This window comes from Thalassolituus sp. UBA675, from assembly GCF_002297765.1.
Taxonomy (GTDB): Bacteria; Pseudomonadota; Gammaproteobacteria; order Pseudomonadales; family Oceanobacteraceae; genus Thalassolituus.
In genome coordinates, this window is record NZ_DBNJ01000031.1 from 57,672 (window position 1) to 173,014 (window position 115,343).

At 51.8% G+C, this 115,343-nt stretch carries 109 protein-coding genes (2 of these 109 cut by a window edge); 68 read left to right on the plus strand and 41 right to left on the minus strand.

All coding sequences use genetic code 11. The features are described from left to right. The 3 genes in view from rng to B3007_RS13645 are tightly spaced (at most 11 nt apart) and all read left to right on the plus strand, a layout consistent with a single transcriptional unit that may run on beyond the window. Positions 1-234, plus strand: the end of a protein-coding gene (gene rng, locus B3007_RS13635) for a ribonuclease G (protein ID WP_068435642.1). The gene continues 1,218 nt to the left of window position 1, outside the view; the window shows 234 of its 1,452 coding nt (coding positions 1,219-1,452); the start codon falls outside the window, past its left edge; its stop codon occupies positions 232-234. A gap of 11 nt (positions 235-245) precedes the next feature. Next, entirely contained in the window at positions 246-4,238 is a 3,993-nt protein-coding gene (locus B3007_RS13640) for a YhdP family protein (protein ID WP_301378316.1), read from the plus strand. Next, positions 4,238-5,029, plus strand: a complete 792-nt coding sequence (locus tag B3007_RS13645) for a carbon-nitrogen hydrolase family protein (RefSeq protein ID WP_301378318.1) — start codon at positions 4,238-4,240, stop codon at positions 5,027-5,029. The genes B3007_RS13640 and B3007_RS13645 overlap by 1 nt, the downstream gene beginning before the upstream one ends. Before the next feature lie 34 nt (positions 5,030-5,063). Here B3007_RS13645 and B3007_RS13650 read toward each other — a convergent pair whose 3' ends face one another. The 14 genes from B3007_RS13650 to B3007_RS13715 form a co-directional block, all read right to left on the minus strand. Then, the gene (locus B3007_RS13650) at positions 5,064-6,794 is read right to left on the minus strand and encodes a bifunctional protein-serine/threonine kinase/phosphatase (RefSeq protein ID WP_301378319.1); all 1,731 of its coding nucleotides are present in this window, start codon (positions 6,792-6,794) and stop codon (positions 5,064-5,066) included. Between the two features lie 81 nt (positions 6,795-6,875). Then, positions 6,876-7,685, minus strand: a complete 810-nt coding sequence (locus B3007_RS13655) for a formate/nitrite transporter family protein (RefSeq protein ID WP_068435634.1) — start codon at positions 7,683-7,685, stop codon at positions 6,876-6,878. A gap of 357 nt (positions 7,686-8,042) precedes the next feature. Continuing rightward, positions 8,043-8,555 carry a ribosome biogenesis factor YjgA gene (gene yjgA / locus B3007_RS13660; protein WP_301378321.1) on the minus strand — a complete coding sequence of 171 codons (513 nt, stop codon included), beginning with the start codon at positions 8,553-8,555 and terminating at the stop codon, positions 8,043-8,045. A 47-nt stretch (positions 8,556-8,602) separates the two neighbouring features. After that, on the minus strand, positions 8,603-9,958 hold the full coding sequence (mgtE, locus tag B3007_RS13665; RefSeq protein ID WP_301378323.1) for a magnesium transporter: 1,356 nt from the start codon (positions 9,956-9,958) through the stop codon (positions 8,603-8,605). A gap of 129 nt (positions 9,959-10,087) precedes the next feature. Then, a complete protein-coding gene (locus B3007_RS13670; RefSeq protein ID WP_273090845.1) occupies positions 10,088-10,357 on the minus strand; it encodes an HPr family phosphocarrier protein in 270 nt (89 codons plus the stop codon). 12 nt (positions 10,358-10,369) lie between these two features. Beyond that, positions 10,370-11,245 carry an RNase adapter RapZ gene (gene rapZ, locus B3007_RS13675; RefSeq protein WP_301378326.1) on the minus strand — a complete coding sequence of 292 codons (876 nt, stop codon included), beginning with the start codon at positions 11,243-11,245 and terminating at the stop codon, positions 10,370-10,372. Between the two features lie 17 nt (positions 11,246-11,262). Then, positions 11,263-11,721: a PTS IIA-like nitrogen regulatory protein PtsN gene (gene ptsN / locus B3007_RS13680; protein ID WP_076516416.1), complete on the minus strand. Its 459-nt coding sequence runs from the start codon at positions 11,719-11,721 to the stop codon at positions 11,263-11,265. Positions 11,722-11,724: 3 nt separating this feature from the next. Beyond that, complete coding sequence (gene hpf / locus B3007_RS13685) at positions 11,725-12,027, minus strand: ribosome hibernation-promoting factor, HPF/YfiA family (protein ID WP_068437158.1); 303 nt, start codon at positions 12,025-12,027, stop codon at positions 11,725-11,727. A gap of 64 nt (positions 12,028-12,091) precedes the next feature. Further along, positions 12,092-13,651, minus strand: a complete 1,560-nt coding sequence (locus B3007_RS13690; protein ID WP_301378329.1) for an RNA polymerase factor sigma-54 — start codon at positions 13,649-13,651, stop codon at positions 12,092-12,094. A 144-nt stretch (positions 13,652-13,795) separates the two neighbouring features. After that, positions 13,796-14,521, minus strand: a complete 726-nt coding sequence (gene lptB / locus B3007_RS13695; protein WP_068437160.1) for an LPS export ABC transporter ATP-binding protein — start codon at positions 14,519-14,521, stop codon at positions 13,796-13,798. Then, positions 14,518-15,096 carry a lipopolysaccharide transport periplasmic protein LptA gene (lptA, locus tag B3007_RS13700; protein ID WP_068437162.1) on the minus strand — a complete coding sequence of 193 codons (579 nt, stop codon included), beginning with the start codon at positions 15,094-15,096 and terminating at the stop codon, positions 14,518-14,520. The genes lptB and lptA overlap by 4 nt, the downstream gene beginning before the upstream one ends. Beyond that, the gene (gene lptC / locus B3007_RS13705; protein WP_068437165.1) at positions 15,080-15,631 is read right to left on the minus strand and encodes an LPS export ABC transporter periplasmic protein LptC; all 552 of its coding nucleotides are present in this window, start codon (positions 15,629-15,631) and stop codon (positions 15,080-15,082) included. Before lptC ends, lptA begins: the two co-directional genes overlap by 17 nt. Next, the gene (locus B3007_RS13710) at positions 15,631-16,608 is read right to left on the minus strand and encodes a KpsF/GutQ family sugar-phosphate isomerase (RefSeq protein ID WP_301378332.1); all 978 of its coding nucleotides are present in this window, start codon (positions 16,606-16,608) and stop codon (positions 15,631-15,633) included. The genes lptC and B3007_RS13710 overlap by 1 nt, the downstream gene beginning before the upstream one ends. Next, complete coding sequence (locus tag B3007_RS13715; protein ID WP_068437169.1) at positions 16,605-17,567, minus strand: calcium/sodium antiporter; 963 nt, start codon at positions 17,565-17,567, stop codon at positions 16,605-16,607. The genes B3007_RS13710 and B3007_RS13715 overlap by 4 nt, the downstream gene beginning before the upstream one ends. Before the next feature lie 168 nt (positions 17,568-17,735). Between B3007_RS13715 and B3007_RS13720 the strand changes: the two genes are divergently transcribed. The 9 genes from B3007_RS13720 (at position 17,736) to hisC (ending at position 25,671) form a co-directional block, all read left to right on the plus strand. Continuing rightward, entirely contained in the window at positions 17,736-18,548 is an 813-nt protein-coding gene (locus tag B3007_RS13720) for an ATP-binding cassette domain-containing protein (RefSeq protein ID WP_068437381.1), read from the plus strand. Next, positions 18,548-19,330: a lipid asymmetry maintenance ABC transporter permease subunit MlaE gene (gene mlaE / locus B3007_RS13725; protein WP_068437171.1), complete on the plus strand. Its 783-nt coding sequence runs from the start codon at positions 18,548-18,550 to the stop codon at positions 19,328-19,330. The genes B3007_RS13720 and mlaE overlap by 1 nt, the downstream gene beginning before the upstream one ends. Before the next feature lie 3 nt (positions 19,331-19,333). After that, positions 19,334-19,795, plus strand: coding sequence for an outer membrane lipid asymmetry maintenance protein MlaD (gene mlaD, locus B3007_RS13730; protein WP_297530665.1), 462 nt, complete (start codon positions 19,334-19,336; stop codon positions 19,793-19,795). Beyond that, positions 19,792-20,118: an STAS domain-containing protein gene (locus tag B3007_RS13735; protein WP_068437175.1), complete on the plus strand. Its 327-nt coding sequence runs from the start codon at positions 19,792-19,794 to the stop codon at positions 20,116-20,118. Before mlaD ends, B3007_RS13735 begins: the two co-directional genes overlap by 4 nt. A 70-nt stretch (positions 20,119-20,188) precedes the next feature. Next, positions 20,189-20,428, plus strand: a complete 240-nt coding sequence (locus tag B3007_RS13740; protein WP_068436037.1) for a BolA family protein — start codon at positions 20,189-20,191, stop codon at positions 20,426-20,428. A gap of 15 nt (positions 20,429-20,443) precedes the next feature. Beyond that, positions 20,444-21,709, plus strand: coding sequence for a UDP-N-acetylglucosamine 1-carboxyvinyltransferase (gene murA, locus B3007_RS13745; RefSeq protein WP_301378337.1), 1,266 nt, complete (start codon positions 20,444-20,446; stop codon positions 21,707-21,709). Between the two features lie 59 nt (positions 21,710-21,768). Continuing rightward, positions 21,769-22,413, plus strand: a complete 645-nt coding sequence (hisG, locus tag B3007_RS13750; RefSeq protein ID WP_068437180.1) for an ATP phosphoribosyltransferase — start codon at positions 21,769-21,771, stop codon at positions 22,411-22,413. Positions 22,414-22,424: 11 nt separating this feature from the next. Then, positions 22,425-23,729, plus strand: coding sequence for a histidinol dehydrogenase (gene hisD / locus B3007_RS13755; protein ID WP_301378339.1), 1,305 nt, complete (start codon positions 22,425-22,427; stop codon positions 23,727-23,729). 841 nt (positions 23,730-24,570) lie between these two features. Continuing rightward, positions 24,571-25,671, plus strand: coding sequence for a histidinol-phosphate transaminase (hisC, locus tag B3007_RS13760; protein WP_301392231.1), 1,101 nt, complete (start codon positions 24,571-24,573; stop codon positions 25,669-25,671). Positions 25,672-25,697: 26 nt separating this feature from the next. Here the strand turns inward: hisC and B3007_RS13765 are convergent, their stop codons facing one another. Beyond that, complete coding sequence (locus B3007_RS13765; protein ID WP_297530661.1) at positions 25,698-26,867, minus strand: trypsin-like peptidase domain-containing protein; 1,170 nt, start codon at positions 26,865-26,867, stop codon at positions 25,698-25,700. Positions 26,868-26,936: 69 nt separating this feature from the next. On the opposite strand from B3007_RS13765, the gene B3007_RS13770 reads away from it, so the two are divergent. Beyond that, positions 26,937-27,698 carry a Nif3-like dinuclear metal center hexameric protein gene (locus B3007_RS13770; protein WP_068437386.1) on the plus strand — a complete coding sequence of 254 codons (762 nt, stop codon included), beginning with the start codon at positions 26,937-26,939 and terminating at the stop codon, positions 27,696-27,698. A gap of 30 nt (positions 27,699-27,728) precedes the next feature. On the opposite strand, the gene B3007_RS13775 is transcribed toward B3007_RS13770, so the two are convergent. From B3007_RS13775 to B3007_RS13795, 5 genes are all read right to left on the minus strand, one after another. Next, positions 27,729-28,649 (minus strand): DUF808 domain-containing protein, encoded by a 921-nt coding sequence (locus tag B3007_RS13775; RefSeq protein ID WP_301376841.1) that lies wholly within the window; start codon positions 28,647-28,649, stop codon positions 27,729-27,731. A gap of 27 nt (positions 28,650-28,676) precedes the next feature. Beyond that, the gene (locus B3007_RS13780; protein WP_297530656.1) at positions 28,677-29,336 is read right to left on the minus strand and encodes an outer membrane beta-barrel protein; all 660 of its coding nucleotides are present in this window, start codon (positions 29,334-29,336) and stop codon (positions 28,677-28,679) included. Further along, a complete protein-coding gene (locus tag B3007_RS13785; protein ID WP_301376839.1) occupies positions 29,333-30,250 on the minus strand; it encodes a hypothetical protein in 918 nt (305 codons plus the stop codon). The genes B3007_RS13780 and B3007_RS13785 overlap by 4 nt, the downstream gene beginning before the upstream one ends. Before the next feature lie 136 nt (positions 30,251-30,386). Continuing rightward, positions 30,387-31,442 carry a porin gene (locus B3007_RS13790; RefSeq protein ID WP_301376838.1) on the minus strand — a complete coding sequence of 352 codons (1,056 nt, stop codon included), beginning with the start codon at positions 31,440-31,442 and terminating at the stop codon, positions 30,387-30,389. A 159-nt stretch (positions 31,443-31,601) separates the two neighbouring features. Continuing rightward, positions 31,602-32,513: a DMT family transporter gene (locus B3007_RS13795; protein WP_301391351.1), complete on the minus strand. Its 912-nt coding sequence runs from the start codon at positions 32,511-32,513 to the stop codon at positions 31,602-31,604. A gap of 431 nt (positions 32,514-32,944) precedes the next feature. Between B3007_RS13795 and B3007_RS13800 the strand changes: the two genes are divergently transcribed. The 5 genes from B3007_RS13800 (at position 32,945) to B3007_RS15590 (ending at position 37,117) form a co-directional block, all read left to right on the plus strand. After that, on the plus strand, positions 32,945-34,564 hold the full coding sequence (locus B3007_RS13800) for a CTP synthase (protein ID WP_068437202.1): 1,620 nt from the start codon (positions 32,945-32,947) through the stop codon (positions 34,562-34,564). A gap of 71 nt (positions 34,565-34,635) precedes the next feature. Further along, positions 34,636-35,928, plus strand: coding sequence for a phosphopyruvate hydratase (eno, locus tag B3007_RS13805; protein WP_068437205.1), 1,293 nt, complete (start codon positions 34,636-34,638; stop codon positions 35,926-35,928). A 388-nt stretch (positions 35,929-36,316) separates the two neighbouring features. Then, positions 36,317-36,703: a type VII toxin-antitoxin system MntA family adenylyltransferase antitoxin gene (gene mntA, locus B3007_RS13810; protein ID WP_301376834.1), complete on the plus strand. Its 387-nt coding sequence runs from the start codon at positions 36,317-36,319 to the stop codon at positions 36,701-36,703. Continuing rightward, positions 36,696-36,932, plus strand: coding sequence for a type VII toxin-antitoxin system HepT family RNase toxin (gene hepT, locus B3007_RS13815; protein WP_297530646.1), 237 nt, complete (start codon positions 36,696-36,698; stop codon positions 36,930-36,932). Before mntA ends, hepT begins: the two co-directional genes overlap by 8 nt. A 38-nt stretch (positions 36,933-36,970) precedes the next feature. Next, on the plus strand, positions 36,971-37,117 hold the full coding sequence (locus tag B3007_RS15590) for a HepT-like ribonuclease domain-containing protein (RefSeq protein ID WP_349676347.1): 147 nt from the start codon (positions 36,971-36,973) through the stop codon (positions 37,115-37,117). Positions 37,118-37,134: 17 nt separating this feature from the next. Here B3007_RS15590 and B3007_RS13820 read toward each other — a convergent pair whose 3' ends face one another. Then, positions 37,135-38,295 carry a GGDEF domain-containing protein gene (locus tag B3007_RS13820; RefSeq protein ID WP_297530644.1) on the minus strand — a complete coding sequence of 387 codons (1,161 nt, stop codon included), beginning with the start codon at positions 38,293-38,295 and terminating at the stop codon, positions 37,135-37,137. A gap of 154 nt (positions 38,296-38,449) precedes the next feature. Between B3007_RS13820 and B3007_RS13825 the strand changes: the two genes are divergently transcribed. Next, complete coding sequence (locus B3007_RS13825; protein ID WP_076516470.1) at positions 38,450-38,923, plus strand: NADAR family protein; 474 nt, start codon at positions 38,450-38,452, stop codon at positions 38,921-38,923. A 27-nt stretch (positions 38,924-38,950) separates the two neighbouring features. Here the strand turns inward: B3007_RS13825 and B3007_RS13830 are convergent, their stop codons facing one another. After that, on the minus strand, positions 38,951-39,802 hold the full coding sequence (locus tag B3007_RS13830; RefSeq protein WP_273089935.1) for a pirin family protein: 852 nt from the start codon (positions 39,800-39,802) through the stop codon (positions 38,951-38,953). 103 nt (positions 39,803-39,905) lie between these two features. Here B3007_RS13830 and B3007_RS13835 point away from each other — a divergent pair, with 103 nt between their 5' ends. The 13 genes from B3007_RS13835 (at position 39,906) to rpoS (ending at position 50,368) form a co-directional block, all read left to right on the plus strand. Next, positions 39,906-40,313 (plus strand): PaaI family thioesterase, encoded by a 408-nt coding sequence (locus tag B3007_RS13835; RefSeq protein WP_273089940.1) that lies wholly within the window; start codon positions 39,906-39,908, stop codon positions 40,311-40,313. Positions 40,314-40,402: 89 nt separating this feature from the next. Beyond that, positions 40,403-41,458: a hypothetical protein gene (locus B3007_RS13840; RefSeq protein ID WP_301376829.1), complete on the plus strand. Its 1,056-nt coding sequence runs from the start codon at positions 40,403-40,405 to the stop codon at positions 41,456-41,458. Positions 41,459-41,463: 5 nt separating this feature from the next. After that, positions 41,464-42,270: a hypothetical protein gene (locus B3007_RS13845; RefSeq protein ID WP_301376828.1), complete on the plus strand. Its 807-nt coding sequence runs from the start codon at positions 41,464-41,466 to the stop codon at positions 42,268-42,270. 3 nt (positions 42,271-42,273) lie between these two features. Next, positions 42,274-43,269, plus strand: coding sequence for a DKNYY domain-containing protein (locus tag B3007_RS13850; RefSeq protein ID WP_301376826.1), 996 nt, complete (start codon positions 42,274-42,276; stop codon positions 43,267-43,269). A 74-nt stretch (positions 43,270-43,343) separates the two neighbouring features. Beyond that, positions 43,344-43,727: an FtsB family cell division protein gene (locus B3007_RS13855; protein ID WP_301376824.1), complete on the plus strand. Its 384-nt coding sequence runs from the start codon at positions 43,344-43,346 to the stop codon at positions 43,725-43,727. Beyond that, complete coding sequence (gene ispD / locus B3007_RS13860; protein ID WP_301376822.1) at positions 43,724-44,422, plus strand: 2-C-methyl-D-erythritol 4-phosphate cytidylyltransferase; 699 nt, start codon at positions 43,724-43,726, stop codon at positions 44,420-44,422. Before B3007_RS13855 ends, ispD begins: the two co-directional genes overlap by 4 nt. Before the next feature lie 25 nt (positions 44,423-44,447). After that, positions 44,448-44,930 (plus strand): 2-C-methyl-D-erythritol 2,4-cyclodiphosphate synthase, encoded by a 483-nt coding sequence (gene ispF / locus B3007_RS13865; protein ID WP_068437223.1) that lies wholly within the window; start codon positions 44,448-44,450, stop codon positions 44,928-44,930. Beyond that, the gene (gene truD / locus B3007_RS13870; protein WP_273089952.1) at positions 44,930-45,916 is read left to right on the plus strand and encodes a tRNA pseudouridine(13) synthase TruD; all 987 of its coding nucleotides are present in this window, start codon (positions 44,930-44,932) and stop codon (positions 45,914-45,916) included. Before ispF ends, truD begins: the two co-directional genes overlap by 1 nt. Beyond that, positions 45,916-46,656, plus strand: a complete 741-nt coding sequence (surE, locus tag B3007_RS13875; RefSeq protein WP_301376820.1) for a 5'/3'-nucleotidase SurE — start codon at positions 45,916-45,918, stop codon at positions 46,654-46,656. Before truD ends, surE begins: the two co-directional genes overlap by 1 nt. 46 nt (positions 46,657-46,702) lie before the next feature. Then, positions 46,703-47,335 (plus strand): protein-L-isoaspartate(D-aspartate) O-methyltransferase, encoded by a 633-nt coding sequence (locus B3007_RS13880; protein WP_068437229.1) that lies wholly within the window; start codon positions 46,703-46,705, stop codon positions 47,333-47,335. Positions 47,336-47,437: 102 nt separating this feature from the next. Continuing rightward, positions 47,438-48,343: a DUF368 domain-containing protein gene (locus tag B3007_RS13885; RefSeq protein ID WP_301376819.1), complete on the plus strand. Its 906-nt coding sequence runs from the start codon at positions 47,438-47,440 to the stop codon at positions 48,341-48,343. Between the two features lie 203 nt (positions 48,344-48,546). Further along, the gene (locus B3007_RS13890) at positions 48,547-49,335 is read left to right on the plus strand and encodes a peptidoglycan DD-metalloendopeptidase family protein (RefSeq protein WP_301392232.1); all 789 of its coding nucleotides are present in this window, start codon (positions 48,547-48,549) and stop codon (positions 49,333-49,335) included. Positions 49,336-49,411: 76 nt separating this feature from the next. Continuing rightward, a complete protein-coding gene (rpoS, locus tag B3007_RS13895; RefSeq protein ID WP_297530619.1) occupies positions 49,412-50,368 on the plus strand; it encodes an RNA polymerase sigma factor RpoS in 957 nt (318 codons plus the stop codon). 61 nt (positions 50,369-50,429) lie between these two features. On the opposite strand, the gene B3007_RS13900 is transcribed toward rpoS, so the two are convergent. From B3007_RS13900 to B3007_RS13910, 3 genes are all read right to left on the minus strand, one after another. Then, on the minus strand, positions 50,430-51,293 hold the full coding sequence (locus B3007_RS13900) for a MaoC/PaaZ C-terminal domain-containing protein (RefSeq protein WP_068437253.1): 864 nt from the start codon (positions 51,291-51,293) through the stop codon (positions 50,430-50,432). Between the two features lie 221 nt (positions 51,294-51,514). Then, positions 51,515-52,150: a single-stranded DNA-binding protein gene (gene ssb / locus B3007_RS13905; protein ID WP_068437255.1), complete on the minus strand. Its 636-nt coding sequence runs from the start codon at positions 52,148-52,150 to the stop codon at positions 51,515-51,517. Further along, positions 52,134-53,501, minus strand: coding sequence for an MFS transporter (locus tag B3007_RS13910; RefSeq protein ID WP_297533894.1), 1,368 nt, complete (start codon positions 53,499-53,501; stop codon positions 52,134-52,136). Before B3007_RS13910 ends, ssb begins: the two co-directional genes overlap by 17 nt. A 188-nt stretch (positions 53,502-53,689) precedes the next feature. Here B3007_RS13910 and B3007_RS13915 point away from each other — a divergent pair, with 188 nt between their 5' ends. From B3007_RS13915 to B3007_RS13925, 3 genes are all read left to right on the plus strand, one after another. Continuing rightward, positions 53,690-54,382 (plus strand): LuxR C-terminal-related transcriptional regulator, encoded by a 693-nt coding sequence (locus B3007_RS13915; protein ID WP_068437262.1) that lies wholly within the window; start codon positions 53,690-53,692, stop codon positions 54,380-54,382. Between the two features lie 77 nt (positions 54,383-54,459). Continuing rightward, positions 54,460-57,291 carry an excinuclease ABC subunit UvrA gene (gene uvrA / locus B3007_RS13920; RefSeq protein ID WP_301376818.1) on the plus strand — a complete coding sequence of 944 codons (2,832 nt, stop codon included), beginning with the start codon at positions 54,460-54,462 and terminating at the stop codon, positions 57,289-57,291. 18 nt (positions 57,292-57,309) lie between these two features. Then, positions 57,310-57,864: a DTW domain-containing protein gene (locus tag B3007_RS13925; RefSeq protein WP_301376817.1), complete on the plus strand. Its 555-nt coding sequence runs from the start codon at positions 57,310-57,312 to the stop codon at positions 57,862-57,864. Positions 57,865-57,879: 15 nt separating this feature from the next. On the opposite strand, the gene B3007_RS13930 is transcribed toward B3007_RS13925, so the two are convergent. Beyond that, a complete protein-coding gene (locus B3007_RS13930) occupies positions 57,880-59,220 on the minus strand; it encodes an adenylate/guanylate cyclase domain-containing protein (protein ID WP_297533891.1) in 1,341 nt (446 codons plus the stop codon). Positions 59,221-59,364: 144 nt separating this feature from the next. Here B3007_RS13930 and B3007_RS13935 point away from each other — a divergent pair, with 144 nt between their 5' ends. Together B3007_RS13935 and serB are read left to right on the plus strand one after the other, a co-directional pair. Continuing rightward, positions 59,365-59,535: a hypothetical protein gene (locus tag B3007_RS13935; RefSeq protein ID WP_175607907.1), complete on the plus strand. Its 171-nt coding sequence runs from the start codon at positions 59,365-59,367 to the stop codon at positions 59,533-59,535. A gap of 23 nt (positions 59,536-59,558) precedes the next feature. Next, complete coding sequence (gene serB, locus B3007_RS13940; RefSeq protein ID WP_301376816.1) at positions 59,559-60,767, plus strand: phosphoserine phosphatase SerB; 1,209 nt, start codon at positions 59,559-59,561, stop codon at positions 60,765-60,767. An 88-nt stretch (positions 60,768-60,855) separates the two neighbouring features. Here the strand turns inward: serB and B3007_RS13945 are convergent, their stop codons facing one another. From B3007_RS13945 to epmB, 3 genes are all read right to left on the minus strand, one after another. Then, positions 60,856-62,946, minus strand: a complete 2,091-nt coding sequence (locus tag B3007_RS13945; protein WP_301376815.1) for an EAL domain-containing response regulator — start codon at positions 62,944-62,946, stop codon at positions 60,856-60,858. Positions 62,947-63,045: 99 nt separating this feature from the next. Further along, the gene (locus B3007_RS13950; protein WP_068437281.1) at positions 63,046-64,857 is read right to left on the minus strand and encodes a hypothetical protein; all 1,812 of its coding nucleotides are present in this window, start codon (positions 64,855-64,857) and stop codon (positions 63,046-63,048) included. 151 nt (positions 64,858-65,008) lie between these two features. Beyond that, positions 65,009-66,037: an EF-P beta-lysylation protein EpmB gene (gene epmB, locus B3007_RS13955; RefSeq protein ID WP_076516507.1), complete on the minus strand. Its 1,029-nt coding sequence runs from the start codon at positions 66,035-66,037 to the stop codon at positions 65,009-65,011. 35 nt (positions 66,038-66,072) lie between these two features. Here epmB and efp point away from each other — a divergent pair, with 35 nt between their 5' ends. Further along, positions 66,073-66,639: an elongation factor P gene (gene efp / locus B3007_RS13960; protein ID WP_068437287.1), complete on the plus strand. Its 567-nt coding sequence runs from the start codon at positions 66,073-66,075 to the stop codon at positions 66,637-66,639. Then, on the plus strand, positions 66,632-67,564 hold the full coding sequence (gene epmA, locus B3007_RS13965) for an EF-P lysine aminoacylase EpmA (protein WP_301376814.1): 933 nt from the start codon (positions 66,632-66,634) through the stop codon (positions 67,562-67,564). The genes efp and epmA overlap by 8 nt, the downstream gene beginning before the upstream one ends. A 49-nt stretch (positions 67,565-67,613) precedes the next feature. Here epmA and asd read toward each other — a convergent pair whose 3' ends face one another. From asd to B3007_RS13980, 3 genes are all read right to left on the minus strand, one after another. Next, the gene (asd, locus tag B3007_RS13970; RefSeq protein ID WP_076516511.1) at positions 67,614-68,471 is read right to left on the minus strand and encodes an archaetidylserine decarboxylase; all 858 of its coding nucleotides are present in this window, start codon (positions 68,469-68,471) and stop codon (positions 67,614-67,616) included. Positions 68,472-68,482: 11 nt separating this feature from the next. After that, entirely contained in the window at positions 68,483-69,310 is an 828-nt protein-coding gene (locus B3007_RS13975; protein ID WP_068437297.1) for a sulfurtransferase, read from the minus strand. Positions 69,311-69,376: 66 nt separating this feature from the next. Beyond that, positions 69,377-71,056 (minus strand): HDOD domain-containing protein, encoded by a 1,680-nt coding sequence (locus B3007_RS13980; RefSeq protein WP_068437300.1) that lies wholly within the window; start codon positions 71,054-71,056, stop codon positions 69,377-69,379. A 163-nt stretch (positions 71,057-71,219) separates the two neighbouring features. Here B3007_RS13980 and motA point away from each other — a divergent pair, with 163 nt between their 5' ends. Then, positions 71,220-72,071, plus strand: coding sequence for a flagellar motor stator protein MotA (gene motA, locus B3007_RS13985; RefSeq protein WP_068437303.1), 852 nt, complete (start codon positions 71,220-71,222; stop codon positions 72,069-72,071). Positions 72,072-72,084: 13 nt separating this feature from the next. After that, complete coding sequence (locus B3007_RS13990; protein WP_301376813.1) at positions 72,085-73,107, plus strand: flagellar motor protein MotB; 1,023 nt, start codon at positions 72,085-72,087, stop codon at positions 73,105-73,107. A gap of 9 nt (positions 73,108-73,116) precedes the next feature. On the opposite strand, the gene rsgA is transcribed toward B3007_RS13990, so the two are convergent. Next, positions 73,117-74,142, minus strand: coding sequence for a small ribosomal subunit biogenesis GTPase RsgA (rsgA, locus tag B3007_RS13995; protein WP_301376812.1), 1,026 nt, complete (start codon positions 74,140-74,142; stop codon positions 73,117-73,119). Positions 74,143-74,241: 99 nt separating this feature from the next. Here rsgA and orn point away from each other — a divergent pair, with 99 nt between their 5' ends. Beyond that, positions 74,242-74,784 (plus strand): oligoribonuclease, encoded by a 543-nt coding sequence (gene orn / locus B3007_RS14000; RefSeq protein WP_068437311.1) that lies wholly within the window; start codon positions 74,242-74,244, stop codon positions 74,782-74,784. 79 nt (positions 74,785-74,863) lie between these two features. Here the strand turns inward: orn and B3007_RS14005 are convergent, their stop codons facing one another. Next, positions 74,864-75,598, minus strand: a complete 735-nt coding sequence (locus B3007_RS14005; RefSeq protein ID WP_301376811.1) for a glutaredoxin — start codon at positions 75,596-75,598, stop codon at positions 74,864-74,866. A 58-nt stretch (positions 75,599-75,656) separates the two neighbouring features. Next, positions 75,657-76,472, minus strand: a complete 816-nt coding sequence (locus B3007_RS14010) for an SDR family oxidoreductase (protein ID WP_301376810.1) — start codon at positions 76,470-76,472, stop codon at positions 75,657-75,659. 196 nt (positions 76,473-76,668) lie between these two features. Between B3007_RS14010 and B3007_RS14015 the strand changes: the two genes are divergently transcribed. Then, positions 76,669-77,139: a Dps family protein gene (locus B3007_RS14015; protein ID WP_068437323.1), complete on the plus strand. Its 471-nt coding sequence runs from the start codon at positions 76,669-76,671 to the stop codon at positions 77,137-77,139. Between the two features lie 38 nt (positions 77,140-77,177). Here the strand turns inward: B3007_RS14015 and queG are convergent, their stop codons facing one another. Next, positions 77,178-78,266: a tRNA epoxyqueuosine(34) reductase QueG gene (queG, locus tag B3007_RS14020; RefSeq protein ID WP_301376809.1), complete on the minus strand. Its 1,089-nt coding sequence runs from the start codon at positions 78,264-78,266 to the stop codon at positions 77,178-77,180. A gap of 66 nt (positions 78,267-78,332) precedes the next feature. On the opposite strand from queG, the gene B3007_RS14025 reads away from it, so the two are divergent. The 13 genes from B3007_RS14025 to B3007_RS14085 all read left to right on the plus strand — a co-directional run bounded on the left by B3007_RS14025 (position 78,333) and on the right by B3007_RS14085 (position 92,402). Further along, positions 78,333-79,853: a bifunctional ADP-dependent NAD(P)H-hydrate dehydratase/NAD(P)H-hydrate epimerase gene (locus B3007_RS14025; protein ID WP_068437329.1), complete on the plus strand. Its 1,521-nt coding sequence runs from the start codon at positions 78,333-78,335 to the stop codon at positions 79,851-79,853. Next, on the plus strand, positions 79,853-80,353 hold the full coding sequence (gene tsaE / locus B3007_RS14030) for a tRNA (adenosine(37)-N6)-threonylcarbamoyltransferase complex ATPase subunit type 1 TsaE (RefSeq protein WP_301376808.1): 501 nt from the start codon (positions 79,853-79,855) through the stop codon (positions 80,351-80,353). The genes B3007_RS14025 and tsaE overlap by 1 nt, the downstream gene beginning before the upstream one ends. Further along, positions 80,341-81,675, plus strand: a complete 1,335-nt coding sequence (locus tag B3007_RS14035; RefSeq protein WP_273087633.1) for an N-acetylmuramoyl-L-alanine amidase — start codon at positions 80,341-80,343, stop codon at positions 81,673-81,675. The genes tsaE and B3007_RS14035 overlap by 13 nt, the downstream gene beginning before the upstream one ends. Positions 81,676-81,691: 16 nt before the next feature. Beyond that, positions 81,692-83,581: a DNA mismatch repair endonuclease MutL gene (gene mutL / locus B3007_RS14040; RefSeq protein WP_068437334.1), complete on the plus strand. Its 1,890-nt coding sequence runs from the start codon at positions 81,692-81,694 to the stop codon at positions 83,579-83,581. Next, positions 83,581-84,555 (plus strand): tRNA (adenosine(37)-N6)-dimethylallyltransferase MiaA, encoded by a 975-nt coding sequence (miaA, locus tag B3007_RS14045; RefSeq protein WP_301376807.1) that lies wholly within the window; start codon positions 83,581-83,583, stop codon positions 84,553-84,555. The genes mutL and miaA overlap by 1 nt, the downstream gene beginning before the upstream one ends. 216 nt (positions 84,556-84,771) lie before the next feature. Continuing rightward, positions 84,772-85,017, plus strand: a complete 246-nt coding sequence (gene hfq, locus B3007_RS14050; RefSeq protein ID WP_068437341.1) for an RNA chaperone Hfq — start codon at positions 84,772-84,774, stop codon at positions 85,015-85,017. Positions 85,018-85,216: 199 nt separating this feature from the next. Continuing rightward, complete coding sequence (gene hflX, locus B3007_RS14055; protein WP_068437344.1) at positions 85,217-86,527, plus strand: ribosome rescue GTPase HflX; 1,311 nt, start codon at positions 85,217-85,219, stop codon at positions 86,525-86,527. A 123-nt stretch (positions 86,528-86,650) separates the two neighbouring features. Continuing rightward, positions 86,651-87,838: an FtsH protease activity modulator HflK gene (hflK, locus tag B3007_RS14060; RefSeq protein ID WP_076516530.1), complete on the plus strand. Its 1,188-nt coding sequence runs from the start codon at positions 86,651-86,653 to the stop codon at positions 87,836-87,838. Next, complete coding sequence (hflC, locus tag B3007_RS14065) at positions 87,838-88,707, plus strand: protease modulator HflC (RefSeq protein WP_068437364.1); 870 nt, start codon at positions 87,838-87,840, stop codon at positions 88,705-88,707. Before hflK ends, hflC begins: the two co-directional genes overlap by 1 nt. 119 nt (positions 88,708-88,826) lie before the next feature. After that, entirely contained in the window at positions 88,827-89,027 is a 201-nt protein-coding gene (locus tag B3007_RS14070; protein WP_068437367.1) for a DUF2065 domain-containing protein, read from the plus strand. A gap of 10 nt (positions 89,028-89,037) precedes the next feature. Further along, the gene (locus B3007_RS14075) at positions 89,038-90,204 is read left to right on the plus strand and encodes an ATP phosphoribosyltransferase regulatory subunit (RefSeq protein ID WP_076516532.1); all 1,167 of its coding nucleotides are present in this window, start codon (positions 89,038-89,040) and stop codon (positions 90,202-90,204) included. Between the two features lie 36 nt (positions 90,205-90,240). After that, a complete protein-coding gene (locus B3007_RS14080) occupies positions 90,241-91,533 on the plus strand; it encodes an adenylosuccinate synthase (RefSeq protein WP_076516535.1) in 1,293 nt (430 codons plus the stop codon). Positions 91,534-91,943: 410 nt separating this feature from the next. Further along, entirely contained in the window at positions 91,944-92,402 is a 459-nt protein-coding gene (locus B3007_RS14085) for an acyl-CoA thioesterase (RefSeq protein ID WP_297533871.1), read from the plus strand. A gap of 60 nt (positions 92,403-92,462) precedes the next feature. On the opposite strand, the gene B3007_RS14090 is transcribed toward B3007_RS14085, so the two are convergent. Next, positions 92,463-93,986, minus strand: a complete 1,524-nt coding sequence (locus tag B3007_RS14090) for a carbon-nitrogen hydrolase family protein (RefSeq protein WP_068439052.1) — start codon at positions 93,984-93,986, stop codon at positions 92,463-92,465. Positions 93,987-94,410: 424 nt separating this feature from the next. Here B3007_RS14090 and B3007_RS14095 point away from each other — a divergent pair, with 424 nt between their 5' ends. Continuing rightward, the gene (locus tag B3007_RS14095; RefSeq protein ID WP_301376806.1) at positions 94,411-95,313 is read left to right on the plus strand and encodes a metallophosphoesterase family protein; all 903 of its coding nucleotides are present in this window, start codon (positions 94,411-94,413) and stop codon (positions 95,311-95,313) included. 22 nt (positions 95,314-95,335) lie between these two features. Next, a complete protein-coding gene (locus B3007_RS14100; protein WP_273091815.1) occupies positions 95,336-95,605 on the plus strand; it encodes a hypothetical protein in 270 nt (89 codons plus the stop codon). Between the two features lie 65 nt (positions 95,606-95,670). On the opposite strand, the gene B3007_RS14105 is transcribed toward B3007_RS14100, so the two are convergent. Continuing rightward, the gene (locus B3007_RS14105) at positions 95,671-96,543 is read right to left on the minus strand and encodes a LysR substrate-binding domain-containing protein (RefSeq protein ID WP_068439051.1); all 873 of its coding nucleotides are present in this window, start codon (positions 96,541-96,543) and stop codon (positions 95,671-95,673) included. Between the two features lie 115 nt (positions 96,544-96,658). On the opposite strand from B3007_RS14105, the gene B3007_RS14110 reads away from it, so the two are divergent. From B3007_RS14110 to B3007_RS14125, 4 genes are all read left to right on the plus strand, one after another. Then, positions 96,659-97,780: an S-(hydroxymethyl)glutathione dehydrogenase/class III alcohol dehydrogenase gene (locus B3007_RS14110; RefSeq protein WP_297533868.1), complete on the plus strand. Its 1,122-nt coding sequence runs from the start codon at positions 96,659-96,661 to the stop codon at positions 97,778-97,780. Positions 97,781-97,797: 17 nt separating this feature from the next. After that, the gene (fghA, locus tag B3007_RS14115) at positions 97,798-98,631 is read left to right on the plus strand and encodes an S-formylglutathione hydrolase (RefSeq protein ID WP_301376805.1); all 834 of its coding nucleotides are present in this window, start codon (positions 97,798-97,800) and stop codon (positions 98,629-98,631) included. A 230-nt stretch (positions 98,632-98,861) separates the two neighbouring features. After that, the gene (locus B3007_RS14120; RefSeq protein WP_301376804.1) at positions 98,862-99,812 is read left to right on the plus strand and encodes an SGNH/GDSL hydrolase family protein; all 951 of its coding nucleotides are present in this window, start codon (positions 98,862-98,864) and stop codon (positions 99,810-99,812) included. 136 nt (positions 99,813-99,948) lie between these two features. Then, the gene (locus B3007_RS14125; RefSeq protein ID WP_301376803.1) at positions 99,949-100,392 is read left to right on the plus strand and encodes a hemerythrin domain-containing protein; all 444 of its coding nucleotides are present in this window, start codon (positions 99,949-99,951) and stop codon (positions 100,390-100,392) included. A 44-nt stretch (positions 100,393-100,436) separates the two neighbouring features. Here B3007_RS14125 and B3007_RS14130 read toward each other — a convergent pair whose 3' ends face one another. Continuing rightward, on the minus strand, positions 100,437-101,822 hold the full coding sequence (locus tag B3007_RS14130; protein ID WP_301376802.1) for a PLP-dependent aminotransferase family protein: 1,386 nt from the start codon (positions 101,820-101,822) through the stop codon (positions 100,437-100,439). Between the two features lie 113 nt (positions 101,823-101,935). On the opposite strand from B3007_RS14130, the gene ccoG reads away from it, so the two are divergent. The 6 genes from ccoG (at position 101,936) to B3007_RS14160 (ending at position 113,515) form a co-directional block, all read left to right on the plus strand. After that, positions 101,936-103,258 (plus strand): cytochrome c oxidase accessory protein CcoG, encoded by a 1,323-nt coding sequence (gene ccoG / locus B3007_RS14135; RefSeq protein ID WP_301376801.1) that lies wholly within the window; start codon positions 101,936-101,938, stop codon positions 103,256-103,258. 146 nt (positions 103,259-103,404) lie between these two features. Beyond that, complete coding sequence (gene dptF, locus B3007_RS14140; RefSeq protein WP_301376800.1) at positions 103,405-104,973, plus strand: DNA phosphorothioation-dependent restriction protein DptF; 1,569 nt, start codon at positions 103,405-103,407, stop codon at positions 104,971-104,973. Then, a complete protein-coding gene (dptG, locus tag B3007_RS14145; protein ID WP_301376799.1) occupies positions 104,973-106,319 on the plus strand; it encodes a DNA phosphorothioation-dependent restriction protein DptG in 1,347 nt (448 codons plus the stop codon). The genes dptF and dptG overlap by 1 nt, the downstream gene beginning before the upstream one ends. Continuing rightward, a complete protein-coding gene (gene dptH, locus B3007_RS14150; RefSeq protein ID WP_301376798.1) occupies positions 106,300-111,450 on the plus strand; it encodes a DNA phosphorothioation-dependent restriction protein DptH in 5,151 nt (1,716 codons plus the stop codon). The genes dptG and dptH overlap by 20 nt, the downstream gene beginning before the upstream one ends. Beyond that, positions 111,447-112,535 (plus strand): hypothetical protein, encoded by a 1,089-nt coding sequence (locus tag B3007_RS14155; RefSeq protein ID WP_301376797.1) that lies wholly within the window; start codon positions 111,447-111,449, stop codon positions 112,533-112,535. Before dptH ends, B3007_RS14155 begins: the two co-directional genes overlap by 4 nt. Then, entirely contained in the window at positions 112,535-113,515 is a 981-nt protein-coding gene (locus tag B3007_RS14160) for a hypothetical protein (RefSeq protein ID WP_301376796.1), read from the plus strand. Before B3007_RS14155 ends, B3007_RS14160 begins: the two co-directional genes overlap by 1 nt. On the opposite strand, the gene dndE is transcribed toward B3007_RS14160, so the two are convergent. Both dndE and dndD read right to left on the minus strand, forming a co-directional pair. Further along, positions 113,512-113,844 carry a DNA sulfur modification protein DndE gene (gene dndE, locus B3007_RS14165; protein ID WP_301376795.1) on the minus strand — a complete coding sequence of 111 codons (333 nt, stop codon included), beginning with the start codon at positions 113,842-113,844 and terminating at the stop codon, positions 113,512-113,514. The two genes, B3007_RS14160 and dndE, sit on opposite strands and share 4 nt — an antisense overlap. A gap of 64 nt (positions 113,845-113,908) precedes the next feature. Further along, on the minus strand, positions 113,909-115,343 hold the 3' portion of the coding sequence (gene dndD / locus B3007_RS14170) for a DNA sulfur modification protein DndD (protein ID WP_301376794.1). The gene runs 569 nt beyond the window's last position; the window shows 1,435 of its 2,004 coding nt (coding positions 570-2,004); the start codon falls outside the window, past its right edge; it ends in the stop codon at positions 113,909-113,911.

The window sequence follows — 115,343 nt, forward strand, 5'->3', positions numbered from 1 at the left end:
GTGGTTAAAACAGCAGAGACCGTCTGCTATGAAATATTCCGTGAAATTCTGCGTGAAGAGCGCGCGTACGAAGCAGGGACTTATCTCGTTCTGGCGAGTCAGCAGGTGGTCGATCGCCTGTTAGATGAAGACAGTCATGGAATGGCTGATCTTGAAGCGTTTATTGGCAAGGCAATTAAGTTGCAGGTCGAAGCCCAGTATACGCAGGATCAGTACGACATCGTCCTGCAGTAACAGGTGTACTGATGTTGCGCTCAGTCTGGACTCAGTTATGGATAACTCTGGTGGTAGCCACAGTGCTGCTCGCCTTTTATACCAGTCTGGGCCGACAGTTAATTCCGCTGATTGAAACTCAGAAGCCTGAGCTTGAGGCGCTGTTGCAACAGCAGCTAGGCTTGCCCGTCAGCGTTGGTACTCTTCAAGGTGACTGGAATCTTCTGTCACCGGTCGTGCGTCTGGAAGATATTCAGGTGGGTGGCGAAGATGAGACCCTTAGTGTTGGGCGCATTGAAGCCGAACTGGATATCAGCGCTACTGCATTTTATTTCTCCCCCGTTTTTAAGCGCATTCTTGTCGAAAACGTGCGTGCGCCTCTGACTGAGAATGAAGACGGCCAGTTATTTCTGGGTGAGCGGCCCTTAATTAATACCTCAAATATTACCGACCCAAAGACAGATAAGGCCGATAAAAAAGCGACACCGCGCTGGCTTGAATGGTTGGGCTATCAGCAGGCTGTGATTCTCAGTGATTGGGAAATTACCAATGCCCGCAGTAGTGGTTCGGAAACGCTCCTGATCCGTAAGGTGTTGTGGCGTAACCGGGGTGAGCAGCATGCACTTGAAGGTGACGTTGCCTGGGGGCGTGAAGAAATTGCCGATGTGTATGTGGGCGCCCAGCTGAAGGGCCCGTTGTGGCCGTGGGACGATCAGGAAGGTCAGATTTATCTGCGTGCCGATGAACAGCAGTGGACCCGCTGGATTCCGGAAGACCTGCCGCGGGAACTCTCGTTGCCGTCATTGCGTGGCAGTATGGAAGGGTGGTTGTCGATTGCTAATGGCGACCTCGATTCTATCTATGTGCGTGGTGAAGTACCGGAATTAATGTTGGATGCACCGGCTAAGCAGCTTGTGCTGACAGACGGGCAGCTGGAAATCTCAGGCGAGCGCAGTGATGAAGACTGGCACCTGAGCATTCGTCAGGAATTCACGCAGAATCTGCCGTTAAACGAACTGCGCCTTAGCTCAGTTCAACTCGATGACGAGCGTGGCTGGCACATAGGTATTCCTCGTGCCGACCTTCAGGACGTCAGTAATTTCATACTGGATTACAACTTGCTGCCCGAACGTTTCAGCCGGTATATCGAGAACCTTGAACCTGAAGGATTGGCAGAAAGCGTACGCATCAGTCTGGTGCCTGAAGTGGCTGAGACAGGTGAACGTGGTGTCGATATCCGGGCAGACCTGAGCGACATCTCGACCAAAGCGTTTATTGGTATTCCGGCCTTTACTGGTGCCGATGGGCATCTGCACTTGCAGCCGCAGGGTGGCGTCGCTCATATTGATGACCCTTCCCTCAGTATGCACCTTGATGGCGTCTACAATCCGACCTGGGATCTGACTGACGCCTCTGCGAGCTTCTATTGGGATATTCAGCCGGAGCTTTTCAATCTACGACTGGTCGACCTCGACGCCGGACTGCGTGATGCCCGTGTTCATGGCGACCTTGCGATTCGCCTGCCGCGATGGGACACGGATGTAGAAAGTCATCTTGCCTTGATACTCGGGATTGATAAGGCGGATATCCGCTTACAGGAAGACCTGGTTCCCGACATGCTCGACCCGTCCATTAATGAGTGGCTCGATGATTCCTTGCGAGGAGGAACAGCTTCTCAAGTCGGCTTTGTATTGAACGGCGTTATCGGGGGCGATATTCCAGACAACGGTCTGACTACGCAGCTTTATCTCGAAGCCGATAACGCCACCATCGATTATCTGGATGGCTGGCCTTCGGTGGCTGGTGTTAAAGGACGTGTATTTCTCGACAGCCCTGATCTGGATGCATGGATTGATGAAGGGCGCACTTTGGGTGGGCAACTGAGTCCGGGGGCGCGGGTTAAATTACGCGACACCCGTGCGGGTACCGAGCTATCCCTTAATGGTCATATCGAAGGTGACAGCAGTGAGGCGTTACTCTATTTGCAGGAGACACCACTGGCGGATCTGATTGATCGATCTCTTGATGATTGGCTGGCTACAGGCTCAGCAGCAACCGATCTCAGTCTGTCGATGATTCTTGGTGACGAAGATGCTACGCCCGATGTTGAGCTGCGCAGTGTGCTCCAGAATACCGGCATTACGCTCACGTCTGCAGACCTGAAATTCAGCGATCTGAATGGTGCGCTGACGTTTGATACCGATACCGGTTTATTCGCCGACAAACTCAGTGGACGTACTTTTGGTGGCGAGTTTACGCTGGATATTAATTCGGTCGCTACCGGCGACAGTTATCGGATTGATGGCGATGCCTCTGGTAGCGCTGACTGGCAATCGTTTAAACAATGGGCGGACTTATTTTTACTCGACCCGGTAAAAGGCCAGTTGAGCTATCGCGCCAGCCTGGGTATTGACCCCGCTGAAGACAATCCGTTTAACCTCCTGATTGAGTCCGACTTGCAGGGCACAGAGATCTCCCTGCCTGCACCTATGGGTAAAGCATCGGAAGATAAGCGTCGTCTCACAGCCCTTGTGACACCGGGAGATACCATTGACGTTTCAGTGAATTATGACGATTTATTGAGTACGTCGGTGCGACTCGATGACGCGGGTGTAACCACAGGTGAAGTGGTGCTGGGTGGTGGCGAAGCGCGTATTGATGATAGCCCTGGCATTGATATTACAGGCCGGGTTCCGGGAACGGTGAATGTCTCAGACTGGTGGGATGTCTGGGATCGTATGATGCTGCTGGTGGAAAAAGCAGATGCCAGGGCGCTGGCTCAGGGCTTACCGACCGAGCTGCCTGAAAATACGCTTGGGAATACCAACCCGGTCAGTTCGGTTGAGCTGACTATCGACTCACTCGATGCCTGGGATATTCCGATCGGAGCTACTCGTGTTTCGGGCGGTCAGGAGTTTGGTGAGTGGACGATCCAGCTCGCTAATGAAGTTGCTCGGGGCACGGTCGTTATCCGCGAAGACGAGAATGATCCTCTGGTTCTGTTGATGGACTTTGTTCACGTACCTGAACCCCAGGAACCGGCATCTGAACAAACGATCGCGTCTGCAGCGGCCGAAACTTCAGCAACTGCTTCACAAAATACAGACCCGATGGCGGAGTTTATCCCGGCAGATGTCAGCGCTATGGATATCACGATTCAGGAGCTTTATTACGGTACTCGTAACTTTGGTCGTTGGCAGGCGACAACGCGTCCGATTCCATCCGGGTTGAGCTTGCAGGTTCTCGACAGTGACATGAAGGGGATTAAACTTCAGGGAACACTGGACTGGGTTTTACGCGAAGGTCAGCATGCAACGCGTATGACGGAGTTTGATGTCCGTGCGAGTAAGGTCGCCGATATTCAGCGCGCCTTCCGTCTGCAACCTGTGGTTGAGGGCGATAAACTCACTGGCAAATTCAGCCTCGACTGGATTGGCTCGCCCGCTGGTTTTGACACCGAAACGTTAAATGGCAAAGCCAATTTCCGTATTACGAACGGACGTGTGAATGCAGAAGGAGCGGCGGCTCTGAAAGCCTTCGGTGCATTGAATTTCAATTCTATTTTCCGGCGTCTTCGTCTCGACTTTTCTGACCTTGTAGGCTCGGGGCTGGCATTCGATACCATGAAAGGCGCAGCGACTATCGAGCAGGGTGTGCTGACGTTAAGTGAGCCTATTACTGTTGATGGTCCGGGCGGTAAATTTCTGACCTCGGGTATGACAGACCTGAATACCACTGAGCTCGATATGAAGCTGGCGGTGACCTTCCCCGTGACTAATACCTTACCTCTGGTCGCCGTACTGGCGGGTTTTGCACCACCCGTCGCCGCATCTATCTACGTCACCGAACGACTCATTGGTGACGAATTGGAGCGCTTTACCAGTGCGAGTTATACCATCTCCGGGACCTGGCAGGAGCCGGACGTAAAACTGAATAAAGCCTTCGATAATGACGTTGAGGGCAAAAAGAGCCGGGGCTTTATGGATCGCGTACTGAGTATTTTTGGCTTGGGAGGAGATGACTGATGACAGGCAGAATTGCAGCGGTGCAATGCACCAGCGTCAGTGATCCGGAAAAGAATAAACGGGCGCTGTCGGTGTTGATTTCTGAAGCAGCGTCTCAAAATGCAGATCTCGTGCTTCTGCCCGAAATGTGCCTGAGCATGAACAGTGATTATTATCAGGAGCTTGCTGAAGACAGCGCAACACTGGACTGGCTGGCAGCTCAGGCTGCCACCCATTCGTTGTGGCTGGTGGCTGGTGCTGTTCCTCAGCCAGCCCCGGGTGATGACGCCCGTGTTCGTTCTGCGTCACTGGTGTTTAACCCGGAAGGCGAGTTAGTTAAACGCTACGATAAAATTCATTTATTTGATGTCGACGTAGGGGATGCTCAGGGAAGCTACCGGGAGTCTGATACCTTTTCTTCGGGCAGTGACATCGTCAATATCGAAACACCTGTCGGCAATATCGGTCTGACGATTTGTTTTGATCTACGCTTCCCTGAACAGTATCAGGCTCTGCGTGACGCCGGTGCAGATATTATTCTTGTGCCAGCCGCCTTTACACATACTACGGGCGAGGCGCACTGGGAAATTCTGTTGAAGGCCCGGGCCATCGAAACGCAATGTTATGTACTCGCGGCTAACCAGTGTGGCTGGCATGACGACAAACGCCGCACCTGGGGGCACTCGATGATTATTGACCCCTGGGGTGAATCACTGGGAATGCTCCATGAGTCGCCGGGTGTGATTGTTGCCGACGTGGATCTGAAAGTGTTGGAAGACCTCAGAAAGAAAATGCCACTCACTCGTCCATAGTGAGTACTCTAAGCGACTGGCCTTGATGTCATCGTCAGACCAGTCGTTCGTAGAGCAGGCCGAGAACTAATATCAGTAAGATAAAAGAAACCCCTTGCCAGAACCTGACCGGATCTCGCTCCATCACCGGTGGGCGTGATTTCTGAAGGTAGACTGAATTCGGATTTCTCAGATCATAAATAAATTCAGCCGGTTCTTTGTAGCGCATCGCTCGTTTAGGGTGGACCGCCTTTTTAATCGCCTCATCAACCCAGACGGGAATAGCACGTCCGCAACTTCGCACAGAGGTGTAGTGCAGTTTATTCAGGTCCTTACGTTTGGTGATGCGGGCGACATCTGAGCCGTACGGTAAGCGCCCGGTCAGTAGTTCGTAAGTAATTGCACCGAGAGCGTACACATCGGATTCTGTAGAGCCCTGTGCTCCCAGAAAATATTCCGGGGCGGAGTATTGAGCCGTGCCAAGTAACGTCAGGCGCTCGAGCGGTGTATCTATTTCGGTGATGCCTGCTACCTGCGTCGAGCCAAAGTCCAGAATTCGCACGGTGCCATCATTGCCGATCATTAAATTATCGGGTTTAAGGTCCTGATGCAGCATTTCCAGGCGGTGAAAGGCCTGAACGCCACGGGCGGCCTGTTCCATAATTTCCCGGACCTGTTCGAGGGTCGGCTCCGGATGATCACGCATCCACTGGTCAAGTGTCTGGCCTTCGATGTATTCGGTGGTGACGTAAATAAAGTTGCGCACCCGATGTGATGGACCCGGACGAACTACGTAAGGGCTGTCGATCCTTCTGGCAATCCAGTCTTCCAGCAGAAAGCGTTCAAGGTACGCCGTGTTGTCACGCAGCTCACCGGATGGCGTTTTCAGGATGAGCGTTTGTTCTGTCTCTGTGTCTTTTGCAAGATACACATGGCTGCGTGGGCTGCTGTGTATCTTGCGCAGAATGTTGTAGCCGTCGAACTCATCGCGCGCCTTCAGAGAGGGAGGAAAGGGGAGCTCGGTGAGCTGTTGATGAACGTCCTCTTTATTCTGATCAAGCAGGTGATCAATACGTAAAATCTGGATCGTCAGGTTGTCGTTACTGTTGTTATCCCGTGCGGCTTCGAGGATTTCTCGTGCGGCACGATCAAGATCCGATGAATATTTATTGATCGTACTGATGACCAGCTCGTCGTTGACGAACTCATAAATGCCATCGGTAGCACTGATAAAGATATCACCGACATTGACTGAGAGAGACAGATAATCAATTTCTAGCTGGGTATCCATGCCTAAGGCACGGGTCAGGTAGCTTTGGTCTTCGGAGGTATAAAAACGATGGTCTGTTGTCAGTTGTTCCAGCTGTTTATCTGCAACACGGTAAACACGGCTGTCACCGACGTGAAAAATATGGGCGGTACGGGATTTAATAACTAACCCATTAAAGGTGCAGACATAGCCTTTATTCGGGTCGTAGCTTCTCAGGTTTCTTCTGGCTTGTGCATGTAGCCATGAGTTTGTTGCCTTCAGTACCCTTAGCCCCGAGGTCTTTACTGTCCATGCTTCTGAGGTGCTGAAATAGTCACTGAGAAAGCTCTGAACAGCGGTAGCGCTGGCGTCATGACTGACGTTGCTGCTACTGATGCCATCGGCGAGAGCCATGGCTACGCCTTTGCTTTCGAGAAGAGGGAGCGTTGGGGTGTGAACGGCGTGAAAGTCCTGGTTAATGGCTTTGACGCCTTTATCGCTGCATTGCCCTGTGCTGACTTTCAGCTGCTCTGACATGGTGTTGCCTCGCAGAAAAAACAGATCTGCCTGTGCAATGTGCACAGGCAGAGTGTATTGCTATCCGTCGAAGGGTAGCGATTACAGAGTACGGTCGGCACTCTGACGTACGTGTGTAAAGTACAGTGGCAGAGCGACGAACACAAAACCACCGACAAGGTTACCCAGTGCGGTAGGCAGTTCGTTCCAGATGATGTAGTCCATCACAGTAAAGTCACCGCCCATGATCATTGAGAATGGGAACAGGAACATGTTGACGATGGAGTGCTCGAAACCCATGAAGAAGAACAGCATGATTGGCATCCACATAGCGAACATTTTAGAGATCGCAGAAGTAGATATCATGGCGCCAACAACACCCATAGATACCATCCAGTTGCACAGCATGCCGCGGATGAAAATAGTCAGCCAGCCGTCTACGCCGTGCGATGCATAACCTACGGTACGTGATTCACCAATGGTTGATACTTTGGCTGCGATTGCGCCGCCGTCAGTGTTGTAGCCATAGGTCAGGATGAAAGAGATCATTACCGCAACAGACAGAGCACCCGCAAGGTTGCCGCAGAATACCAGGCCCCAGTTACGCAGCATCTGCGGAACGGTACAGCCAGGACGCTTGTCGATAATCGCCAGTGGCACCAGAGTGAATACACCGGTCAGCAGGTCGAACTTCATCAGGTAGAGCATGATGAAACCTACCGGGAACAGCACTGCCCCCAGAATTGGCGAACCACTTTTCATGGCGACGGTGATCGCGAATACAGCAGCCAGAGCCAGAATAGCCCCAGCCATAAAAGCACGGATCAACGTGTCTTTGGTCGACATGAATATCTTTTCTGCACCGCTATCCACCATTTTTGTGGCGAACTCAGAAGGCATTAAGTAGGACATAGCATTTCCTCGTAATTTGGGGGGGGTCTATCGGCTTTAAAATGAAAAACGGCGTCGCCCCAGTCGGTGATTTACCGATGGGTGTCGACGCCGTTATCGAATTTTTGTCTGATTTTTTGAGAGCCGTCGTTGGCTCACTCAGGACTCTGCAACCGTCGTGCCATATTTTTTTGTTGGAGATAAAACCCTATTAAAACAGGGGCTTAAGTTATAGCAGTCGGTTCTCAGGCAATGGGCAAGAGTAATCACAGACGATGGCAGTGCGATACTCAGGTGCAGGAAAAACAAAAAATGCGCACTAAGTGCGCATCTTTATAGCGAATAAAAAGTAAGCTGGCGGATCACCGGATGAAGCGTTCAGGCGTTGCTGTCGATCTCTTTAATCAGCTGAAAGAGTTTTTTGAATGCGGTGCCTGGCTTTGGTGGCTCGGCCTGCATCTCTTTCTGAGCATTCCGCACCAGATTACGTAATTGCTGGCGATCTGTATCTGGATAGGTATCAAGAAATTCGTTCATCGCCTTACCATCCTTGATCAGGCGATTACGCCATTGCTCTAACTGGCCCATACGACGACCGAAGGCCTCGCTGGATGGGTCGAGCATATCTATCGCCTCCTGAAGGGCGTCGATGTCTTCCGAGCGCATCAGTTTGCCGATGTATTGAAAGTGACGGCGGCGGGCTTCGTGTTTTTTAATACGACGGCTCTCTTCCAGCGCGGCCATTAGCACATCGGTAATCGGAAGGTCAGTCCATTTGGCAGGCGGAAGGTTGCACAGCGTTTCTCCGAGTTCCTGATAGCGATGCATTTCACGCTTCATTTCAGTCTTACTGACCAGTTCGTATTCGATGTCGTCGTCTTCGTGGGTCATAAGAACTCCGGAGTATTCAGTGGTGATCAGCTCAGCGACTGGTCAGCTTACAGATAGAAGATTGTGGCGAGCCCGAGAAATGACAGGAAGCCGATCACGTCGGTGACGGTTGTCAGTACTACGCCACCGGCGAGTGCCGGGTCGATGCCACGGGCTTTGAGTATCAGTGGCAACGCCGCGCCCGTGACTGCAGCGACCAGTAAATTAATGATAATGGCGGCACCGATAATGGCGGCGATGCCCGGATCGTTGAACCAGAGCAGGGTAATGACCGCGATGACAGCCGCCCAGAGCACGCCGTTAATGCCTGCGACGATAATTTCCCGGTTAAACAGCCAGCGGAAGTTTGCGCTGGAGAGATGCCCCAGTGCCTGCCCACGAATAACCAGGGTCAGGACCTGACTGCCAGCGATGCCGCCCATACTGGCAACGATGGGCATCAGTACAGCAAGAGCGACGACCTGTTCGATGGTTTTATCAAACAGGCCGATGACGGCGGAGGCAGCCAGTGCCGTAAGCAGGTTAATGCCCAGCCAGACAGCTCGACGGCGGCTGGTTTTCAGCGCCGGAGCAAAGGTATCTTCTTCTTCATCCAGACCCACGGAACTCATCAGCGAGTGGTCCGCGGTTTCCCGGATAACGTCAACCACGTCATCGATGGTGATACGACCGATGAGTTTGCCCTCTGCATCGACAACCGGAGCCGATACAAGGTCGTGTCGTTCGAACAGTTTGGCAACGTCTGTGTCCTGCATGGTGGCAGGGATCACCCGGGCGTCGGTGGTCATCACCTCACGCACGGTCTGGTTGGGATCGCTGACAAGAAGCTTGTTGATGGTCAGGATGCCAATAAATTCGTTGTTCCGGTTTACGACCAGAAGGTTATCCGTCATTTCTGGCAGCGTCGGGTGGCGACGCAGGTAACGCATAACAACTTCGAGCGTGATGTCAGGACGGATGGTCACCGTATCGGTGTTCATCAGACCACCGGCGCTGTCCTCCGGGTAGCCCAGTACCTGTTCAAGACGGGTACGGTCCTGCTGGTCCATCGCGTCGAGTACTTCCTGGGTAACGCGTTCAGGAAGTTGCTGCAGGATGTCGGCGACGTCATCGGCGTCGAGGTCTGAAGTGATGTCGACCAGTTCTTCGGCACTCAGGTCCGACAGGAAGTGTGCCTGCAGGTCTTCGCTTAAGTACTGGAGTACTTCACCTTCGAGTTCTTTGTCGACCAGATCCCAGAGCACTTTACGTGCTTTCGGCGGGGACGACTCGATCAGGTGAGCAATATCGGCAGGCGCGAGACCAGAATTCAGGATGCGCTCTACTTTATTCAGGGCACCACTTTCCAGGGCAGCATTAAGGCTGTGGAGTTTTGCTTTTGCCTTTTCTGTGTGCTGAGCCATGGCCGGAATCCGGAGTAAATCGGGTTAACTGATTCTAGCCTGATTGCTCGGTTGATACCACGAAAGTACTCGCAGTTTTGGGCCTAATCAGCTGTTTTAGCGGGGATAATCGTGAAATTTTCCTGAGGGCTATTCTTCTTCATCGAAGCGACGATCAATGAGATCGGTAATGGCATCGACGGCAGCTCCTTCGTCACTGCCTTCCGCAGTCAGGATCAGCTCAGTGCCTTTGCTTGCGGCCAACATCATGACTGACATGATGCTCTTGCAGTCGACCATACGCCCGTCCTTGCCAATTTTCAGCTGGCTGGAGAAGGCTGACGCGGTAGATACCAGTTTGGCCGCAGCACGGGCATGCAGGCCGAGTTTATTTATTATTAGAACGCTTTTCTGGATCATACGGTGTCCGGGTTATGGAGTGGGCAGATTCGCCGCTCGCGCTAGTTCACGGTGACGTACCTGCACGTTCGGGTATTTCATACGGTATTCGGTGGCTAGCTGCTCCGCCAGGTAGACGGATCTGTGCTGACCACCGGTGCAGCCAATTGCGATGGTCATGTAGCTCCGATTTGCTTCGATCAGACGATCCGTCCAGCGAGTCAGAAAATCGCTGATTGATTTCCGCATTTCTCCAACAACATCATAGCTGTTCAGGAATAACTGTACTTCACTGTCGAGGCCTGTGAGTTTTCGCAGGTCTTCGCTCCAGTAGGGGTTCGGCAGGTGCCGTACATCGAAAACGTAGTCGGCGTCTGTCGGGATACCGTGTTTAAAGCCGAACGACTCAAACAGGATCGACATCTCACCGTTCGGACGATCTGCAACCCGCAGGCGAATCATGCTGCGCAACTCGTGAACAGACATGTGGGTGGTGTCTAAGGTCAGGTCCGCCATATTGGCGAGTGGATCAAGGAGGTCTTTCTCCTGGTCGATGGCTTCTGCCAGTGACAGTTCTGTGGTCGTGAGAGGGTGCTTTCGGCGTGTCGCGCTGAATCGTTGCAGCAGAACCTTTTCAGACGCATCAAGATAAACCACGTCGAGCTGATAGTGATCATTAGGCAGATCGAACAGTAGTTGTTCGACAGGCTCTTCTGTCGCCGACAGGTTACGCGCGTCAATACTGACCGCTACCCGGGTGAGCTTGTCGTTAGCATCTGCCTGACTGGCCAATGCGGGTAGCAGCCCGATCGGCAGGTTATCGATGCAATAGAAGCCCAGATCTTCGAGAACGTGCAGAGCGCTCGATTTGCCCGATCCTGATCTTCCGCTGATAACTACCAGGCGCATATTCGACTCCGTGATGACTACCGCTCTGCGATCGCTCGCTGGAAAAGATGTTTGGCGTCTGGCGCGTTGCGTAGAGCTTCGCGATATTCCGCCTGATTAAAGTTACTGGCGAGTGTCGCCAATATCTGAAGGTGTTCGTCGGTCGCTTCCTCGGGGACTAACAAAGCAAATACGAGGTCGACCGGATTACCATCAATAGAATCATAGTCTATCGGGGTATTTAATCTTAGTAGAATGCCCAACGCTTTCTGACACTGCAGCAGTCGGCAGTGTGGGATGGCGATGCCTTCTCCTATCCCTGTGCTCCCCATGCGCTCGCGTGCTAACAGGCGTTCGTATATATCGTCTGCGGAGGCGTCGCCGATTTCTTCAGCAACCAGAGATGAAAGTTGTTCTAACAGTTTTTTCTTACTGGAAACGGTCACGTCAATGACGGACCGCTCCGGTGTGAGGATATCCTCAATACTCAAAGACATGCTTCAGCCTTGACCGTGTTGGCGCGCTACCAGCTTCTCTTTGTGTTTCAGAACCTGACGGTCCAGCTTATCCACCATCTGATCGATAGCGGTATACATATCTTCGTTTTCTGCTTTGGCGTGCAGGTCGTGACCTGTGATGTGAATTGTCGCTTCAGCCGTCTGTCGATCTTTAACGACAGTCAGTGTGACTTGCCCTGTGGTGATGCTGTCACTGTGGCGCGTCAGTTTTGCCATTTTATCTTCAACGTGTGCCTGCATAGCTTCTGTTACTTCTACATGATGACCACTGATATTGATTTGCATGCCAAGTCTCCTGTGTCGCTGGCGGTATGTGAATCAAAGTCTGTTGACTCTCAACTAACAGACTCTAAATCAGCTGCTTACGTTCATTCGATGGTGGTATCAGCATAGCCTCGCGGTATTTCGCTACCGTGCGCCGTGCCACTTTGATGCCTTTCTCACCCAGCATCGTTGCTATCTTGTTGTCACTGAGTGGCTTCCGCGTGTTTTCGTCCGCGATCAGTTTTTTGATCATCGCCCGGATGGCCGTCGATGAACACTCCCCGCCGCTGTCGGTGCTGACGTGGCTGGAGAAAAAATACTTGAGCTCAAAAATGCCGCGCGGCGTATGCATGTATTTCTGAGTCGTCACCCGCGAGATCGTTGACTCATGCATACCAACCGCTTCGGCGATGTCATGAAGCACCAGCGGTTTCATCCCTTCATCACCTTCTTCAAAGAAGTCTATCTGGAATTCAACGATTTTGGTTGCGACTTTGAGCAGAGTGTCATTGCGACTTTGCAGGCTTTTGATAAACCAGCGCGCTTCCTGCAGGTGATCTTTGAGGAAGGTATTGTCGGCACTGCTGTCTGAGCGGCGGATCAGCGATGCATAATCGGCATTCACGCGCAGCTTGGGTGCAATTTCTGGATTCAGCTCAACACGCCACTCATCACGAATCTGGCGGACGATGACGTCTGGAATGACGTATTCAGATTCTTCTGAAGCGATACCGGCACCCGGCTTAGGGTTCAGCTCTTTAATCAGTCGCATGACGGATTTCAGGTCGTCTTCCTTTAATTTGGTACGGCGCATCAGCGACTGATAATCACGGCTACCAAGCAGGTCAATATGATCACGAATGATCAGCTGAGCTTCGGTTAACCACGGGGTACCTTGTGGAAGCTGATGCAGCTGAAGAAGCAGACATTCGCGCAGGTCGCGGCAGAAAACACCGGCCGGATCAAATTGTTGCAGGCGATGAAGAACTGCCATCACTTCTTCTTCTTCGATTTCGAGTGACGGGTCCATCGCTTCAATGACGTCTTCAACTGTCGTGTGAAGGTAGCCATCATCGTCTACACCATCAATCAGCATGGTCGCAACTTCGCGGTCAGCATCTGACATTGGGGTCAGGTTTAGCTGCCAGAGCAGGTGATCCTGCAGATTGTCGCTGGTGGCGTAGCGGGAATCGTAGTCAAAGTCTTCGTCTACCGGCCCGGAGCTTGATGCGACTCCGGCGCTGACCTGATAGGTATCTTCCCACTGGCTATCTACAGGCAGGTCATCGGGCAGTTTCTCGCTCGACCATTGCTCATCGAGAGATTCCTGGCCGCTCTGATCGTCGTAGGAATTGTCATCGTAGGAATTGTCGTAATCCTGATTGTCAGAGCTGCTCTCACGGTCTTCGCGGCTGTCTCTGTCGTTGTTATCGGAATCAGAACTGCGGGAATCGTTGTCGGACTCGTTGCCTGAGTCGCTGTTGTCATCAAACTCTTCGCTTTCCAGCATTGGGTTGGAATCCAGCGCTTCCTGAATTTCCTGCTGAAGGTCCAGCGTTGAAAGCTGGAGGAGGCGGATGGCCTGTTGCAGCTGAGGCGTCATCGTCAGCTGCTGGCCCATCTTAATCTGAAGGGATGTCTTCATATAACTCGGTAATTACGACCTGAAAATCGAACCATCTTTTTGTTTGATGCACCTAGCATTATAGGCAAAGTCCTTGTGTATGGAACCTATTTTGCTTACCAGAGTAAATAGATAACTCTACAGTACGTGACATCGGTCAGAGTTTCAAAGACGGAAATCGTCCCCAAGGTAGACTTCGCGCACCTGCTCATTGGCAAGCACATCTTCAGCCGTGCCTTCGGCAATGATGTGGCCGCCACCAACGATAAAGGCTTTCTCGCAGATCGCGAGTGTTTCACGCACGTTGTGGTCGGTAATCAGTACGCCGATGCCCCGCGCCTTAAGCTGACGGATAATATCCATGATGTCCGAGACTGAGATCGGGTCGACACCGGCGAAGGGTTCGTCGAGCAGAATGAACGAGGGCTCTGCTGCCAGTGCTCTGGCAATTTCGACACGACGACGCTCACCGCCGGATAGCGCCATGCCGGCGCTGTCGCGGATGTGTTGAATATGAAATTCGTTGAGCAGCTGCTCGAGCTGTTCGGTGCGCTGCTGGCGATTGAGATCTTTACGGGTCTCCAGAATTGCCATGATGTTGTCGGCAACACTGAGCTTGCGGAAAATCGATGCTTCCTGCGGCAGGTAACCGATGCCTTTGCGGGCACGGCCGTGCATTGGCAGGTGGCTGATGTCTTCATCGTCAATCATGATGCGGCCACGATCCGCCTGCACCAGGTTGACGATCATATAGAAACAGGTCGTTTTGCCGGCGCCATTGGGGCCCAGCAAACCAACGATCTGGCCGCTTTCAACGCGGATAGACACGTCTTTAACGACTTCGCGGCCGCCGTAACTTTTGGCCAGATGTTCTGCCTTCAGTGTTTTCATTCTGTCGCTGCTTCCGGAGATTCTGTCGTGTCAGACTCTGAGTCAGATTCGGACTCAGGTTTTGGCGGCTGGATAACGACTTTGATCCGGCCGGAGTCTTCATCTGTGCTGTCGGTCGACGACTCGGCGGTGGTGCCATCAGCACGCACGGTCTCTGTTGCCATGTCGTAGGTGATGCGTTCGCCGCTGAAAATATTGCCTTCCTGTTCCAGTTCAGCATCGCCAGTAATAATGATGCGGCGCTCGCTGGTGTAGTAATCGATGCGGTTGCCGAGGGCTGTGGTGAGCGGTTTACCGACCTCAATCTGCTGTTGGTAACGGGCACGGTCGCCTTCTGCGACGGCTTTTTCGAGGGTGTCGCCGTTGCGCAGAATCATCAGGCGGTCGGCTTCTATTTTCAGCGTGCCTTGGGTAAGAATGACGTTGCCTTCATACACAACTGTACCTGCGCGGCGGTCGATTTCTGCAGAATCCGAGAGGATCGTCATTTCTTTCTGCCAGTCATCCGGCAATGCGACTGTGTAGCTTGCGATCACTGACAGCGACATCACGGCCAGTTTATTGAACAGGTTCATAAGTCGTACGGACTCCTGTTTTCAGTTCGAGGCGCTGACGTGTGGCGTCAAACATCATTCCGGTGCCAGTCATGCGGCTGTTTTCACCCGTCATGGTAACCAGCTCATCAGTCTCTGCGATCTTGTCATCAATATGATAGGTCAGCCTTGAGGTTTCAAGGCGCATCGGGTCACTGCTGTCGAGCGGCCTGATTAATATGTTGCCTGATAATTTCAGTGCCTGTTCGTTGCCGCGCATAACACCTTCGTCAGCGGTCAGTACCCAGTCGTCTTTTGAACTGACCAGAAGACGTGGCTCACTGAATACGGTGAGGTCGCCCTCGGGAAAGTGCTCTGATTTTGCGGCGTAAAAAGTATCGGCCAGTGAGCCGTCTTTTTCGTAGCGGCGACTGAACAGTACTTCGCCATAATAATCCGGCTCGCGAACGACCTGTTCGGTCGTTTGCCCGGTAATATCGCGGGTGTAGCGATCTACTGCCAGAAAGGCAACGCCGAAAAATGCGGTGACTAATAGCAGTAGATAGCGCTTACGCATCAGATGACGCCTGCTCGCAGAAGGTCGTGCATGTTAATAACACCGACGGTGCGGCCTTCGTCCTGCACGACGAGCGCGTTGATCTTGCCGTCTTCCATGATTTTCAGGGCTTCTGCTGCGAGCATGCCCGGTGAGGTCGTTTTACATTCAACCGTCATCACATCTTTGATGGTGGCATTACGGATATCGACACCATGGTCGATGGCACGACGAAGGTCACCATCGGTGAAGATACCGGCGAGCTTGCCGTCCGGGTCTGCGACTGTGGTCATGCCCAGCCCTTTTGAGGTGGCGATCAGCAGCGCTTCAGGCAGTGAGGTTTCCGGAGAGACAACTGGAATCTGCTCGCCACTGTGCATGATGTTTTCTACTTTCAACAGCAGACGACGACCGAGGCTACCGCCCGGGTGAGAAAATGCGAAGTCTTCGGCAGTGAACCCTTTTGCTTCCAGTAGGGCAATCGCCAGCGCATCGCCCATCACGAGTGCACACGTCGTCGAGGACGTCGGCGCCAGATCAAGAGGGCAGGCTTCCTGATCGACACCCGCATAAAGGTGGCTGTCTGCCGCTTTCGCCAGTGTGGATTCTTTATTCCCTGTCATGCTGATCAGCTGCGTACCCTGACGCTTCAGCAGTGGCAGCAGGCTGGTCACTTCGCTGGTTTCACCAGAGTTGGATAATGCAATGACAACGTCGGCAGCGGTGATCATCCCCATGTCACCGTGGCTGGCTTCGCCCGGGTGAACGAAAAAAGCAGGAGTGCCGGTACTGGCCAGTGTCGCTGCCATCTTGTTGCCAACGTGACCAGACTTGCCCATGCCGGTTACTACAACTCGACCACGGCACTGAATAATCAACTGGCAGGCGCGGGTGAAATTCTCATCCAGATGGTTGCTCAGTAGGCCAACCGCTTCCTGTTCGAGTTTTACCGTGCGGCGTGCGGAGTCAATAAAGTTAAAAGTCGTTGATTCAGTCATGCTTGATTTGCCAGAAATAAGGTGAACATGTAGCCGAGGTAGCCGGCAGTAAGAATGATGCCTGGGATACGTCCCAGCGTCCCTCTGCGATAACAGATAATAAAGAACAGCAGCAGGGCAAAGGTAACGCCAGCCATCACTATGTAGTCACGGTAAAGTGCCATTGGTTCAACGGCGGTGACCGCCAGTATCCCCGGGATCGGCATCACCGCGAGCAGGTTGAAAATATTTGAGCCAATGACATTACCGATAGCAATGTCATGGTGGCCTTTTAAAGCACTGGCGACGGACGCTGCAAGCTCGGGCAGGCTGGTGCCGATCGCAACAATGGTCAGGCCGATCACGAGATCAGACACACCAAAGGCCGTTGCGATACCGGTCGCGCCCCAGACCAGAGCTTTCGAACTGGCCATCAGAGTGATCAGACCAACGATCAGCCAGAACACTGCTTTGCTGGTGGGTGTGCTTTCAATTTCGGCCGCTTCGTCTTCGTCGATCACAGATTCGCCGCTATCCGACGACTGCTGGAACATCAGGAAGAGAGCGAAGATCAGGGCTGCGATCAGGATCAGGGCGTCGACCAGATTCAGCTCAAGGTCGATCAGAACGACACCTGCGAGCAGGGTGATCATCATCAGCAGAGGGAGTTCTTTCTTGAGCAGGCCCTTCTGTAATGGGATCGGCGCGACAAGCGCGGTAATACCGAGTACCAGGGCGATGTTGGTGATGTTCGAGCCAATGGCGTTACCGATCGCCAGGTTGCCGGCGCCGTCGATCGAGGCCATGGCGGAGACAAACATCTCCGGTGCGGACGTGCCGATAGAGACAATGGTCAGACCAACCAGCATCTGAGACATGCCAAGGTGGCGGGCAGTGGCCGCGGCGCCGATAACGAATTTGTCGGCACTCCAGACAAGAAAAATCAGGCCAACGAGGATTGCGCCTATTTCGGGATACATAGCTAAAGATCACGCTCAGGAAATTAAGCCGCTCATTGTACCGGAGCGGTGAATCGGCGCAATTGCAACAGGATGTTCCGCCTGGCGGGCGGAATTGCCGTTGGTATGCCCAGAACAATCCGATATGCTAGCGGTCAGTTAAAGTACAGGGTAAATACAGGTCACCTGATGTCTAACAGCAATAACCACGTCGAAGTGAAGGATGTCACCTTTTATCGTGGTAAACGAAAGATCTATGACGGTCTGAATGTCGCCTTTCCCCGCGGCAAGATCACCGCAATCATGGGCCCCAGCGGCACAGGTAAAACGACACTGTTACGCATGATTGGTGGCCAGCTGAAAGCGGATTCCGGCGAAGTGCTGGTGGATGGCAGTAATGTCGGCACCATGAGTCGCGGAGACCTGTTTGAGCTGCGCAAAAACAAAATGGGTATGCTGTTTCAGACCAGTGGCCTGTTTACAGACCTCAATGTGTTCGACAACGTCGCTTTCCCGCTACGCACCCATACCGATCTGCCTGATGACATGATCCGCGATCTGGTTCTGATGAAACTTGAAGCTGTAGGCCTGCGTGGAGCGCGTGACCTGTTTCCGGCGGAGCTGTCCGGTGGCATGGTGCGCCGTGTTGCCTTAGCGCGCTCTATCGCGATGGACCCTGAGCTGATTATGTATGACGAGCCGTTTACCGGGCTCGATCCGATTTCTATGGGGATGATTCTGCGCCTGATCCGCGGTTTGAATGAAGCGCTCGGGCTGACCAGTTTGCTGGTGTCTCACGACGTTGAAGAGTCCTGTCAGATTGCCGATTACCTGTGCATCGTTTCAGGCGGAAAAGTCATCGGCTTTGGTACGCCAGATGAACTCAGAAATGGCGATAACGCCGAAGTACGTCAGTTCCTTAACGGTGATCCCGATGGCCCTGTGCCATTCCATTACCCGGCCGATGACTATCGCGCTGATTTATTTGCGGGAGAGGCATAATGCTTAAGCATGTTCGAAGCCTGGGACAGGTCGGCGTTCAGTCGATCCAGTCTATCGGTCGGGCCGGTATGCTGTTTACTCAGTCGGTGACCTGGGGTGGCCCGGGCAGCGCGGGTTTTCTTGATCTGATCCGACAGATTCACTCGGTTGGTGTGCGTTCACTGTCGATCATTATTGTTGCAGGTTTCTTTGTAGGAATGGTGCTTGCTCTGCAGGGCTACAACATTCTGGTGAAATTTGGTTCGGTTTCGGCGCTTGGGACTATGGTGTCTCTGACTCTTTTGCGTGAACTCGGCCCGGTGCTTGCGGCACTGTTGTTTGCCGGGCGGGCAGGCTCAGCCTTGACCGCAGAAATCGGTCTGATGAAAGCCACTGAGCAGCTGTCTGCCATGGAGATGATGGGCGTCGACCCGCTCAAGCGTGTGATTACTCCGCGACTCTGGGCTGGCGTTATCAGTGTGCCGATTCTGGCATTGTTATTCAGCACCGTAGGTATCTGGGGCGGAGCGTTTGTCGCTGTCGATATGCTGGGGCTGTACGACGGCGCCTACTGGAGCAATATGGCAAACACCGTGGAGTTTTACGAAGACGTTGTTCAGGGGCTGATTAAAGCCGCTGTATTTGGTGTGGTGGTGACATGGATTGCTGTCTATCAGGGCTACGACGCCGCACCGACATCCGAAGGTATTGGTAAGGCAACAACACAAACGGTAGTGATCTCATCACTGGCGATTCTTGGACTGGATTTTATATTGACTGCGGTCATGTTAGGAGGCGTGTAAAACATGCGTATGCGTAATGTCGAACTCATGGTCGGCGGCTTTATGGTAATGGGCATTGTTGCTCTTGTGTTGATGGCCCTGCGGGTCAGCGGTCTGTCCATGGATGCAGCTGGCGAAACCTACACAATCAAGGCGCGCTTTGAGAATCTGGGTGGCCTGACAGACCGTGCGAAAGTCTCGCTTGCAGGTGTCACTATTGGCCGTGTAACCAATATTACTCTCGATCAGGAGTGGTATGCGGCCGTGGTTGAAATGGAAATAGACAAGTCGATGGACACACTGCCCATCGATACCAGTGCATCGATTCTTACGGCTGGCCTTCTGGGTGAAAAGTACATTGGTCTCAGCGTCGGTGCTGAAATTGACTACATGCAGGACGGTGACTGGGTTCAGGATACGCAGTCTGCTGTTGTACTCGAAGAGCTGATCAGCCGCTTCCTGTTCAATAAGGCAGAGGGCGAATGACCGCGCCCTCGTTATCGGTCGCTGACGGCGGAGAAATCCGGGTCGAAGGTGACTTGACGCTGCATACCGTAGCCAGCCTGATTAAGCCTGGCCACGACGCTATCGCTCAGGCAAATGGTAGGGTCATTATTGATTTTGCTGCCGTGAGCCGTTTCAGTAGTGCAGGCGTTGCTCTGATCCTGAATTGGCTCCGCGCTGCCGAGGCCAAAAAGGTCGCGCTAACGATCAAAAATCCGCCGGCGGACCTGCGTGCCATTATCGAGGTCTGTGATCTTGATGAGGTTTTCGGGCCAGTCCTGTCAGGTTCTGACCTGCCGGAGTAAGTCAGTACTTCGGTTCAGCGCCTAAATCCGCTATGATTGTGCGCTTTCTGAACTGAGTGGTAGTTACAATATGTCCTCGGATATTACCCCGAACGAAATCCTGGAAGTGTTACAGGCTGAAGCCCCGGATGTTACCTGGTCTGTCGTTGACGGCTACGTAAAGGAAATCACCGGTGTCGGGGAGGTTTTCGAAGGCCTGAACGCAGTGAAGCGTCAGCAGTTCGTCTACAAAATTCTGAATCCCTATATCGTTGATGGTCGGCTTCATGCAGTGTCCATCCAGACTTATACGCCTGCTGAAAAAGCCTGAGCGTGAGACCCTGAAATGGAAAAACTGAGAATCGAGGGCGGAAACCGCCTCGACGGCGAAGTCCGTATTTCCGGCGCAAAGAACTCGGCCCTGCCTATTCTGGCGGCTACCCTTCTGGCCGAAGGCCCGATGCAGGTCGGTAACCTGCCGCACCTGCACGACATCACCACCATGCTCGAGCTGCTTGGTCGTATGGGCGTAAGTGTCGCTATTAATGAAGATATGTCGGTAGAAACCGTCTGTGGTGAGCTGAACAGTCTGGTCGCGCCTTATGATCTGGTGCGTACGATGCGTGCATCGATTCTTGTGCTTGGTCCACTGCTTGCGCGTTATGGCGAAGCAGAGGTATCGCTGCCTGGTGGTTGTGCCATTGGTTCCCGTCCGGTGGATCTGCACTTGCGCGGTATGGAAGCCTTAGGCGCTAAGGTCGAAGTGCTTGAAGGTTACGTTAAAGCCTGGGCACCTGAAGGCCGCTTAAAAGGCGCCAATATTTTTCTCGATACGGTGACAGTTACCGGTACTGAGAACATCATCATGGCCGCCGTACTCGCCGACGGTAAAACCGTCATCGAAAATGCTGCGCGCGAGCCGGAAGTTGTCGATCTGGCCAACTGCCTTAACGCCATGGGCGCTAAGATTACCGGTGCAGGCACCGACACCATGGAAATCGAAGGCGTCGAAACACTGCATGGCTGTGAATTTAATGTCCTGCCAGACCGCATCGAGACCGGCACCTTTCTGGTGGCTGCTGCCGTAACTGGCGGTCGTGTTCTGTGCAAAGACACTGATCCAGTTCTGCTGGAAGCGGTTCTGCATAAGCTGCAGGAAGCGGGCGCCGAGATCAAAACCGGTGATGACTGGATCGAGCTGGATATGCACGGCAAACGTCCAAAAGCCGTGAATGTCCGCACGGCACCGCACCCCGCGTTCCCCACGGATATGCAGGCGCAATTTGTTGTGCTGAATGCAGTAGCCGAAGGTACGGGCACCGTGATCGAAACTATTTTTGAAAACCGCTTTATGCACGCCCAGGAACTGGTGCGTATGGGTGCAGACATCAGTGTTGAAGGCAATACCGCGGTGGTTGTCGGTAAAGATACCCTGAGTGCGGCGCCGGTCATGGCGACCGATCTGCGCGCATCGGCGTCACTGGTGATTGCGGCACTGGTCGCTGAGGGCGCAACGGATGTGAACCGGATTTACCACATTGACCGTGGTTACGAATGCATTGAAGAAAAATTTCAGCAGCTCGGTGCGAATATCCGCCGACTGCCGGCCTGATGGCCACTATTGAAAGCCGTGACTGACACGCGAGTGAACTAAAGAGGATCAGCAAGACCATGACTCAGCCTTTGACTATTGCTCTCTCAAAAGGGCGCATTCTGGATGACACACTTCCCCTGTTGGCGGAAGCAGGTATTCATCCGGCTGAAGATCTGAAGAAAAGTCGGAAGCTGATCTTCGACACTAATCATGAGCACATCAAGCTCGTGGTCATTCGTGCGACCGACGTCCCGACCTACGTGGAATACGGTGCGGCGGATCTGGGCGTTGCCGGTAAAGACGTGCTGATGGAATACAACAGCACCAACCTGTGTGAGCCACTGGATCTGAACATCGCGACCTGTCGTCTGATGACGGCCGCCTTAAAAGACGCAGAATTGCCAGCCGGGCGCTTAAAAGTAGCGACCAAGTTCGTCAACGTGGCGAAGCGCTACTTCGCCGAGCAGGGTCGTCAGGTCGATATTATTAAGCTTTACGGTGGCATGGAGCTGGCACCAATCATGGGGCTGGCGGATCTGATCGTGGATATTGTCGATACCGGTAATACCCTCAAGGCAAACGGCCTGGAGCCGTGCGAACTGATTGCTCCAATCAGCTCAAGACTGGTCGCATCCCGTGCCTCAATGAAAGTAAAATATGACCAGATCCAACCCATTATTGATCAGATGGCTGCCGCCGTTGAGCGTCAGCGTAACGCCTGAGGAGCACAGGTATGAGTATTGAAATCCGTCGTTTCCGTTCGGATCAGTCAGATTTTGCAGCACAGATGGATGAACTTCTCGCCTGGGAAGCTGTGTCGGATTCAGGCGTGCAGGAAGCCGTGACTAATATCGTCAATGATGTTCGCAGTCGCGGTGACGAAGCCCTGATTGAATACACCAACAAATTCGACCGCACCAGTGCCAGCACCATGGCTGACCTTGAACTGACTCAGGAGCAGTTGCAGGCGGCGTTAGACGGTCTCGACGAAAAGCAGCGCACGGCTCTGATTACAGCGGCCGACCGTGTGCGCGACTATCACGAAAAGCAGAAACAGGATTCGTGGCAGTACACCGAAGCTGACGGCACTGTGCTGGGTCAAAAGGTCACACCGATGGATCGCGTTGGCATTTACGTGCCGGGCGGTAAGGCCGCTTATCCTTCCTCGGTATTGATGAATGCTATTCCTGCTCACGTCGCCGGCGTATCTGAAATCATCATGGTGGTACCGACCCCTGATGGTCAGCTTAATCAGCTGGTACTGGCCGCTGCGGCAGCCGCTGGTGTGTCACGGGTATTTACCGTGGGCGGTGCGCAGGCTGTCGCTGCACTCGCGTACGGCACTGAGACTGTTCCGGGCGTCGATAAAATTGTGGGCCCGGGGAACATCTTTGTGGCGACTGCCAAGCGCATGGTGTTTGGTCAGGTCGGCATTGATATGATCGCGGGCCCTTCTGAAATCCTCGTCGTGTGTGATGGCGATACCGATCCGGACTGGATCGCAATGGACCTGTTTTCACAGGCTGAGCACGATGAAGACGCACAGTCTATTCTGGTTGCGATGGATGAAAACTTCCTTGAACAGGTACAGGCCAGTATCGAAAAATTGCTGCCAACCATGGAACGTGAAGAGATTATCCGTAAATCACTCAGTGACCGCGGCGCGATGATTCTCGCGTCGGGTAAAGAAGACGCATTGAACCTGATCAACCGGATTGCGCCGGAACACCTTGAGTTGTCAGTCGAAGATCCTGACAGCTGGCTGCCGGGCATCCGCCACGCAGGCGCCATCTTTATGGGACGATACACGGCGGAAGCGCTTGGCGACTACTGTGCGGGACCAAACCACGTACTGCCGACTTCAGGCACGGCACGCTTCTCATCACCGCTGGGCGTTTATGACTTCCAGAAGCGTTCATCGCTGGTGAAATTCTCTGCAGACGGTGCGTCTGAGATGGGGAAAGTGGCATCTGTGCTGGCGCGCGGGGAGTTTTTGACTGCTCACGCGAGATCGGCGGAGTATCGGATTAAAGACTGACGTTTTTTTTGCTTTGAAGAGCCCGGCGATGCCGGGCTTTTTTTTGTTTTGGCTTGCTGTTGATCCTCAAGGTTTATAGCTGCCTTCGGCAGGGAGGTTTTTTTGGCTGCCGCCGAGTTCCTATGCCCTTGTTGGGGGACCTTGTCCCCCGGGCGGGCGGCCCATCCCCCTGCTTTCGCGCTTTCTGGGCCGTGAATCCGATATTTACTGGCTTTTCCGGCAACCGGCTCCGGCGGGCATCCATGCCCGTATGGAGCCTCGCTCGGCATCCTGCCTCACGTTGCCTACAAAGCTGGCGTAAATCCCGGCGGCCCCAGAGGCGCATTGCCATCCCGCGAAACCCTCTCACAATATGAAAACCGATGTCGCCGCGAAGCGCTGATATAACCCGGCTTGTGATGCCCCCGCAGGATCGCAGATATCGATGGGTGCTAACCGGCAGGACGCCGGTTAAGCCTGCCCGCGGCCATGGATGGCCGCTGCAGGCGTGCCCCAATCGGTATCAAGAGACAAGGATCAGGGCATCACGCCGGAAAAGGGGATCGGAAGGGGCCTGCCCCTTGCAGAAAAAACAGAGGCTTGGCGGCAGCCAAAAAAGTCTCCCTGCCGAAGGCAGCTACTCCCAACAAGGGCATAGGTACCCGGCGGAAGCCAGACACGTGCCTCTGCCGAAGGCAGCTATAAACCTTGAGGATCGGAAGGGGCCTGCCCCTTGCAGAAAAAACAAAGGCCTAGCGGCAGCCAAAGAAGCTCGCCCACCGCAGGTGGCCAATACCCTCGGCGGCGCCGATAAATGTATAATGCGCTCACTAAATTCTCTGATTCAGTCAAGGCCATCAATATGTCCGTCAACGCACTAGTTGAACAACTCATTCGCCCCGAAATCCGCGCCTTACAGGCGTACCCCGTCGGTAAGGCCGAGGGCATGATTAAGCTGGACGCTATGGAGAATCCATTTCGCTGGCCGGAGGATATGATCTCTGAGTGGCAGTCACTGCTCGCCGATTGCGCCCTCAACCGTTATCCAAACCCCGTCGCCCCGGAGGTTGTCGCAGGTCTGCGTGAGGCGATGCAGGTGCCGGATAAATATGAGGTGCTTTTGGGTAATGGCTCGGATGAAATTATTCAGCTACTGGCGATGGCGGTTGCTCAGCCGGAGGCTTGTGCTCTGGCGCCTGAACCCGGGTTTGTAATGTATAAGATGATCGCGACCTTTGTGGGTATTGATTATTGCGGTGTGCCATTAAACGATGATTTTTCTCTGAATCGGGATGCCATGCTGGCGGCGATTAACGAGAAAAAACCGGCGCTGATTTTTCTGGCACAACCTAATAATCCGACCGGTAATTTATGGGCAGAAGACGATCTGGTCGCCATTATTGAGGCGAGTAATACGGCGGATCATAAAGGTCTGGTCGTATTGGATGAAGCGTATCTACCCTTTTCCAGTCGCAATCATCTGAGCTGGCTGGACCGTTTTGATAACGTGCTGGTCATGCGCACGCTGTCGAAAGTCGGGCTGGCTGGTCTGCGTTTGGGCATGCTGTTTGGTCGTAAAGAGTGGTTGTCAGAGCTGGATAAAATTCGCATGCCTTACAACATTAATGTGCTCACGCAGGCGTCTGCGGCATTCGCATTAAAACATTACGATGTACTGATGCAGCAGTGTGATGTATTAAAATCAGAGCGTGAAAAAATGCACGGGAAGCTCTCAGAGCTTGGCTTTTCTGCGTTTGATTCAGAGGCGAATTTTATTCTGGCACGTGTGCCAGAGGGTAAAGTAGCCCGCAATATATTTGAGGCATTAAAGCAGGAAAATATTCTGATCAAGTGCACCGATGGTGCTCACCCATTGTTAGCGAAAACGCTACGTTTTACAGTGGGAGCGCCTGAAGAGAATATTGCGCTTTATGCTGCGCTCGAGAAAGTCCTGGCTGCTTGAGAAGGCAGCTTCAGGTTTACGCAAGATCAGTTTTCTGGCTGGTCTCTTAGACCAGCAAACGCTGTGGTCGACAGCTGCTCTCCACTGCGCAGAAATTCTACAGATATTTTATCGCCGGGCCTGAGGCTGGCAATCCGGTTCATGGCATCGACGGCGTTGTTCGCACTATCACCATTTAGACCGATGATAATATCACCCGCTGCCAGCCCAGCCTGTTCTGCTGGCCCTTCAGGAAATACACCCGTGACCAAAAGTCCGGTTAATTTCTCTGGAAGCTTCAGTGATTTGAGCAATTCTGGCGAAGCTTCCTGTACTTCAATGCCCAGCCAACCACGGATCGTTGTACCGTAACGTGCAATGTCAGCCATGGTTCTGTGGGCGATATCAGCAGGTATCGCAAAGCCTATGCCTTCACTGCCGCCAGACTGGGTGAAAATAGCGGTATTGATGCCAACGAGTTCGCCATAGGCATTAATCAGTGCGCCGCCCGAGTTGCCTGGATTAATGGCTGCATCGGTCTGGATATAGTCTTCGTAGGTATTAAGCCCAAGGCGATTTCTGCCTTTGGCCGAGATGATCCCCATGGTTACTGTCTGGCCGACACCAAATGGGTTGCCGATAGCCAGTACAACGTCACCGACATCATGACCATCAACATTGGTGATGGTTGCCGGGGCAATATCGTCAGGAAGGTTGATCTGTAAGACCGCGAGGTCGGACTCGGGGTCGCTACCGACCAGTGTGGCTTCTTCATCCCTGCCATCGAACAGTGCAACCGTGATTTCATCCGCCCCTTCGATCACGTGGAAGTTGGTGATGATATGGCCTTCGCTGGACATAATCACGCCCGAGCCGAGGCTGCTTTGCATGCGGTCACTGGGTTGTTCTGATTCGCCAAAGAAGCGACGTAGAGCTGGATCGTTGAGTAACGGATTGGTCCGGCGCTTCACGACCTTACGGGTATAGATATTCACCACGGCTGGTGCAGCTGCATTAACGGCATCCGCATAACTTACCGGGCCCTGCATCGCTGGTACATTCGATGCAATATGTTGCTGCGGTTGTGGTTCCTGGACAGGAGTCGCGACCTGAGGCAATACCCACTCGGGTGCGATCAACAGTATCAGAGTGGCAATAAGGGCTCCGATGGCTGCTGGGAATAATATCCGTAATGCGAATGTCTGCGTTGGAGACATTTGTCAGCGCTCCGCAATCTCTCTAAGATCAGTGAGCTGACATGTTACAAACTTTTGGATGGCGCGACTATGGCGGTTACACGTAAAGAGCTTATTTCTCATCTTGATCATATTCTACAGAGCCGCAAAATCCGCGATTACTGCCCAAATGGGTTGCAGGTATCGGGTAGCGAAACCATCCAGAAAGTGGTCACGGGTGTGACAGCGAACCAGGCCCTGATAGAAGCCGCTATTGCAGAAGAGGCGGATGCGATTTTTGTTCATCATGGTTACTTCTGGAAAGGTGAAGATGAGTGCATTACGGGGATTAAGAAAGAGCGCATTAAAGCGCTTCTGCTGAATGATATTAACCTGATTGCTTACCACCTTCCGTTAGATATGCACCCGATCTACGGCAATAACATTCAGCTGGCCGATGTTCTGGGGATTCAGGTCGATGGCCCTCTGGATGAATCTGACCCATCCGTGCCGGGTAATATCGGTCGCTTGCCAAGACCTATGACGGGCGGTGAACTGAGTGCCTGGGTTGCACAGTGTCTGCAAAGAGAACCTCTGCATATCGGAGAATCAGGCGATACGATCGAAACGGTCGCCTGGTGCACTGGGGGCGCGCAAGGTTATCTTCAGAAGGCTATTGATGCAGGCGTTGATGCCTATATTACTGGTGAAGTGAATGAGCCTGCAGTTCATCTCGCGCGGGAAACTGGTACGCATTTTTTCAGCGCCGGACACCATGCAACTGAACGTTATGGCGCCAAAGCGGTGGGTGAGTATCTCGCCGATGAGTTCGATCTGGATGTTGTATTTATCGATATCGATAACCCGGTTTAAATACTATCCAGATCTTTCTTTTGTAGCCGGTTAACTGCGCAGTTTATTTATCAGCTGTATGGGCACGACCAGAATGACACCGGTAGCAATGCCAGTCATGAGGTTCACCGTCATGCCGGAGATCAGCTCTGCGGCAGGGATGGCCAGGTAAGAGGCTGATTTTGCAATATCATGCGTCAGGTGCTCAATCGCGGGGATATGGTGGGCAATAATGCCGCCCCCAACCAGGAACATGGCGATGGTGCCTACAATTGAGAGAAAGCGCATCAGGCGCGGTGCTAACCCCAGTAAGAAACGCCCAAATGCAGCTTTGAACATGCCCAGGCGGGCTTCTTTTTGTTCGGTTAGCCAGAGGCCAGCATCATCAAGCTTGACGATACCAGCGACCAGCCCGTAGACACAGAAGGTAAATAGAATAGCGAGTAGTGACAACGCAATTATCTGTGTAAAGAGGGCAGCGCTGGCCATAGTGCCAAGAGAAATTACGATGATCTCTGCTGATAGAATAAAGTCGGTTCGGATAGCGCCTTTAATCTTTTCTTTTTCAAACGCCACCATGTCCGTTTCCGGGTTGTTGATGGCCTCCACTCTTGCCTGATGTTCTTCGGTTTTTTTATGGAAGAATTTGTGAACCAGCTTCTCGACACCTTCGTAGCATAAATAGGCACCACCAACCATAAGAAGCCAGGCGATGGCCTGCGGTAGAAATGCGCTGATCAGCAGCGCTGCAGGGACGAGAATAAGTTTGTTTAAAAGTGAGCCTTTGGTCACAGCCCATACGACGGGGAGTTCCCGCTCTGCACGAATACCCGTCACCTGCTGCGCATTCAGTGCCAAATCGTCACCCAGGACACCACTGGTTTTCTTTGCCGCGACTTTGGACATCACAGCAACGTCGTCCAATACGGTAGCAATATCATCGAGTAACGCGAGTAGGCTGCCAGCGGCCATGGTTTTACTTCCTGTGTTTGATAAAGATCAGAATGCTAAGCCTAACATCAGACTGTTATAGCGGATATCGAATGCTCGTCTTGTGTCGGAGAATACGTCGTTCAGTCGTTGATGATTGATTGATAGCATGAACATAATGTCATCATCCAGAGGGTGATACAGGCTGACCCCAGCGTAATACCCCTGGCCGCGGTCACTTTCTGAGGCCTCACCGGATGGGTATACGCCATCAAAGTATTCTTTTACCGTTAGTTGGGTGTGATAGATCAGCGTGCCACCTTTCACATATAACCTGGTCTTACTGTATTGAAAGGTCTCAACCTGCAACCCCAGCGCGACAATGTCAGAGGTCAGACTGTTTTTGTACTCGCCTGCGATATCCCGCTGCTTACTTGTTTCGGATTCGCGGTGACGGGTGTAATCCACTTCAAGCTTGAGCCAGGAAATAGCTGAATATTCCAGAGCCAGTCCATAATTTAAATTGGAGTCAAATTCGGGCTGGTTTGAGGTGCTTATTGCACTGTCTGTTTCGATATCTGCTTGCGAGATCCCGATATGGGGTGTCACAGAAAAGCGGGATAACAGGCTGCTTTGGGTTGTAGGGTAAGGCTCGCTGTTCGCCAGAGAGCAGATGAGAAGTAGTGCTGCAAGACTGATGAGTTTCGTAGAAACGGAGAAAGGCTTCATGGACGATACTCCACTTGAAGGTTATCGCTGCGGCTACCGGTGACACTGCCGCCACTGAAGTCTTCGCCTATCTGACCTTGCCGCTGACGCACAAGTGAAAGTTGAATGGTGCAGTAATCAAGCTCGAATTCACCGAAGTTGATTTCAGCGGGTTCGTAGAGACCCAGGGTCACGGCACTGAGGGTGGCTTCGATAAAGAATTGAACAAAGCCTGTCACTACGCCTCCGAGGTTAGCTGACGTTTCAAGCGCACCCGTGGCGGGAATAATATCGCCTATGCGGATATTTTCTTGCTGGTCATCATCCATCTGCGAAGTGTACACCCAGCTAAGGTCATCACTATCGGTAGTGGATCGGCAGCGGTTGTAGGTGACGAGTTTGAAGTCATCGGCAGGGGAGCCTGTCCATTCGAGTGGAATTATGTCGTCGCGGCTGGAATACGTCAGACCGGGCTGTGGTGCTGTGAGTTCGATGGCCGTCGGTAGCAGTAGAGTGGCTTCGAAGCCCTCGAACTCACCTGGGCCAGGGTCGACTAATATATCCTCTGTCGGATACCAGCGCTCCTGACGGGTTTCCTGAGGTCGGTGAACTATCGCTACCTTGATGGTATCTGTGTCTGGGTTCGGGATACCTATTTGTCCGGAGTAGAAATTGTCGCGTTCATCGATACCGGAAAGGATAGCCGCGACGCTCTCCGAGGTGACTTCCAGCACATTGCCACCAACCATAGGGGCCGGTTGTCCTGAGTCGTAAACGGCTGCGGCGACACTGGCATCGGTATCGCCGTTCGTGAGACTGGCCTCGACAATAATGGCCACCCCGGTATCTGGTATCTCTAAGTCAGGTACGGGTTCTGAGCAGCCGACGATGCAGGTGATTAGGCTTAACGCAGAGAGAGCTGGCGTGACGTTCACGTTCTATCTTCCATGAGCTTTATTGTCCAGCATACAGCGCCGGTGCATTAATCAAAAACAAAAAAGCCCGCCATTAAAAAAGCCCACCTTAAAGGTGGGCTTTGTTACTGCGTTAGCAGTGAATCACAGTACAGGATCAGAAGTAGAAATCGATGGTTGCGTAAAGAGCATCGAAGTCACCTTCGAGAGCCATGCCATTTCTGTCGACGTACCCGTCTTGAGTGAGATATTCGAGATACATCCAGCCTGGGCCGTAGTCGTAGCTGAGGCCAGGTGCAAAGGCACGGATGGTGTCGGCATCATTACCGTCGGTATCAGGCTGAGCGTACGTCAGGTCTGCGTAGAAAGACCAGTTGCCCGTGTTCAGGCCGACTTCTGCTGCGTAGCGGTCGTTTTCAATAGTAACGTCTGCGACTTCATTCGGCAGGTTACGCTCGGTAGAGATGTAAGAGGCTTTTGCCCAGAGGCCACCGAAGTTAATGGTGTAGTAAAGTGCAGCAGCATTGTGGTCACCAGAGACTTCACCGTCACCGCTGACCAGTTCCTGCAGGCCACCGCTTTGCGCAGAAACACCGACTTTAGAAATATCGTTGAGTGCATAGCTCAGGTTACCGACAAAAGTCTGCACTTTGCGGTAAGTACTTTTACTGCCCCAGTGGCCATTGTCGTCCATGGTGTCGGTGCTGGTTGACCAGTCATCCGCAAGGTACAAGGCAGCGTCATAGTGCAGTGCGCCCAGTGTTTGGGATACTTTTACACCGACATCCATCTGATCGCCGTATCCTGCGAGCAGCATATCGCCTGGCCAGAAGTTGTAGGTTTTCCAGGCGAATGGCACCTGGCTTTTACCAATGGTGATCATAGGACCGTCTTCAAACTGGTAGCCAACCCAGGCTTTGTGAATTCCAAACTGGCTAGCGGTGCTGTTGTTGTTTGCGTCTGTAAAACTGCCCGGACCAATGCGGGTCTCCGCAGAGTAAGTCCACGGGGTATCAGGCACATTGCCGTCGGCGTACAGAATCAGGGCTTCGCTGTCGATGACCCCCCAGGATTCCTGTTGTGCTTTATCATTCTGAGCGTACTGGTAGTTAAACCAAACTCCACCAGAGAGGTTAGGGCTCGCGTGTGCGGCGGTAGACAGTATCGCGGCTGCGGTCAGCGCTGATACCTTAAAGGCAACAGACTTCGTCATGGATAGCTCCTGGCTAGCTGTGTTTAAGATAGGTAATTATTAATTCCTGCTTTTTCAGATGCAGGACTTATACAAGTGTAGCAGTTTGTATAGAAAAATCAGTGTGGGAGGAGAGGATCGCCCGTTTTGTCCTGAAAAGATAGGGCGATCCGGAAAAGCCTATTTCAGGCGGGACACGCCAATCATAACCAGGGTCATTCCAACGACGGCTGCCCAGCCGAATGGCTCCCCAAGAAACAGGATGGCCATGATCGTCGTCATCACCGGGCCAATAGTGCCCGACACGCTGGCTTTGGCGGGGCCAATTCTTTTAATGGCCTCACTGACCATAAAAGAAGGAACAACCGTTGCGAGCAGTGCTAACAGCAGAGTGCCAGACCAGCGAGTTGCATCCATGTCGGGAAGACTCACTCCTTCGGTGAAGACGTAGTGAACCAGCGTAGCCAGTGTTGCAGAGGCCATCGACACGCAGGTGAAGAACAGACTCCCTAATTCAGCAATACCGCGCTTACTGAACAGAATGAACAGCGAAAACGATAGTGCACTTCCAATAATCAGTAGGGTGCCTTTGGTGATATCCGCATTGCTTGTGCCCGGAGGGGCAATCTGAAGGTCATGCCCATACATGACTCCGAGCCCCGCGTACGTAAGCAGTAGCGCAGGAATCACCGAGCGGCTGACCTTTGCACCGAAGAACAGTGCGCCAATCACCACGACCATACTTGGGTAGGCGTACAACATCAGGCGTTCGAGCTGGGCGCTGACATATTCAAGGCCTGACAGATCCAGTAAGGACGCAAGGTAATACCCCAGTAATCCGACAGCGGCGGCCCGCAGTATGGTCTTGCCTGCAGGCTTCTGTTCCATGCGCTTCCACAGCACCCAACCGATCACCAGATATACCGGAAGGGCAATCACCATGCGCAGCCCCATCAGCGGAAGCGCTGACATGCCAAGGCTGTAAAGCCACTTAATGATGATTGGCTTGGTAGAAAACAGAAACGCAGCTGTGAACGCCAGGGTTAAGCCGACTCTGAGATTTTTTTCCGCACTTGTGAGGCTGGCAGCCATCATTATTCATCCTATGTGTCATGTGGATCAGTGGCTGCGGAAGAAGAGAGAAATCGGGAAGAAGGTTTCTGCTGCTCTTCGCAGCCGAAACCGGTATGTGTGACTCAGAACCGGAGCGCTGCGCGAGTAGACGCCATCCACCACATCAGGGCAGACAGTCGGATATGCGCTAGAGCTTTCGGCTTGTTGATCATCGGACTTTTGAATCCAGAGTCTTTACATAACGAAAGCTCAAATTAGCAGAGCTGACAGGTAAAGAAAAGCACTCCATTGATTTACCCTCGAGGTGCTTTCGGGTAAACTGCCCTCCCATCTTGAGTGAGTGGCCCAAGTGCGCTTCAAACGCCAATTTCATCGGGATTCGTTGCATGAATTCAGTGGAAGCTGGCCCGCTCCGTAACAAATTTTTCATCTCTGCTCGCGGACCTTCTATGACACGTTTTATCTTTGTCACGGGTGGTGTTGTTTCTTCTTTGGGGAAAGGCATCGCTTCTGCATCTCTGGCTGCCATTCTGGAAGCCCGTGGCCTTAAGGTCACTATGCTAAAGCTTGATCCGTACATCAACGTTGATCCGGGTACCATGAGCCCGTTCCAGCACGGTGAGGTCTTCGTGACCGATGACGGCGCGGAAACCGACCTCGACCTCGGACATTATGAGCGTTTCATTCGCACGACCATGTCTCGTCGTAACAACTTTACCACTGGTCGTATCTATACCGACGTGTTGGCGAAAGAACGTCGTGGTGACTATCTCGGTGGTACTGTTCAGGTTATTCCTCATATCACTGATGAAATTAAGCGTCGTGTTCTGGAAGGTGGAGAAGGTTCTGACGTAGCGCTGGTTGAGATCGGTGGCACAGTGGGTGATATCGAATCCCAGCCATTCCTTGAAGCTGTGCGTCAGATGAAAGTCGAGCTGGGCTCAAAGCGCGCATTGTCTCTGCACCTGACACTGGTGCCGTACATCGCGACCGCGGGTGAAACTAAGACCAAGCCAACTCAGCACTCTGTAAAAGAGATGCGCACCATTGGTCTGCAGCCAGATGTACTGATCTGCCGCTCAGATCACAAGATCGATGCTTCATCTCTGCGTAAGATTGCACTCTTCACTAACGTTGAAGAGCGCGCAGTCGTACCACTCGAAGATGCGGATACCATCTATAAGATTCCTCGCATGCTGCACGAAGCGGGCCTCGATGATCTGATCGTTGAGAAGTTCGACCTGTCATGCAAAGAAGCCGACCTGTCTGAATGGGATGACGTGGCAGACGCCAAGCTCAACCCAGAGAAAGAAGTGACGATCGCGATGGTCGGTAAGTACATGGACTTGCTGGATGCCTATAAGTCTCTGATCGAAGCGATTGATCATGCTGGCATTCACCACCGCGCCAAAGTGAACATCCGTTACATCGACGCCGAAGACGTTGAGCGTAAAGGTGTCGAGGTGCTCGCCGGGGTCGATGCCATCCTGGTTCCGGGTGGTTTTGGTAACCGTGGTGTGGAGGGCAAGATCCGCACGGTTCAGCACGCCCGTGAAAACAAAATTCCGTACCTGGGTATCTGTCTGGGTATGCAGGTCGCCGTGATTGAATTCGCACGTAATGTAGTGGGTTGGAAAGACGCGCAGTCGACCGAGTTTAGTCGCGATACCGAACACCCAGTAATTGGCCTGATCACCGAATGGCAGGATGCATCGGGTAATGTTGAAACCCGTGACGAGAACTCTGACCTCGGCGGTACCATGCGTCTTGGTGGTCAGGAATGTGTCCTGACCGAAGGTTCAACGACTGCTCAGGCATATGGCAGCGACGTCATCACCGAACGTCATCGTCATCGTTTCGAAGTGAACTCTTCACTGGTTCCAGAGCTTGAGAAAGCGGGCTTGCGTATTGCTGGTCGCTCTGTTGATGGCGAGCTGGTAGAAGTTGTGGAAGTACCAGATCACCCATGGTTTGTGGCGTGTCAGTTCCATCCGGAATTTACATCGACCCCGCGCGACGGCCATGGCTTGTTCTCAGCCTTTATAAAAGCGGCTCTGAACAATAAATAAGTTTTAAATTTAAACCTTGTGATCGGCCTTCGCGTAAACAGCGAAGGCCGCGTTAATTTCAGGAGATTAAAATGGCGAAGATTATCGACATCAAAGCCCGCGAAGTGCTGGATTCACGTGGCAACCCAACCATCGAAGCAGACGTAACTCTGGAAGGTGGTTTCTTCGGTACAGCATGTGCTCCAAGCGGCGCATCGACCGGTACCCGTGAAGCACTGGAATTGCGTGATGGCGATAAAAGCCGTTACCTGGGCAAAGGCGTACTGAAAGCCGTTGCTAACGTCAACGACACCATCAAGCCAGCCCTGATCGGTATGGACGCACTGGATCAGCGCGCCCTCGACAACAAGATGCTCGAGATCGACGGCACTGACAACAAAGCTAACATGGGTGCAAACGCCATCCTGGCTGTGTCACTGGCTGCTGCCAAAGCCGCTGCGGCTGCAAAAGGCGTTGAGCTGTACGAACACATCGCAGACATCAACGGCACCTCTGGCGTTTACTCTATGCCAGTACCCATGATGAACATCATCAATGGTGGTGAGCACGCAGACAACAACGTTGATATTCAGGAATTCATGGTACAGCCAGTTGGCGCGCCTACCTTCGCTGAAGCTCTGCGTTGTGGCGCAGAAATCTTCCACGCTCTGAAGAAAGTACTGTCTTCTCAGGGCCTGAACACTGCCGTTGGCGACGAAGGTGGTTTCGCACCAAACCTGGCGTCTAACGCCGATGCACTGGCAGCGATCAAAGAAGCTGTGTCTAACGCTGGCTACGAGCTGGACAAGAACGTGACTCTGGCTCTCGACTGTGCGTCTTCTGAATTCTACAAAGACGGCAAGTACGACCTGAAAGGCGAAGGCAAAGTCTTCTCTGCTGAAGAATTCTCTGACTACCTGGCAGAACTGTGTGACCAGTACCCAATCGTTTCTATCGAAGACGGTCAGGATGAATCTGACTGGGCTGGCTGGAAATATCAGACTGAAAAACTGGGCGCTAAAGTCCAGCTGGTGGGTGACGACCTGTTCGTAACCAACACCAAGATCCTGAAAGAAGGTATCGAAAAAGATATCGCTAACTCTATCCTGATCAAGTTCAACCAGATCGGCTCACTATCTGAAACTCTGGATGCGATCAAAATGGCGAAAGACGCAGGCTACACCGCTGTGATCTCTCACCGTTCAGGTGAAACTGAAGACGCGACCATCGCTGACCTGGCCGTTGGTACTGCTGCTGGCCAGATCAAGACGGGTTCACTGTGCCGTTCAGACCGTGTTGCTAAGTACAACCGTCTGCTGCGTATTGAAGAGCAGCTGGGTGCGAAAGCGCCGTATAAAGGCCGTTCTGAAATTAAGGGCCAGTAAAAAGCTAGTGCGCTCGGCTGAGCGTTGTTAAAAGTGCTTTCAGAATACTCATGTACAACTTGTACACTCCGTTTCTTCAAGCACTTTTGCCTAGCTCAGCCATCGCTCCTGACGCTTTTGCTACCTGCTGCGCTCGGATGGTCTTAAAAATCGCTACTGCGCTTGCAATGTGATTACCAGCTTGCGACACCGTTTATCGGTTGAGTGAGTTAAAAAACGCCGCTTTTTAGCGGCGTTTTTATTTTCTAAGTATCCATCGGAAAATCAGCGTTTCTCAAAGTGAGATTGTATTTTTTGGGGTAACCCTCAGTCGTATTTCGACTCGACCACTACTATCTTGCCTCACTTCCCCTCCAGCGTTACCCTCTGAGTAACACTGGAGAGTCTGATGTCCCCAACCGAATCTCATATCCTTGAATACTGCTCCAAGCGCCTGTCCGGCTTGCGTTTGCTGTACCTGTTCGGATCGCAGGCGAGTGGTGATGCCCGCCCTGACAGTGATTGGGATATCGCCTTTCTGGCGGATGTTAATCTGGATAACGTCAGTCGCTGGCACATCGCCGAAGAGTTAGCCGCCGAGCTTGGCCAGGATGTTGATCTCGTTGACCTGAAGGAAGCGAGTACGGTACTCAAGATGCAGATAGTGATGAATGGACGTCTGCTTTACGGAGAATCGCTGGAGGCGGATCTATTTGCAGCATCCACTATGACTCAGTATGGCCATCTTCAGGAATCCCGCGCTGACATCTTAAAGGCATATGAACGCAATGAATGACGTTATCTTGAATAAGCGTGCAACTGTCGAACGTTGTATTGCTCGTATTCGTGAAGAGTATGCGGATGAAGCAACTCTGCGAGGCAGCTTTACCAAGCAGGACTCAGTGATACTGAATCTTCAGCGAGCCTGTGAAGCTTGCATTGATGTTGCCAATACAGTGATTAAACATGGTCGCTTAGGTGTTCCACAATCGAGTCGCGACAGCTTCGCCTTGCTTGAAAAATAGGGCATTTATCGTCAGCAATATCGTTGAAAATGCAGAAAATGGTCGGGCTTCGCAATATTGCTGTTCATGATTATCAGAAGTTGAACCTGGATATCGTAATTTCCGTTCTTGATAATCATCTGACAGACTTTATTGATTTTCTCGATGAGGCTGACAAGGCTTTAAACAGGCTAAGTAATAGCTGATACCACCTGGGAGAAGTTTACGCCGTAACCACTTTATTCCGCCCGGTTTCCTTGGCTTCGTACAATGCTTTGTCTGCCGTTTTCAGCAGGTCGCTCATCGCTTCAACATCAGGGGAGGGGTAACAGGCGACGCCGAAGCTTGCGGTCACATCAATCTTCTGGCCCTCAACCTCTACATTCATATTACTGATCCTCTTGCGGATACGTTCAGCGATCAGCTTCGCTTGCAGAAGAGTTGTGCCGGGCAGAAGCACCGCAAACTCTTCACCGCCATAACGACCGACTTCATCATTTGGCCGGGCACTGTCCATCATCACTTTGGATGCGGCGACCAGCACCTCGTCACCGGCATGGTGTCCCCAGGTATCGTTGATCTGTTTAAAGTGATCAAGGTCGATCATGATGCATGACAGCGGGGGCATGGCGTCTGAAGCCCGGGCACGACGGATTTCTTCCTGTCCTCTGCTGATAAGAGAGTTGCGGTTTGAGAGTCGGGTCAGGCCGTCGATTGTCGACATTTCCAGATACAGGCTTTCACGTTCGGTCCAGCGCTTCATGGCCAGAATGCAGAGATAGATAAGCGGTGCAAGGATGACGGCGACGGTCATCCTTACCATCATCCAGCCCTCAAGAGGGCGACCATCCTCTGCGTAAGGTGATCGCTCAAGTAGCATGGCATAAGGAACGGCTTCGCTGTAATCGAGTGCCGACATCAGGATAAGAATGGGAACAACGATCCAGAAGCAAAACTTGATTTTATTCACATCGGCGAGTGTGCAGGTAATGATGACACCGAGAAATATAATCAGGAGGGCCTCAGACAAGTGAGTGCCCGTCAGGTATCCCGTGGTCATCACGGTAACCAGAAAACTACTTATGATGGCATTCTCAAACAGGGGCCAGTCATGTGTATACTTTCTTAGTTTTATAGCGGTAATTATGAAGCTTCCCATAACCGCAATATGCATCACATACAGAACACTGAGCATCATCACCAACGTCTGGTTCAACCACTCAGGGGCCAGGATATTGGTTGCCCACATACTGACACCAAAAGACAGTGGTGCGAGGAGCACCAGGCTTGCGAGAAGGATAAAACGGTCAATGGCTTTCCAATCCATGGGGTTAGAAATGGCAATCAGGCCGGGTTCCTTCAATGTATTCGAATCCGTAGTCATAGCGGTGTCTGTTATTCAGGTGACTTAATACTAGTCTAAGGCTTCCTGTTTGACCAAGTAACGAGGTCGGAAAGCACAGATAGCGGAGGCTGCTTTGATGTACGCCAAGGAATTGTCTGGTAAATTGAGCGAAAGCCTGTCGCCGGATTCCAACATGTTGTTTGAACACAAAAATGAAGAACTTTTCACGTTAAACCGTAGTGATACTCAGCAGCCGCTGTCGTCGTATGCCTTATTTGCCTTTGAGCTGGATGGCGCAGAATGGCCGAGTGTTGAGCACTATTATCAGGCAATGAAGTTCGAAGACGAGGCTCACCGCGAGAAAATCCGTCAGGCGAAGACTGCCGAGGAGGCAGCGAAACTAGGTAAGAGCCGTAAGCCAAAGCGTCGCAAGGATTGGAAGAAGACCAGCACGGTAGTTATGACCCGTGGCACCTACATTAAGTGCCGCACTCATCGTGATATTGCCGAACAACTGTTAGAAACGGGCGAGCTGCGAATCGCGGAGCTGAGTGGTTACGATTATTTCTGGGGCAGTGGCCGTGATATGCGAGGAAAGAACAACTTCGGCAAAGTGCTCATGGGTGTGAGAGACAAGCTGCGCTCTGAGCGGGAGCAGAGCGCCTGATCCTTCTTACTTCCTTCCTGCCTCTTGTCAGGGCAGTGGCGTAAATTCCTGGTTGTCTCCGGGAATATCCGGGAAGCGCTGCTCCTGCCAGTCTTGTTTAGCCTGTTCAATCCGTTCTTTGCTGAACGACACGAAATTCCAGTACATGTGTGGATGTTGAGACCATTGCTCGCCACCTAAGAATATGGTCCGGGCGTAGGCGTTACTCGAGACAGATTCGTCTGGAGACAGGAGAACAAAGTCTCCTTGTTGGTAGCGTTCTGAGCCGACCAGCACCTCCCCCTCGATGACATACAATGCGCATTCCTGATCCGGATTCGGGCGCTTGAAAGTGCTACCGGCGCTAAAAATGACATCCAGAAAGAACATAGGGGAGTAGGTGCGGATCGGCGAGGTCATGCCCATGGCATCCCCAGCGATCAGCCTGGCAAAGACACCTTCTTTATTGAACTGAGGTAGCTGGCATTTTTTGTGGTGAGTGAAAGCAGGTTCAATCTCAGCAAACTTCTCAGGCAGCGCCACCCAGCACTGAAGCCCATTGAGCGCATGGTCGCTGGCTTTCGTTTCGTGAGTTTCACGTTCGGAGTGCACGATGCCCCGGCCAGCGGTCATCCAGTTTACGTCACCCGGTAGAATCTCCATGTTGTTGCCGAGACTATCCCGGTGAAGTATCGAGCCTTCTGTAAGATAGGTCAGCGTCGCCAGCCCGATGTGTGGGTGAGGTCTTACGTCGATGCCCTCACCTGCGGCAAAGTGCGCAGGCCCCATGTGATCCAGAAATACGAAGGGGCCGACCATATGCTTCTCTGCATGCGGCAGGATGCGAGTAACACTGAAGCCATCAAGATCCTTCGTTTTACCTTTCAGAAGTATGCTCATGGTCGTGCCTTCCCGGTTTCAATACCTTCTATCCTAAAGCTATGATGTAACTGGCACCAGTCATAGAAGAATGCTGGTACAAAGTGTTCTGAGAGGTAGATATATGGCGAGCAAGGCAGAGCTGGAGCATTTCTTTGCAACAGAATTTCCGCAAGCGGATTTTATGATCGAAGCATTGGGCAGCCGCTCGGCCACGATTCGAAAGCGTATCACCGAGGCACACCTCAGGCCGGGAGGCACGGTATCGGGGCCAGTATTAATGGAGGTTGCCGATGCCGCTTTGTACGTCGCCATACTGGCCGAGCTGGGCTTGGTTGCGATGGCGGTTACAACGAGCCTGAACTTTAACTTCTTGCGGAAACCGGCTTCAGACCGCGACATCATCGCAGAATGTACTCTGATGAAAGTCGGCAAGGCCTTAGTGGTGGGAGAGGTTTCTATTTACTCCGAAGGGGATCAGGAACCCGTCGCGCATGCAGTAGGCAGTTACGCAATACCACCCCGGAAGTAAGTCTCAGGTCTGGCCTGTATTGATTGATTTAACAGGCCAATCGTTTATCCTGTCGGCCAATAAAGGAACTGCATTGCAAAGGAAGCTTGATGGCCGATACGCCCTACACTGATTACCTTTTTTTAATGCCAAATCAGGACAGCGGTCGAAAGATTTATATAGACCCGTTTCTGATTGCTACGTTTGCTCATCATATCGACCCACAGTCGGCATCCGGTGGTCAGCTGGTTGGTCGCCTTGTCCAAACCCTATCAGCACTTGCTGGTGGTATGACTTCTGGCCAGTCCACGAGTACAGCGGGCGAAGGATTCACTGATATTGGGGATGAAGGGGGGCACTTAGTACGGGTTTTCTATCGTGTTATTCAGGATGAAGCCCGGACCATGTCGAAGGGCTCTGGCGTATATATTCGGGATATTCTGAGATTTACTCGTGATGGTCGTAGTGTTGCGCCTGGGCTCTTTAGCGCGGAGTACAACTCAGGAAAGTGGGATGTTACTGAACGTCATAGTAAGGTACTTGAACAACCGGTATTAAGAATTGGCTCGGCCTCGAATGAGTCTGGTTTAATCGCGCTTTCCTTTCTTAGCGAATATATGCTGAAAGCATCGTCTCAGGAAACTTATAAGGACTCATTCAATCTTTATCACTGCCCTGTGGCGGTAGAATATGCTGGCGACAAGTACATCACTGCGGAAGAGCGCCGTAAAGTCGTTAGTCCAGATGAACTTGCTGAAATCTTGAAAGCTTCTATGAATTTGAACAATCAAGACGGCGAGTATCTGCAGAAATATAAAGTTTATTGCTACGATGATGCATCAAGAGTTTTGACAGGCGCGCTATCTAAGCTGCGTTCCCAGGGAATAAAACTCACAAAGTATCAATTTATTATCAATTCTCCTCATACCCCTTATTCGACGATGAAAGCATTAGCGACGGATTGCGGAGCAAAAATTGAAAATGATAAACCTGCTTCAAGTAGCCTTTCTCAGCGATATCAGAACTTTGATAATGGCTATACAACAAATGTACAGGCATCAAACAATAGCTTGATTATCGAAAACTATATTAATAGCAATCGTGACGGTAGTTTTTTTGATATGTGGCAGAAGTTCAAAGATGTCATTGCTTTGCCTAAGGGGTAATTCTTGTGCATCTCGAATCTGATAAAGCGAAGCAGTTTCCTGAGTTACGGTCTCTTAGTGAAGATCCGCATGGATTTGCTATCTACGTCTGCGAAATTGCTGATATCAGGTGTGTCTTTCCCTGCAATGATGACGCCAGAACGAAGCAGGATTTTCAGTTCAATTTTGATAAAAATGAAAATGCTCTGATTGATAATCCCAGTTATTCTGGGGAGATTCAGCTTATCCCACACGGGACGTTCTCTCTTGTGTCTTCCGAACTAAAGAAGGTCTATCCTAATTGGTTGGGCGATTTTTCAGTCGATATCTGGGCAAAGTCCGAAATCTCGATGATAGACCGAAGCTGGACCTCAGAGGCTGATATGGCAACGAGTGTTCTGTCTCACTACGACTACTATGAACGGCCTGATCATACTGAGCGGGGATATCACAGACCAAAATCAGCAAATGAAATGGATTATGTGGTAATTAATTCACGTCGATGGTGTATCTCTATTTGCGGCTATTACAATGATAGGTTCTTATTGATTGCAGAATTGAATGAGCACTTGATCGTTAAAATAGTGTTCCACGTTTCTTCCTGCTGGCCAGCTGACACTCTGCTACCTGAAGGTCTTAAAGAACACCTGCTGCCATTTCTATTAGACTATCTGTCTCTTACTCAAATCATCCCAACCGAGGGCGTTCCTGAGTCTGAACTGCCACCACTTGGTTTCTACCCTTCGAAGCGTGAAGAAAAAGAAATTGATAGCGAAGGTAATGCTGTTGCAGAGGACATACCCGCTAGCTCATCCAGTGAGTGGGGCTGGTAAGTTATGGGTCTGTTAGGAAATATCCTTGTTACCTTTGCGCTCATGCTCTGGCCCATGGTTTGGATCGTATCTATCATGGGCATGGGTGGTCCGGGTGCTTCTAACCGTCTGGACTGGATGATTCAGCTTCTGGTCTATATGTCGTATCCAATCTGGATGTTTGGTTTGCTGAGTCTCGCTGGAAAGTCTTTTTGGGGGCTGGCCAGTGGTTATTTTCTGATTGGCTGTCTGGTGCTGTTTATCATCTTTAACGCAGGCATGTTCCGCAGCATTTCTAATCTTCTTCAAGGGATTCGGAACGAGGGCTACTCGGTAGCCAAGAACACCGCATATTTTAATGCCAAACCCATAGTTGAAGCTGACGCTAAGTCGTTTGATACGTTCAAGGGCGACCTGAGTTACTTTTTTGCTTACCACGCCTGGGATAATGAACACACGTATTACCGTGGAGAGGTTATCGAGGGAGCTCCCGGCGGGCCTCTTGAAGCTTTGAATGATCTCAGCAGGAGCCGTGACTATGTCGCTAGCGGTGAAACTGTCATCTACGGGAATACAGTTTTACCTGGATGCATTCGAAGTAAACTCGAATTTTTAGATGAAATTCAAAGGCCTTGGGCGCGTTGTGAGGATAATATTTATCACGGGGGCGAGCTTGTCGAGGGCGCCGATGCCGAGTCATTCACCCCACTGAATAGCTGGTTGGCGCGTGATAAGCTTCAGTTTTTCGATCGCACTGAAGTAGTAAATACCACTGCTGATGCTTCGAGCTTCCAACGAATCGACGGGGGCTATTATCGTGATCATCATCGTATTTTCTATCTCCCTGACAGTACGATCTATGAGGTCGAAGGCGCTGACCCCGATACGTTTGAGGTTATCTACGAGGTCACCGAGGACGTCACCGACGACATTACCGACCACATTACCGACCACATTAGGAGCGACGCCCGTGATGCTCACTCCCGATACTATAATGGCAAGAAAGTAGCCCCACGCTGAGGACGCACTGCCAGTCCGTGATTCCCTGTTCTCCCGGTGAGGGCCCCGTATAGAGACCTTGTTCAGGGAGCTTTTTGACGTGTGCTGTTGGTCAGGAGGCCTCGCTGGTTTACTATGTGGCCATTCTCAACGTCTGGTCTTCTCCGACCTGGAGCACCTTTTACATGGCATTCCGAGCTACACATTTCTGGACTGCAGTCGGCGTCTTTCTGTTGATTGTGCTGCAGTACCGTCTGTGGTTCGACGATAGCGGCGTGATTGCGAACCGTGCACTGGAACGTCAGATAGAACAGTTGAAAACCTCTAACGAAAAACAGTCTGCCGACAATCATGCGTTACTCAATCAGGTGATGGATCTTCGCAGTGGTGACGCCTTGCTCGAAGAAACGGCACGAGAACAGCTCGGGCTGGTTAAAGATGGCGAGACCTTTATTCTATTTGCAGAACCTGATTCATGACCGACTCTATATGGGCAGTGCTTCCAGCCGCGGGTGTTGGCAGCCGCATGCAGGCTGACCGGCCAAAACAGTACCTTCCTCTGAAAGGCCGCTTCCTTCTCGATCATACCCTTGAGTGTGTACTTTCTTACCCTTCTATTGAAAAGGCAGTGGTCGTGCTTTCTGAGGACGACCCCTATTGGCCAGACAGTCAATTTGCCAGCCATTCTGATGTGATCAGGGCGGAAGGCGGAGCGGAACGTTGTCACTCGGTACTTAACGGTTTATGCGCACTTGAGGGGATAGCTTCGGACACTGACTGGGTAGCCGTGCATGATATTGCCCGCCCCTGTCTACGACACAGTGATCTTGATCTTCTGTTTGATGGGCTTGGTGACAGCGGGGCCATTCTGGCGTCGCCAACGCGAGATACCATGAAACGGGGCACACTTCAGGCAGATGGCTCGGTGGTGATTGATCATACGGTAGAGCGTGACCAGCTCTGGCACGCGCTTACCCCACAAGTGTTTCGTCTGGGTGAGTTAAGAACTGCACTCGAGCGAGCACTAGCGGACGGTTTTGAAGTGACAGATGAGGCGTCTGCAATCGAATATGCTGGTGGCCGTCCGCGCTTAGTCTCGGGCCGGGCAGACAATATCAAAGTTACCAGACCGGAAGATCTGGCGTTGGCAGAACTCTTTCTATCGCAACATTAATTCGTATTTAATTCAGGAACAGGTCATGCGCATCGGACACGGTTTTGACGTACACGCTTTTGATGAAGGCGATTTTATTACGCTTGGAGGTATGAAAATTCCTCACTCGCACGGCCTTAAAGCGCACTCCGATGGTGATGTTGCATTACATGCATTGGCTGATGCGCTGCTGGGCGCGGCGGCACTGGGGGATATCGGCCAACACTTCCCGGATACGGATGAACAATGGAAGGGCGCTGACAGTCGCATGCTGCTGCGTCATGTTGTTTCGCTGGTTGCTGACAAAGGTTATCGCGTGGGTAATGTTGATGTCACCATCATCGCGCAAGCACCAAAGATGGCCCCTCATATCGCTGATATGCGCGCCGTAATCGCTGCAGATCTTCAGGTCAGAATCGACGACGTTAATGTGAAGGCCACCACAACTGAAAAGCTCGGTTATGTCGGTCGTAAAGAGGGTATTGCCGTTCACGCGGTAGCTCTGTTGCTGAATAGTGAGACGCAATAATGCAGGATTATTCAGTATTGCCGGAGTGGCCATCCGCGTACGAAGCGACAGGAGCTACGGCCGTATTAAAGCAGGAGAACAGTGACTTTGTGGTCACAGAGATTCCTCTTGGGTTGCCGTCGGGCGAAGGAGAGCATGTCTGGCTTGATGTCGCCAAAGATGGGGCGAATACGCAGTTTGTGGCCGCTCAGATTGCTGAATTCGCCGGTGTTCGCGAGCTGGATGTGGGTTATGCAGGCCTGAAAGACCGATACGCAGAAACGCGTCAGTGGTTCACTGTGTGGATGCCTAAAACAGAGGCGCCAGACTTTACAGCACTCGAACACCCTGAGTTTCGTGTAATAAGTCAGGCTCGGCATATAAAAAAGCTGCGCCCTGGAGACCTGCTCGGTAATCGTTTTCAGATACTTTTACGTGAAGTCAAAGGAGACCGTACTGCCATCGAGCGTAATCTGTCGTTGGTTCAACAGTATGGCGTCCCGAACTATTTTGGCCCCCAGCGGTTTGGTCTGGCAGGGGACAACGTGGCAAATGGCATGGCGATGCTGAAGCGTGAAATTCGCGTGCGTAATAAAAAGAAGAAAGGCATCTATCTGTCTTCGGTCCGGTCTTTCCTGTTTAACGAAGTTCTCGCCGCCAGAATACGTTCTGGGTTGTGGGGGCAGAGCCTGACTGGCGATATCCTGACGGATGAAGGTGTCGCAACAGGACCTATGTGGGGACGAGGGCGGCTGACAACTACCGATGACGCTCTGGCGCTTGAATCGGAGATTGCTGCACAACATCCTGAACTCTGTGAGGGGCTTGAATTCTCTGGTCTGAATCAGGATCGCCGTGCGTTGGCAGCAATGCCCGGTAATATGACCTGGAGCTGGCCAGAAGAGTCGCATTTACTACTCACATTTTCACTGCCTGCCGGTTATTATGCGACATCACTTATTCGTGAATGCATAGAAACAACTGAACCTGAAAGGTATGTACCCTGATGACTCTGCTGCTTTCCAATGATGACGGTGTTCATGCGCCCGGCTTGAAGATGCTGGCCAGGACGTTGTCTGCGGCGGGCTACGATATTCGCGTCAGTGCGCCAGACCGTGACCGTAGTGGCGCAAGTAACTCTCTGACGCTCGACCGGCCCCTGCAGGTCATTCACCATGAGAACGGTTTTCATAGTGTTGATGGCACCCCGACCGATGCGGTGCACCTGGCTCTCAACGAATTTCATGCGGACACGTGCGAACGGGTGATTGCAGGCATCAACAGCGGCGCCAATCTGGGGGACGACGTTCTCTATAGTGGTACCGTTGCCGCTGCCACCGAAGGGCGTTTTCTGAAGCGCACACCCATAGCGGTTTCTTTATGTGGAAAGACCCACTTTGAAACAGCTGGCCGGGTACTGATCGATATTCTGCCGCAATTTGAATCTCTGGCCTTGCCGCGCAACGCCGTGATTAATGTGAACGTTCCGGATCTACCCTACGAGGACATTACCGGTGTTGAGGTGACTCGTCTGGGGCACCGAAATAAAGCGGATAATCCGGTTAAAACAACCAACCCTCGTGGCAAAGAATTATTCTGGATCTCGGCGGCGGGCGACGTTGCTGATGCCGGGCCGGGTACTGATTTTTATGCGATTGAGCAGGGGCGGGTCTCGATCACCCCGATTCAGATCGATATGACGCTACATAGCATGTTGGTTCCGATGTCGGAATATTTTGAGAAGTGAGAGTGCAGGAAGCAAGGTGAACGAACACTACTTATCTGGCATTGGAATGACCTCGCAACGCACCCGCAACCGTCTGGTGCAGCGTTTACAGGAAGCTGGCATCAGAAACGAAGAAGTGCTGAATGTCATTGCCACAACTCCAAGACACCTTTTCGTCGACGAAGCGCTCGCGCACCGCGCGTATGAAGATACTGCTTTGCCCATCGGCAACGGCCAGACCATCAGCCAGCCTTATACCGTTGCACGCATGACAGAAACACTGCTGGCGAACGGGCCGTTGGAACGGGTGCTGGAAATTGGTACCGGCTCGGGTTACCAGACAGCCGTGCTCAGCCCGCTTGTCAGAACATTATATAGTGTCGAACGTATCGAACCACTGCACAATCGGGCCGTTGAGCGTCTGCAAAGCCTGGGCTACGACAATGTGCACCTTGCCTTATCTGATGGCACCTGGGGGTGGCCAGAGCATGGGCCTTACGATGGTATTCTTGCTGCTGCTGCGCCGGAAGAGGTGCCTGAATCATTACTGGCACAGCTCGCTGATGGTGGACGTATGGTCATCCCGGTCGGTGGCAAAGAGCAGAAGCTGGTGCTGATCACCCGACGCGGTGATCACTTCGCACGAAAAACTCTGGAAACGGTGCGTTTTGTGCCCTTTCTACCCGGAGTTCAGAATTAATCAGAGGGCGCTACGGCGTCCTTTTCTTTATCTGTCACTCAATCGAATACACGATTTACAACAACGACATTTGCGCAGGGGCTGCGCACCAACGGAGATACAATGGAGCATCTGAAAATTTTTCTTAAGGGTATGGCAATGGGGGCGGCGGATGTTGTCCCTGGTGTGTCGGGTGGCACTATCGCATTTATCACCGGTATCTATACCCGCTTATTGGATGCCATTTCCAGCGTCAATCTGGAGGCTTTAAGGAAGCTCAGAGCCGAGGGCTTCAAATCAGCCTGGACTCATATCGATGGAACCTTTCTGCTGGCATTAGGCGCAGGCATTCTGACGGCCATCATCAGTCTGGCCAAGGTAATTCACCACCTGCTCATGACTCATCCGGTTCTGCTGTGGTCATTTTTCTTCGGTTTAATTATCGCCTCATGCGTACATATTGGTCGTACGATTCCACAATGGCGGTTAAAAGAAATCGCAATGCTGGTGGCTGGGGCCATCATCGCCGCCTTTATCAGCCTCGCATCACCTACCGAAACTGCCGTGACGCTACCAATTATCTTCGCCGCTGGCAGCATAGCTATCTGCGCCATGATTCTTCCCGGCATATCCGGCAGCTTTATTCTGCTACTGATGGGCCTCTATACCCCTGTGATTGCCGCGATTAAGGGGTTTGATCTTCCGGTGCTACTGACCTTTGCAGCAGGAGCGGGCCTTGGACTTTTGTTGTTCTCCCGCTTGCTCAGCTGGCTTCTGCATCACTATGCATCCGTAGTACTCGCACTTCTGACGGGTTTTATGGTCGGATCATTAGTAAAAGTCTGGCCATGGAAAGAAACGCTGTCGACACGCATCAACAGCAAAGGAGAAGAAGTGCCATTCGTACAGCAGATGGCACTGCCCGTATTTGATGAAATGGTTGTGGTTTCAATTTTTTTGATGTTCTCAGGGGCCATTCTTGTTATCGGACTTGAACGCTTCGGAAATGGGAATTCAGCGGAAAAATAAAATGAACGTCTGTTTAGTCACTTCTTTTCTTTGAAAAGCAGGTTTGAAATCCTGTATACAGTGGCTACGGATAAAAAAATCCTGATATTTTTTAGAATACTTTGGAATTAAAAAATACGTTTTTTATTCACCTGAGTTGCAAAGGTTGCAAACCGTTACATGGGCGGAAAGCCGTCACTATCGGGTGTCAAAAAGTCGTAAACTTGTCAGAACCTATGAAAACTGCCCGGCTTGTCATATTAGTCATAACCTCAACGATAGTTACTGCTTGTACATCTGGCGGTGGCTTCGTCTCAGTTGATCAAAAATTCGGCAGAGACAAAACGGCGTCAGGTTTTCATCTCGTTCGCGAAGGTGAGACGTTATATTCCATTGCATGGCGCTATGGACTGGACTATCGCGAGTTGGCGAACGCTAACTCCATTTCTTCCCCACACACGATTTACCCTGGACAGAAAATTGACATCGACTATACCGCCGCAGAAGCCGCCCGCGCGCCGCGTGTCACTGTCAGAAACCCGTCAAATTCACCGCCTACAGCGGTACAGCCGAAAGTAGCGAAACCTAAAAATGGTCATATATCGCCAAAACCGGTGCCGACCGGGCCGGTTTCAGGGTGGCAGTGGCCCTCTGATGGCAAAATGATTGGTCGATTTTCGACCAGAAAGCCCGTCAACAAGGGGATTGATCTTGCCGGGTCGATGGGGGAATCTATTTTGGCAGCAGCGGCGGGGACAGTGGTCTACGCAGGCACCGGACTCCGGGGATACGGCAACCTTGTCATCATCCGGCACAACGAAAAGTTCCTGAGTGCATACGCCCACGCCAGCCGCATCACCGTCAGCGAAGGCCAAGAAATTAAAGCGGGCGGAAAAATTGCCGAAAAAGGATCTACTGGTACCGACAAAGTGAAACTTCACTTTGAGATCCGGGAAAACGGCAAGCCGGTCAATCCACTGAAGTATCTGCCTAAGCGCAGAGGGGGTGGATAAAAAGTAAACAGTCGTTCTGGCACAAAACCTGTTTCGGTTCAGGTTCAGGATGACCAACCCAAAGGTGGGACTAAACATGGCAGTACAGCAACGCGATATTAGTGAAGAAGTGTTCGATGACGTAGAAACAGCCTCTGCTGATGAATCTACTGAAGAAAGCGGCCAGGAAAGGTTTGCTGCGGACACATCCGGGAAAACTCTTGATGCCACCCAGATGTATCTCAATGAGATTGGTTTCTCTCCGCTGTTGTCTGCCGAAGAGGAAGTGCACTACGCTCGCCTGGCTCGTAAAGGTGACGAAATGGGCCGCCGACGCATGATCGAAAGTAACCTCCGTCTGGTGGTGAAGATCTCACGTCGTTACGTTAACCGTGGTCTTTCTCTTCTTGATCTGATTGAAGAAGGTAACCTGGGTTTGATCCGCGCAGTAGAGAAGTTTGATCCGGAACGTGGCTTCCGCTTCTCGACTTACGCAACCTGGTGGATTCGTCAGACCATCGAACGTGCAATTATGAACCAGACTCGCACCATTCGTCTGCCGATTCACGTAGTAAAAGAACTGAACGTCTATCTGCGTGCTGCCCGTGAGCTGGCTCAGAAGCTTGATCACGAGCCGACGGCAGAAGACATCGCAGAACTGCTCGATAAGCCGGTCGCTGACGTTAAGCGCATGCTGAAGCTGAATGAGCGTGTTACTTCGGTTGATACCCCACTGGGCCCGAATTCTGATAAGTCGATTCTCGACACCATCGCTGATGAGCGTATGGAAGATCCGGGTACAGAGCTGCAGAACGACGATATACAGAGCAACCTGTCACAGTGGATCGAAGAACTGCCTGAAAAGCAGCGAGAAGTACTCTCCCGTCGTTTTGGTCTGCGCGGCTATGAGCCAAGCACACTGGAAGATGTAGGCCGCGAAATCGGACTCACCCGTGAGCGAGTGCGTCAGATTCAGGTAGAAGCACTGAAGCGTCTGCGCGAAGTATTTGAAAAGCACGGTCTGAACGCAGAAGTGCTGTTCGGTATGGCATAAGCCGACCACCGAAAACAAAAAACCGGCCATTGGCCGGTTTTTTTATGTCTGCTCTTTGGGCTTAGATGTATTTCACCTGACCCGCGAGGAATGGCTTGCCATCTTCTGGATCGGTTAAGCCGAAGTCCACACCGTCTTTACGGACGTTATAGCCCAGCTGCGCTTGTCCCGGCAGGAAGATAGGTAGCTTGAAGTCTACAGTGACTTCCGCAGGACGCCCTTTCAGGTGAGATTCGATCGACGCCATGGCGCGTGCTTTTGCCCACATACCATGAGCAATCGGACGCTTGAAGCCGAATGCCCGTGCCGTGAACGGGAACAGATGAATAGGGTTGATATCCCGCCCGAGAAGCGCGTACTTAACGCCTGTCAGGGCCGGTACTTCCCAGTCTACGATACGTTCAGGATTCTCAAGGACATCCAGCGTTGGCGCTTTTTCCATATCCGGGTTCTTCTTTCCACGCTTGAGGAGCACGCTACGGCACTCCCAGACGAGTTCGCCGTCCATGTGCATGCGAGTGTAGAAAGTGAAGAGTTCACCGTTGTGGACCTTTTCCGGGCCGATCAGGGTGCAATCGGTATCCAGGGTAGCGTCGACAGGAATCTGTTTGTGCTGAGTGATGATATTACGGATATGCACCAGGCCCATGACCGGGTAAGGGTAAGCATCCGACAAAAACAGCGCACTCTGCAGTGGGAAGGTCAGCAGAAAAGGAAAAGTGAAAGGCAGGTACTTACTTTTCTCAAAGCCACACTGGCGACGGTACTCTTCCAGTTTGGAAGGATCGATCCTGACGTTTTTACGGGAGAAACGTGCACGTTCTTCACAGACCAGTTCTTGCTTCGGTTTTGCTGGGTTCTTGAGGGCAATACGAATGTACTGAATGACTGGTGGAGTAGGGTTCTTGATCTCTTTCGTTAACATCTGAGGCTTCCTTAATTGAATACCTGAGTCGGAGTGTGTCTGGCCTATTATGCCCATTAGTCTGTAGTGAATGCGCAGCATTATAGAGTCTTAATGCGGCATTAGACTTGGCCTCAGAGACATACAGTTAACGTCGAATCTGACGTTTTGTCAGACAGGTGTCTTTTAAGTTTCTGGGGCCAGATATAAAAAACGGGGCCGAAGCCCCGTTTTCAATTCCCTTAGAACGGGATGTCGTCGTCAAAATCATCAAAGCTATTGCTTGGCTGCGGAGCAGGCTGCTGAGGTGCCTGTTGCGGAGGTTGCTGATAACCACCTTGATTGCCATATCCGCTCTGAGCCGGTTGCTGTGCAGGCTGAGGCGGGCGCTGTGGCGCCTGTTGATAACCGCCTGGCTGTTGAGCCGGCTGCTGCGGAGCCTGGCGTGGCTGCTGAGGTGGTTGCTGGTAACCGCCCATTCCGCTACCCATGCCACCACTCATGTTGCCTGGCATCTGCCCTGCACCAGAGCTCATGGCGTCGCCGCGTGAATCCAGCATCATCATCTCGTTGGTGATGATCTCTGTGGTGTAGCGTTTTACGCCGTCTTTTTCCCATTCGCGGGTACGCAGCTTGCCTTCGAAGTAGGCGCGTGAACCTTTTTTCAGGTATTGCTGGCAGATTTCAGCAAGACGTCCATAGACGGTCAGGCGGTGCCATTCCGTCTGCTCGACCTTCTGGCCGGTTGCCTTGTCGTTGTAACTTTCATCTGTTGCCAGTGACAGGTTGGCTACGGCATTGCCATTCGGAAGGTAACGCACTTCAGGGTCGCGACCCAGGGTGCCGATGAGAGTGACTTTATTAACACTGCGAGCCATGTTTTTCTCCTGTGGATTCGATCAAGGTCAGTGCGTCTTCGCGGCTGAATTCATCCGCACTGACTTTCAGATATACCGCGTCTTCTGCCGGAAGATAAAGTGCTTCAGCAACGCCGGGCAGAGCTTCAAGTGATGCCAGGGCTGAATTATCGAGATGGCGATGGCCCGGCAGGCGGACACTGACCAGATGACGCGGTGCATTGGTCTGAGACATTAACAGCGCCCAAAGTACCACCAATGCCCCCAGTCCGACAAACAGAATTGGTGCACCATAGTGGCTGAGAACCCAGCCCCCGATACTGCCACCGAAGAAGGCTCCCAGAAACTGCATGCTGGAGTAGATTCCCATCGCACTGCCTTTGGCTCCGGCCGGTGCGATCTTGCTGAGCCAGGATGGCAAGCTGGCTTCCATAAGGTTGAAGCCCCAGAAGTACAACAACAGCAATACGATCCAGTGCCAGAGTGAGGAAGCTGCGCCCATGAGCAGAAGTGCGGCAGCAATGATCAGTGCGCCTGTAATAACGACACCCTTCATGCGTTGGCGTTTCTCGGCAATGATGATGAGTGGCACCATCAAGACAAAGGCGACCAGCAGTACGGGCAGGTATAGCCAGCTGTGGTGATCCGCCGTCAGACCTGCTTCAACCAATTGAGCAGGGATAGCGACGAAAATAGCGACCATCAGAGCATGGAGTAAGAAAATCCCCAGGTTCAGGGGCCACATGCGGCGATTTTTAAGTTGTTCGATAATGACAGGGAGTGCCGCGCTGGCGTCTCTGTGCTGTTTGGCCGGGGGAGCAGGAATAACCCAAAGAGTAACCAGAACGCCGCCGATGGCCAGTACTGCGGTGACAGCAAAAATCAGGTGAAGGCCACCGAAGGAAGCCAGCCAGGGCCCGAGTATGAGAGCGACGGAGAAGGATAGGCCGATACTGGCACCAATGGAAGCCATGGCTTTCATCCGGTGCTCTTCGCGAGTCAGGTCAGTGACCAGGGCCATAATCGCACTGGCGATAGCGCCACCGCCTTGCAATGCGCGCCCTATGATCACTCCCCAGACACTGTCTGAGGTGGCCGCGATAACGCTGCCCAGGGCAAAGATCAGCAAACCGCCGATGATGACAGGCTTGCGGCCAATCCTATCGGAGAGTGCGCCGGCAGGGATCTGTAACAGCGCCTGGGTCAGGCCGTATACGCCCATAGCCAGCCCCAGCAACTGAGGTGTTGCACCTTCCAGTTGCTCGCCTTCGAGCATCATGACGGGCAGAACCATGAACAGGCCCAACATACGAAGAGCGTATAGTGAGGCGAGGGAGATCACGGCGCGTTGTTCGGTTTTATCTGGGGTCACTGTGCGGCCAATCGATAACTGTGAAACAGGGCGGCTAGTCTACCAGATTGTCGGCGCTGGAGGGGGAGTCTTGATGACGCCAAATCCCATTACCATCTTAGTCTGATTGCGGTAAACTCCTTTAGGGGTATAAGGGATATACCAAGACGGAAGCGACTAGCTTGGGCGAAAGTACATGGAGAGACTTTATGGACCAGAGATCACCTGCCATCGAACGAAGAATACTTCTTTTTGGTCAGACAAACCTTGAGAACTCGATACTGATCGGCAATGTTCATCAGAACACAGGTATTGAGTGTCAGCTGATAGATGTTCGTCACTGGCGGGCAGAGTGGGAATTCGAAGCAGACAGAGTGATTGCTTTGATTGATTCCGGGAGCGCAGCTCCAGAACGTATCCGCGAGCTGGTGGATTGTCTTCATGACCTGCAAGCCGATGTTGGTATTGCCGTATTTAATGTGGCGAAACGACACCCCTCCGAACAGCTGATAAGTTGGCCTAAACTGAATGGTCTATTCTACATCGGTACGACCCACAGCCAGTTGTGTCGAGGCATTGAAAGTCTGTTTCTCGGCGAGCTCTGGCTACCACGCCATCTCATGGCGGCTTTTCTTGAGAGAACCCGCGAGCGCCCTAAAAACGCCACCGGCTTTGCCGGTATTCTCACTCGTCGTGAAAAGCAGATACTGCGCCTGACGGCAACAGGGGCGACAAACGCTGAAGTGGCTGATGAACTCAACGTCAGCATGCATACGGTAAAAACTCACGTTTATAACCTGTTCCGGAAAATCGGCGTGACCAACCGAATTCAGGCGGTGAACTGGGCAAAAGAAAATATGCACGAGCTGCATGACAAGGAAGAAGCAGAAGCAACAGGATAATTCACAGTAAAAGCGGCTGAACCCGTCTTCGCCTTGCTTTACAATGGGGGTTTTGACTCAGGTAGTGAAAGCTCCACATGGATAAAATTCTCGTTCGCGGCGCACGTACACACAACCTCAAAAACGTCGATATTGATATTCCACGGGATAAGCTCGTGGTAATCACGGGTCTCAGTGGCTCGGGCAAATCCTCTCTGGCGTTTGACACTCTGTACGCTGAAGGGCAGCGGCGCTACGTTGAGTCACTATCTACTTATGCTCGCCAGTTCCTGTCGATGATGGAAAAGCCCGACGTCGATCTGATTGAAGGCTTATCTCCGGCGATTTCTATTGAACAGAAATCGACCTCTCATAATCCTCGCTCGACCGTTGGTACTGTCACCGAAATCTACGATTACCTACGTCTGCTGTTTGCGCGTGTCGGAACGCCGCGCTGCCCGGATCATGATGTGCCTCTGGAAGCTCAGACTGTGAGCCAGATGGTTGATGAAATTATGCTGCTACCCGCAGACAGTAAATGCATGATTCTCGGGCCTGTAATCCGGGATCGAAAAGGTGAGCACCTGCATGTATTTGAAAGCCTGCGTGCACAGGGTTTTATTCGTGTTCGTGTAGACGGCACTGTGTGTGACCTCGATGATACTCCCGACCTTGATAAGCGCAAAAAGCACACGATCGAGGTCGTGGTAGATCGTTTTAAAGTCAAAGAAGGTATTGAGCAGCGCCTGTCAGAATCCATCGAGACCTGTCTCGAACTCAGTGGTGGTCTGGTGCTGGTCGCTGATATGGATGCGCCCGAGAAAGAACCCATGATGTTCTCTTCTCAGTTTTCCTGTCCGCACTGTGGTTACAGCCTTTCAGAGCTGGAGCCTCGTCTCTTTTCATTTAACAACCCGGCCGGTGCCTGTCAGACGTGTGATGGTCTGGGTGTGAAACAGTATTTCGACCCTGACCGCGTCGTACACGATGATTCTCTGAGTGTGGGCGAAGGCGCGATTCGCGGCTGGGACCGTCGTAGCGTTTATTACTATCAGATGTTGTGTTCAGTGGCGGATCATTATGGCTTTGATATTGATACGGCTCTGGCAGACCTGAAGCCTGAACATCGCGATGCAATACTGCGTGGCTCTGGTGATGAAAAAATCGAATTTATTTACGTGAATTCCCGTGGTGATCGCGTCAGCAAATCTCACCCGTTTGAAGGGGTGCTGCCAAACCTTGAGCGGCGTTACCGCGAAACCGACTCTCAGATGGTGCTTGAGGAATTGTCTAAGTACCTGAGCATTCAGCCGTGCCCTGCGTGTGATGGTTCACGTCTGCGACGTGAGGCCCGTAACGTTTTTGTGGGCGATAAAACCATTCATGCCTGCACCAGCATGCCGGTCGAAGATGCTCATAACTATTTTTCAGAATTTCAGATGGATGGCCATAAAGGTGAAATTGCTGAAAAAATTCTGAAAGAAATTCGTGATCGTCTGCAATTTCTGGTCAATGTCGGTCTTGAATATCTGACACTTAACCGTAGCTCTGACACGCTCTCGGGTGGTGAAGCTCAGCGGATTCGCCTGGCTTCTCAGATCGGTGCTGGTCTTGTTGGGGTGATGTATATTCTTGATGAACCATCGATTGGTCTGCATCAACGTGACAATGACCGCCTGCTTAAAACCCTGTTCCACCTTCGTGATCTTGGTAATACCGTACTCGTTGTCGAACACGATGAAGACGCAATTCGTAGTGCCGATCATCTGATCGATATTGGCCCGGGTGCTGGTGTGCATGGCGGTGAAGTGATTGCGCAAGGCACACCCGCTCAGGTGATGAAGAATAAAAACTCTGTCACGGGGGAATACCTCAGCGGCAAACGGGCTATCGCTCTTCCGGAAAAGCGTACGCCATATGACAAGAAAAAAGTCATGACGTTAAAAGGCGCTAACGGTAACAACCTGGACAGTGTTGATCTGACCATTCCTTTGGGGCTGATGACCTGTATCACCGGGGTTTCCGGTTCGGGTAAATCAACCCTGATTAACCGCACTTTATACCCGCTGGCTGCGACAGCACTGAACGGTGCAACCACGCTTAAGCCTTCGGAGCATAAAAGTATCACGGGGCTGAATCAGCTCGATAAAGTCGTGGATATTGATCAGTCTCCGATTGGTCGTACTCCGCGCTCCAACCCTGCGACTTACACCGGGATATTCACTCCGGTTCGTGAAATATTCGCTGGAACACAGGAAGCGCGCTCACGCGGTTATAAAGCCGGTCGTTTTTCTTTCAATGTGAAAGGCGGACGTTGTGAGGCCTGTCAGGGCGATGGTGTGATCAAAGTCGAAATGCACTTCCTGGCTGATATCTATGTGCCGTGCGATGTCTGTAAAGGTAAGCGTTACAACCGTGAAACTCTGGATATCCGCTACAAGGGTAAGAATATCCATGAGGTGCTGGATATGACGGTCGAAGATGCGCGTGAGTTCTTTGATGCTATCCCGGCAGTGGCACGTAAGCTTCAGACACTGATGGACGTCGGTCTCAGTTATATTCGCCTTGGTCAGGCAGCGACCACGTTGTCCGGTGGTGAAGCGCAGCGTATTAAGTTAGCGAAAGAACTGTCTAAGCGGGATACCGGTAAGACACTCTACATTCTTGATGAGCCGACCACGGGCCTTCACTTTCATGACATCGAACAGCTGTTAGTTGTTCTGCATCGTCTTCGTGATCATGGTAATACCGTGGTGGTGATCGAGCATAACCTTGATGTCATCAAAACCGCCGACTGGATTGTTGATCTGGGCCCAGAAGGTGGTTCGAAGGGCGGCTTGATTATCGGTGAAGGTACTCCTGAAGACATCGGTGCGATGGAGCACTCGCATACCGGGCGCTTCCTGCAGCCTCTTCTCGAACGTGGGTAAAGCTTTGATGAGGCTGCGATGAGCAGGTCGGTCTGTGATGGCTGCGGGAGGCCAGAGAAGGTCTGCCTCTGCAGCCATCTGATTCATTATGAGCTGCCGTTTCGTTTGGTGATCTGGCAGGATCCGGACGAAGCTAAGCATCCATTGTCCACAGCGCCCTTACTCGAACGCAGTATCAAGGGGTGCGAACTGAAAGTTGGCGATCAATTTACCTTTGAAGAAGTATTCGCGGTGCCAGCAGACGCTGGTGTTGCGCTCCTCTACCCATCGGACGAATGCTCAATCGAAGCAGATGTGCAAGCCATTCATACGGTGTTGGTACTCGACGGCACCTGGCGCAAAGTCCGGCGCTTAACGTTACTTAATCCCTGGTTATTATCGCTTCCCAGATTATCGCTCAGCCCGGACGGACCGTCTGAATATCTCCGTACCAGTCAGGTGGAAGGCGGCGTCAGTACGCTGGAGGCTGTGTTGATGATGGCGCATCAGTGCGCGCCTGAAGGTAACTACCTTGAGGGGATTGGTGTCCTGCAACGTATGGCAGAGTTGCAGGAGCAGATGCGTCGTCGGTAAGTGAGGTGCTGGTGGTCAGGCGCTTTCAGTCATACTGGTGATGTGTTTCATCTGGCGCTGAATCAGAGATTCTGTTTTCTCTGGTAGCTGGTTAAGCCAGTAGGTTGGCTGCACGCCACCATGCAGGTCACGAATATTCGGACCCTCGCTCCAGATGATATCGTGGCCGTCTTCAAGCATTTCTATCAAGGTCTGGCTGGCAATGATCCGGCGTTCTTCACTTTGCGCCGCCAGGTGGTATGCCCAGTGCACAGCATCACCAATCAGGCTGTATTGAGTCGACACGCCATCCTGAAGAGGCGCCATAAGTACCGGGCCCCAGTGAGCTGCAACGTTAAACTCAAGCGGAAGTACCCCAGAGCTCGTTTCGTGCAGGTGATTAACCAGGCTGGTAAACAGGCGCGCCGCATACAGACAGTGCATGGCGGCGTTGCGGTCACGGCCGGGTACGCCAAACAGCATAACGACACCGTCGCCCAGGTAGCGGTCAACTTTACCGTTGTAGAGCTTAGCGGCTTGAGAGAGCAGGCGATGATATTGATTCAGCGTGGTGGTCAGCTCTTCAGCGCTGAGACGTTGCTGAAGTAGTTCAAGGTCCTGAATCTCAATAAAAAGCATGGCGCAGTCGTAGTACTTCATCGGGTCAGGGAATGGGGTGTCTTCATTGCCCATGAACTGCCCGAGAGCAACCTCAACCGCGCGACGTTGTTGCTCACGTTTGGATATGTCGCCCAGAACGGAGTGCAGTGACTGCAGGTCTGGGTCTCCCGGCCCCATCGGTAGGGTCAGCTCTTCACCATCGCGCCAGCCGCTGAGTTTCGTTCGCAGCTGGCGTAGGTAGCGTGCGTACTTCTCACTTAGCATCCAGCCCGCCAGGCCCGCAATCAGACTCAGGGCTGCAGTGACCAGCAGACTTTGCGAAGCCACTCGTGTCGCTGCTGTCTGCGCCGGAGCATCTGTTGTATAACCTTCCAGTGAGCCATAAAGAGTACCGTCCTGGCGGATCTCGACGGGCATCATGGTCAGTTCTGCGTTAATACGCCCGGCACTGGCTGCTGGCTTGCCTTCGCGGTCAAGCACGCGAATGGCAGGCATAGCATTACCGGCGTCCCATTCACTCAAGGTCAGGTTCAGGGTAATCCGGTCGTCCCGCACTAATGCTGGAGTCAGTAATGCACCGAGATGTTGCAGCTGACGCGTGTTTTCTGAAGTGAGTTGCTGGTGGGCGTAACTGCGTACCTCGGTATAGGCGAGAGCGCTCAGTACGATGCCCGCAATCAGGACCATGACCGCTGCCAGTAGACCAGCGCGCTGGCTGGTGTTGAGTGTTTCGCTGAATGTGCGGAGATTGGGCATCGGCTGTCCTGATAATTCTAAATTTCCATAACTTTAATGGTATTATATGCCGCGCTTGTCGCAACGCCAGCACCGAACACGACTTCTGTGATGGATGACAGCTAGTAAATTACAGTTTAGATATAGTTTAGATGAGGAATGACCATGAGTGATGTGAAACAGTCTCTGCAGGACAAACTGGCACAACTTGAGAAAGGTCTGTTTCTGATGAGTGTTGACCGCGTGCGTGCTCTGTCTGTACACGAGACCGTTGAACTGATCGAAGAACTGCGTGCCGTGGTTGCCGCAGCGAAATCAGACACCGACAAACTCTGATCTGCAGATTAAGCGAGACCTCCGTGACGGAATTAGTGCTCATTCGTATCACCGGTGCTGACAAGCCCGGTGTTACTGCGACCATCAGTAGTATCCTTGCACAGTATGAAGTGACAGTACTGGATATCGGTCAGGCCGAAATCCACGACTCGCTTTCGTTAGGGATACTGGCAGCCATCCCGTCAACGGCGGAAGCAGCTCCGGTTCTGAAAGACGTACTTTTCAGAATCCACGAAATGGGGCTGTCAGTCTCGTTCACTCCGGTGACGCCTGAAAGCTACGAGCACTGGGTCGCTGGTCAGGGGAAACCCCGTCATATCATCACGCTGTTAGCGCGGACCATTCAGGCCGACGCTATCGCACGCGTGACTTCTATTGCTGCCGAGCACAACCTCAATATTGACCAGATCAGTCGCCTTTCTGGCCGTGTCCCGCTGGATAAGCAAAGCGAGACAACCCGCGCCTGTGTCGAGTTTTCTGTTCGCGGTGAAGCAAATCAGACTGCCATGCGAGCGCAGTTTCTGGAAGCCGCCAACGATCTGAACGTTGATATCGCCTTCCAGGAAGATGATGTGTACCGACGTACCCGTCGCCTTGTCTGCTTCGATATGGATTCGACCCTGATCGAAACCGAAGTGATCGACGAACTTGCTCACGCCGCCGGCGTAGGTGAGCAGGTGGCTGAAATCACCGAGCGGGCAATGCAGGGAGAACTCGACTTCACACAGAGTTTTGAACAGCGGGTTGCGCTATTGAAAGGTCTGAGTGGGGACGTGTTGCAGGGCATTGCTGAGCGCCTGCCTGTTACAGAGGGTGCTGAGCGTCTGATCCGTAACCTGAAAGCGCTGGGCTACAAAACCGCGATTCTGTCAGGTGGCTTTACCTATTTCGGGCGTTATCTCCAGTCTCAGCTGGGCATTGATTACGTCTACGCGAATGAGCTTGAGATGGAAGGCAACGTCGTGACGGGGCGCGTGACCGGGCGTGTTGTTGATGGTCAGCGTAAAGCTGAGCTACTACGTGAACTCGCCGAGCGTGAGGGCATCCGCCTCGAGCAGACCATCGCCGTGGGTGATGGTGCGAATGATCTGCCGATGTTATCGGTGGCTGGTCTTGGCATCGCGTTCCGTGCGAAGCCACTGGTACGTGAAAACGCCAAACATGCGATCTCAACACTGGGGTTGGATGGGCTACTTTATCTTCTTGGTTACCACGACCGCGATATTCATTAAGCGCGGGTGCTGCTCAGCCAGTTCCCAGGTCCTTTTATCGAGCTCGCATTATAGAGAGCAGAGCTTCTACTGATGTAGAAGCTCTGGCTTATTCTTCTGAGAAGTTATACGTCATATCCGCCTGTGGCGCCTGAACGTAATAGCCCTGAATAAAGTGAACACTGTAGTGCCAGATATTGGCCACGGTGGATGAATTTTCGATGAATGGGGCGATACTGATTTTCCCTGCCTCGTGTACCTCGCTGAGCAGCTCTTTCAACGCTTTGTTGCCGTTAGCGTTATCGCCACCAATCTCGCGGATATATGAACCGTCGACTTTTACGTAATCAATATCTACCTGTTGCAGTAGGCGCATCGGCTCCAGCTCGCAGCCAAAACGACTGACAGCGGTGCTGATGCCAAGCGCGCGTACCAGATAACAGAAGCGCTTGGCAGGCGCTGCATGGCGTACGGCATCTTCTTCAGAAAACTGAAAAATGATCGCGTTGTGATTGAGTCCGGCGGCTTTCAGTGCGACCTGAACCCAGGCGGGTAGCTTCTCATCGCGCAGAGACGCCCCAGTAATATTGATAAAGAGCTTGGTGTCTTTACCTTGTTTCTGACGCTCAGAAAGAAGCTTGGTAGCATGCAGGATGACCCAGCGATCCAGTTTCCGTTTGAGCGTATCACTTACCTCGGCGCTGTTAATAAATGCCCCGGCCTGAGAGTCTGAGGCATCTCCTCCGGGTAATCGAAGCAGCACTTCGTAATGCTCGGCATCATCCCCCCGCATACTGATCAGAGGCTGAAACAGTAAACGTAACTGATTACGTGACAGTGCCGTCGTGATCTGCTTTTCCATCGAGCGCGTTTGTCGTGCCTCCGATTTGTCTTCCGGCATAAACAGGTGAGCGCTGCTGCTCGCCTGTTTGTTTTCTTCGGCAGCTGCATCGCAGGCAAGGTGAGCCTGCTGCAGGATCTCGGTCGGTACTGGGCTGGCGTCTGTGATCAATGTTATGCCAAGGCTGAGTGTTGGCTGTACGGTACGCTGTTCCAGATCAATGAGGAGATTATTGACCGTGCTGATCAGTTTCTGGGCTTGCTGACGTGCCTTGGCTGGGTCACCACCTGGCATCATCCAGATAAAAGTATCGTCTGATATGCGTGCGGTGACATCGTATTCATGCGCGATGCTGCTCAGGCACTGACTGATTTCGCGGATCACCGTATCGCTGGATTCAATACCAACATCGCGGCGTATAGTATCGAAGCCATTAATTTCCGCGTAAACCAGAGTGCTGTACTGTTTTTCGAGAACGGCGTGATCGACAGCGCGTGTCAGGCGTTCCAGGAAATATTCCTTGTTGTGTAACTGCGTGACCACATCGCGGTGTCGCAGTTCTGTCAACTCAGCAGCCAATTCGCTCTCTGTATCACGACGACTGATCTGAATCTGATTACATGGCTCGTCGCTGTAGGTGGCGTCACTGAAGCTCATGGTCATCGGAAATTGCTCACCATCCGGCAGAACGCCCGTGGTTTCGAGCTCAAAGCTATCAGGTATGCCGGTGCGGTATTGCTTCAGGAAATCCTTAAAACTCGCCTGGCTGTCCGAGGCAATCATGTCCATGATCGGCATACCCTCGAGGTCTTCAACTGATTCATAACCGAACATTTCAAGATAGGCAGAATTTGCATGGACATGCATACCATCGTGAATGTAGGCGATCGGGTCGCGTGAACTTTCCAGCAGCATGCGCGAGCGCTTCTCTGCGTCTCGTAGTTTAACCTTTAACAGCCGGACTTCCTGGCGGTTGCGCAAGTGCTCGACTTCGCGTCGGATGGTCTGCATCAGGATGTTGCTTTCATCAAAAGCAACTACAGCACTGGCGCCTTTGGTCAGAGCACTTTCGAGAAGAGCGTTGCTGGAATTTGCCGGTATGAGGATCAAAGGAATATCGTAGTTCAGTCGATGAATCTGACTCAGCAACTCAGTGAACTCAATGTTCTCCAGATCCGGGTCAGCCACAACGACGTCCCACTGGGCGGACTTCAGGGCTTCCTCAAACTGCTCATGAGTAATCACTGTCCGCGCACGTGTACTGAACCCGGAATTACGCATCAGACTGACGAGCTGTTCTGCGTCGTTCTGAGTCTGCGTCAGTAACAGGAGTTGCAATGTGTCACGGGATAGCGACATGAGTGGACATACCTCGGTTGAAGAAAACCCGGAATTATAGGTGCTGTCGAATCAAAGAAAAACGGCACAGGTGACAAATTTTGTCACCTGTTGGCCCGATCAGAGTTTATTCCAGAGAGAATCAAAATCATCTTCAATCAGAGCATCACTAACACTGGTGGCCACCTGGCGTTTTTGCTCGGATGAGACTCCGGAAGCTCTGAACTGGAATTGCCCAAAGCTATTAGTAGACGCCAGGCTTTTGCTTAACTGATAGCGTCCGCTGAGTTTCTCATGCATCAACTCAATCTTATTTCCGGTACGGAAGGGCACCCGCGGCAGTATGACGCTGGCAGGCTGAGCGATCGCTTTAATCGCAGGCAGAACCAGAGCGCGCATTTGCGGACCGTTGCTGCCGGTTTTTTGCAGCAGGCGGGCGATAGCGACTTCGGCACGCGGTGCCAGAAGTTCAACGCCCAGCTGAGTCCCCTGACCTCGCAGGTGACGAATCCAGCGGATTGCTCCGACAGACCAGTGGCGTACGCCACGCTCCTGAATGCCGATCAGCTCGCCGGCCTGAATGGCGCTGGGTAGCTCACCTTTCCATTGCAGGCAATAGCCACCCGGGCTGGTGTTAATCAGAATTACGCCATAGCTGCTGTAGCGGGTTTTGGGCTCGCTGTTTTCTTCTTCTTCGACCTGATGGCGGTTGATAAACTCAATAGCATCAAGATTCATCGCTTTGTTATCGGGCATGCGTGAACCGCCAGCATCAAACGCATCGGCCCAGACATCGTCAGACACAGTGGCGCCGGTATCAACAGATTTACCGGCAGGGCCCTGATCAACAGGTTTCATCTTCAGGGAAACCTGATCAAAGTCGCGTTTCCCTGCCGTGTAGTAGTGCAATGCAGACAGACCGACGCAGACACTTAGTTGACCATCGGTAGGCACGCGACGGAATGAACGCTGCCAGTGGATTCCCCAGGATTGAATCGCATGGGCAATCAGCGTTTCGCTGGTCTTATCTGGCACGGTAATCCGGCCATCGCTGCCCGCAGACGCATATAGCTTCAGCGCCTGAACCAGTTTTTGCGTGTTCAGGCTGCGGAAATTTATCTTTTGGTTATCGCGCAGATGCTGGCGATACTGGCCTGGGCGGTCGCGATGAAGGTTGATGATAAACAGAGCGCTTTCATCGTCAGCCGGCGTCAGTTCAGCGTGAGGTGCCCAGTATTCACATACTTCATACAGTTGTGCCAGATCCTGCTGGCGCAGGTTGCTGGGTTTCGCTGTCCCCAAAAGGTGTATGCGTGCGAAGGCGTCACGGATTGTAGATTTGTAAACGTACCGTGCTTGTTGATCTTCAATAGTGATGTTTTCCAGACGGCGCGCTTCTGCCATCAGGTAGATCTGGTTCACGTCCAGCCAGGTTCTGTCTGGCGGCTGAAAATACAGCTGGTAGGCCCGCAGAATAATCTGACTGCTGTCGACAATTGCTCGGTGAATAGCCGGTGCAAAGTGCTTGGGCGGACGATCTCCGGCGCCAAGCAGATCAACACTGTGTGCGACCACCATTTTGTAACCAGTCGCGAGATGCCCTTGCAACGCCTGGCTCAGATTAGCGATCTTAAGTTGCTTATCATTCAGGGATACAGAGGACTGCAAAAAGTGCTTATTCAGGACTTTGCAGACCGAGTGTATATAAGGACGGATAACTTCGAGGAGTTCAAATCGCTGTGCCGCAGGGCAGCTTAATGCGTTTAACTCGCGGATGGCCTGATAGAGGCGTCGGGAAGCTTCCCCGGTATTTGCCATTGGCAGGCTTTTGGCCCACTGTGAGAACGCCGGAAGTCCCGAACCACAGAACGACAACTCGCCTTGAGTTGCATTCGGGATATGCAATGTTATCGGTGTGCTCTGGCTGTCCATGCGATCCTGCTGTTAACTTTCGGGGTTAGCGATTTATATAGCCTCTATGGCGTGTATTTTCCAGCAACTACACGACATTTAACCGTTTCAAAAGAGAAATGTGAATTTCTTTTACACGAACTGGCTACGCTATCACAAAATACCGGTGCGATCAGGCCAGAACGGGGTGGGGACGCTTGTAGGGGTCTCCGGGCACTTCTCTCACAAGTTGTGGGACAAGGTAGCCCGGCAATTGTTCTCTTATACCGAGATAGAGCGCGGTGGCGTCCTTGTCGTCGACGAAATAATGCTGCGTCCCTTCAACTTTATCTGGAAGGTGAAGGTAATAGGGCAGTACCCCCATTGTAAAGAGCTTCTCGCTTAATTCGGCCAAAATAACAATGTCATCATTAACGCCCTTCAGGAGCACGCTCTGGTTGAGAAGCGTTACGCCACTGCTTCTGAGTTCACGCAGACGTTCCGCATGGAGAGCGGTCAGCTCGTTCGGGTGATTCACATGGAGCACCATGGCGTTATCTGTACGGGTATGACTGAGCGCTGTCTGCAGTTCCGGTGTCAGGCGCTGAGGAATGACCACCGGCAGGCGGGTGTGTATACGGATTCGTCTTACGTGGCTTATTTCATCAATGGCTTCAATCAGCTCTGCGAGGGCTGTGTCCTGAAGCATCAGTGGGTCGCCACCGCTGAGTATGACTTCAGAGATGCTGGCGTCGGCACGGATATAGTCCAGAGCCGATTTTCTTTCCTCCCGACTCAAGCGGTTGTCGGCATAGTCGAAGTGTCTGCGGAAGCAGTAGCGGCAGTTAACGGCGCAGCCGGTTGCTGCCAGCATCAGCACCCGCCCCTGGTATTTGTGAATAATCCCAGGGCGTATGTTCGTCTGACGCTCACCAAGGGGGTCGATACTGTAGCCTGGTAGGTCTGATGCATAGGTTTCGCTGGCGATGGGCAGAACCTGTCGCAACAGAGGGTCATTCAGATCACTACGAACCATCTGATCAGCAAAGGGTCGGGGTACCAGTAACGGGAACGTCAGGGCCGGGTGGCCGGCCTTAAGAGCTTTATCTACCGGAATATCCAGATAGCTGAGCAGGCGCTCTCCATTGCGGAAAGAGTCAGCGAGAATCTGTCGCCAATCCTGCATCTCTACAGGCGGCTCTGTTCGCGTTATGATACGCACCTTAATTTATTACCTGACAGTAAGCGGAAGTCAAAATGGCTAACTATTCTACCAACGAATTTAAATCGGGTCTCAAAGTGATGCTCGACAATGAGCCGTGCTCTATTGTGGAAAACGAGTACGTTAAGCCGGGCAAAGGCCAGGCATTCAATCGCGTGAAGCTCCGTAACCTGCGTAACGGTCGCGTTCTTGAGAAAACCTTCAAGTCAGGCGACAGCCTGGAAGGCGCTGACGTGATGGAAGTGGACATGGAATACCTCTACACCGACGGTGAATTCTGGCACTTCATGGCTACCGACGGTTCTTTCGAGCAGCACGGCGCTTCTCAGGAAGCCGTAGGCGACACCGTTAAGTGGCTGAAAGAGCAGGACGTGTACACCGTTATCCTGTTTAATGGCGCTGTTCTTACCGTTGCACCGCCTAACTTTGTAGAGCTTGAAGTAGTTGAGACTGATCCGGGTGTAAAAGGTGATACCGCGAACGGTGGCAGTAAGCCTGCAACTCTGTCGACCGGTGCGGTTGTTAAAGTCCCACTGTTTATCAATATCGGTGAAGTGCTGAAGATTGATACCCGTTCGGGCGAATACGTCGGCCGTGCCTGATACGCGCTGGCAACCCTCTTGCGATCGGGCAGCTCTGGCTGCCCGATCTGCGTTTTACCGCACTATTCGTGAGTTCTTTTACGCACGCGACGTGCTTGAGGTCGACACTCCTCTGTTAGGAAACGCGCCTGTTTCTGATCCCAATATTGAACCGATGCAGACCCGGGAAGGACGGTGGTTACACACCTCGCCTGAGTACGCAATGAAGCGTCTGCTGTGTGCAGGAAGCGGAGATATCTGGCAGTTATGTAAGGTGTTTCGTGCGGGGGAAGCAGGGCGTCGTCATAACCCTGAGTTTTCCATGCTCGAATGGTACCGGGTCAGTTGGTCGCTGGATCGTCTGATGGACGAAGTCCGGGACCTCGTGCGGGCGCTGTTTCAAACCCGCTGGGCCGAGCTGCCCGAAGTGCGTATGAGCTACGCCAGTGCGCTGAAGCAGTTTGCTGGTATCGATGTCCATAAGGCATCGGATGACGACATCGCTGCGGTCGGTATTTCTGCCGCAGGGCAGGATCTGCAACTGGGCCGTGACGGCTGGTTAGATATCATTATGAGTCATAGGGTCGAACCAGCTTTGTCCGAAGAAACTCTGGTGTTTATTTATGACTTCCCCGCGAGTCAGGCAGCGCTTGCGAAGGTGAGTTGCGATGCCGATGGCAACCCGGTGGCAGAACGTTTCGAATTGTTCTTTAACGGCACTGAATTAGCTAATGGATATCACGAACTGACCGATGCAGAGGAACAGCGTCGTCGCTTTGAAAAAGAAGCCGACGGGCGCCCTCTGGATGAGCAGTTATTGTCGGCGATTGAACAAGGCTTGCCGGAATGCTCCGGCGTAGCCATGGGCGTAGATCGCTTATTGATGCATTTACTACAGGCTGAGCACATCAGTGATGTACTCAGTTTCGACTGGCCGAGAGCCTGATCACGACTGGATCAGGCCAAGGCCAGAGGTAAGTCGGGTTTGAGTCAGATCACGAAAGGTCCGCGATGGCCTCGCCCATTCTTACCGGTGAGCCCGCTTCAAAGGCATCCTTCCAGTCCACAACGCCTTTCGGGTGACACAGAATGACGGTCGAACCGAGTTTGAAACGCCCCATTTCTGCGCCCTTGTCCAGTGATACGTCAACAGGTGCGCCATACTCACTGACTTTGAGTTCGCGGCGCGGTGGAGCAATATGGCCAGCCCAGACGGTTTCAACGGCAGCGACGATCATAGCGCCGACCAGCACCATAGCCATCGGTCCTTTGTCGGTATCAAAAATACAGACAACCCGTTCGTTGCGAGCGAACAGGCGAGGTACATTCTCGGCGGTTACCTGATTTACAGAGAACAGGTCGCCGGGAACATAAATCATGTCACGCAGTTTGCCGGCCATCGGCATGTGTACCCGGTGGTAATCCTTCGGTGACAGATAGATGGTCGCGAATTCACCGCCCATAAAAGGCGCTGCCCGTTTGGCATCTCCACCGAGTAGCTCAGTCAGGCAGTAATCCTGACCTTTCGCCTGAAAAATACGGCCATCAACGATTTCACCGCGCTGTGATACGGCACCGTCAGCAGGTGAGCACAGGACAGAGGCATCACCTTCGATCGGGCGTGCACCATCAATTAATTCGCGTGTAAAAAAGTCGTTAAAACAGGAGAACTCAGAGGCCGTCTGACGCTGAGCTTCGCTCATGTTGACGCCAAACTTTTTGATGAACAGATTAATGAGCGGATTTTTTACCCATTCCATTTCTGTCTCAGCCAGAGCACCCACAGCACGAGAGAGCAGGTGCTGCGGAACAACGTATTGGCTGGCGATAAACAGATTGTCTTTAAAACTCATTGGGTCATCTCTTAGTTAGGTTCAGTGCCGGTCACAACCGGTGTGTTTTCGTCATTGCCCCACTCAGACCACGAGCCAGCATAACCCCTGATATCGAATCCCAGAATTTTACCAACCAGGTAGGTATATCCGGAACGATGGTGGGTCTGGCAGTGCGTAGCGATACGCTTAGTCTCATCGATACCCAGGCCTGACAGTAAGGTGCGGAAAGCATCCAGATCGTTAATACGTAAACCGCGGTCTTTGTCCATTCCACGGGTCCACTCATAATTCACGGCTCCCGGAATGTGGCCACCGCGGGCTGAAATCACTTTTTCACCCGTGTATTCGGCGGCTGAGCGAGCGTCCCAGATGGCAAAGTCCGGTTTTCCGAGGTTATCCAGTACCTGGGCTTTGGTGAAGGTGGCATCCGGGTTAATCGCAGTGATTTTATAGTCAGACGCCTGCGGGGTAACGGTGCCGGTTTCCTGTGGTAAGCCCGCCTGACGCCAGGCGACGATACCGCCATTAATATAGGAATATTTTGTATGGCCTATGCAGTCGAGTACCCAGATCAGACGCCCGGCCCAGCCACCGCCTTCGTCGTCAGAGCAGATAACGTGAGTGTCAGGCGTCAGTCCCAGCTCGCTGAATACGGCTTCAAGATCTGAGACTTCTGGTAACAGACCAGGGACGGGTGTACCCGGACGTTGTAAACGTTTGAAGTCGAGGTGAACTGCACCCGGAATATGACCTTCAACGAAGGTCTCTGCCTTACTCTGGTCGATGACCAGGACATTATCGAGCGGTAACAGGTCAGCCAGTTGTTCTGGCTCCAGCAACAAAGGGAGGTCAGCCATGGGGGGGTCACTCAGCTAATTATTTCGTTGGCACGAAGTGTATCTGAGAGACCACCCTGTGTCAGGTCACGACGTCTGTCGCGCGGCCTTATGGGCCTTACCCGCGGGTTTATTTTTCTGGGCACTGAGCTGTCGGAGAGAAGCCAGCCCCTGACTGGTGGTTGTGCAAAGTTGGCGGAATCGCTGATATTGCGCCTTCGTGATTTCTTTATTGTCAGAGTTCGCCGCAATGACAATCCCGATAGGGTCGCGACCAGCATGAACGGACATAAGCATCAGCTCTTTTGGAAGTGCATCCGCAAGCTCCGGCGCCATGCCTTTGAAATATCGTTCACAGGTGGCTGGCGTGATATGAACAGCTGCTGACTGTTTCATCAACTGACGGAGTAAAGGAGCAACCTGTAACGGGATGCTGGTACTCGACAGAGGCATCAGGCCCTCAGGATTCTCCGAGTAAACTGTGCGCAAGGATGAGCGGTTCTTTCCTGGCAGCATAACTATTGCATGATCGATTCCTATGCCCAGATGGATACCTTTTAATACGCCCTGCATCAGGTAGTGCCAGTCACCGAAGCTGGCAGGAGACTCAGATAACTGCCCCATCAACTTAGAAAGGTATGCGCTGCCGTGATGAGCAGGCTTGGCTGTTGATTGGGTTTCGGGCGCTGACACTTCAGCGGCATCGGCCTCTGAGCGTACTTCAGGTCCTGTCTGCACGACCTCAGCTGGCATGTCCGCGCGCGAAGCTGCAGCTGCAGGCGCAGCTTCTGGCACGGGCGTCCATTTAGGGTAAGACAGCGCCTCAGGTTTCGGTGTAGTCAGCAACGCGATACCAGAGGCCAGAGCTGATTTCCTCAGGCGCGCTTCATCGAGCTGTATTTTCCGGCTCTCGCTGACCAGTGTTGGGTACTGCCGGCCCTGCGCATGACTACTCAAAGCGAGCCAGCGGTGGCTTCGCTCTCCCTCCGGGTTCATATGCAGGTGCCATGCGGTGCCAGCGGCGGTAAGTGCGAGCATAGAAGCGCTCTGGCTTTTGTGAATCAGCTGCCGCCCGGTGTCCAGGTCTCTCGGGTCCTGTTTGCGCAGACGTCGCCAGTCTTTGCGTTCTGGCAACTTATCGCGCTGGAACATATCGGCAACGGGCTCAGGCAGATTATGCCGCCGTACAAGGCGCTTCCAGTTCTCGGGCGAGTTGCCGAATACCTTGCGAGAGGCCGTTCCCAGATCATCTCCTTCGCTCAGGTAATGAAACCAGTTATGGCTGGATTTATCGAGTAACAGCCATGGCCATAGAATCGAGTTTGCCAGCATGGCTGACCAGTACGCTGTGCTGGTAGGGGTGCCTTTCGCACTGGCCCACTGTGCAGCCAGACAACCGGCCATGTGCGCAGTGTATAGCGCCTGTCGATAGACCTTTTGCGAGGCATCCTTTGGATGATCTTCAATGACCGGGAGCTTTTTCACCAGAATAATAAGCTCCTGCATACCAAGCAGTGCCAGGCAGTTGTAGACGCCGTGAATCTGTTCGCGGCAACCGGGATTGTGGTTGACTGCCTTCTGTAGCAGGTGCCAGCAGAGTGCCGGGTCTCTTTCCGCAACAGGCACCAGCGATTCAAAGCTGACCTGCGGATTTCTAAGTTCGACCCTTAACGCATCCCGCGTTTCTTTCAGGATCGGTAAGTCACGGAACGCCAGTACGGCCTCCCATTGGGCGGCGCTGGGCGTCTGGAGCGCAGAATTCTGCATGGAGAGAGTGTTCCCGGTTTGTTAAACGGTCATTTGTATCCTTTACTTACTATAGTCGTGATGCGTATTTCGTCCCGTGTAATCTGTGTGTCTTTTTTGTCACGGAAGGGTTTCGGTTCGCATTCTGAGTTAAGTGCGGAGTACCGCTGAGGAAATTGGCTGGATGCTATTTGTAGCAGGTGTCGTGATTGTTTTTGGCAGTGTCCTGTATGGCTATGTGATGTCGCATGGTCAACTGCTGGCATTGTGGCAACCATTCGAGATACTGATTATTGTCGGCGCCGCCTTCGGTGCCTTCCTTCTATCGAATCCATGGCATGTTGTATGGTCATCATTTCGTCTGATTCCGAAGGTGATCATGGGCGGCAGTGTTCCTAAAACCATGTATATGGATGTCCTGGGCCTGCTTTATGACATCCTTAACAAAGCACGGCGTGAGGGCATAATGGCCATTGAAGGCGATGTCGAAAACCCTGATACCAGTGCTCTGTTTGCCCGTTATCCGGCCATTCAGGCGAATCATGAGCTGGCTGTCTTTATTGCCGATTACTTCCGTATTATCGCTGCGGGAAACCTGACATCGTTCGAACTTGAGTCTCTGATGGATCAGGAGATCGAAGCGCGCATGCACGAGCTTGAACAACCCGGGATGGCTGTCAGTAAGGTGTCTGATGCTCTGCCGGGCTTTGGTATCGTGGCGGCTGTACTCGGTATTGTGATTACCATGGGCGCGATAGGCGGTGACATTAACGAGATTGGTGCCCACGTCGCCGCCGCACTTGTCGGTACCTTCAGTGGTGTGCTTCTGGCGTACGGTCTGGTCGGACCTATTTCGTCGGTGATGCGTCATATCGCTGAAGAAGAAATCAAACTGTACGAAGCTGCCAAGGCCTGCATTATTGCGTCACTGAATGGCTTGCCACCTCAGTTGGCCGTGGAGTTTGGTCGTAAGTCATTGTTTACCCATAAGCGTCCGACCTTTAACGAAGTCGAAAGCAAAGTGCGTAGCCGCTGATGAGTGATGACTGATGGAGAAGCTGAGCCCACATCAGAATATCGTTGTCCGTCGCTATAAAAAGGGCAAACACGAAGAGCACGGCGGCGCCTGGAAAGTCGCGATGGCCGATTTCGCGCTGGCGATGATGGCCCTGTTTCTGGTGTTGTGGGTGATTAACTCCTCGAACGAGCAGGAGCGTGAAGCCATTTCCGGCTACTTTCAGGACCCGAAAGCGTTTGAGGAAGGCAAGCTAGTGCCATCCAAGTATGTGATTGACCTCGGTGGCTCGCCAACGACCTCAGATAATATTGCCGTTTCAGAGAGTATTGACCCTGAGAAAATTCTCCAGGCTGACGAGATCGAGAGCCTTGCTGACGCGATTGAACAGCGGCGCATGGAGGAAATGAAGGCCAAAATTCAGGCCATGATTACCGCCAGTCCGACGCTCAGCCCGTTCAAAAATCAACTTCTGCTGGATCTGACGACAGAAGGTCTGCGTTTGCAGATTGTGGATCAGACCAATCGGCCAATGTTTGATCAGGGCAGCGCTCATTTACGCTACTACTCTGAGGATATTTTATGGGAGCTGGCGCCCATGTTGTCCGGGCTCGATCATCGTTTACAGATCACGGGTCATACCGATTCGTCCGGGATAGCCAATCAACGTGATGAAGATGACGTAAATTGGGGGCTTTCCTCTCTACGGGCAGACTCTGCGCGGCGGGCCTTGATGGAAGCCGGCGTACCTAAGTCACAGATTGCTCAGGTGATCGGTATGGGTGATACCGCACCACTTAAACCAGATGACCCGGCAGCGACAGTCAATCGACGCATTTCAATTACCCTGCTTAATAAATCGCTCGATGAGGGGATCAAGGGCCGCAGTGGCAGTGATGCTGATATTGAATTTATAAATGGTGACGGCGGAGCAGAAGACCCGAGAACTCCGACGATTAATCGCACTGGAACCATGCTCGAAGAGCTGCAGGAAAGACGTAACCGGGCAGACAATCCTTACGATAACCCGCCCAATAAAGAAGAAGTTTTCTGGTAGTACGCTGACTTACAGTTCGGTCAGCGTACTCAGAATCCGTTTGTAGCTGAAGAAGCGTTCGTCACTGATCTCACCGTTTTCCAGTGCTTCAATGATGGCGCAGCCAGGTTCAGATTCATGTGCGCAGTCGCGGAAGCGACAATGACCAGCAATGCCTCTCAACTCGCGGAAACCATACATCACTTCCTCTGGTGACATATGCCAGAGCCCGAATTCACGAATCCCTGGAGAGTCAATCAGATCACCGCCGGCAGGAAAGTGATAGAGGCGTGCAGTCGTGGTTGTATGTTTGCCCTTACGGGTATTTTCAGACAAGGCACCAATGCGCAGGTCTTCCCCCGGAAGCAGAGTCGCAATCAGGGACGACTTGCCCACCCCGGATTGACCCACAAAGACACTGACCCGGTCATTCAGGAAGGTTTTCAGATCAGCCAGGCTGTCTTCGTCTTTGCTGCATACCCGCAGCGAGCGGTAACCGAGTACTTCGTAGTCGCCGAGCAACTCGTCGAAGTACGGCTGAATCTCTTCGTCAATCAGATCGATTTTATTGAGAAGCAGAATCGGTTCGATACCACAGTTCTCAGCAGCGACCAGATAGCGGTCAATCAGATTGCGGTGGGCGTGAGGTTCGGGAGCAATGGTCAGCAGAATGTTGTCGATATTCGCTGCGACGGGTTTGATCTCGTTGTAAGGGTTTGGGCGTGATAACTCAGATTCACGTTCCTGCACCATCTCGACGACGCCGGTCAGTACACCGTTATTCTCAGGCCCCGGGCGGAACACGACATGATCGCCCGTGACCAGAGAGCCGAGGTTAGCGCGGAGAAAGCAGCGGTAGCGGGTGCGGTGCTCGTCTTCAACCTCAACCTGAGATCCGAAGTGAGCGATAATCAGCCCATGCGTCTCTTCACCCAGTTCGCCTGCGCTCAGCTGATCTGAAATATCACGCTCTTTGCGTTTAGCTCGTGAAGCCTTTTCCTGCTGGATTTTTTCAATCCGCCAGGCCTGACGCCGGTTTAGTTTGCGCTTTGCCATATCCGCTCTGATTTGTGAGATGGCGCTATTGTCGCGGTTGGCTGGGTTTGGTGCAACTTGCTAGACTGATATCACCAACATACTTACTGAGAATGCGACATGAGTCAGAAAGATAATCTGGTCTGGATGGACCTGGAGATGACAGGTCTTGAGCCAGAGCAGGATGTCATTATTGAAATCGCGACGATCGTGACCGACAGTGACCTCAACGTTATTGCCGAGGGGCCTGTAATTGCGGTGCATCAGCCAGACGTTTTGCTGGATGCGATGGACGAATGGAACACCCGTACCCATGGTAACTCAGGTCTTACTCAGCGCGTCAAAGACAGTACGCAGGATGCCCGTGCTGCAGAGCTGGCGACCATCGCCTTTCTGAAAGAGCACGTTAAAGAGGGTGCATCGCCACTGTGCGGCAACAGTATTCACCAGGATCGACGTTTTCTGGTGAAGTACATGCCTGAGCTTGAGCGCTATTTCCACTACCGCAATATCGATGTATCCACGCTGAAAGAGTTAGCCCGTCGCTGGAAGCCCGAAGCTGTCTCTTCATTCGAGAAGAAAGGGGCGCATCAGGCGCTGGATGATATTCGTGAGTCCATCGCTGAAATGCAGCACTATCGTAAGCACTTTTTAGCCGTGTAAGAAAAAAGCGCCGCCAGCAAAAATGCTGGGGCGCTTTTTTATTTCTTTCCGTTGAAAGTTGATTCAGAGAAGCATCAAATCAACGAAACAGAAGCATCCAGAGCGCCATTCCTACCATCATCAGGTTTTCCGTCATGGATATCGCGCCAAGGGGAACATTACTGTTGCCACCGACACAGGCGCATTTCAGCTCCCGTTTCTGAATATAAACGGCTTTATAGACGGATGCTGCGCCGATACTACCGATGAATAAGGCGACAAGCGCAACCAGTGGTGTCCACACCATAGCGATCATACCTATGCCGGCGAATGCCTCTGCGAACGGGTAGATCTTTGAATAGGGGACGTACTTCTGGGCCAGCAGGTCATACCCGAGGAACTGCAAAGAGAATGCTTCGAGATCCTGCAATTTCTGAATCGCCAGCACACACATGCTGAAGGCGATAAACAATTCAAACCATCGGGCACCAAAGAAACTTCCACTTAACATGTGAGAAGCGCCCAGAGCCATCAGAAGCGTGACAGAAAAAATCGCAATGATCGGGGTGTAGCTTGTTGTCTTCTCTTTCTTACCTGACTTACCAAAGTGATCTTTCAGGGCGTCGTAACCACCGATGCGCTTTCCATCGATAAATGTTTGCGGAGTCGTTTCGACCTCATGTTCTTTTTTAAACGCGTCGGTTTCTTCGCGGGTCGTTAACCAGTGGTCTTCGACCTGAAATCCTTCGCGTTTTAGCAGGTCGAGAGACTTTAAACCGAAAGGGCAGATGTGTTTTTCCATCACCATACGGTATATAACGGCTTGTTTACTCATGATTCACCTCCTGTGAAAGTCGACCTGCTTTCTGTTCACAAGTTCATTCACGGAGGAATCAGGTTAACGCCATTTTCCGAACCATCTTATAAATCACGCTCGGGAAAAGTCGCTTAATGATGGGGCCCATACCTTCTTTGCCTTTGGCGATAACGACCTGTTCTTTTTCATTGGCTACGGCATTTAAGACTTCGGCTACTGCCTCATCGACGGCCATGCCGTTTTTGATGACGGTGTCCTCAACCTTCTCCTGAGCCGTGCCTTCACGGCGGGCGGTATCGATAATATTGGTGCGTACGAAGCCCGGACAAAGCGTTGTAACCCGCAATCCTTTGTCGTGTACTTCAGAGCGCAAAGAATCCATAAAACCAATAATGGCGTGCTTCGATGAGCAGTAAGCCGAGCGGTAAGGAATGCCGATCAGTCCGGCGATACTTGAGGTGGTCACGATATGCCCTGAGCCTCGAGCAAGCATGCCGGGAAGGACTTTACGGGTAATTGTCACCTGCGAGAAATAATTCAGTTCCATCACCTTGCGATAAATATCGGCATCGGTTTCATTGATCAGCGAGCGCTGTGTGATACCTGCGTTATTGAACAGGTAATCTACGGTGCCGAGTTCGTTGGCCGCCTTGTCAGCGGCGTTGATCACGTCGGCTTCATTCAACATGTCGAGCGGCAGAACAGTATGTGTTTCTGGACTCTGACAGGCGTTTCTTACCCGCTCAAGCTCGTCTGTTCGGCGGGCGGACAGGATCAGGCGAGCGCCCAGCTTGCTCAGGTCATAACAGAGTTGTTCTCCAATGCCGGAAGACGCTCCGGTAATCCAGATAAGTTTGTTATTGAAGACAGACGTCAGATTCGTGTTCGCCATATGCTGCACTCTTGTTCAGGCAATATTGAGGAAATATTAGTAACGGAAGAGCATCGACATTGGCAGAGCTCCGGAAAAGCGTCAAATGTTTCCAGTACATATTTTTGGAACATATTTGGGGAGCATATTTGGGGAACAAAGCCAAACAGGCCCTGTCATTAAAAGGGAGTGATTCATTTTCAGAAGGAGTACACGTATGACTTCGATCGACATTGGTATCAATGAAGAAAGCCGCAAACAGATTGCAGAAGGTCTGAGCAAAGTTCTGGCAGACTCTTACACCCTGTACCTGCAGACCCACAACTTCCACTGGAACGTCACTGGCCCTCAGTTCCGTGAATTACACCTGATGTTTGAAGAACACTACACCGAGCTGGCCGAGGCCGTGGATGATATCGCCGAGCGAATCCGTACTCTGGGGTTCACCGCGCCGGGTACTTACAAAGAGTTTGCGCGTCTGAGTTCTGTTGAAGAAGTGGACGGTGTACCTGAAGCTAACGAGATGGTCGATATCCTCACGAAAGGACACGAGCAGGTTGTACGCACCTGTCGTAGCGTTATCAAAATGACTGATGAAGTCTTCGATGAAGGTACAGCTGACCTGCTGACGGCTCGTATGAGCCTGCACGAGAAGACTGCCTGGATGCTGCGTGCACTGCGCCAGTGATAGGTAATCGTTAAGATGACCACTGGAAAGGATGGTCTTCAATGGCCCTGCTGTTGCAGGGCCCAGTTGATGTGTTCATCAACCAAGCCTGAAATTTTTCCTTTCTGATTTTTCAACGCTTCCTGCACTTCAATACTCTGTGGGGCATTTCCTAAAGCTACCGATATATTCCGCATCCAGTTCTCGTAGCCGGTTCGCCGGATCGGCATACCTTCGGTTTTTTTCAGAAAGGTTGCTTCATCCCACTGAAACAGTTCAAGCAATGTTGCTTTGTCCAGCTGGTGGCGAGGGGTGAAGTCGGGTTCTTCGCTACTTTTACTGAAGCGATTCCAGGGGCAGCCAATCTGGCAGTCGTCGCAACCAAAAATACGGTTGCCGATGCCGCTGCGAAGTTCTTGCGGGATAGGCCCATCGAGTTCGATGGTCAGGTAAGAAATACACTTTCTCGCGTCGAGAACATAAGGGCCGACAAAGGCCTGAGTCGGGCAGATATCCAGACACGAGGTACAGCGGCCGCAATGATTCTTCAGTGGAGTGTTATTTGGCTCGAGCGGCAGATCTGTGAGAATTTCACCCAGAAAAAAATACGAGCCCGCCTTGCGGTTCAGAACCATCGTATTTTTACCAATCCAGCCGATTCCCGCCTGTTCTGCGAGAGCCCGCTCGAGAATGGGCGCGCTGTCGACAAAGGCACGGAAACCAAGGTCGCCAATCTCAGACTGAATGCGTTTTCCGAGTTGCGTCAGGCGTTTGCGGATTAACTTGTGATAATCGCGCCCCAGCGCATAACGAGAAATATAAGCATTGTTTTTATCCTGCAGATGCTTAGCTACCTCAACACCGGGCGCCAGATAATCCATGCGCAGGCTGATCACACTGAGCGTGCCGGGAAGCAGCTCATCGGGCAGAGCACGCATCGGTCCCCGTTCCGTCACGTGATCGGCCATATAGCTCATTTCACCGTGATAACCGGCATCCAGCCACTGTTGTAAACGATCGCCGTGCTCACCTGTATCGACGCTACTGAACCCACACTGCTGAAAGCCAGCCTCGAGCGACCATTGCGTAATATCATCACGCAACTTCTGTAGTTGTTCTGGGGTAAGTACTGTCCTGGAGGATGTCATTCTGGCCGGGCTGCCCTGGGACTTATATAATCCCGGCAATGTATCACAAGCGCAGGCCCAACCGCGATGAAGCGACCTTACACAGGCTATGACCATCTTCCCGGAAACATCGACAGCGTTGCTGGCGTACGGGAGCTCGACCGGCTGATTATTCAGCGCATGGGAGACAATGGCTACAGTCTGATGCGACAGGCTGGCGAAGCGGCATTTGAATGCCTGCGTGAGCGTTGGCCCGAAGCGCAGCACCTGTGCATTCTTGCCGGTGCTGGCAATAACGGTGGTGACGGCTGGGTAATCGCTGCATTAGCAGTCGAGCAGGGCCTGTCGGTAACTGTTCTGATGCTTGGCGATGTTACCCGACAAAGCCCATCGGCGACCGATGCCCGGCACATGGCCGAGAGCGCCGGTGTCGTTGCCCGTGAATTCGATGGCAATCTGCCCGCAGATGCTGACCTTCTGGTTGATGGCTTATTAGGTACAGGCCTGAATGCGGTCGTACGGGGTGAGTTTGCCGAAGCGATTAAGGCGATGAACGAACACCAGGCGCCGGTATTCGCTCTTGATATTCCTTCTGGCCTGAACGCCAGTACCGGCATGATTATGGGCCATGTGGTTCAGGCAGATGCGACGATGACCTTTATCGGTATGAAGCCAGGTCTGTTGACCTGCGACGGCCCGGACTGCTGTGGTGAACTTCACTACGCGGCTCTCGGGTTAACCGATGCAGAGCGGCAAGCGGTTTCTGTACTGGCGCAACGAGTGAGTTATCACACGCTTACTCAGGATGCCCCCTTACTGCCTTCCCGACGCGGTAACTCCAACAAAGGAAACCATGGCCATGCGTTGCTGATTGGCGGCGAAACCGGCTTCGGCGGTGCTATTGCTATGGCCGTGGACGCCTGCTGTCGTACTGGCGCAGGCCTGATCTCCTGTGCGACGCGCCCGGCCAATGTCTCCGTGGTGCTTGGTCGGCGCCCGGAGTGTATGGCGGCGGCGATTAATGCCGGGCTTGAAATGCAGCCCCTGATGGAAAAAGCGTCAGTGTTGGCCTGTGGCCCCGGACTCGGGCGCAGCAGTTGGGCAGAGTTGCTTCTGCAGCAGGTTCTTCAGAGTGACTATCCGGTCGTGCTGGATGCCGATGCATTGAATATTATTGCCTCTCCGGGCTGGCAGACGGAATTTCCCGAGCGTGACGTCGTGATGACTCCGCACCCGGGCGAAGCTGCACGGTTGCTGGACAAGTCCGTAGCGGATATTCAGTCCGATCGCCTCGGTGCGGCGCAGGCAATTGCTGAGAAATACCATGCGGTTGTTATTCTCAAGGGGCAGGGCAGTATCATTGCTTCTCCCGAAGGCGAGCTGGCGATCTGCACGGATGGCAACCCGGGCATGGCGACCGGCGGAATGGGTGATGTTCTTACGGGTGTGATAGCCGGGCTTCTGGCTCAGGGGTTAACGCCATGGCAGGCGGCTGTTCGTGGCGCCTGCCTGCATAGTGCCGCTGCTGATCTCGCGGCCGCAGAGTCCGGGACGCGCGGACTCCTTGCGACAGACCTGATGCCATTTATCCGACAATTGGTGAACTGATGACTGAGAGCAATCCACAGACTACTGACCAGATACGCCTGACCGGCGAAGATGAAATGGTCAATTTTGCAGGCCGTATGTCATCAATACTGATGGGCGGTGGCTTGGTATTTCTCGAAGGTACTCTGGGCGCTGGCAAAACTACCCTGAGTCGCGGGCTGATTCAGGCGCTCGGTCATACTGGCCCGGTGAAGTCCCCGACCTATACACTCGTTGAAGAGTATGATCTGCCGGAAGGCCGGGTTTGTCATTTTGACCTCTATCGTCTGGGAGACCCGGAAGAGCTTGAGTACATGGGGATTCGCGAATATCTGACGGATGGAACTTTGTGCCTGATCGAGTGGCCTGAGCGTGGGCGCGGTGTATTGCCCGAGGCCGATCTTGCGATTCATATTGACGATGTAGGTGAGGCACGTATCCTCAACTGGCAGGCAGAGACAGATAAAGGGGCACAGTGGAGCAGGCAACTGCAGCAGCTGGTAAAAGAATGGCAGGAATAATTAAGCGGCTGATCGCGTTTTTCGTCGTGACACTCTGTGTGCTGCCAGTATGGGCAGACGTCAGCGACGTACGCATCTGGCAGTCTCCCGATAAAGTCCGTCTGGTGCTCGACCTCAGCGGACCGCACGAACATAAAATCTTCCAGCTGACCGGGCCGGACCGCATCGTCGTTGACCTTAAAAATGCGTCGCTGAAAATGTCGTCGTTAGAAAAGGTAGCCGACGATTCCAGCGAAGTGATTCGTGTGCGCAGTGGACGCCGCAACAAGACCGACCTGCGTCTTGTGGTAGAAACCCGCGCGACGATGAAATATCGCAGCTTCCCGTTACCCCCTTCTGAAGGGGTGTCTCACCATCGACTGGTCGTAGATCTTGAACGTCCTCAGTCAGAAGCGTCTATGAGTGCGCCTGATATCGTTAAGAAAGCAGAAACCTACGAAACCGACCAGCGTGACATTATTATTGCCATCGATGCCGGGCACGGCGGCGAAGACCCCGGAGCCCTTGGCCCTGGCCGCGTGATGGAAAAACATGTGGTTCTGGCGATATCCAAAGAACTGCAACGCCTGCTGGATCAGGAAACTGGCTTTGCCCCCTTTATGGTCCGCACCGGCGATTACTACATCGGCTTACGTGAGCGCTCAGAAAAAGCCCGTAAAGCGAATGCCGATTTCTTTGTCTCTATTCATGCCGATGCGTTTAAGCACCCCAGTGCCAGCGGTAGCTCGGTATTTGTGTTGTCAGACCGGGGAGCGACCAGTGAGACGGCACGCTTTCTTGCCGACAAAGAAAATTCGTCCGACTTAATTGGTGGTGTCAGCATTGGTGATCGTGAGGATCACCTGGCGATGACGTTACTGGATCTGTCGATGACGCATAAGCGCACCGCCAGTGTTTCGATTGGCGATGAAATTCTGCAGGAAATGGGCAAGATCAGTAAACTGCACAAGAAGAACGTCGAAGAAGCCGCATTTGTCGTACTGAAATCACCGGACATGCCGGCGCTACTGGTAGAAACAGGATTTATTTCAAACCCTGGCGAAGCCCGGCAGCTGAAAACCAGCGCTTACCAGAAGAAAATGGCGCGTGCGATTTTCAACGGCATTAAAGATTATTTTCAGAATAATCCTCCGGCCGGAACCTTGATGGCGGCGCGTAAGAAAGCAGCACAACAATACATCGAATACACAGTCCGTAGTGGCGACACTCTTTCTGAGCTGGCAGTTCGCAGCGGCATGGGAATGTCTGAGCTGCGCAAACTGAATGGCCTGAGCAGTAACTCGCTGAGAGTCGGCCAGAAACTGCGTATTCCAAATTCCTGAACTTTCAGTCTGAGCTATGAGCCGAATACACCTGTTATCGCCACGTCTTGCGAACCAGATTGCTGCGGGCGAAGTTGTAGAACGTCCAGCCAATATCATTAAAGAGTTGGTCGAAAATTCGCTGGATGCTGGTGCTCAGCATATTGATGTTGATGCCGAGCAGGGTGGCATTAAGCTGCTTCGCGTTCGTGATGACGGGCACGGCATCGGCAAAGACGACCTGCCTTTGTCTCTCAGTCGCCACGCCACCAGTAAAATTACTACGCTGGATGATCTCGAAGCCGTGGGCACAATGGGTTTCCGTGGTGAAGCCTTGGCGAGTATCTCGTCGGTATCGCGTCTGACTCTGACCTCCAGAGAGAAAGGCTCAGATGAAGCCTGGCAGGTGAAAGCGGAAGGGCGTGATATGCAGGCGGAAGTCAGCCCGGCAGCCCACCCAACAGGCACCACGGTTGAAGCGCGTGACCTGTTTTTTAATACGCCAGCACGACGTAAGTTTCTGCGTACAGAAAAGACAGAATTCTCTCACCTTGAAGACACACTGAAAAAGCTCGCACTCAGTCGCTATGACGTTGCTTTTACGCTGCGTCATAACAACCGCGTCATTCATTCGTTGCGCCCTGCGGCCCGGACGATTGATCGTGAGAAACGGGTGGCAACACTGCTTAATCCGCAATTTATGGATAACGCAGTGCACATTGAAACCGAAGGTGCGGGCCTGACAATTGAAGGTTGGGTGGGTTTACCGACGTTTTCGCGTTCGCAGGGGGATATGCAGTATTTCTTTGTGAACGGCCGGGCGGTGCGTGACAAACTGGTCGTGCACGCGATTAAACAAGCCTACCGTGATGTGCTTTATCATGGTCGTCATCCGGCGTTTGTACTTTATCTCTGGTTGGACCCGAAGCTGGTGGACGTTAACGTTCACCCGACCAAGCACGAAGTGCGCTTCCGCGATGGTCGTCTGGTGCATGATTTTATTTTCCGTTCTCTGCACCGCGCTCTGGCGGACATACGCCCGGAGCAGCCGACCGCGAATCTGCAGCCAAGTGCAGCTCCGGCGGCAACAGGTACAGAGGCGGGAGAGTTTCAGGGACAGAATCGGCTTGACTGGCAACAGCCTGCTAACGAACGAGTTCCCTTCTCTGCAACCGCTGACGGCGCCGCGACCTCAACAGCTCAGAATTTTTCTGGCGGTTCTTTTGGTCAGAGTTTTTCTGACAGTCGTCCGGGGCAGGGCGCAGTGGCTGAACAATTACGCAGTTACGAACAGCTGAATCAGGGAGCGCCACAACCACTTCCTGAATCCAGTGCAGAAGACCTGCCGCCACTCGGGTTTGCCGTCGCTCAACTGCATGGCATTTATATACTCGCGCAGAATGCTCACGGTCTGGTGGTCGTGGATATGCACGCTGCACACGAGCGAATTACCTACGAGCGTTTAAAAGTCGCGGTGGATGAGCAGGGCGTTCAGAGTCAGCCTTTGCTCGTGCCCGAAACTCTGCACGTCAGTGAGCGTGAGGCCGATGCGGCAGAGCAGTTCTCCGATGAATTCCGTCAGTTCGGCGTTGAGCTGGCGAGAGTGTCGCCAGAGAGTCTGATGATCCGCCAGATTCCGGTATTGTTGCAGCAAGCAAATGTCGGGCAACTGATCACTGATATGCTGAGTGATCTGATGGAGCATGGCGCCTCGGACCGGATTCTTGCCCATCGCAACGAACTGCTGTCGACCATGGCGTGCCATGGTTCTGTACGGGCAAACCGGAAACTGACCCTACCTGAAATGAATGCTTTGTTACGGGATATGGAAGCCACCGAGCGCTCCGGACAGTGCAACCACGGGCGACCGACCTGGACTCAGATGACGATGTCAGAGTTGGATAAGCTCTTTCTGCGGGGCCGCTGATGTCAGAATCCTTACCTCCTGTGAGTTTACCGCCCGCGATTTTTCTGATGGGGCCGACGGCCTCAGGTAAGACGGCACTCGCACTGGAGTTGGTTAAGAACCACGATTGCGAAATTATCAGTGTCGATTCAGCGCTGGTCTACAAAGGCATGGACATCGGTACCGCCAAGCCGGACGCCAGTATGCAAGCGCAGGCACCGCATCGTCTGATTGATCTGATTGATCCGGCCGAGGCATACTCCGCCGCTAATTTCCGTGAAGACGCTTTACGCGAAATGGCAGACATTACCGCCGCAGGCAAAGTGCCATTGCTGGTAGGTGGCACCATGATGTATTTCAAATTTCTCCGCGACGGTGCTGCAGATCTGCCAAAAGCCGATGAAGCAATCCGGCAGCAGCTACTCGAAGAAGGCCTTGAGAAAGGTTGGCCGGCGATGCATGCGCGGCTGGCAGATATCGATCCTGAGTCCGCACGTCGCCTGAAGCCTATGGATTCTCAGCGTATTCAGCGTGCGCTTGAGGTGTATCTGATCTCTGGCAAAACACTGACGGAGTACTGGGCCGAGCAACAGACCGAACCGCTGCCCTACCATGTCGTGAACCTCGCGGTATGCCCGGCAGAGCGCAAGCGTTTACACGAACGCATCGCTGAGCGTTTCCGTATTATGGTGGCCGATGGTTTTCTCGACGAGGTAAAAGCGCTGCGTGCCCGTGGTGATCTTGATAAGAATATGCCGTCCATCCGTTGCGTTGGATATCGTCAGGCGTGGGACTATCTGGATGGTGAATACGACTACGACGAGATGATAGAACGGGGCATTATTGCGACGCGCCAACTGGCCAAACGTCAGATCACCTGGCTGCGTAGCTGGCCCGATCTTCACTGGCTGGATACCGATGATCCGGATATTGTCAGAAATACCTTGAAAATACTCAGCACCAGCGCCATATTTAGCTGTGAGAACGGCTGCTGACCGTATTGAATTACCATAACAATGCGGAATTCGGCATTCTCGGGCTGAACCCGACGACCAAATATGTGTCTGTACAGATGATCCGGTTTAGGTGTACCGGTTTATTTCATGGCCTCCATGTTAGTTTTGGGGCAGGTTCTGGCCACCAATGGGGCAATCTACTATTACTTCGCCGACCGCAGATTGGAAGGCACTCTCTCATTTAGGAGAACGACTATGTCAAAAGGGCACTCTTTACAAGACCCTTATCTGAACCAGCTTCGTAAGGAGCGTATCCAGGTTTCCATCTTTCTGGTTAACGGCATTAAGCTGCAGGGGCAGATCGAATCATTCGATCAGTTCGTTATCCTGCTGAAGAACACCGTGTCTCAGATGGTTTATAAGCACGCAATTTCTACTGTTGTTCCTAGCCGCAATGTGCGTCTGGCACCAGCAGCAGAACAGGGTGAAGGCGAGGAATAATCGCCCGGCCTGATCAGGGGCTTTGCCGTAAAGAGGGCGGGCCCGCTGATATTCCCACCATCCGACTGAAACAGCCGCAGTGTTGTGATTGAGCGTCTGAGGCATCATTGTGTCTCGCATCTGCTATTTTTTATCGGAAGCATCCGGTACGACCAGATTTCCAAATTCTGAATAATCGCCGACAAAGGTACATCTATCTGTGTTTTTTGAGCGTCCTGACAGTGGTGGTGAAGAAGCCATCCTCGTACACGTCGACTTCCCCGAAGGAGCGAACCGGGAGGACCTGAGTGAATTCCGTGAACTCGTTATCTCTGCGGGGGCTGACCCGGTAGATCTGGTAACGACCAAGCGGGATGTACCTCATGTAAAAACGTTCGTTGGTAAGGGCAAGGTTGAAGAAATCGCTGAAGCGGTGCGTATGCACGATGTGAGCCTGGTGATTTTTAACCATGCACTGACACCCAGTCAGGAGCGCAACGTTGAACGTGAAATTAAGTGCCGGGTGCTCGACCGTACCGGCCTGATTCTCGATATCTTTGCCCAACGCGCTCGTACCCACGAGGGTAAGTTACAGGTTGAGCTGGCACAGCTGCAGCATCAGTCGACCCGTCTTGTCCGTGGCTGGACTCACCTTGAACGTCAGAAAGGTGGTATCGGTATGCGCGGGCCGGGTGAAACTCAGCTTGAGACTGACCGACGTCTTCTGCGGGAGCGGGTGAAAAGTATTCATGCCCGTCTTGAGAAAGTAAGGGCACAGCGTAACCAGAGTCGCCGTGCGCGTAAGCGCTCAGATGTACCGACCGTTGCTATTGTCGGATACACCAATGCGGGTAAATCGACTCTGTTCAATGCACTGACGCAGGCTGAGGTCTATGCTGCAGATCAGTTGTTTGCAACGCTTGATCCGACCTTGCGACGTCTCGAAATTGATGACGTGGGTGAAATCGTTCTGGCGGATACGGTTGGATTTATCCGACACCTGCCCCATAAACTGGTAGAGGCATTCCGTGCCACTCTTCAGGAAGCGGCAGAAGCTGACCTGTTGATGCACGTGATCGACTGTGCCTCGGATGAACGGGAAGGCAATATCGAGCAGGTTGAGCTGGTACTTGGAGAAATTCAGGCGGATGAACTGCCTGAATTACGTGTGTACAACAAGATCGACCTGTTGGAATCTGGTGAGCCGCGCATCGACCGGAACGAGGATGGTGTCCCCGTTGCGGTCTGGGTGTCGGCACAGGAACGACTTGGTTTTGACCTGCTGTGTCAGGCGATGTCTGAGTTGTTGGGCGAAGAGATCTTCGAAGATCGACTCACGCTGGCGCCTGCGGATGCACGTCTTCGTGCAATTCTTTACGAAAGCGGTGGCGTTCAGGGCGAGGATTTTGCCGATAATGGTGACATCCATCTGCAGATTCGCATGCAGTTGCAAGACTTTAAACGAGCGTTATCTAAAGCTGAGGTTCCTGAGTCGCGCTTTATCGCGCAACCTGCAGATCCCTGGTTATAGCGAAAGTCGGCGGTTAGTTGCCCGATTCAATGCCTGATGGGCTGGCCGCTGCGCTCAAATCCGTTATCATGACGGACGTACTATTCATTTATGACAAAACAGCCACACTGACTGGAGTGATCTATGGCCTGGAATGAGCCTGGCGGTAATGGCAACAAGCCCAAAGACCCTTGGGGTAACAATAACAGGGGCAACGGCGGTGGTGGTGGTAATCAGCCACCCGATCTGGACGAAGTGATCCGCAAGCTGACTGATAAACTGAACGGTTTATTCGGCGGCAAGAAAAGCGGCGGAAATAACAACAACGGCGGTGATGGCAGCATCACAGGCTTTCTTGTTGTAGCCGCAGTCATCGCGGCAATTCTGCTAGCGATGAATTCTGTATACATCCTCGACACTCAGGAACGCGGCGTCGTATTACGTACTGGTAAGTTTGACCGCATCGAAGGTGAAGGTCTGAACTGGAAACTGCCAGTGATTGAAGACGTAATCATCGTTAACGCGACCCGTGTTCGTGAAACTGAAATCCGTGAAAGCATGCTGACCGAAGACGAAAACATCGTCGACGTAAAACTGAACGTTCAGTACCGCGTCACCGATCCTGTGTCTTATGCGCTGCGTGTTGAAGACCCTGAACTGACTCTGCGTGATGCCGCCGAAAGTGCGCTGCGTCATGAGGTGGGTTCCACCGAAATGGACCCTATCCTGACGACAGGTCGTGTGGTTCTGGCAGAAGCGGTTAAACAGCGTCTGCAGTTCTACATGGATGAGTACAACACAGGTATCACTCTGCAGAACGTGAACATTAAAGACGCAACCCCGCCAGCGGCGGTGAAAGAAGCGTTCGATGATGTTCAGCGTGCTAAGCAGGATAAAGAACGCACCATCAACGACGCAGAAGCCTACGCGAACTCGGTTGTTCCGGAAGCCCGTGGTCGCGCTCAGCGTCAGCTCGAAGAAGCCCGCGCCTACCGTGAGCGTGTTGTGGCACGTGCAGAAGGTGAAGCCGATCGCTTTACCAAGCTGTTAAGCGAGTACAACAAGGCACCAGCCGTTACCCGTGAACGTCTCTACATTGATGCCGTGACTCAGGTGTACAACAAGAGCAGTAAAGTTCTGGTGGACGTCGAAGGCGGTAACAACATGATGTACCTGCCACTCGATAAACTGACCCAGCAGGCTCAGGGTGTGGCTCGTCAGTCTGATCTCAGTGATGAAGACATCAAGCGCCTGACTGATGAAGTGATCCGTGAGGCTAACTCGCGTCGTACTTCAGGCAGTTCATCTACTATTCGTCGGGAGGGTCGATAATGTCACCTAAAGCATTTACTTCGCTGATCGTTATCGCGCTGGTGGTCCTGATTGGTAGCCAGAGCTTCTACATCATCAAAGAAACCGAGCGTGCGATTAAGCTGCGCTTCGGTGAGATGATTGACGACGATGTTCAGCCGGGCATCGGGTTTAAAATGCCACTGGCCGATGTCATCAAGCGTTTCGATGCGCGTGTACTGACGCTGGATACTCAGCCATCACGCTTCCTGACGTCAGGTAAGAAATACGTCATCGTTGATTCGTTCGCGAAATGGCGCATCAAAGACGTGCGTAATTACTACCAGGCGACATCGGGTGACCGCACTCGTGCAACGCTTCTTCTGGAAAACCAGGTGAACAAGGGTCTGCGTGACGAAATCGCAGCGCGCAGCCTGTACGAAGTTGTTTCTGGTGAGCGTGATCAGCTGATGACCAAACTGACCGCAATGCTCAACGAGCAGACGCAGGACGAGCTGGGTATCGAAGTACTGGATGTTCGCGTTAAAGCGATCGACCTGCCAGATGAGCTGAGCAATAACGTGTATCAGCGTATGTCGGCAGAACGTGGTCGTGAATCCCGTGAGATCCGCTCTGAAGGTAACGAGCTGGCTGAAGGTATTCAGGCAGACGCAGATCGTCAGAAAACGGTGATCGAGGCAGAAGCCTACCGGGAAGCCGAGCAGATCCGAGGTGAGGGCGATGCTGAAGCATCGCGCATCTATGCGCAGGCGTTCAATAAAGACCCTGAGTTCTACTCATTTACCCGCAGTCTGAAGGCTTACACTGAGACCTTCGAAGGCAACGACGTTCTGTTGCTCGATCCTAAGAGCGACTTCTTCCGTTACCTGAACGACTCCAAAGGGAACTAATGGCAGCCGGGCCTGAACATGTTTGCATGTTCAAGCCCGGTCAGCTCTGGTAGAATCCCGCAACCGGGCTGGTAGCCCGGTTTTTTTGTGCAATTCTGTTTTACATCAAGGTAGAGAAAGTGTCCGCAGAAGCCTGGCATACACTGGCGGTGGCCGTCAGTCTGGTGCTGATTATTGAGGGCGTTATTCCCTTTCTTTACCCCGCACGATGGCGCCAGCTGGTGATCCGGATGGCCGAGACAGATGACCGCACCATGAGAATGATCGGGCTCTTCAGCATGTCGCTGGGGCTCATCCTGCTTTACCTGTTTAACAATTGAAGGCTGGACAATGACTGGAGCTGACCGTTGGCTGCTGCCTGATGGCATTGACGAAATCCTACCGCCACAGGCGCGTCGTATCGAACAGTTACGCCGCCATCTGCTCGATTATCTCGATAACTGCGGTTATGACTTCGTTATCCCGCCGGCGCTGGAGTATCTTGATTCACTGCTGACTGGCACAGGTAAAGACCTGGACCTGCGCACTTTCAAAGTGACCGACCAGTTGTCAGGTCGCCTGATGGGATTGAGCGCTGATACGACACCACAGGTTGCCCGTATCGATGCACACAGCCTTGCTCCGGAAGGCACCAGCCGTCTGAGTTACTGCCGTACTGTGTTTCACACGCGTCCGGCATCACTGCTGGCCAGCCGCACGCCAACTCAGATTGGTGCAGAGCTGTATGGCGTAGCTGGCACCAGTGCCGATGTCGAAATCATCAGCGTGATGCTCAGCCTGTTGTCTGAAGCCGGTATCGAAGGTGTTCACCTTGATCTGGGTAATGTCGGTGTATTCCGCGCGTTAGCCGACAGTGCTGGACTTAGTGATGAGCAGCAGAGTGAACTGTTTGACCTGCTCAAGCTTAAGTGTCAGACGGATACACTGGCGTGGGTTGAGCGTGAGCTGAGTGACAGCCGTTTAACCGAAGCATTCAGCCTGGTGGCTTCAATGCAGGGCAGTGCCAGTGCACTGACCGACAAATTTGCACGTTTAGCTGAACTGGTGCCGGTAGCGGCGCAGCAGCTGAGCGATATGACACAGGCAATTGAAGCGCTGATGCAGCGTTTCCCTCAGGTATCAATCACCTGTGATCTGACAGAATTACGTGGTTATGATTACCACACAGGTCTGGTATTTGCGGCCTATGTGCCGGGTTACGGTGATGCTGTAGCTCAGGGCGGTCGTTATGATGAAACCGGTGCTGATTTCGGGCGAGCACGTCCGGCAACCGGTTTCAGTGCAGACCTTAAAGTACTGGCGGCTCTCGGTCAGCGTCAGTTTGAAGCAAAGGAAACCGTGGCCGCTCCTGCGTCGGATGATCCGTCGTTATGGCAGGCAATCACGGACTTACGGACCAAAGGATACCGTGTAGTGACCGAAGCGAATGGTGATGTTGCAGGGGCGTCTCAGCGACTGCAGCAAAACGATGGCCAGTGGACACTGGTCAGCGCCTGAATTTTTAAATTTAACGACTGAGTGAAAGATTCTGCCATGGGCAAAAGCGTTGTTGTTCTGGGCACCCAGTGGGGTGACGAAGGTAAGGGTAAAATTGTTGACCTGCTGACTGAAAAAGCAGCGGCCGTCGTCCGTTTTCAGGGTGGCCACAATGCAGGTCATACCCTGGTAATTAACGGTGAGAAAACTGCACTCCACCTGATCCCGTCCGGCATCCTGCGTGATGGCGTTCGTTGTGTCATCGGTAATGGTGTGGTTCTGGCGCCAGATGCTCTGTTGAAAGAGATCCGCGCGCTTGAAGAGCGCGGCGTACCTGTGATGGATCGTCTGCGTATCTCTCACGCTTGTCCTCTGATTCTGCCATACCATGTCGCTCTGGATCAGGCGCGCGAAATTAAGCGTGGTAATGCGAAAATCGGCACGACAGGCCGCGGTATTGGCCCGGCGTACGAAGACAAAGTTTCTCGCCGTGGACTACGTGTTGATGACATGTATCAGCCAGAGTTTGCTGACAAACTGAAAGAAGTCATGGAATACCATAACTTCTCTCTCGTGAACTACTATGGCGTTGATCCGGTCAGCTACGAAGAGACACTGGCTGCCTGCATGGACTGGGCTGCTCAGATTAAAGACATCGTTGTTGATGCTGTTGATCTGGTGCACACAGTGCGTGAAGACGGTGGCGACATCATGTTTGAAGGTGCTCAGGGCACTCTTCTGGACATCGACCACGGTACATACCCGTTCGTAACCTCGTCTAACACCACTGCCGGTGGTGTGGCGACAGGCTCTGGCGTTGGTCCTCTGTATCTGGATCAGATTCTGGGTATCACTAAGGCTTATACGACCCGTGTTGGTTCTGGCCCATTCCCGACGGAACTGTTTGATGACGTCGGTAAGCACCTGGCAGATGTCGGTAAAGAGAAGGGCACGACCACTGGCCGTGACCGTCGTTGTGGTTGGTTCGATGCTATGCTGGTTAAGCATGCAATCCGCGTTAACTCTATCAACACCATCTGCCTGACCAAGCTGGACGTTCTGGATGGTCTGGACACCATCAAAGTGTGTATCGGTTACCAGGACGAGAATGGCAATGCGTTGAAAGTACCAGCGTCTGCTGACCAGTTCGAGAAAGTGACTCCGGTCTATAAAGAGCTGCCGGGTTGGACTGAAACGACCTTCGGTGCCAAAAGCATTGACGATCTGCCAGAGAATGCACGCGCTTACATCCGCTTCGTAGAAGAAGCGATTGGTGCGCCGATCGATATTATCTCTACCGGCCCGGACCGCGTTGAGACTATTGTTCTTCGTCACAGCTTCGAGCTCTGATTACGACGTTCGCTCGTAATGCTCCTAAGACCCGCCTCGGCGGGTTTTTTATTGCCTGACGAAAAGCTGACGATTTGGCAGTAACCAATCAAAACCGACGTGTGGCTTATCTGTTTTCTGACGTTTCTTTAATTCCCGTTTCCAAGGAGCCGGTTCAAGTTTCTCAGGACGTGTTCGTGGCCGGATAAGTCTTGCCGTTATGACTAATGAAAAAGTACTAGTCCGTGTTTATAAAGTTCTCCCTTGCCAACTTTGACTGGTACTTTCTTCGTATATTTGATTAATTTTCACCCTTTCTTTTTCAGCGGGCATAGTCGTTGCTCTAGTACTTCTGTCGGCGCTGACTGACACCTTTTCTTATCGCTGGCCACGATGGCGAGCACCAATGAAGTATTAATGGGGCGATTATCATGCTGGATTTATACGATTATCCGATTGTTGTTGAGATACCCGTAGCGTGGGGCGAAATGGATTATTTCCACCATGTGAATAACACGGTGTACTTCCGTTATTTTGAAAGCGCGCGCGTTAAATACGTCGAAGCGATCAAAATTGAAGAATATATGGCTAAGACGGGCATGGGCCCGATTCTTGGTAGCACGAGTGCTAAGTTCCTGGCACCGCTTAAGTACCCGGATACCATTAGTGTTGGTATAAAAAGTGTGAAACTGGATTCCGGCCGCATCGTTCAGGAATACGGCGTGTGGAGCCATGAGACGTCACGCCTGGTCGCTAAAGGTGAAAGCACCATGGTCTTTTTTGATTATAAAAAAGGCCGCCCGTGTGACATCCCGGAAGGCCTTCGTGAGAACATTCTGAAGTTAGAGCCATATCTGGCCGAGACCAATAAAACGACGGAATCTGCCTGAGCGTAGTCTCAGAATTGCCGGGATGCCTGTTCATCAGCATCCCGGCTTTTCCTCTCTGTCTTACTTCTTGATAAGGACGTCGTACAGGTCTTTGCGACGGTCTTTCAGGTTTCTGACCGACCCTTCGTTATGCAGAATACGTAACTTATCCATATCCAGATCCGAAAACAGCAGCATCTCTGTATTTGCTGTCGCCTCAGACAAAGTCGCATCATGCGGGAATGGGAAGTCCGACGGTGTCAGTACCGCGGACTGACCATACTGTACGTCGAGGCTCTCCACTTCTGGAAGGTTGCCAACGCTGCCTGCGATGACGACATAGCATTCGTTTTCAATGGCTCGGGCCTGGGCGCAGTGGCGTACACGCAGATAGCTATTCTTGGTGTCTGTCCAGAAAGGCACAAACAGAATTTCCAGGCCTTGCTCCGACATGATCCGGGACAGCTCCGGAAACTCAACGTCATAGCAGATCTGAATACCCACTCGGCCTGCGTCAGTTTCAAATACCTGTAGTTTGTCGCCGCCTTTAATGACCCAGTCATTTTTCTCGTGCGGCGTGATATGAATTTTGCGTTGCTCATCCACCTGTCCGCTGCGGTGGCACAGGTACGAGACGTTATAAATCGCTCCGTCGTCCATGATCGGCATCGAGCCGGTAACAATATTCGCGTTGTATTCTACTGCCATGCGCGACATGGCATCGCGGATCGGATCGGTAAAATCGGCGAGAAAACGGATGGCTTCTGTCTGAGATGTCTGCGGACCAAGCCCCATCAGCGGTGCGTTAAAAAATTCCGGGAACACAATAAAGTCGCACTGATAGTCCGATACCGTATCGACAAAGTACTCGACCTGCTTCAGCAGCTCCTCCAGTGACTGAACGGTACGCATTTGCCACTGAACCGCGCCCACGCGTACTGTCGTTTTGCGGAACTCAAGAACAGTATCGGTCGGCTCATACAGAATATTATTCCATTCCAGTAGCGTCGCGTAGCCAACAGACTCAGAGTCTTCCGGCAGATACTTTTTCAGCAGGCGCTTTACCTGAAAATCATTAGACAGCTGGAAGGAGAGAATCGGGTCGTAAATCTCTTTCGTGTCGACCTTGTGGATAAACTCCATAGGCGACATTTCTTTGCGATAGGTGTGATAACTCGGGATACGGCCACCCGCAAGAATTGCCTGAAAGTTGTACTGGCGGCAAAGCTCTTTCCGGGCGTCATAGAGGCGTCGGCCAATCCGCATGCCACGGTGAGATTTTTTAATAACGACATCAAGGCCGTACAGCGCATCACCATCAGGATTGCTGCGGATAACGTCGTTAGCGCCAACAATATCCTCGTAGGTGTGGGGGTTGGAGAAGCGTTTGTAGTCTACCTGTACGGACAGGGCGATACCGACCAGAGTATCGCCATCAATGACGCCAATCTGTCCCTCTGGAAACTCTTCGATCAGGCGCTTAATCGTGTGCTTTGGCCAGGAGCCGCCCAGCTCCGGATAAGCTTCATCCATGAGTACTTTAATATCGGGATACTGCTTCAGTGTCAGGTTGCACAACTCAAGATGAAGACGTTCTGATGCCATGTATGTACTTCTCTTTTAAGAACGGGGAAATTTTTCTCTAATCTAGCAGGAATGCGGTTCTATTCAAAAAAATGCTGCCGACAACACAAGGTCGATAGCAGAGGACAACCACAGTCAGTGAGACCCGTTGCGGTAAAAAGGATTCAATATTTTCTGAAAAGAGTAATCCGCAATTGGGATAGTGCTGGCTAGTAAATGTAAGAGATACGCCCTGCGCGCGCGAGTACGCTTTAACTGTGTCGCTTAAATGACAGCAACAGCCTGTTGTCAGTAAAGACGAATCAGTGATGACATTGCATCAGCGCCTAAGTGCAGTACGGCAACGGAAATCTGGCCCGTATGGATTTTAGCGTCTGTCGGCCTGTCACAGAAACGACATTGCCTGTGGGCTTACTGAGTCCTCCAGAAATTTGGGGGACAATCCATGAATAATTCTAAAGTAATGGCTCACCTTGGCCTGTTGGCTGCCGCTGTGGCACTGACAGCCTGTGGTGGCGATAGCAACAACAGCAGTAACAGCAGTAACAGCAGTAACAGCAGCAACACTGAAACACCTGATACCAGTCTCGATACGCCAGTCGTTGAAGCGCCTCAGGCTGAAGCTCCACAGACAGAGGAGCCTCAGAATGAAGGCGTCAACGAAGAAGCGCGTTTCGGTGCTTTCACGGTAGGCGTACTGCCAGATACTCAGGGCGGCTCGGATGAAACCGGGCAGGCCCATGTGGCGATGCACCCGATGGACGAGGTGCTCAAACATCAGCTGGTAGCGGGTGTGGATCTGGTGATACCCGTAGGTGACCTGACAGACAAAGGCTCTGCGGTTGAATGGGAAGAGTGGACCAGCGTCGCGCGTCCCTACAAAACGCAGGGCATGGAATTTCTGCCAGTAATGGGTAACCACGAACTCAATTACTCGTACACCACCGGCTGGATTAACGCCATGCGTGAATTCATTCCGGAAGATGCGGTGCACATGCCGGGCTACGAATGGGTGAACTACTACGTTATCCGCGAAAACGTTCTGATCATCGGCCTCGCTTATTACAACCTGCCGCTGGCGATTAAGTGGATCGAAAATGTGGTCGAAGAAAACCGGGAAAACGTCGATCACATTGTTGTCGCGAGCCACGACGGCCTGATCGGTGCGAAATACGGTCTGACGCGTGAACAGATTGTCGAAGGCACGAAAGATGACGACTGGGTATACAGTGTCGCTGACGAAATTCGCGCGTTCTTCTCTGAACACGATGTGATTTACGTTCAGGGCCATGAGCACCAGTACCAGCGCTCACTGATTGCACGTGATACTGCCAGCCACAGCCACTGAATCCTGGGACATCTCTGACGCTGTGTCTGACCCTTACGCCGTTGCCTTTACCGCATCAGCAGGTGTGTCGGGTGGCAGTGTGATTCTGGCGCAACACAATGGCGAAGACTGGCAGCCTCTGGCTGATGCCAGTTGCATCATCGATGGTATGTGGCTGGAAAGCTATGTCGACACGCCGCCAGCGCGTGACGGTGCCTGTGCTGAACAGCCGCTGCTCGGTTATGACAGCGACGACAACATCTGGTGGACGGTATTGAACGAAGACGCCGAGCTGGCTCTGATCAGCCGTTAATAGCCGGTATACGTTGCTAAAGAGAGAGCCCTGGTACGCCGGGGCTTTTTTATTTTCGTTAGAGGTTATTGCCCCAGATGCTCGGTCAGATACGTCAGTAACACCCGTACTTTCGGTGATAGCTGACGACCCGGCGGATATAACGCCGAGATGCTTTCTTTCTCTGGGCGGAAAGGGGTCAGTACCTCAACCAGCTCACCTCGTTTTAATGCGTCACCCACGTAATGGTTCGGTAGCTGCACAATGCCTAAGCCGCGTCTTGCAGCATCGCACAGGGCTTCGCCACTGTTGCATCTCAGGCGTCCATTCACCCGCAGAATGCGCTCTCCCTGTTCATCGCGGAACCTCCAATAGTCCAGTGTGCCGACAAGGCAGTTATGATTGCGAAGCGCGTCGAGGGTCTCAGGAATGCCAGCATCATCCAGATACGCCTGCGACGCACAGGTAAACAACTGACGACTGCCCAGCCGTCGCGCGACCAGATCCGGTGTATCAATTTTGCCAAGACGGATCGCAATATCGTAGTCGTCGGCGATCAGGTCCATCTTCTGGTTGGTCAGCTCACAGTGCAGGCGTATATCCGGATACTGCTCCAGAAAAGCATTCAACACTGGCGCCAGCTGGCGCTCGCCGTAGGTCACTGGCGCTGTCATACGGATTAACCCCTGAGGTACACTCTGAAGCTGCTGCACCGCATGCTCCGCGCCCTGCAAAGCTTCTATTAACGGGCGACAGGATTGATAGTAGAGCTGTCCGGCTTCGGTCAGGTGCACACGTCTTGTCGTTCGGTACAGCAGCTTGATGCCCAATCGCTCTTCCAGCATGCGGACCTGACGGCTCACCTGTGCGGTTGAGATCGAAAGCTCAGCCCCGGCCTTGGTGAAGTTCTGCGATTCAGCGACCGCGACAAATTCGTTCACGCCTTGCCAAAGATTCATTGTTACCAATATGTAATAGTGATTTTATAAAAAGCTAGATTATCTCTATCTGGTAACGAACTACAATGGCCTCCTAATTAAAATTCAGATTTAAACAACAGTGAGGAGATCACTCATGTCCGAGACTATTACCTGCCGTGCTGCCATCGCGTGGAAAGCCGGCGAGCCGCTGTCTATTGAAGAAGTTCAGGTTGCACCGCCCAAAGCGGGTGAAGTCCGTGTGAAGATCGTCGCGACTGGCGTGTGCCACACTGATGCGTTCACACTGTCTGGTGATGACCCTGAAGGTATTTTCCCTGCGATTCTGGGCCACGAAGGCGGTGGTATCGTTGAATCCGTAGGCGAAGGCGTGACCAGTGTAAAAGTAGGCGATCACGTGATTCCGCTGTACACCGCCGAATGCCGCGAGTGCAAATTCTGTAAATCCGGTAAAACCAATCTTTGTCAGGCGGTACGCGAAACTCAGGGCAAAGGTCTGATGCCAGATGGTACCAGCCGCTTCAGCCAGAACGGCAAGCCGATCTTCCACTACATGGGTTGCTCAACCTTCTCTGAGTACACGGTACTGCCGGAAATCTCACTGGCCAAAGTAAATCCAGAAGCTCCTCTGGAAGAAGTCTGCCTCCTCGGTTGTGGTGTCACGACTGGTATGGGCGCCGTGATGAATACTGCCAAAGTAGAAGAGGGTGCGACTGTCGCTATTTTCGGTCTGGGTGGTATTGGTCTGTCGGCGGTTATCGGTGCGACCATGGCAAAAGCATCACGCATCATTGCCATCGATATTAATGAAAGCAAATTCGACCTGGCGAAACAATTGGGCGCGACTGATTGTATTAACCCGAAAGACTACGACAAACCGATTCAGGAAGTCATTGTTGAACTGACCGATGGTGGCGTCGACTACTCGTTTGAATGTATTGGTAATGTCGACGTTATGCGCTCTGCGCTTGAGTGCTGCCACAAAGGCTGGGGCGAGTCTGTGATCATCGGTGTTGCAGGTGCCGGTCAGGAAATCTCTACCCGTCCGTTCCAGCTGGTGACCGGGCGCGTCTGGAAAGGCTCCGCTTTTGGTGGTGTAAAAGGCCGTTCTGAGCTGCCGGATTACGTCGAACGCTATCTCGCTGGCGAATTTAAGTTGAGTGATTTTATTACGCATACCATGCCACTGGATGACGTTAATGAAGCCTTCCACCTGATGCACGAAGGCAAGAGTATCCGTACCGTAATTCACTACTGAACACCGGGTATTAAGTAATGGAAAAAGTCAGCGAAAACCGTTGTTTTGACGGTCGTCAGCTGCAGTTTACGCACCGCTCTGCGGTGCTTAACTGTGAGATGCGCTTCGGTATTTATCTGCCACCGCAGGCTGAAGTCAGAAATGTACCTGTGCTCTACTGGTTATCTGGCCTCACCTGTACCGATGAGAACTTCACTCACAAAGCCGGTGCACAGCGCGTGGCGGCCGAATTAGGTATGGCGATTGTGATGCCGGATACATCACCTCGCGGTGAAGGCGTACCCGACGACCCTGACGGCGCTTACGATTTTGGACTGGGCGCAGGTTTCTACGTGAATGCGACCGAAACGCCATGGTCTGAGCATTACAAAATGTACGATTATGTCGTTAAAGAATTACCTGAACTGATTGAAGCCGAATTTCCGGTGACGGATAAACGCGCTATCAGCGGTCATTCGATGGGTGGTCATGGTGCGATTACATTGGCTCTGAATAATCCGGATAGCTATACCAGTATCTCTGCCTTCAGCCCGATCTGTAATCCAATGGATTGCCCTTGGGGCGAAAAAGCGCTGGGTAACTACCTTGGCGCTGACAAGGCTGCCTGGGCGAAGCACGACGCCAGTTATCTGGTTCGTCATGCTGATAAGCAATTACCTTTGCTGGTGGATCAGGGGCTTGCGGATAACTTCCTCGTCGAGCAGTTGAAGCCTGAAGCGCTGGAAGCAGCCGCTGCAGAATCTGGCTACGCACTGAAACTCCGTCGTCATGACGGGTATGACCACAGCTACTTTTTCATCTCCAGTTTTATAGAAGAGCATCTCCGCTTTCATGCGAAATACCTCGGTTGAGAATTTCGCATGAACCTTCTCTGGGTGTTTTCTCAGAGCTTCTCTTGCCCGGCATTGCCGGGCTTTTTTATGCGTCGTTCTGGCTCTGCTTCCTATGACCATTGAAAGGAAAGACAAAGTGAGTCAGGCATGCGGCTTTTGCAGTTTCAGTCCTTGTGGCGGGGGTCGCCATTGATTATGTTTCTGGCGTTTTTACTCCAATCCCCCCAAAAAATACAAGGAATGTTGATATGCGCAAACACTTGCTTACCGCGTGTTTACTGCTCGGTACCTCACTAGCCTCCGTTGCTGGCCCTCACCATCATGGTGGGAATGTTGGAAACCCTCACGCTGAGGAAGCACCTGAGACACTTCCTGTGCTGATCGTTGGCGCTTCGTTTGCTAATGGCAAGGCCCCTTTCGATGGTGACCTGTCATCGCCCTTACTGGGCTTATCGGTTGGTACCGGACAGTACATTTCGTTAGGGGATGCGCTGATCAGAAATCGCACTCACAGCGGCTATGTCATTAACGAAGCTCAGGCTTCAGCCACGACTTTTGCACGTGAAAGTTGCCGTACCGCACTCTATGGTGGCGGTTGTAGTACCGCCCAGTCTGACAGCTACCAGACTCAGGTGTTGCGTGCCAGCTCTCGTGTTTATTCTCTAGCCGACGGCAGCTACAACGCAGAATACGTCGTTGTAACGGCCCCCAACGACTGCCTGCACTCAGATGCCTTTGGACTCCCTGAAAGCGATGCGCAACAATGTGACGAAGAAGATATGCAGGACGCTGCCGACCGTATGGTCGAAGTCGGGCAGTTGATACTTGGTTTGGGTATGACCCCCATATTCGCGCCTTATCCGGACGTGAGCAATATCGATCTGGAGCTCTTCCGTCAGAGTTCATTGTTGGAATGGACGATCTCTCCCACCGATTACCAGATGCTAAATAACATCGTTATGACGACCATTGCATCTGATCTTCCCGAAGCGCTGATAGTTGATTACTGGGCGGAATATTCTCACCTTGGTGACGGTATCCATCCAGACCTGGCGACAGTTGAAAATGCGGCCAATATTATTCTGGAAAGCATCGGTTACAACGTGATTTCTGAAGCTCCGGGCAATAGTGCCTGGGGACATAAACGCGGACACCGCCACCATGGCTTACGTGGTAACTCCCGTGGTAGTCGCCGCTGAAGGCTGTTGTTTTCTCATGCGCAACTCTTCGATCGTCTGTGAGCGCATGAACCTTTTTTGAACTTTCTGATTTTTATCGCAACTGAATTAAGGTAACCGCGATAAATTTCAGGAAGCATCAATTCAGGAGAACACCATGAGCACGATTTTTGAAAAACTACGTGAAGACCATGAAGTACAACGTGAACTGATGGATAACATTGTTTCCACCTCAGGTGACGAGTCGGCCAGAAGAGAGCAGATGAAGTTACTTAAAGAAGAATTGACCGAACATGCTGCCGCAGAGGAACGCCATTTTTATTCAAAGTTAATGGCGCACGATAATAGTCAGGATAAAGCACGTCACAGTGTCGCAGAGCACAAAGACATCGATGATCTGGTAGAAGAGCTGGAAACTATCGACATGAGTAGCCCACAGTGGCTGCAAAAGTTTAAAGATCTGAAGCATCTTGTTGAGCACCATCTCGAGGAAGAAGAGCAGGAAGTTTTTCAGGTGGCAGGTAAAGAACTGACCGATAACCAGAAAGAAGTTCTGGCTGAAAAATACGACAACGATATGGAGCGTCGTCGCAGCGCCTGATATCAGGTACTGAGTGTCTTAACTGAGCTAGCTATCTGAACCAGCTAGCTGAGTAGTTTACCAAGCGCCGACAGAGCTTTCTGTCGGCGGCTATTCCAGGGGTGTGCGAAACTCAGACGCATGTAATTTCTGAATTTATGCTTTGTTGAAAATAGTGTACCCGGTGCAATAAAAACGCCCTCATTTTTAAGCTCTGGGAACAGTGCTGAAGTATCGCAATCTCCGTGCAATTCGACCCAGAGAGTTAAACCTCCTTCCGGAATTCCAACATTCTTAACAGCAGGCCAGCCCCGAACTCGATCTGAGAGTTCATCCCTTTGCTGGCGTAACCATTTTTGTTGTCGTTTCAGATGCGAATCGTAGTCCCCATTGGAGATAAATTCCGCAAGCCCGTTCTGTACGCTTAAAGGGCTGGCTAATTGAGTAACCAGTTTTAATTGCAGTAAGGCCTGTTGCCAGCGGCAACCACTGATCCAGCCGATGCGCAGGTCTCGGGATAAAGACTTTGAGAATGAGCTACATAGAATGACACGCCCAGTCTGATCCAGTTTCTTAAGTGGATCAGGCGTATACGAAAGCGCCGTATCGGCATAGATATCATCTTCAATCACCGCAAAGTCACGCTGCTCTGCAAGTTGTAATAAGTGCTGGCGTTCGGGCTCTGGCATGACAGCCCCGGCGGGCGTCGAAAAGCAGGGAGAAACGATGCAGGCTTTGATTGGCCACTTCTTTGATGCCTGCTGCAAAGCATCGACTGACATCCCCGTCAGTGGTGAGGACGGTATTTCTATTACCTTCAGCTGCAGTTGTTCTAACAACTGCAGAGCGCCATAAAATCCGGGGGATTCTACTGCAACGACATCACCGGCTTTGCAGGTGGCCATTAGTGCAAGAAACAATGCATTCTGGCATCCGGCAGTAATCATCAGATCGTCAGAGCTAAGCTGACAGCCCCTGCGTTGTAGCCTGATTGAGAGTTGTTCACGCAGCACGAGTGCCCCGGCAGGATCATCATAATAAAGATGGCTCTGGCCACGCTGGCGGCGCATTACCCGGTTAATAGAACGATTGAGTATTTCCAGCCCCTGAGTGTTCTCTCCGCCGGCGCCGGGCACTAAATCAAAAGCCGCACCATGCTGCATTAAGTCCATCAGTAGCGGACTGACCCGGGCGGCGACCGGCGCAGTGGGGCGCGTAATCGCGGGAGCCTGAGCTTCCCGGGGCAGTACGTAATAACCAGAGCGGGGTTTCGCCAGAATCAGTCCGCGGGCTTCCAGGCGGCTCAGCGCGTGAAGAACTGTCCCTTTGGCAAGATTATGTTTCTCGCATAACACTCGTACAGAAGGCAGCCTGTCGCCGGCATTCAATCTGCCTTCGACTATCTGCTCAGCCAGTAAGTCTTCGAGAATCTGATATTGATGAATCTTCATAAGGTTAACTGTACCACTTAAATTTTATAAAAGTGTGCCTTTTGTGGTACAGATGGGGCGCGTACCCTCACCTCAGCATAGAGAGAAAGCTGTAATCTGAGGAGGTAACAGGTATGCAAAGAATTCCAGCACTGGATATTACTCCCGCTCAGTCCGGAGAGAAGATACACGTAAGGTTATTCTCCGGCCGCTTTCAGACACTGCGCCGCCTGATCAGCTGGCCGTTGCTGCTCGCATACTTTGGCCTTGCCTGGGTCAACATCAATGGGCAGCAGGCGTTACTGTTCTCGATTGAAGACCGCAGGCTATATTTCTTTGGCACCCAGTGGGGCTGGCACGACTTCCCGGTACTTGCGGGTGTACTCATTATCGCTGCCATTGCGTTATTTGCGGCATCGGCTGTGGTGGGCAGAATCTGGTGTGGTACAGCGTGCCTGCAGAGTGTCTGGACCTGGCTGTTCCTGCGCGTCGAAGAAGTGACCGAAGGCCCAGCCTGGACGCGTAAGCGCATGGATGAAAAAGGCCTCACCACAGAGCAACGCCTGCGCAGGGTCAGTAAGCATGCGCTTTGGTTACTGCTTGCCGCCGCGACTGCCATCACCTTCACCGGCTACTTTGTACCTGTTCGTGAATTAGTGCCTGAAACCCTACTGGGTGAGGTGAGCCTCGCAACAGGCATCTGGCTCACCACCATGACAGCACTCACTTACCTGAATGCTGGGCTGGTGCGTGAAAAAATATGCCTGCACGCCTGCCCGTACTCGCGCTTTCAGAGCGTTATGTTCGATGACAATACCCGGACAGTTACCTACGACAAAACACGAAGCAGCGACTGTATTGATTGCAGCCTCTGCGTACAGGTATGCCCAACGGGGATCGACATTCGCGATGGCCTGCAGGCTGCCTGCATCGACTGTGGTGCCTGTATTGATGCCTGCGATAGCGTTATGGATAAAATTAAAAAGCCGCGAGGATTAATTACCTACAACTCGGTAGAAAAAATTCGCACAGGTAACAGCCCTATCCTGCGAACACGCACTCTGGCCTACGGCGTAGTGATTAGTGTGGCTGTCGCTGTTCTGGGTAGCTTTATAGCCCAGCGCAATAGCATCGTCGTCGACATTCAGCGCGACCGCCAACAGCTTTACTATCAGACAGTGAACGACCAGACCTGCAACAGCTACCAGCTCGAAATTGAATACTTTGCACCGGGCAGCCACCGTGTCGCTGTCGCGATACAAGGCCTGAAACAGGCTCAACTGTTGGGGCCTGCAACACTACTGGTGCCTGAGAACGGCGTCGCAACGCAGCAGTATCAGGTATGTGTAGACACAGCGACGCTGAGTCGCGGTGCGTATCGCAGTGATATTGAGTTTGCAATTACGGCAGGCGATGAAAAGGTGATGCGAGGAACGACGTTTATTGTGGGGCGGTAAATATCCGATACACCAATCTCGAATGGAACAGATTGTCATCTCCCTTTGCCTAGATGATTAGCGCCAACATCGGTATGCTTGTAGGCCTTGTACTTCCGTGCTTTCACCTTAAGTGCGTTACGTTAGGCCTACGAGAATCGGTGGATATGGATTTCAAAACACTGCTTGATACCTTGGCGCGCTCGTCAGCCGAGGCAGTCTCTACGCTCTCAAAGTCATCCGATGAAGTAGAAGAGCTTCGCTCCTACCTTTACGTTGAAACTGAGATCGAACGTCGCTTCGTTGAAGCCCTGAAGACGACAAACTCTGCACAATCAATCATCTTCCTTTGTGGTTCCAGTGGTGACGGCAAGTCAGAGATCCTGCGCAGGCATCACGACTTATACAAAGACGACTTTCTGTTTCATCTGGATGCGACTCATAGCTTTAAGCCAGATCAGAACGCAGTCGAGGCGCTGAACGAGTTGTTTGATCGACACAGAGAGAGCAATAAGCCCCTAATCGTCGGTATCAACATCGGGATGTTGTTTAACTTCCAGAACACCGGTGATGTACGTCATGAGGGTGTTAAGGAAGCGATAAGCCGATTTATCAACGGTGAACGTGTTTTTGACCAATACCAGTTCCTTAGCTTTGAAGATTACCCTAAGTTTTCGCTTGAGAAAGGCGCGGTTGGCTCTGAATTTATCTCAGAATTACTTGGAAAAGTGACTGCGGCTGACGAAAAAAATCCCCTTTACAGAGCTTATTCAGAAGATGAGGCGCACCATCAACAACTGATCTATGAGAACTATCGTATCCTTCAAGAGCCTGAAGTTCAGGCTTTGATTGTGCAGACCTTGTTGCATGCGCGCCTGAAATACGATCAGTTTCTTTCAGCACGGGCGTTATTAGATTTTATCTATAACCTGATTGCTGGTGACTCGGTACTGTTTGATAATCTGTTTCTAGCTCCGGGTGATGGCCTGGCAGGTAGTATGGCCAGTCTTGATCCGTGCTTACTCCGTTCACAGCGCATCGACGAGTTTGTCGTGCAGCGTTCTCTAGAGGTCGAGGATGCTGAGTTTAATGAATTTAAGCTCACATTCATGGCGAAGTATGGATACTTCAACATGGAGCCAACAACCTGGATTCGTGCGTTCTATGTAATGAAAGACGTATGTATTGGTAATAATTACCATAAAACCTTTATTGCAGATTTTCGCCGTAAATTATTCGAAGACTACATACATGTGTGGCAGCTTCACCAGGCGCTGGACGACAAGAAGCAGCTACGTGAATTCTACGATAAGACGTTGATTGCGAGTCTGGTAAAATTTGCCAACCGCCTTCTTACCGGCCTTGGTAACGATTCAATATACCTGGCAGAACGCAATGGTGTGACCATCACTACTAAAGTTCGGATTTTGATGGATACCAAAGGGCTCACTAGCCCGATGTCCAGCCAGATTCATAGCTTTAATGCAGCTATTAAGGTTGGCGAGGAGGCAATCAAACCGTTCCCTGTGACGATTTCATTCCTCGAGTTGGCCGAACGCATAATGTCTGGCTACCGGCCAAACAGACACGATAAAAATACAATTGTGATTCTCGAAGAGGTCATCGACGAAGTGACTCGAGTTGCTTCAAAGAATGGCGCGTTAAACTTCATCCGGAATAATAGTGAGTGGTCGCTGCTTCTGGAAGATGATGAATTTGTCGTGGAGGCCTGCTGATGAGCCTGAAGGAAAACCTGCAGGCAGTGGCATCTGCAGAAATTAAAGACCGGAATTTTGTAAACCATTTCCTCACGTTTCGTCAGCAACGTGGGGAAAAAATCAGTGATCCCGATGTTATGGCGGTCGCTGGTGAGTTGCTCTCTATCGCATGGCGAAAAGCGCTGAAGAAAGGGGCTACGCTAGATAAGTTTACCGAAGCCTGCATGGCCCGCTTATCGGCAAAAATTGCTGATGATGAGTTCGAAAGCCTTTTGCAGCAAATGTACTTCGACAACGATGCCAAAGGTCTCTTTCAGGTATCACCTGAATTCATGCTATTCAAATCGGGTAGTGCATCTTCTGGCAATACCCGCCATGTCGGGACTGTACTGGGTAATATGCTGCTTTCCAGACCGGAAGTAGCTCAGGGAAGCCCTGATAATCTCAATTTTCTAGAAGCCGAGCTATTAGCTGAGCTTCAGTCGAGCATCACGCCGTACTCACCGCCTGACGCAACAGAAGACTATCTGCCATTTATGGGCGAGGTATTCGCCGAAGACCTTGCATTGCTGTGTTCCTATCCTGGATACATGATGCAGAACCTGAAAGCCTTCGTCTCGTTATACAACTTTCTATACAGTGCTCAGTTGGCGATGAATCTTCGCAGTTGGCGCACAGACCCCAGCAGCAAACCGCTCTATTTCATCATGGATACGGAGCGTGCCAGTAGCGAACGTACCTATGTGCGGGAGGCTTTAAGTTCACTTCTGGATTATGTAGAAGACCTATTCCCTGTCTTGTCGGCCCTTGAGTACTTGAACCAGCCGGAGAGTAAAGAGGCGACCCGGTATCCATTATGGAAGCACTATCAACATATCCAAACACTGCCTGTTGAAGAGGTTCGCGAAATCAACTCGGGCTTAAAGCGATTTCTTGAACGCTATCGTGAGACCCGTGGGCGTGAGCCATGGAGTGATGAATTAAGTACATCTGAAGATATCTTCAAAGCCATCGTGGCTACGTCGAAAGAAATTTTCAGTCAGGCCCGCTCCAGCCAGTTAACGGTTAATCGCAAAGTGGTTGCTTCATTCGAGACTGAAGTGGCCCGTCATTTTATTCAGAACCGTAAGCGCGGTGGGCGAGTGCTGATTATGAATCAGGATTACCTGTTACTGCTTACGAACCTGGCAGTAGGTAGCAGAGAAAAGCTTCAGTATCAGCAGTTGATTGAAGAGTTTAAGCGCCGGGGCGTATGGTTTGATCAACAATCACAGCAAGCATTAATCGAATTTTACGAGCGAGTAGGAAATCTCGAGCGGATGAGTGACAGCGGGGATGCGGTATATGTCCGAAAAACAATTTGAAAGTTTTCTCGTAAGCCATTTGAAAGGCTGGTTAGCACAACGGCTTAAGTCAGGCGACCGCTTTCAGTTCCGGTCTACTGACCCAGAAAACACCGTACGCCTACTTGTAGCATTACATGATGCTTCCGACGGGACATTTCAGGATGAAGGTACCAGTCTCAGCTATCTGGACGTAAATGGCATTCAGGTACTGATTGCCGGACATGCCGATGAAAAATCAGTAGCAGAGGGCTGCTACACCGATAACTACCTGGCCAAGCTTCGAGATCGTGTTGTAGAAGATAAGCGCGCTTTGATCATGGTGCACAATAGCTCACTCGATACTATTACCAACAGTACGTTCGATCTTGCCCACTCTGGTGCTATCTGGTCTGTTTCAAGTATCCGGAATCTGCTCGAAGGTCTGATTGATAACAGTATGACCAATCGGGAGACCTCTAAGTGTCTTCTCGATCTACAAACTAAGATTGTTGCATCGGATGGTGCGAGTATTTTTGGCTATCGTAGTCTCTACGAGTCGATGATCGACGGAGATCTTCGCTTCGATGAGCTGGGTTTATTTAATGACCCGCACCTCACAGACACCTGGGGTGGTAGCACAACCGCTCCAAATCAGCGTCAGATTGAACGCAGACTCGAAGAGAATCGTAAACTCCGGGCAGAGATTGAATTTGAATTAGAGCACCACCCAGCCGAACTGGAAGATCGCTTAAGTCAGTTTGGTGGGATGTTTGTAAAAGATAACTTCATAGACAGCGATGACTGGAAGAATCGTACCTATGACGAATTCGTGACAGAAATTCAGAAGCAGAAGAAACAAGCGCTGGAATTTCTCGACGTTGAAGCCTTAACAGGAAACCTTCAGCGACGCAGTAAGAAAGAAACGACAGCAGGACAGAGAGAGCAGAATGTCCTTCTTCAGGTTCCTGAAGACCAAAGCACCTTTCAAATTGATCTGAGATTTTCTGGCGCTCGAACAGAAAAAAGCGAGTTCGAGATTCAGCCAAAGAGGGTGGCTAAGTTACTGGAGTTGAGCCATAAGCCTAGAGGTAACAACACGACGTTTACTATCTCAGGTGAGCTAACTTCTGAACCGTTGTTTTTCTCCGTGCGTACTAAGCGTGAGCTGTCCAGCGAGCAATTCAAGTTTCAATGCCTGGTGTTGCCAGAGGGCAAGTTCTGCTTTGACGATATCATCAACAAATACCTGATCAAGGCGACTGGCAATCGTGCGCCATCTCTAATCATTCAGTCAGACGTTCAGGTACTGGTGACAAACCCAGCAATGGAATCGTCAGTCACACTGAAAGAAAACGACGAAGTCATCGACGTTAATGAAGTGGGCATGCTCGACTATCAGCAGATTTATGATGAATCGGATGAAGTCCGCTTCATTCTGAAAAACGGTAATACCGAGCTCCCGGTTCAGGTAGAAGGAGAGTCTGCTAAGGAGTCGCTCACCCTGCCACTTCTGATGGATACGTCACGTACCCGCAACATGCTCAACGACGACTATTACGGCGTTTACAAAGAGTCTAAGGGAACTGTCGTTGTTGAAAACCAGGAAGTCATGCAGCTGTTCCTGCGTAAGCAGCTACTAGACGCTGAATGGGAAATTATCGCGTCAGAGCTGGTGTATTGGGATGCTTCTAAAGAGAAAGGCTTACCCGCTTCTGGCTTAACTGCATTCCCTGAACTTCAGAATCTGCACCAAAGCTATATCGCGTTTCTCCAGTACTTCAAAACAGGTAGTCGCCGTACCTTACCTTCTCTTGAGGGATGGGGGCCGGCACTGGTTAAACTGGCGAAGAAGTATGTTGCTGAATACCTCGCTTATCTTGAATCGGTCGAACGTGGTAAGACGTTATCGTCTGGTACTAAGTTTGTGATGAAGCTTGGCACTGCCAGCATTCGCGATACCGAAGATAACCGGGTTAAGAACTACCTGACACCGTTCCATCCATTGATTCTCTCTTACTACCTGTATCTCATTGAGAGCATTCAGGTGGACGGTGACGACCTGAGCTTCCGCAATCTGCCGGAGGTAACGTTAAAGCGCTTAACTGCACGCGGCCTGATTCCGCATCTGTTTGATGAAGAACAAAAATACAGTTACACCCAAACCGTCGATGAGAATGCCTTCTGGCTTGAAATAGTACCTCGTGAAGACAGCAGTTTTGACTACATCAGCAAACTGGTACGCCACAAAATTGAAGAATTCACCGAGACATTTTCGCGTCTGTTTGATTCGGTTTCCTCAGCCCCGGTGTTGATTAACTCAGTCAATAATGCCGAGAACCGCGAACTCTTTAGGGGCTTGCTTGCATACTATATGGAGCATCTCGAAGAAGGGCGTTATATCCACGTAAATCTGTATGACGACGAAGAGCTGGAAACCGAGTTCGACCTCTTCGCTGAGATGGCTACCTACGACGACATCAAAGACCGATACGATCTCGACAAAGGTAAGGCCAAGCGCAATACGGATACTATTGTCGATGTACTACGCACCCGTCTTACCTTCAGTAAGTTCCTCAATAGCAAGACAGAGCAGCAGACATACGCGCATCTGACGTTCTTTAAGAATAATCAGGTGGTCGACGCCCGCGATAACAACATCGACGAGCATCTCTCGGGTGTTGCTTGTGGTGGCTTATTGAATGGCGAATCATCCCGCAGCGAGAACGACGCTTACTTCACCGCGTTTGGCCTGAAGGGCGTCGATTACTCCGATAAGCCGCACCTTAAGATTGCACGTTTATTCGGTGCCATGTGGCGGCCTTCAAAGCTGAATAGCGATTCCTATCACGAACACTCCGCGATCAGTCTGGCAGTCAGTGATTCAGTGAAGCAATTGCTGGATAAGTCTTACGACAGCTCCGTGTGGGTAACGATTGTTGATCCGAAAGTGACGCTGGATTTCTTCTCGAAGTCAGACGACGTCATTCTGATTCACTATTCAGATCAATACACCAGCTCCGCGGGCTACGATGCGATTACCGTTACCAAACAGTCGCAGTTGTATCGCAGTGTTCTTGGTGCCTCCGGTGAGAGCCTGATTCGCGAGTTCAACGCGTTCAACGGCGAGTGGCTTCTGCAGATGGTCAATGATCCAACCAAAGAGAAGCTAGGCAAAGAGGGCGTCATTGCTTCGTATAAAGCTGTCGCAGCTATGTTATCCAAATCCGATATCTGCTGGGTGCCATTATCCGTCGCCGAGATGATTCGGGTTGCAGGTAATATCGGCCTGGCAATGAGCGATTCGGACTTCTCCCGTCATAACCTTGGAATCAAGCAAGGTGCGATATCCGACGATGTACTGTTCGCTGGCTTCAAAGACGGCAAGCTATACCTGTTACCCGTTGAGTCGAAAGCGGGCGCTCGCCCTAACTTTGAAAAGGCGCGTAAACAGGCTCGTGAATTGAAAATTTATATGGAAGGTCTGCTTGGTCAGGATAATCTCGCTGGCAGATTGTATCGCGGCTTGTTCGTTCGCCAGGTACTGTTACAGGTAGAGAAATATCAGCTCTACAAAGTATTCAGTGATGACTATTTCGACGAAATACTGTCAGCACGTGAAGCGTGGCTCGAAGGAAGCTACGCACTGGCACAATTGCAAAACTACCCGGCGGGTATCGTCGTTGCACATCTGAATACAGACTCGTGCGTAACAGAGCGCTACGAAGAAATTGAAGGCATCCTCGAAATCGACATTCCAATGACTAAGCTCGCAGGGCTTGTGCATCAGCCATACGAGGCATTAAAAGACGAGCTGCGTGCTGGTCGACTGTTGGCCGTACCTGAGCAGTATATTCTTGGTGATTCAGTCGCTGATGCGCCTGTGACTCAGCTGCCGATGAAAGATGATGAATCGCAATCATCTGATGATGGAATGACTACTCCATATCCGGAATCAGAGCCTGAATATCCGAAAGCGGCAGAACCTGAGGCAACCCATGATGTCTCTGTGCCGCTTGCCTCGCCTGAACCAACCAGGCCTCTGGTGATTAAGTTTGGTACTGACGTTGCCAATAATCAGGACGTACTCTGGGAGCCGACGAATACCGAGAAACTTTTCAACACCAATACCGGCATCATAGGCACGATGGGCACGGGTAAAACTCAGTTCACCAAATCTGTAATCACTCAGTTGGTACGTAATCAGCACAACAACGTGGGTGGTACGCCTATTGGCATACTGATCTTTGACTACAAAGCAGATTACATCAAAGATGATTTTGTCAAAGCGACCGGTGCGAAAGTATTTGACCTGTATCGACTGCCGTTTAACCCGTTGGCAATCTTCGGTAACAGGCCGATGCAACCGATGCATACTGCGAACCTGTTTAAGACAACTGCGGCTAAAGCGTTTAACCTCGGCATGAAGCAGCAGAACAAAGTACGAACGCTGGTAATAGATGCGTACGAAGCAGCAGGCATTACACCGCAGGATAAGAGCACATGGGGGCGTCTGCCGCCAACTTTGGCAGACGTATGGGCGGAATTCCAGGCACAGGACAAGATTGAGCAAGACTCGCTCTATGCTGCACTTGATGATTTGATAGGTTTTCAGATCTTTGAGCCCGATAGCAGCAAAACTAAGTCACTGTATGATCTGGTCGACGGTGTAACCGTCATCAACCTGTCAGGGTACGACCCAAGCATACAGAACCTGGTGGTTGCGCTGACGTTAGACCTCTTCTATACGCAGATGCACCAGCAGGGTAGCTCGAAGCTCGATGGCGACTTCCGCCAGATCTCGAAAATGATCCTCGTAGATGAAGCGGACAACTTCATGTCCCAAGACTTCGAGAGCTTGAAGAAGATTCTCAAAGAAGGGCGAGAGTTTGGTGTAGGTACGATTTTGTCGACTCAAGAACTGACGCACTTCAAAACTGGGGATAACGACTACTCGACTCTGATCCTTTCCTGGGTGATTCATCAGGTGGCGAATATCAGGTCCCAGGAGATCAAGGCGATCTTCAATACCCAGAAGAAAGACGACGAAGAATATTTTATGGGACAAATCCGTAAGCTAGAGAAGCATCATAGCTTATGTGTGGACGGTAAAAAGAAAGTAGCTAAGATCAAAGATTTGGCGTTTTGGGAAATAATTGAGCAAGTGTTATGAAAAGTAATCAAAAACTTCAATGGATTCATGTCGACGATCTGAGGTTGGATGTAGAGAATCCTAGGCTTCCAGACTCATTATCTAGAAAATCTAGAGATGAATCCAAAATCATAAACTGGATGTTACAGGATGCTTCCCTATTAGAGTTGATGACTGCAATATCTGAAAATGGTTTCTTTGTGGGTGAATCTTTACTAGTTGTGAAAGAAAATGGTCAAAACGTTGTTATCGAAGGTAATAGACGTTTAGCAAGTGTTAAGCTTCTTAATGATCCTGAAATAGCAATTGTTCATTCAAGAAAAGTAAAAGAGGTAGTGTCGAATTCGAAAAATGATCCGGATGAAAGCCTTCCTTGTATTATTTTTGAATCACGTGAAAGTATTGAGCAATACCTTGGGTATAGGCATGTCACAGGCGTAAAGTCTTGGGGGGTCTTGGCAAAAGCCAGGTATCTTAAGACCTTGGCGAGACATTCTGAAGGTGAAGATATATCAGAGTTATCAAAAGATCTGGCACGAAAAATAGGTAGTAGGTCAGATTACGTTAGACATCTATTAGTTGCTTATGATGTATACGAAGTGGTCGTTGAAAATGGTTATTTCCGAGTGCCCGGATTGAATGAAACCACTATTCATTTTAACTATTTTGTTGATTCTATTCGTCGAGAAAATGTTCGCGAGTTTCTTTGTGTAGACTTAAATTCAGATTTTCCTGTTAAGAACTTGAATATTGATAACTTGAATGAGTTAGTGCATTGGTTCTTTGAAAAAAATAGAGATCTAAAGACCAAAGTTAAAGGTGATAGTAGTAGTTTATCTGATTTAGATGATGTTCTTGGTAGCGAGGTAGCACTAGAGGAATTTAGAAAGACAGGGTCGATAAATGAAGCGATAAAGTATATTTCTCAAAGTCCAGAAACGTTTACAGAAGAACTTGAAATCGCTCTTGATTGTTTGAAACGTGCGAATAGCTATATTCATAGAATTGACTCTCATGGCAAATACGATATGGACCTCCTTCGTGAAATTAGAGATTTGTTGTCGACCATGCGTGGGGCTATGTTGAACAAGGAAGAAGACTGGTAATGTTGAGAAGCGGATTAATTCAGTTTCCTGGTGAGTCGAAGATTAATGCACATTACTTCTGTGATTTCATAGAAATACTCGCTTTGGACGCCAGTGGTGATGTTGTTAGTGTCACTGATGTTGTAAATAAAATACTTGAAGATGATGACTTAGCAATTGATAGCGATATTGAGCAGGGCACCAGTGAGTATTCAAGTAAGATTGATAGATTGAGTTCTGAGGTGGAATCTTGGTTTTCTTTATTGGCGGAAAGATCGTTATTGTTTGGTAAGAATTACCCTTACACAATTAGTGATCAGTCAATAAGATTGAGATGCACATTATCAAGAGATAAATTGATCTATTTGTTTTTCTTATTAGCATCGAATCTCAATTTTATTGAGTCGGGTAAGCGAAAATTCTTAACAACAGGGTTCGAGAATCTTTGTTGTATAGCTTTTAAGAGATACCTGCCAGTGATATCTCAGGTTTTTGTTTTTGGTAAGTCTTCTGCGACAGATTCAAGATATACAGGATCCAAGAACGAGAAAATAAAGAAACTGGCAAGTGACCTCGGCCTTGATTATGTTGAGGGTAAAGGAGAGTTTTCACCAAAAGATCACGGTGATCATGGTGCCGATATTGTTGCTTGGACCCCATTTCACTCGGATGTGAGTAAAGATCGCATGGATATATATTTGGGGCAGTGTGCTACAGGAAAAAAGTGGCTTGCAAAACAAAGTGAGGTTAATAAGTTAAATAATAAAATACACGGTATCGATAGGGCTAGGAGTGTACTTTTCATTCCATATGATATTCGCAATTACTCTGGGTTTTTATTTCATGGACACGAACTCACGGTTGACTTGCTGGTTGACCGATATAGGTTATGCAAGCTTCTAACGCATCTGAATACAAATTGGATCGATGCATACCGAGAAATAAAGATGATCTTAGAGGAAATCCGATCGTTGCCTGCCTATTTGTCATCGAGATACTAAGTTATGGCTGTTAACTTTGATGGTTCCACAATTAATGCCCCATCATCCACATGACACCCCCAAGCCTTGTAGTAATCCTTCGCTTCAAGGTTTGGGTACTTCTGTTTTAACATCATCTCGACCACATCCCCGTAGTCACCCAGCCAGGTGTACTTATCCAGTTCGCGTTGAGTGAGCTGGATGTCTTCGCCTTCCCAGGTGAAACCACGTTCAATGGAAGCAAAAAACGCCAGGCGAGCGCCTATGTTTACCGTCAGGCCAGTGTTGTTTTGCAGGCGACGCAGTGAGGTGAAGGCTTTTTCTGAGATTTTCATTTTCTGTGGCAGCATGGTTTTCTCGTTTTTCTTCTTTCTCAGTTCTTAAGTGATTCTGGCACATTTGGCTTTGGTTAGCTTAGTGACGCCAGAAGTAGCCTTCGTAGTATGCAGAGCTTCCTGCTTCGGGGTCGTATGCGACTTCAAACGCGTGCGATATCTCAGGGGACAGCTCTTTGTAGAAGTCTTCATCGACTTCGGTATCCGTAGATAAAATCAGTACCTGATGGCTCGCCGTCGGGAAGTAGTTTTTCACCAGATTTTCGCGGTGACGTGAATCCAGTCGGCCCAGTGGTGTATCAATAATGATCGGCAGGTTGCGGCCAGAGGTACGGCCAAGCGCTTCGAGCATGGCGATGGCGTAGATCTGCTTTTCACCGGCGGATAGCTTCTTCTTGTCGATGATATTGCCTTTACCATCAACCAGAGACACGTTAAATGTATCCGGGTTGATCTTAGCGGTGATCATCAGGTCGTCTTTGCGAGCGAGCTTGGCGAAAGACTTGATGAATTCCTGTTCGAGCGTCTGCAAGCGATTGGCCCGGGTCTTCTCTGCAAAGCTTTCGAGCATTGCGCGAGTGCGGTCTGCCAGTGTCACGGCTTGGTTCAGGTTGCTGACGCTGCTGAATTCTTTCTCTTTGTCTCGCAGTTTGCGCAGGTTATCCATCGCATCGCGAAGAATTGCTTTCGCTTCTTCAGTCTTCTGCTTAACCTCTACCTGACGTTGGCCAAGGGTATTTTCGATATCCCCCAGCTCGGTAACAAAGGTAGAGATCCGACGCTCATCAGGCGCACGTGACAGGTTGATACCGACATTCGCCAGTTCTTCTTCAACCGATTCCAGCTCGCTAGACAGTGTCTTAACTCGCGCTTGCTGCTCGGGCACTACCTTAGTGATCAGGTGATTCAGGCGGTTGAATTTACTGTCTGAGATATCGTGAATGATCTCTGTGTCTGCGGCGTTATTTGAAGCAGAGCTGTCTGCGATAGAGGCAGTAATAGACGTCTCAATAGTCTTCTGGTGTTCTTTACCCAGTGCCTTCAACAGCGCTTGCTGCACTTTATTGAGTTGCTTACGCAGTTCAACCTGAACGACGAGTTGGCGCTTGGTTTGTTGCTCTGCGGAGAGTTGCTTCAGTAATGCCTCAAGCTGAGTCTTCGCTAACGCCAGAGGCGCTGCATCAGCAATCAGGTTTCTGATTTGAGTCTGCAGTTCATTGCGCTTGGCGCGCAGCGCTTGTTCTTTGGCTTCTGCTTCTTGTTTATTGCTTGCCCACGCACCGCCGAGTTCGTTGATGTTCTGAGTCAGGCGCTCTTTAGTGGCCTCAAGTTCGGTCGATTCAATCTTGAGTATTTCAATGTCAGACAGCTGTGACTGATACTTCGCATACAGCGATTGGTAATTGGCTTCGAGAGACTCCATCTCTTTACGGATGTCAGACGGTAGTTTGTCGCGCTTCTTGTCGCGCAGGTAAACACCAAGGTCAGCTTTCAAGCGATCAATGATATCGAGA

Coding starts and splice junctions, on each gene's coding strand:
- hpf (WP_068437158.1), bottom strand. CDS start 12,027: ATGCAAATCAATATCAGTGGTCATCATGTAGAAGTAACAGAAGCTATG.
- surE (WP_301376820.1), top strand. CDS start 45,916: ATGACTCTGCTGCTTTCCAATGATGACGGTGTTCATGCGCCCGGCTTG.
- B3007_RS13775 (WP_301376841.1), bottom strand. CDS start 28,649: ATGGCCGCTGGCAGCCTACTCGCGTTACTCGATGATATTGCTACCGTA.
- B3007_RS13820 (WP_297530644.1), bottom strand. CDS start 38,295: ATGACTACGGATTCGAATACATTGAAGGAACCCGGCCTGATTGCCATT.
- B3007_RS13690 (WP_301378329.1), bottom strand. CDS start 13,651: ATGAAGACATCCCTTCAGATTAAGATGGGCCAGCAGCTGACGATGACG.
- B3007_RS14155 (WP_301376797.1), top strand. CDS start 111,447: ATGAAAAGTAATCAAAAACTTCAATGGATTCATGTCGACGATCTGAGG.
- B3007_RS13880 (WP_068437229.1), top strand. CDS start 46,703: ATGACCTCGCAACGCACCCGCAACCGTCTGGTGCAGCGTTTACAGGAA.
- eno (WP_068437205.1), top strand. CDS start 34,636: ATGGCGAAGATTATCGACATCAAAGCCCGCGAAGTGCTGGATTCACGT.
- rapZ (WP_301378326.1), bottom strand. CDS start 11,245: ATGCGCCTGGTAGTTATCAGCGGAAGATCAGGATCGGGCAAATCGAGC.
- mlaE (WP_068437171.1), top strand. CDS start 18,548: ATGCTTAAGCATGTTCGAAGCCTGGGACAGGTCGGCGTTCAGTCGATC.
- rsgA (WP_301376812.1), bottom strand. CDS start 74,142: ATGGCAAAGCGCAAACTAAACCGGCGTCAGGCCTGGCGGATTGAAAAA.
- tsaE (WP_301376808.1), top strand. CDS start 79,853: ATGACTGAGAGCAATCCACAGACTACTGACCAGATACGCCTGACCGGC.
- B3007_RS13765 (WP_297530661.1), bottom strand. CDS start 26,867: ATGTCTCCAACGCAGACATTCGCATTACGGATATTATTCCCAGCAGCC.
- B3007_RS13950 (WP_068437281.1), bottom strand. CDS start 64,857: ATGGACAGCCAGAGCACACCGATAACATTGCATATCCCGAATGCAACT.
- B3007_RS14085 (WP_297533871.1), top strand. CDS start 91,944: ATGCTGGATTTATACGATTATCCGATTGTTGTTGAGATACCCGTAGCG.
- B3007_RS13735 (WP_068437175.1), top strand. CDS start 19,792: ATGACCGCGCCCTCGTTATCGGTCGCTGACGGCGGAGAAATCCGGGTC.
- dptG (WP_301376799.1), top strand. CDS start 104,973: ATGAGCCTGAAGGAAAACCTGCAGGCAGTGGCATCTGCAGAAATTAAA.
- hisD (WP_301378339.1), top strand. CDS start 22,425: ATGAGTATTGAAATCCGTCGTTTCCGTTCGGATCAGTCAGATTTTGCA.
- lptB (WP_068437160.1), bottom strand. CDS start 14,521: ATGAAAACACTGAAGGCAGAACATCTGGCCAAAAGTTACGGCGGCCGC.
- fghA (WP_301376805.1), top strand. CDS start 97,798: ATGGAAAAAGTCAGCGAAAACCGTTGTTTTGACGGTCGTCAGCTGCAG.
- B3007_RS14095 (WP_301376806.1), top strand. CDS start 94,411: ATGAATAATTCTAAAGTAATGGCTCACCTTGGCCTGTTGGCTGCCGCT.
- ispF (WP_068437223.1), top strand. CDS start 44,448: ATGCGCATCGGACACGGTTTTGACGTACACGCTTTTGATGAAGGCGAT.
- B3007_RS14015 (WP_068437323.1), top strand. CDS start 76,669: ATGACTTCGATCGACATTGGTATCAATGAAGAAAGCCGCAAACAGATT.
- murA (WP_301378337.1), top strand. CDS start 20,444: ATGGAAAAACTGAGAATCGAGGGCGGAAACCGCCTCGACGGCGAAGTC.
- B3007_RS14010 (WP_301376810.1), bottom strand. CDS start 76,472: ATGGCGAACACGAATCTGACGTCTGTCTTCAATAACAAACTTATCTGG.
- ssb (WP_068437255.1), bottom strand. CDS start 52,150: ATGGCTCGCAGTGTTAATAAAGTCACTCTCATCGGCACCCTGGGTCGC.
- B3007_RS14075 (WP_076516532.1), top strand. CDS start 89,038: ATGACTGGAGCTGACCGTTGGCTGCTGCCTGATGGCATTGACGAAATC.
- B3007_RS14035 (WP_273087633.1), top strand. CDS start 80,341: ATGGCAGGAATAATTAAGCGGCTGATCGCGTTTTTCGTCGTGACACTC.
- uvrA (WP_301376818.1), top strand. CDS start 54,460: ATGGATAAAATTCTCGTTCGCGGCGCACGTACACACAACCTCAAAAAC.
- motA (WP_068437303.1), top strand. CDS start 71,220: ATGCTATTTGTAGCAGGTGTCGTGATTGTTTTTGGCAGTGTCCTGTAT.
- asd (WP_076516511.1), bottom strand. CDS start 68,471: ATGAGTTTTAAAGACAATCTGTTTATCGCCAGCCAATACGTTGTTCCG.
- queG (WP_301376809.1), bottom strand. CDS start 78,266: ATGACATCCTCCAGGACAGTACTTACCCCAGAACAACTACAGAAGTTG.
- B3007_RS13770 (WP_068437386.1), top strand. CDS start 26,937: ATGGCGGTTACACGTAAAGAGCTTATTTCTCATCTTGATCATATTCTA.
- B3007_RS13825 (WP_076516470.1), top strand. CDS start 38,450: ATGTTGTTTGAACACAAAAATGAAGAACTTTTCACGTTAAACCGTAGT.
- B3007_RS13990 (WP_301376813.1), top strand. CDS start 72,085: ATGGAGAAGCTGAGCCCACATCAGAATATCGTTGTCCGTCGCTATAAA.
- dptH (WP_301376798.1), top strand. CDS start 106,300: ATGTCCGAAAAACAATTTGAAAGTTTTCTCGTAAGCCATTTGAAAGGC.
- truD (WP_273089952.1), top strand. CDS start 44,930: ATGCAGGATTATTCAGTATTGCCGGAGTGGCCATCCGCGTACGAAGCG.
- B3007_RS14120 (WP_301376804.1), top strand. CDS start 98,862: ATGCGCAAACACTTGCTTACCGCGTGTTTACTGCTCGGTACCTCACTA.
- B3007_RS14090 (WP_068439052.1), bottom strand. CDS start 93,986: ATGGCATCAGAACGTCTTCATCTTGAGTTGTGCAACCTGACACTGAAG.
- lptA (WP_068437162.1), bottom strand. CDS start 15,096: ATGAACCTGTTCAATAAACTGGCCGTGATGTCGCTGTCAGTGATCGCA.
- miaA (WP_301376807.1), top strand. CDS start 83,581: ATGTCAGAATCCTTACCTCCTGTGAGTTTACCGCCCGCGATTTTTCTG.
- B3007_RS14125 (WP_301376803.1), top strand. CDS start 99,949: ATGAGCACGATTTTTGAAAAACTACGTGAAGACCATGAAGTACAACGT.
- rpoS (WP_297530619.1), top strand. CDS start 49,412: ATGGCAGTACAGCAACGCGATATTAGTGAAGAAGTGTTCGATGACGTA.
- B3007_RS13655 (WP_068435634.1), bottom strand. CDS start 7,685: ATGTCCTACTTAATGCCTTCTGAGTTCGCCACAAAAATGGTGGATAGC.
- B3007_RS13670 (WP_273090845.1), bottom strand. CDS start 10,357: ATGATCCAGAAAAGCGTTCTAATAATAAATAAACTCGGCCTGCATGCC.
- B3007_RS13915 (WP_068437262.1), top strand. CDS start 53,690: ATGGACCAGAGATCACCTGCCATCGAACGAAGAATACTTCTTTTTGGT.
- B3007_RS13975 (WP_068437297.1), bottom strand. CDS start 69,310: ATGGCTGACCTCCCTTTGTTGCTGGAGCCAGAACAACTGGCTGACCTG.
- B3007_RS13780 (WP_297530656.1), bottom strand. CDS start 29,336: ATGAAGCCTTTCTCCGTTTCTACGAAACTCATCAGTCTTGCAGCACTA.
- hisC (WP_301392231.1), top strand. CDS start 24,571: ATGTCCGTCAACGCACTAGTTGAACAACTCATTCGCCCCGAAATCCGC.
- B3007_RS13800 (WP_068437202.1), top strand. CDS start 32,945: ATGACACGTTTTATCTTTGTCACGGGTGGTGTTGTTTCTTCTTTGGGG.
- B3007_RS15590 (WP_349676347.1), top strand. CDS start 36,971: ATGGTCGGGCTTCGCAATATTGCTGTTCATGATTATCAGAAGTTGAAC.
- B3007_RS13830 (WP_273089935.1), bottom strand. CDS start 39,802: ATGAGCATACTTCTGAAAGGTAAAACGAAGGATCTTGATGGCTTCAGT.
- hflK (WP_076516530.1), top strand. CDS start 86,651: ATGGCCTGGAATGAGCCTGGCGGTAATGGCAACAAGCCCAAAGACCCT.
- B3007_RS13850 (WP_301376826.1), top strand. CDS start 42,274: ATGGGTCTGTTAGGAAATATCCTTGTTACCTTTGCGCTCATGCTCTGG.
- B3007_RS13925 (WP_301376817.1), top strand. CDS start 57,310: ATGAGCAGGTCGGTCTGTGATGGCTGCGGGAGGCCAGAGAAGGTCTGC.
- dptF (WP_301376800.1), top strand. CDS start 103,405: ATGGATTTCAAAACACTGCTTGATACCTTGGCGCGCTCGTCAGCCGAG.
- B3007_RS14080 (WP_076516535.1), top strand. CDS start 90,241: ATGGGCAAAAGCGTTGTTGTTCTGGGCACCCAGTGGGGTGACGAAGGT.
- hepT (WP_297530646.1), top strand. CDS start 36,696: ATGAATGACGTTATCTTGAATAAGCGTGCAACTGTCGAACGTTGTATT.
- B3007_RS13710 (WP_301378332.1), bottom strand. CDS start 16,608: ATGACTGAATCAACGACTTTTAACTTTATTGACTCCGCACGCCGCACG.
- B3007_RS13840 (WP_301376829.1), top strand. CDS start 40,403: ATGGCCGATACGCCCTACACTGATTACCTTTTTTTAATGCCAAATCAG.
- mntA (WP_301376834.1), top strand. CDS start 36,317: ATGTCCCCAACCGAATCTCATATCCTTGAATACTGCTCCAAGCGCCTG.
- ptsN (WP_076516416.1), bottom strand. CDS start 11,721: ATGTCTTTGAGTATTGAGGATATCCTCACACCGGAGCGGTCCGTCATT.
- hflC (WP_068437364.1), top strand. CDS start 87,838: ATGTCACCTAAAGCATTTACTTCGCTGATCGTTATCGCGCTGGTGGTC.
- B3007_RS13945 (WP_301376815.1), bottom strand. CDS start 62,946: ATGTCGCTATCCCGTGACACATTGCAACTCCTGTTACTGACGCAGACT.
- yjgA (WP_301378321.1), bottom strand. CDS start 8,555: ATGACCCACGAAGACGACGACATCGAATACGAACTGGTCAGTAAGACT.
- efp (WP_068437287.1), top strand. CDS start 66,073: ATGGCTAACTATTCTACCAACGAATTTAAATCGGGTCTCAAAGTGATG.
- B3007_RS13980 (WP_068437300.1), bottom strand. CDS start 71,056: ATGCAGAATTCTGCGCTCCAGACGCCCAGCGCCGCCCAATGGGAGGCC.
- B3007_RS14130 (WP_301376802.1), bottom strand. CDS start 101,822: ATGAAGATTCATCAATATCAGATTCTCGAAGACTTACTGGCTGAGCAG.
- B3007_RS13720 (WP_068437381.1), top strand. CDS start 17,736: ATGTCTAACAGCAATAACCACGTCGAAGTGAAGGATGTCACCTTTTAT.
- B3007_RS13790 (WP_301376838.1), bottom strand. CDS start 31,442: ATGACGAAGTCTGTTGCCTTTAAGGTATCAGCGCTGACCGCAGCCGCG.
- mutL (WP_068437334.1), top strand. CDS start 81,692: ATGAGCCGAATACACCTGTTATCGCCACGTCTTGCGAACCAGATTGCT.
- dndE (WP_301376795.1), bottom strand. CDS start 113,844: ATGCTGCCACAGAAAATGAAAATCTCAGAAAAAGCCTTCACCTCACTG.
- hfq (WP_068437341.1), top strand. CDS start 84,772: ATGTCAAAAGGGCACTCTTTACAAGACCCTTATCTGAACCAGCTTCGT.
- B3007_RS13795 (WP_301391351.1), bottom strand. CDS start 32,513: ATGGCTGCCAGCCTCACAAGTGCGGAAAAAAATCTCAGAGTCGGCTTA.
- ispD (WP_301376822.1), top strand. CDS start 43,724: ATGACCGACTCTATATGGGCAGTGCTTCCAGCCGCGGGTGTTGGCAGC.
- B3007_RS14160 (WP_301376796.1), top strand. CDS start 112,535: ATGTTGAGAAGCGGATTAATTCAGTTTCCTGGTGAGTCGAAGATTAAT.
- B3007_RS14105 (WP_068439051.1), bottom strand. CDS start 96,543: ATGAATCTTTGGCAAGGCGTGAACGAATTTGTCGCGGTCGCTGAATCG.
- B3007_RS13885 (WP_301376819.1), top strand. CDS start 47,438: ATGGAGCATCTGAAAATTTTTCTTAAGGGTATGGCAATGGGGGCGGCG.
- orn (WP_068437311.1), top strand. CDS start 74,242: ATGAGTCAGAAAGATAATCTGGTCTGGATGGACCTGGAGATGACAGGT.
- B3007_RS13640 (WP_301378316.1), top strand. CDS start 246: ATGTTGCGCTCAGTCTGGACTCAGTTATGGATAACTCTGGTGGTAGCC.
- lptC (WP_068437165.1), bottom strand. CDS start 15,631: ATGCGTAAGCGCTATCTACTGCTATTAGTCACCGCATTTTTCGGCGTT.
- B3007_RS14025 (WP_068437329.1), top strand. CDS start 78,333: ATGAAGCGACCTTACACAGGCTATGACCATCTTCCCGGAAACATCGAC.
- B3007_RS13740 (WP_068436037.1), top strand. CDS start 20,189: ATGTCCTCGGATATTACCCCGAACGAAATCCTGGAAGTGTTACAGGCT.
- hisG (WP_068437180.1), top strand. CDS start 21,769: ATGACTCAGCCTTTGACTATTGCTCTCTCAAAAGGGCGCATTCTGGAT.
- B3007_RS13715 (WP_068437169.1), bottom strand. CDS start 17,567: ATGTATCCCGAAATAGGCGCAATCCTCGTTGGCCTGATTTTTCTTGTC.
- mgtE (WP_301378323.1), bottom strand. CDS start 9,958: ATGGCTCAGCACACAGAAAAGGCAAAAGCAAAACTCCACAGCCTTAAT.
- B3007_RS14005 (WP_301376811.1), bottom strand. CDS start 75,598: ATGAGTAAACAAGCCGTTATATACCGTATGGTGATGGAAAAACACATC.
- B3007_RS13900 (WP_068437253.1), bottom strand. CDS start 51,293: ATGTTAACGAAAGAGATCAAGAACCCTACTCCACCAGTCATTCAGTAC.
- B3007_RS13650 (WP_301378319.1), bottom strand. CDS start 6,794: ATGTCAGAGCAGCTGAAAGTCAGCACAGGGCAATGCAGCGATAAAGGC.
- mlaD (WP_297530665.1), top strand. CDS start 19,334: ATGCGTATGCGTAATGTCGAACTCATGGTCGGCGGCTTTATGGTAATG.
- B3007_RS13835 (WP_273089940.1), top strand. CDS start 39,906: ATGGCGAGCAAGGCAGAGCTGGAGCATTTCTTTGCAACAGAATTTCCG.
- B3007_RS13935 (WP_175607907.1), top strand. CDS start 59,365: ATGAGTGATGTGAAACAGTCTCTGCAGGACAAACTGGCACAACTTGAG.
- ccoG (WP_301376801.1), top strand. CDS start 101,936: ATGCAAAGAATTCCAGCACTGGATATTACTCCCGCTCAGTCCGGAGAG.
- B3007_RS13930 (WP_297533891.1), bottom strand. CDS start 59,220: ATGCCCAATCTCCGCACATTCAGCGAAACACTCAACACCAGCCAGCGC.
- B3007_RS13645 (WP_301378318.1), top strand. CDS start 4,238: ATGACAGGCAGAATTGCAGCGGTGCAATGCACCAGCGTCAGTGATCCG.
- B3007_RS14110 (WP_297533868.1), top strand. CDS start 96,659: ATGTCCGAGACTATTACCTGCCGTGCTGCCATCGCGTGGAAAGCCGGC.